This is a genomic window from Acidithiobacillus sp. (assembly GCF_027322205.1).
GTDB lineage: Bacteria > Pseudomonadota > Gammaproteobacteria > Acidithiobacillales > Acidithiobacillaceae > Acidithiobacillus.
In genome coordinates this window covers 1-81965 of sequence record NZ_DAHVHY010000003.1, presented here as the reverse complement: position 1 = coordinate 81965, position 81965 = coordinate 1, and the positions used below count along the sequence as shown (strand labels likewise).

Here is an 81965-nt window from a genome sequence, read left to right as displayed (position 1 = left end):
CAGGGCGATCTGCCGCCACTGCCAGCTTTGCGCATCCACTAGCAGGAGCTGCCCAGCCAGCGGGGAATGGCCCGTGCAGAGCAGGCGGATGGCTTCTGCCGCCTGCATACTGCCGAGTACGCCGAGGAGCGGGCCAAGGACGCCGCTGCGTGAGCAGGTATCTTCGGTGTCCTCCATGCCGTCCGGGTAGAGACAGGCATAGCAGGCGCTTTCCGGCACACGAGCATCAAAGACGGCGAGTTGTCCTTCCCAGCGGATGGCCGCTGCACTGATGAGGGGCTTGCCAGCGTTACGGCAGGCGCAGTTGATGGCGTGGCGGCTGCTGAAGTTGTCGGTGCAGTCCAGCACCAGATCGTGGGTGTCCAGTGCCGCCGCAAGAGACTCGGGTTGCGCTGATTCCGACCAGGCGCTGACCAGAATCTGCTGATTCATGGCACACAGTCGATCGCGTGCGGCCAGGGCTTTGGGGCGTCCCAGGTCGGTTTCGCTATAGAGAATCTGGCGTTGCAGATTGCTGAGTTCGACCTGATCCCCATCGCAGACGGTCAGGTTGCCGACACCCGCGGCCGCCAGATACTGGGCGGCCGGGCAGCCTAGTCCACCCATGCCGATGATCAGCACCCGGCTGGCAGCCAGCGCCTGCTGTCCGGTAATGTCGATTTCCGACAGGAGAATCTGGCGCGCATAACGCAGCAACGCAGTGTCGTCGAGGGCGTCAGCCATTGTTGATGAAGTCATAGTCGATGCTATTGTCTTGCACGGCCATGCCCATGCTGGCGGCGTAGCGGCCTTGCTGGCGATCAAGTCGGGCATGATAGCGTTCGCGGATAGCATCCAGCATCCAGAGGACTTCGCTGGGATGACCGACGGTGTCGTCATGCATCAGATGACGCAGATAGAGTGTGTCAGCATCTACCCGGATGAGCAGCGGCAGGGGCAGCGAAAGCGGCAACACGAAGCGATGCACCACCCATTCGATGGGTGTTGGCGGCGTACTCTCTGGAATACGGGCATCCACCCGGAAATGCCCGCCACCGCCAGGTTGCTCCAGCAGTTCGCGGAGGAATTGTTTCGGGAATCCGCGATGCACAATGATGGTGCGTCCGGTGAAGCGTTCCAGAAATCGTTGTTGCAGCAACAGACCTGAGCTTTCGTTGGGCATAGTGCTAGTGTAGCAACGCGGAGAGGATTGCTCCAGTTACGGAGCGCTATTGGCCCAAGGCCAGACGACCGCCATAGCCGGTGAGTTCCAGATAGCCTTTCCCTACGGTCTGCTGGCCCGTCATGGCGCGCACGGCGCCTTCCCAGTAAACGGTGCCGCTGCTGCGGCTGGCGTCGAATTCCTGATTGTCCATGAGCGGAACGATAGCGAGATGCAGGTTTCCCACCTGCATCTGCCAGCGTACAGGGTAGCGTATGCCGGTTTGCGGCGACCGCCACCAGCCAATGGGCTGCATGTGGATGTCTTTGGCCGGAATGTAGTGTACCTGGCCCAGCGCATTACGCTCTGTGCCGGCCAGCCAGAAGGGCGCACCATCGGCGCGGCGCATCATGAAGACCATGAGGGCACCGCCATCCTGCAGATTGATCCCCAGCCAATCCCAGCCGACGGCCTTTTTGGGCAGATACGCCGCCGACCATTCGTGATCCAGCCACGCCTCCCCGCTGACCAGCTCACGCCGTCCTTTGATGTCCACCGTTCCGCTGACCTTTAGATGCGGAAGGCTGTAGTAGTAGCTGGCATTCTTCGAGTCTGGACCCTTCTGGCTGATGCCCTGGGGACCTTCCAACAGCGCAGGTTGGGTAGGGGTGAATCGCAGTCGATAACGAATTTTATTGCCGTTGATGCGCGTCTCGTAATCCCGCCCCCGCTGACGCAGGTACCAATGGCGAATCCAGACATCGGTATGGTCTCGATCCGCCCCTGCTAATCCGAGACCAGCGCGCGCGGCCCGCTGCGCGGTAAGCAGATGCCTGATGCGAGGATCGCTCAGCGCCGCCTCGGCAAAAAGCAGTTCGCCGGGATTGAAGGCGCTGGGATTCGCCCAGACCTTAGGGGGCCGGACCCGGAAAAAGGTGATCTGAAATCCCAGTGGTTTTCCGGATGCGTTATGCAGCCAACCCGTTACATACCACCATTCAATGGGGAAATCCGGGTGACCGCCCAGGGCGTTGGGGAATTGCATGGGGTATTGCGGGGTGACCTTCACATCCGGCGTGGGCTGCAAAGGCAAGGGCGTTCCCGGCAGACTGAATTCGGCCTGCGCTGGTCCACAGAGCCCGCAGCACAGCACCAGAAGGCCGGAGCATATCCCTTTGCGCGGCAATACCGACCGTAAATGACTAATCATCGCGCAGCACCGTGGCTGTGTGGCGGATCGCCCGCCGTCCGGCCAGCACCATGGTGGCCGTGCTCGCCAGCCAGAGGATGGCACTCAGGGCCAGCAACAGCGGCCAGGACGGACGAAAGCCCATGTGCCAATGGAAAGACTGGGGATTGACCACTTCGATCAGGATGACGCTGATGGCCATCCCCAGCGCGCCGCCGATGAATATCCCGAGGAGCGAAAGGACGCTGCCCTCGGCAAAGAGCAGGGTGAGCAGATCATGCCGCCGCAGACCCAGATGCCGGAGCATTGCGAATTCGCTGCGGCGCATCAGCGTCTGCGCCCCGAAGCCGCTGCTCACCCCCAGTAGCCCGATCACCATGGCGACAGCCTCCAGTGCATAGGTGGCGACAAAGCTCTGGTTGAATATTTGCAGGCTCTTGCTGCGAATTTCTTTGGGGGTCGCGATCAATAATTGGCCACCATCGGGCAGTGTCTGCCGCAAGTTGCGGATGGCGGCCGGTATTGCAGCGCCGGGACGCAGCCAGAGGGCGACGCCATTGACCGCATCGTCTCCGGACCATGCGCGGTATTGCTGAATGGGTATGGACACCGATCCTTCCTGATAGGCGTAATCCCGATAAATACCGGCGATGGTCACCGCCCGCTCCTGCCCACCCAGCGGCAGATGGATCACCCGCCCGACCTGCCAGCCACTGATGCCTGCCAGAATCTCCGAAATCCACACGGGGGGCGGCTGTTGTGGCCCGACCCTGACCGCATGGAGTATCTGCAATTCCCGCTCCGGATCGCTGATGTTCATGCCTCGCGCGAGCAGCATCATCGGTGGATGTCCCGGCAACAAATTCAGGGTGATTCGCCGCAGGGGCGAGCAGGCGCGGACATTGGGCAGTGCGCAAAGCTGGTGCGCTGTGCCATGGGGGAGGACTGAGTCCCTATTCATCCCGGCCTGTACATAGAGGTCCGCGCGTAAGATGTCGGTCAGCCAGTTGGCGACCGAGTCGCGGAATGAACCCACCATCACCGCCATGGCCACGACCAGACTAAAGGCCACTACCACTGCAGCCAGGCTTTGCGCGGCCCGGCCAGGCGTGCCCCGCAGTTGTTCCAAAGCCAGACGCCAGACGGGTGCATGGGGCAGGGGAAAGAGCCGGGTCAGTGCGCGTAGGAGCGGTGCCAGCAAAAAGAGCAGGGCGAAGAGCAGGCAGGCTACCGCGCCGTAGGCCAGATAAGGGATGCCGTGGATGGCCGGAGCTAACGACCCTGCCAAGGCCAGTCCCAGGAGCAGCAGACCTATCCAGGGATGCTGACGCTGCTGATGGGCCTGCTCTTCAGAGCCGGCACGCAACGCCAGGGCGGGGATCGCCCGGCTGGTTTCCCAAGCCGGTAAAAAGGCGCCGGTCAGCGCCGCCCCCAGGCCCGCCACGAAAAAGATCAGCAGGAGTCCCGGATGCCATTGCAAGTGCAAAGCCGTAGCGCTGAAATACCCCGCCCCTAGATCGCCACCCATGTGTGCCAGGGCCAGCCAGGCCGCCAGCACGCCCAGCGGCAGACCCAGCAGCGCACCCGGCAGACCCAAGACCACCCCCTGCAACAATATGGCCAATACGACTTCCCGGCGGCGCAGGCCCAGGACCCGCAACAGGGCCAGTTGCTGACGTTGCCGTACTACCCCCATGGCCAGGGTGGAATAGACGAGAAAAGCCCCGGTAAACAGCGCCACCAGCGACAGCACCAGCAGGTTCACGCGATAGGCGCGCGAAGCATCTGCAGCCACCCGTCCCTGCTGCGCCGGGCTTTGTAACACGGCGCCGACCGGCAGATGTCTCTGCCATTGCGCGAGAAAGTTAGCGGTGGGTATTCCGGGGCGCAGACGCAGGTCGATCTGATTGAGGGTGCCGATTGTTTCCCACAGCCACTGTACTGCCGCAATATCCATGACGCCGAACGCTCTGCCGTCGCCCACACCCGGCAGTTCGCCGATGATTCGCAGCGTGCGTGGCTGTCCGTCCGCGTCAAGCGTCAGCGTATCCCCTACCCGTAGGCCGAGATACGCCAGTGCTGCCGGGCTCAGGGCAATGTGGTCAGGGGTCAGCAGGGCGAGCGGGCTGCGTATGTCCGGCGGTACCAGCGGTTGCCCCATGCGCGCCGCCTGGAAGGCATCAATGCCGAGAATGCGGAGCATGCCCTTCCGGGCGGGATGCAGTACCAGCGCCTGCAAGCGGATTTCCGGGGTGGCCACGGCCACACCCTTGGCCATACTCAGGCGCACATACCATTGTTCGGAAAAGCCCCGCCCCGGCGCCGTCAGGGTCAGGTCGGCCTGCCCCGACAGGCGCCGCAGCCCGGCAGAAAAATCGCTTACGGCCTGAATGTTGATGAGAGCGATGGCCAGTCCCAGTGCGACTCCCAGCGCAATGCCGATGATCGTGAGCAGGCTCGCACCCGGCCTCTGGCGGAGGGGGCGCCATACGGCGGCCTGCCACGGAACCCGGGTGATCACAGTGGATGGAAGCCCTGCGCGTCGAAATGCAGGCGTCGCTGCGCTCGGCCAGCCGCTGTCGCCGAATGGGTCACCAGCACAATGGCTGCCCCCTCTGCTTCTCCGGCCTCACGCAGGAGGCTGAGCACGGTTTCCGCAGATTCGGCATCAAGACTCCCCGTCGGCTCGTCCGCCAGGATCAGTGACGGATGATGGACCACCGCCCGCGCCACCGCAACCCGCTGCATCTCGCCGCCGGACAATTCTCGTGGCCAGGCCGCCAAGCGTTCGCTAATTCCAAGACGCTTGGACAGCATGTTAACCCGCTGAATCATCTCACGCCGGGGGAGAGCGTTCAGTCGCCAGGGCAGGGCGATATTTTCCTCTACGGTCAATTGTGGGATCAGGTGAAAGGCCTGAAATATAAAACCCATGTGCCGCCGCCGCAGGAGCGTACGCATGTCGTCATCCAGGGTGTCGAGCGGCTGACCCCTGAAAGTCATGTGCCCCGCATCGGGGCGATCCAGGCCGGCAATGATATTCAGCAGGGTGCTTTTGCCAACGCCGCTTTCCCCCATGATGGCTACGAAGTCTGCTGGTACTATGTTGAGGCTCGCATCGCGGAATAACCAGCGCTGAGGGTCTCCGGGAAGCCGTTTTGCCAGATTGTTCAGAACCAGAAGTGCAGTCACGCCATCCTTTCCAAGCTTTGCCAAATACAAATAGTTTACCATACGCCACCCCCGCTGTGGCGGCCATACCATTCTCCTGTACCTGATCGGTGCATCGGGTTTTGACCTTAGCCCCCGCAACGGGTTAGAATCCCGCTACCGGAGAGATGGCCGAGCGGCTGAAGGCGCTCCCCTGCTAAGGGAGTATGGGGCTAAACACTCCATCGAGGGTTCGAATCCCTCTCTCTCCGCCACCCTTACTGGCTTAAAATCCTAACTTTTAAAGTGACTGCCCATCGCTCTTGCATCCCAGTTTTATCGTGCTATCCTTCAATCACCTTATGGACTGAAAGAAGTGCTTATCTGCGGGCGCCATCCGGCGCATGTGGTCTCGGGTTAAACCCCTCGAATGATAAAAATCTCATGAATATCCACCAAAGCGTTGTACCCAACTGACAGAGGAGCCCTCTCCAATGAGCGATGCTATTGTTTACGTGTCTGATGATAGTTTTGAAACGGATGTACTGAAGTCCTCTAAGCCGGTTCTGGTCGATTTCTGGGCTGAATGGTGCGGACCTTGCAAGATGATTGCCCCCATTCTGGAAGAGGTCGCTGGCGAATATGCCGACCGCCTGCAGGTTGCCAAATTTAACATCGATGAAAACCCCGCCACCCCTCCTCAGTACGGCATTCGCGGCATTCCCACACTGCTCCTTTTCAAGGCCGGCAAGCTTGAAGCCACCAAGGTGGGTGCCCTGAGTAAAGCCCAACTGACCGCATTCCTGGATAGTCAACTTTGAATACACCACGTCCCCGCCGTAAATCTCCCCGGACGCCCAAGTCCTTCCCCAACGAAGACATTCTGGTAGACGACGAAGACGAGAGTACGCTTTGTCCGGCACCTGGCGCTTCGGCGATGAATCTGACCGATCTCAAGCGTAAAACAGCCGCTGAACTGGCGGTGATCTGTCAGGATATGGGATTAGAAGGTACCGCCCGCCAGAAGAAACAGGAAATCATCTTCAACATTCTCAAGGCGCATGCGCGTAACGGGGATGCTATTTATGGCGAGGGTGTGCTGGAAATTTTGCAGGATGGTTTTGGTTTTCTGCGCGCAGCCTCCGGGTCTTACATGGCAGGGCCGGATGACATTTATGTCTCGCCTTCGCAGGTGCGGCGTTTTCATCTGCAGACTGGAGACACCGTTTCCGGGCAGATTCGTCCTCCCAAAGAGGGGGAGCGCTATTTCGCATTACTCAAGGTGGAAAGCATCAATTTCGAAGCGCCGGAAGCGACCCGCAACAAGGTGAACTTCGACGATCTGACGCCACTGTTCCCCGAAGAGCGACTGCGTCTGGAGTCCGACAATATCCCCTACGGTGAAATGGCGCCGCGGATCATTGACTTGGTGTCACCCATCGGTAAGGGCCAGCGCGGTCTGATCGTTGCCCCGCCTAAAACGGGGAAGACGGTGTTGCTGCAGCAGATTGCACACGCCATCACCGCCAATCATCCTGAATGCTATCTGATCGTGCTGCTCATTGATGAGCGCCCGGAAGAAGTGACGGAAATGCAGCGCTCAGTGAAGGGCGAGGTGGTCTCCTCCACCTTTGATGAACCGGCGACGCGCCACACCCAGGTTGCAGAAATCGTCCTGGAAAAGGCCAAGCGCCTGGTCGAGCACAAACACGATGTGGTCATCCTGCTCGACTCCATTACCCGTTTGGCGCGCGCCTTCAACACGGTGGTGCCGTCCTCTGGCAAGGTGCTGACTGGTGGTGTGGACGCCAACGCACTGCAGAAGCCCAAGCGCTTCTTCGGCGCTGCGCGCAATATCGAAGAGGGCGGCAGCCTGACCATTATTGCCACGGCCCTGGTGGAAACCGGCTCCAAGATGGACGAAGTCATCTTCGAGGAGTTCAAGGGTACCGGTAATATGGAAGTGCACCTCGACCGCCGTCTTGCTGAGAAGCGTACCTACCCTGCCATCAATCTCAACAAATCCGGTACCCGTCGTGAAGAGTTGCTGGTCCAGGCCGACATGCTCAGTAAAATGTGGGTACTGCGCAAGTTGCTGGCGCCCATGGATCCCGTGGAATCCATGGAGTTCCTGCTCGATAAGGTGCGCGGCACCAAAACAAACGCAGAGTTTTTTGATTCCATGCATCGTTAAGCGTGTCTGCTGGACGTCCGCCCTGTCCGTCCCTATAATTCGCCTCTTTGTATCGAGGCCCCAAGAGTAGCCATCATGAAAACCGATATTCACCCCAAGTATGAAGAAATCACCGTCACCTGCAGTTGCGGCAATGTCTTCAAGACGCGTTCCACCGCGAGCCGTGATCTGCATATCGACCTCTGCTCCGAATGCCATCCTTTTTACACCGGTAAGCAGCGCGCCGTTTCTGCCGCCGGTCAGGTAGAGAAGTTCCGCAAGCGTTACGGCGGTCAGTAACTCGCTGTGACGGAGACCGATGCCCAGATAGATCTGCGGCGACGGGCGCTGGAGTATCACGCCCGTATGCCAGCGGGTAAGCTTTCGGTCATGCCGAGCAAGCCCTGCAGCAGTCAGGAAGATCTGTCTCTGGCCTACACGCCCGGTGTCGCGGCTCCGGTGCGGGAGATCGCTGACAATCCGGAAAAGGCCTACGACTATACCGCAAAGGGCAACCTCGTCGCCGTAGTCAGTAATGGCACGGCGGTGCTTGGTTTGGGTAATGTCGGGCCGCTGGCGGGTAAACCGGTCATGGAAGGCAAAGCGCTGCTCTTCAAACACTTCGCGGATATTGATGCGTTTGATATTGAAGTGCAGGCGAGGGATGCCGAGCACCTGATTGACGTCGTGGCGGCTATTGCTCCCGGTTTTGGCGGCATCAATCTGGAAGACGTCAGTGCTCCGATCTGTTTTCAGGTCGAAGAAACCTTGCAGGCCATGCTGGACATTCCCGTATTCCACGATGATCAGCATGGTACGGCCGTGATTGTGGCCGCGGCATTGCAGAATGCACTGGAATTGCAGGGTAAGGCGTTGGGTCACATCAAGGTCGCTATTGTTGGTGCTGGTGCTGCCGGACTTGCCATTGCGCGTATGTTACGGGCGCTGGGGGTGGCGGATGTTTTCCTGAGCGATTTGCACGGCGTGCTGCACAGCGGACGTATGGACCTCACCCAATGGCATAAGCCCTTTGCGGTGGCGCCTCAGGACTGGGATTTGGCGGCGATGTTGCGCGGTGCCGATGTGGTCATCGGCGTCTCTGTGCGCGGCGCCATTCCGGAAGCGGCGTTGCCGATGCTGGCGCCCAAGCCAGTGATTTTTGCACTCGCCAATCCCGATCCTGAGGTGGACCCCGCCGTAGCGCGGCGCCTGCGTCCTGACGCCATCATCGCCACGGGTCGTTCGGATATGCCCAATCAGGTCAACAATGTGTTGGGCTTTCCCTTCCTCTTCCGCGGCGCGCTGGATTGCCGGGCTCGGCAGATCAACCAGCCCATGCTGCTGGCGGCCGTCGATGCGTTGGCGAGGCTGGCGCGGGAGGCGGTGCCGGACACGGTGCAGGCCGCTTATGGGCTGACTGCAACGCAAGGTCTGGCCTTTGGCCCTGAGTACATTATCCCCAAACCTCTGGACCCGCGCCTACGGCAGCGGGTCTCTGGCGCAGTGACCGTTGCCGCGCGGGAAAGCGGTGTCGCGCGGCGTTAAATCATGATGCGTCTCGCGGATCTGACGGTTCGCGATCTGCGCTTCGCCTTCGGCCAATTGCTTGCCGCCGTTCTCTTTTTTGCCCTGGTCTGGAAAATCCTGTCCCCCTTTTTGCCAGCTCTTGGCTGGGCGGCTATTCTCGTTTATGCGACTTGGCCGCTGGCCGGTCCCATGCGCCGACATTGGCCGCCCGTGCTGGCAGCAGCGGGCGCCACGCTCATGCTGGCGTTGATTTTTATTCTTCCCGTACTTTTTCTGAGTATCACCCTAGGGACGGAGTTGCACCATCTACTGACTGACCTCGCCAGCCAGGATGCACACACGACCCTGGAAGCAAGGCTGAATCAGATACCTTGGGTGCATGATTTGCTCGCCCAGATTCCCGCCCCTTGGAAAGCGAAACTGATGCCCGGTGCGTTGTCTCCCGACCTCTCCGCCTGGGCGGGGCGGCTGGGCAGTGTTGCGGGCGGGATCGGGCGTTTCGGCGCTTTGCTTATGCTCGTTCTCATCACCACCTTTTTCTTCTACCGGCACAGTGAACTGCTGTTGGATCAGTTGCGCCGTTTTGTCGGCCAGGTGCTGGGACAGCGGGGCGACACCTATCTACGGACAGTGGCCAGCACCATCCGTGCGGTGATTTACGGCATTCTAGCGACCGCGGTGGCGCAGGGCGCCCTTGCGGGGGTGGGTTACGCGGTGGCAGGGCTGCCCGCGCCCGTATTGCTGGCCATCATCACCCTGCTGTTTTCCTTGATTCCCTTCGGTACCCCCCTGGTTTGGGGTGCCGCGAGCATCTGGCTGCTCTTTCAGGGCGATATCTGGGCGGGAGTAGGGCTGGCCCTGTGGGGTGCGCTGGTGGTGAGCTGGATTGATAACCTGATTCGCCCGTTGGTGATTTCCAACGCGGTACGGATTCCGTTCCTGCTGGTGCTCTTCGGGGTGCTGGGCGGCATTCTCGCCTTCGGTTTTCTCGGATTGTTCCTGGGGCCGGTGCTGCTGGCCGTATTACTGGCGATATGGGACGAGTGGTTGCGGCCAGCGACGCCTGTTGCGCCGCAGGGTTGAATGTCCGCTCTATGCAGTCAGCGCACTAAGTCCTAAAAATCGCATCAGCGCCCGGCTTACCTCCTGTATTTCTATAGTTTCGAGGTGACCGATGACGCTGCCAATCCGTTCCCGGGGCACAGTTACTGCCTTATCAATCATCACTTGCGAGGCAACGCGCAACCCATTGTCTGGACTGGGATGAATGGTCACACGTAGCAGATGTTCTGCGTGCAGTTCACTCGTCAGACGGAGCACCGTCACCGAGGGCAGCGCGACAAAAGCGTCTGCCTGCACCACCAGTGCCGGTCGCGGCTTACCGTAGTCGCCGGAGACGGCGATGGTCACCAGATCGCCGCGTCTCATGGCTTCCATTCTTCAGCAAAATCATCGCGTTCCAAATACGCATCCAACTCTCGCAGGACAGCGGATTCGTCGCTATCGAGTTCGCTGGCGCGCGCCGCGATAGCGCGTGATTGCCGCTGCGCCTCAGCCCCAAAAGCGCGCTGCGCCTTCTGTTTTACATAGGCGCGCATGAAGTCGCGTAGGACTTGGGCAGCGGGCTTGTCGTCGGCCTCTGTAGCGGCAACGAAGGCGGCTTTCAAAGTGGAATCAATGCGGAAGTTGAAGGTGTCACTCTTCGGGTGTTGACTGGTCCTCGGCATAATCATGATGGCCTCCTAAAATGTATTACATACAGCAGTTATAGTGTAATTACATTTTGTGACGGGGCCAAGCTCTTAGTTTCCTTTTGATCGCCTGCTTCTTGGCCTGTCTCACACTTAGCTCTATACTCTAGGCACTAATCAGGCGATCAGTGTGTTTTTACTCTGCACCCGATCGCGCCGCTGTCTGGGTGTTATCCACGCGATGCGCCCCCTGCTTGAACTTGCCACGAGGACCCCCATCATGCGCTCCGATATGATCAAAAAAGGCTTTGAACGCACCCCCCATCGCGCCCTGCTCAAGGCTTGCGGGGTGACGGATCAGGATATGGATAAGCCCTTTATCGGAGTGGCTAATTCCTTCATCGACATCATTCCCGGTCATGTGCATCTGCAGGAGTTCGGCCGTATCGTCAAGGAGAATATCCGCGCGGCAGGGGGTGTGCCCTTCGAGTTCAATACCATCGGCGTGGATGACGGCATCATCATGGGTCACGATGGTATGCGTTACTCGCTGCCGAGCCGTGAACTGATTGCGGATTCCATCGAGACAGTGGTACAGGCCCATCATCTGGATGCGCTCATCTGTATCCCCAACTGCGACAAGATCGTGCCCGGTATGATTATGGGCGCGCTGCGCTGTGACGTGCCCACGGTATTTGTCTCCGGCGGCCCCATGGAAGCCGGACATCTGTCTGATGGAACGGCGATCGATTTGGTGACCGCCTTTGAGGCGGTCGGGCAGTTCAAGCGCGGGCAAATCACGCAAATGCGTCTCAAAGAGATTGAAGATAAAGCCTGCCCGACCTGCGGTTCCTGCTCCGGCATGTTCACAGCCAACAGTATGAACTGCCTGATGGAAGTCCTCGGGATTGCGCTGCCTGGCAACGGCACCATTCTGGCGACCGCGGCGGCGCGCCGCGACCTGGTGCGGCAGGCTGCGGACCGGGTGGTGGCGCTGGCGCTGGCGGGCGGGCCGACCATGCGGCAACTGGTGGATTTCGATGCGATCGACAACGCGTTCATCCTCGATATGGCCATGGGCGGCTCCACCAACACTGTGCTGCATACCCTGGCTATCGCCCGGGAGGCCGGTCTGGAGTATCCGCTGGCGCGGTTGAACGACCTGGCGCAGCAGGTGGCCTACCTCGCCAAGGTGTCTCCGGCCCTGTCCACGGTGCATATCGAGGACATCGGCCGCGCTGGCGGCATTCCCGCCATTCTGCATGAAGTGCACAAGCGCAATCCCGAGGTGCTGCATCTGGACAAGCCGACGGTCAGCGGCCAGAGTTTGCGCGAGATTGTGACAGCGGCGGCGGTCAAGGACAGTAAGATCATCCATCTGGCCAGCGATCCCATTTCCCCTACCGGCGGCCTGCGGGTGGTCTTTGGCAATCTCGCGCCCGAAGGCGGTATCGTCAAAATTGGTGCGGTATTGCCCGCCATGCGGAAGTTCTCGGGACCCGCGAAGATTTTTGAGAGTATGGAAACGGCGGCGGACGGTATTCTCGCCGGTGAGGTCAAGGCCGGTAATGTGGTGGTGATCCGCTATGAAGGTCCGAAGGGTGGTCCCGGCATGCCGGAAATGCTGACGCCTACCGCCAACATCATGGGCATGGGGCTGGGCGAAAGCGTCGCATTGATTACCGATGGCCGTTTCAGTGGGGCGACCCATGGGGCCTGTATCGGCCATATCTCCCCGGAGGCCGCAGAGGGCGGCCCTATCGGTCTGCTGAAAGATGGTGACATCATTTCTCTTGACCTCGATAACGGCAAAATCCACGTCGACCTGAGTGATGAGGCATTGGCCGAACGCCGCAAGCACTGGGTGCCGATCGAAAAACCCCTGAAGTCACCATGGTTGCGTCGCTATCGCAAGCTGGTGACTAACGCCGCCAACGGCGCCATTCTGGAGTCCTGAGCATTTATGAGTACTGGTGAGCTACATATTGGCGTCTATGTGGATGCCGAAAATATTCGCTACAACGGCGGTTATTCCATGCGTTACGACGTGCTGCGGCGCTTCGCCGGACGGGAGGACGAGGCGCGGTTGCTGCGCCTGAATACCTATATGGCGGTAGATGGTGAGCGCATGAAGCGTGACCATGAATACCGGGAACGGATTCGAGGCTATCAGCAGGCGGTGCGCGATCTGGGTTGGAAAATCATCGAAAAGCCGGTGCGCTGGTTTGTGGACGAAGAAGGTAACAGTATGTCTAAGGCCAATGCCGACCTCGATCTGGCTGTGGATGTGATGCTGCAGTCGGAGCGACTGGACCAGGTGTTGTTGGTTACCGGCGACGGGGACTTTTTGCAGGTGGTGCGCGCCTTGCAAAACAAGGGGTGTCGGGTCGAAGTGTTGGCCTTTCGTAATGTTTCCCGGGAATTGCAGCACGAGGCCGACGCCTTCTATTCGGGGTATTTGGTGCCGGGTCTGATTCCCTTACGCGGCGATGTGCGGGTGCCGTGGGGGGAGATGGGTTCACGCATCCGCGGTATCTGCATTCGCTGGGAGGCGGACCGTGGTTTCGGCTTCATCCGTTTTCTGACCGCCATTTCCGCCCGTTTGTGGGTGACGGATACCCGGCAGGAGGACTCTCCTTACGAGTCGGCCTTTGTCCACATTTCTGACTTGCCGCGCGAGCTGGATACGGATGATCTCCCGAGCCGGGACATCATTCTGGAGTTTGACATTGAGCCCAGCGAGACGGAAAAGGGTGGCTTCATCGCCCGCCGCTGCACGGTGGTCAATCGCTATGATGGCCGCACCGGGGGCTTGTCTAAGCAGTCCGACCGCGCCGCCGTCACGGAACGGGGGGAGGGGGGGGCGGACCCCTCTTTGGAAGACGAGTCCGAGGAGCATGAGACGGTCGCTGAGCCCTCCTGACCCCACTTCAGGCGATCAGGCTGCGAAAAAATACCTGACTACGGCGCTGGAAGTTGTAGAGGTGCTGCCGCGGTACCGGTAAATCCTCCAGGGTGCTGTGGTGAAAGCCGCGCTCCAGAAACCAGTGGGTCGTCTGGGTGCTGAGCACGAAAATCTGCTCCAGCTTCTGCTCCCGCGCCTGCTCCAGACAGTAGTCGAGCAGTTGCTCACCGCGCCCCTGGCGGCGATAGTGGCCGTCCACCGCGAGGCAGGCGACTTCGGCCATTCCCTGATCAGGGTAGGGATACATGGCTGCACAGCCGATGATCTTGCCGTCCCGTTCCATGACCACAAAACGATTGGCTTCCATTTCGAGGCGTTCCCGGCTGCGCCGCACCAGCACGCCGCGCTCTTCCATGGGACCGATCAGGTCAAGGATGCCGGGGATGTCGGCGACGGTGGCGGTCCGCAGGTGCTCAAAAGGGTCTTGAGATATGAGTGTACCGAGGCCGTCGCGGGTGAAGAGTTCGCGCAGCAGCGCACCATCCACCTGCCGGGATATGAGATGGACACGATCCACCGTTCCGGCGCAGGCGATGGCGGCACTGTGCAGATGTTCGCGCAAGTCACCTTGGATGTCGTCCCGCGTGAGCAACTCCGGCAGCTCGGACAACGTAACCTGGCGCAGGAGTTGGCCCTGGGCATCGGTCACGCCGTCTTCGTCCATGAAAAAAACCAGCTTGGCGGCGTGCAAGGCCAAGGCAGCTGCTACGGCCACTTCCTCCGCGCGGATGTTGAACAGGGTGCCCGTCGGCGAGACGCCGATGGGGGAGAGCAGGACGATTTCGTCGGCGGCAAGATGGCGTTGGATGGCCTCTGTCGCTACCCTGCGCACCTGCCCGGTATATTGGTAATCCACCCCCTCCAGCACCCCAAGGGGCTGGGCGATGATGAAGTTGCCGCTGACCACCTGCAACCCGGCATGGGCCATGGGCGAGCCCATTTGCCCCTCGGACAATGCCGCCTCCACCACCAGACGGGCGCCGCCTACCGCCTCGCGGAGTACCTGCATGGCCGCCAGGTCGGTGATGCGCTTGCCATTGACCCGCTCGGTGCGCAGTTGGTGGGCCAGCAGTGCCGCGTCAATCTGCGGCCCGGCCCCGTGCACCAGAACGACATTGATGCCCAGGCTGTTGAGCAGGGCGATGTCATGGGCGAGGCTGCGGATGCTGCCATCCGCCAGGGCGTCGCCACCGAAATTGATGACGAAGGTCTGCCCGCGAAAGCGATGAATGTAGGGCGAAGACTCGCGGAAGCTGCGGACGAAGCTATCGGCTGGCATCTGAGCACGCCGCCCCTAAAGGACATTCAGGGCGATGGCTGGACGCTGTGTTTTGGGCGGGTTTTGGGCGGCATACTCCTCCGGGCTATAGGCCTTGATCGACAGCGCGTGTATCTCCTGACGCACCGGGTCGGTGGCCGTATTGACCAGACGGTGACGTGCCAATGGGCCAAGCCCGCGAACTGGCTGCTGACAATGCTCACCTCGTAATGCCCGCCACCGCCGGACGACGCATGACCGCTGTGGGATTCCGTCCGGTCATTGATTTCCAGGAATTCCGGACTCAGGGCGTCACGCAATAAATTACCAAGGATTTCTTTGTTCATGGCAAAAATACTCCTTTATAAGGGCGAACGCTGACATCTGCGTAAACACCGGCACTGAGATAAGGTTCGGCGGCAGCCCAGGTATGGGCATCCTCCAGCGAGTCAAAACGGGCAATGATCAGGCTGCCGGTAAAGCCCGCTTCGCCCGGTTCTTCACTGTCTATGGCGGGAAATGGCCCCGCAGTCAGTAAACGCCCCTCGGATTGCAATTGATGCAGGCGCGCCAGATGATCGCCCCGCGCCGTCTGGCGCTTGCTCAGGGAATCGGGATTGTCCGTGCCAATAATGCAGTAATACATGAACCTTTTTCCTGTCGGTGAGATGTATGCCCTAAAGCTGCCCCATTTGCAGTCCGTTGGCAACCGTCTCCGCTAATCAGCGACTACGCCGACGAATCGCCATCCTTCGCCTCTTGCGGCAAAGCACGCGAGATCACCACCGCTTGAAAGAGCACGAAAATGACGGTGATGGCGAGCATGCCGAAGAGTTTGAAATCCACCCAGATACCCGTCGAAAATGCGTAGGCCACGATCAGATTCAAGGCCGCCCCGAAGAGAAAGAAGGCAATCCAGTAGCCATTGAGGCGCCGCCAGAAGGAGCGGGGGAGGGCCGCGGGCAACTGCCCGCCCATCAAGCGTTGCAGGAGCGGCTCCTCGCGCCAGTGGGTAAAGAGCAGGGCCGCCGCGAACAGCACATAGAGAATGCTGGGTTTGATCTTGATGAAGATATCGTTATGGAAGTACAGAGTCAGGCCGCCGAAGGCGAGGATCAGCAGTGTGGAGATCCAGGTCATGGTTTCGACCCTGCCGCGCCGCCACCACTGCCAGCCCATCAGCACGATGGCGGCGGCGATGAGTACCTCGGTGGCCGTGTAGATGCCATGCATCTTGTAGGCGATGAAAAAGAGAATGATGGGGAGGAAGTCGGTAAGCAGTTTCATGACGCGCCGCAGTAAATGGGGTTAAACTCTAGACTATCTAATCACAGAAAGGAGTTCGTGGACAGTGGAACGTCAACTGATCATCCAGAGTTTGGCCGCGCTTTTGGGGGATGGCGGCAGCCACCCCCTGCCGGATTTTACCGAGGTGAAGGCCGCTCGCTGGCGCCACCTGCCCCTCGGCGGCCGTCTGGAGGGGGTGGCGCGCGTGGACTTGCCGGAGATGGACGAATTGCTGGGTATCGAAGACACCAAGGCCGCACTGGACTTGAATACCCGCCAGTTTGTCGCCGGTTTTCCCGCCAATGACGCCTTGCTCTGGGGCGGGCGGGGCACAGGCAAGTCTTCGCTGGTCAAGGCGCTCCTGCGTCGCTATGCGGATCAGGGGCTGCGGGTGATTGAAATCGATCCGGATGGCATCCTCGACCTGCCGGAGATTCTGGCGGCGCTGCAGGCGGCCGATCCACGACAGGCTTATTACTTCGTGCTCTTCTGCGATGACCTGTCTTTCGGCGCCGATGACCCCGGCTACAAGGCCCTCAAGTCGCTGCTGGACGGAGGGGTGGAGGCGCGTCCGGACAATGTGCTGCTCTACGCCACCAGCAACCGGCGGCACCTGATGCCGCGCCATTTCGCCGACAATGAGGAATATCACCGCCACGGTGAGGAGATCATCCCCGGCGAGACGGCGGAAGAAAAAATCAGCCTCTCCGAGCGCTTCGGCTTATGGCTGGGCTTTTATCCCTTTGATCAGGCCATGTATCTGGATATTTGCATTATCCATCTGCAGCGTCTGGGAGTGCGGACGCCGCAGGCGGAATGGCGGGAGGAAGCCCTGCGCTGGGCCTTGCAGCGCGGCTCGCGCAGTGGCCGGGGGGCGCGGCAGTTTGCCCGCCACTGGGCCGGGTCCAGGGCACTGGCGGTGGCGGCACGATAGCAGCTTATCCTTCCGATCGTGCGCCGAGTTCGCATAGCCCATCCGGCGCTCGCAGGATCAAAGGATATTTGCCAATGTTTACAGCCTGAACCACTGACCGCGCAGGTGCGCAACCTGCTCAAAAAATTGCATGCACAGGCGCCTGCCCAGGTGGGTGAAGTGGATACCCTCTGCATCAATCGAGAATATCAGGTATCCGCCACCTTGGGTGACTAGCCACGGTCTGTGCAAGATCGGCATGCGGCTCTCGCGTGCGGGCAACTACCAGAACGCTGGTATCCATGTAAACACGCATCATCAACTCAGTACGTTATCTTCGGTGTGCAGCAGTTGGAATCTGGCGCAGTCATCGCACGCTGCCGCTTCGCCAATGCGTGGAAGCTATTGGTGCGAAAGGCGAGACTCGAACTCGCACGGCCTAAACCGCTGGAACCTAAATCCAGTGCGTCTACCAATTCCGCCACTCTCGCATTCGCGCTATCTTATGCGGAATGGCGTTTGCGGACAATGACCGGGGTGCAAAAGATGGCCAAGTCACAGCAACAATCCCGTTTGCGGCGCTTGCTGGTGGTGGAGTCGGCACGAATCATGGCCGATGAGGGCGTGGTGGACTTTCGGGTGGCCAAGGAAAAGGCGGCCCGGCGCTTGGGGGTGGGGGGCGATGCCCAGCAGGGTTGGCCAAGTAATGCGGAGATTGAAGAGGAATTGCATTCGCGTCTGCAACTTTTTCATGGCGAGGCTCATAGTGCGGAGTTACGCCAGCTCCGCGAGCAGGCATTGCAAGCTATGCACTGGCTCACTGAGTTTCAGCCGCGCTTGACCGGGCCGGTCCTGAGCGGGACGGCGACGCGCCATACGGCCATCACGCTCCATCTTTTTGCCGATACGCCGGAGAGTGTGCTCTTTTTTCTGATGGATCAGCAGGTCGCTTATGAAGAAGCCTGGCAGCGACTCCATTATGGGGATGCGCCAGCCCGCGACTATCCTTCCCTAAAATTGAATTATGCCAGCGCGGATTTGCGCCTGGTGCTCTTTGATCTGGATGAGGATCGGCGCAGCCCTGCATCTCCTGTGGATGGCAAGCCTTTGCGACGAGCGACGCTGGGACAGGTGCAAAAATTGTTGGCAGAACCGCTGACGAACCCTGTCTGAGACGTGTTACTCCTGCCCGGTGGGCAGGATAATGTCGTCGCGATTGCGAGGGCGCAGGTGTCGCCAGCCCACCAAAGCCAGGGCGATAAAAATGCCAGCCATGCCGATTCCCTCCCAGTGGCCCGGCCGCTCGCCCAATTGCAGCCAGGCAGCAACCACGCCGATCAGTGGTACTGCCAGGGTGCCCATACCGGCAATGCCCGATGGGAGTTCCTGCAAGGCATAGGCCCAGAGAAAATAGGCGAGAGCGGTTCCGGGGATGGCGTTATAGAGCAGCGCGCCGATAAACAGTGGTGTCCAGTGCACTTGCAGCGGGTCCATCAGTAAGGTGAGGATGATCAGGCCCAATCCGCCAAAAATGCTTTGCCAGAGGGTGCCGTTAAAGAGATCCAGGCCCGGCGGCGCATAACGCTTCTGCCAGAGGGCAGAGGCGGCCCATAAAATTCCTGACAGCAGGGCAAGCAGACTGCCGGTCCAGTCACCGCTAAAGCTCCAGGGCCGGAGGATGGCTACCAGACCGAGCAAGGCCAGAGCCAGAGCAGGCCACTGCAAGCCATGCAGGCGTTCGCCCAGCACGGGCCAGGCAAAAATAATGAGCCAGATAGGCATCATGTAGACGAGGATCGCTGTTTTGCCTGCCCCGTCATATTCCAGTGCCCACAGGGCAAGACCGACGAAGCCGGTGGTCTGCAACAAACCAAAAGGAATGATGTAACGCGCTGCGGGCATGGCCAATGGCCGCTTCATCCACAGCATCAGCGGAATGAGCACCAGTACACTCACCCAGACACGCAAGGTTGCAAAGAGCAGGGGCGGGCAGTCCGCAATGGCGACTTTCATAACCACCCAGTTATAGCCCCAGATCAGGGAGAGCAGGGCAAGGGCAGTAAATGGTAGCAGAGCCATGGGATCTGGCGATTCTCTGGTCATGGATACGGTTCCGTAGTGGCAGCGAATAAGAAAGACGCCTGCATAAAGAAACCGGGACAGGAATGCACCTGCCCCGGTTGGCGTTCAAAGAGGTGGTTACTTTCCTCTACCGGCGGTTATCAGGGGCGCGGTCTGGCGCGGTCATACTGCTCAGGCCAGGCGACATCTACACCGAGTTCCCCGGCAGCGTGGAGGGGCCAGTAGGGATTGCGCAGCAGTTCACGCGCCAGGGCTACGCCATCGGCCTGCTCCGTGACGAGGATATGCTCGGCCTGTATGGCCTCGGTGATCAAGCCGACCGCGACTGTGGGAATGCCCGCCTTCTGGCGGATAATGCTGGCGAAGGGCGTCTGGAAGCCGGGACCGGCGGGGATCACCGCGTCGGGCGTCATGCCGCCGCTGCTGCAATCGATAACATCGACGCCATGTGCTTTGAGTATCTTGGAAAGGGTCACAGATTGCTCCAAATCCCAGCCGCCGCGGACCCAGTCTGTAGCGGAGATGCGCACCCAGAGGGGCAGGTGTTCGGGCCAGGCCGCACGTACGGCATCGGTGATTTCGAGGGGCAGGCGCATACGGTTTTCCAGGCTGCCGCCGTAGGTGTCGGTGCGTTGATTGCTGATCGGAGAGAGAAAATTGTGCAGCAAATAGCCGTGGGCCATGTGCAATTCCAGCACTTGAAAACCCGCCGCGAGAGCTCGTCGGGTTGCGGCCACAAAATCTTTGCGTACCTTTTCCAGGTCTCGTTCGACCATAGCATGTGGTGACGTGTGGCTATGGCTAAAGGGCAGGGCACTGGGTCCTACCGGCTCCCAGCCGTCCTCTGTATTCGCTGCAATAGGATGACCACCGAGGAAGGGCGGCTGTGTGGAGGCCTTCCGTCCGGCATGCGCGATCTGGATGGCGGTAACCGCCCCCTGTTCCTTCATGAAGGCGACGATGGGTGCCAGGGCCCGTGCCTGGGCATCAGTCCAGATGCCCAGGTCGCGGGGAGAAATACGACCCTCCGGACTTACTGCGCTGGCCTCGACCATGACCAAGCCCGCACCACCCACAGCGCGGCTGCCGAGGTGCACCATGTGCCAGTCACTCGCCACTCCATCCGGGGTGGCGTACTGGCACATGGGTGCCACACAGATGCGGTTACGCAACTCGACACTGCGCAAGGTCCAGGATGAAAAAAGCTTCAGACTCATGCCGTGGTTCCGAGATGACGGGCGAAGTGGTCGAGCGCCAGACGCCAGCCTTCTTTAGCCGCCTCCGGACGGAAACTGTCCCGTGGATCAGCAAAAAAGCCGTGTGGTGCGCCTGGGAAGAGGGTCAGGGTATAGCGCTTTTGCGCGGTGCTCAGCGCGGTAGCAATGCGGCCATGCTCTTCGGGGGTGATGGACTGATCTTCCGCGCCATACAGTAGCAGCAGTGGGGCGCGCATCTGATCCACCAGATGCAGCAGGGGCTTGCGTCCGGCCGGGTCCTGATCAGGAGCGATACCAGCACCATAAAAAGCCACGGAGGCGCTGAGTTTGTCCGCATGGACGGCATTCGCCATGAAGGCAAAACGCCCACCCATGCAGAAGCCCAGCACACCAATCGCGTTTTTGCGTACTTCAGCGCGCTGCTGCAATGCCGCGATGGCCAGTCCGGCTTCTTGCATGGCAAGGTCATCGTGCAGTGTCCTGAGATGGCCGATGGCCCCATTAAAGTCTGAATATTCATAGATCTTGCCATGATAAAGGTCGGGAACAATGGCACAATATCCGGCTTTGGCGAGACGCTCAGCGACGTCCTGGAAATGGGCATTGACGCCAAAGGCTTCAATGAATACCACAATGGCCGGATGGGGACCCGCACCGGCAGGCCGGGCGTACCAGGCACGGGGACCATTATCGAGCTGAATCCATTCAGATGTAATCTGGGACATAAGGGTTCCTCTCCAGGTTAGTATGGTGTTACGCGTAATACGGGGCAGTCTGATTCAGGCTGCCAGTGATTGGACATAAAGCTGCAGTTGTCGCAGACACCGCTGATAGGCTTCGACGGATTGGGCATTTTTGCCGAGGCCGACACAGCCCTCAATGGCGGCAACGATGAACAGGGCGACCTCTTTGGGCGCGACGTCGGCGCGGACTTTCTGTGCTTGTTGTCCATCCGCCAGCGCTGTTGCCATCACCTCAACCCAGAGTTCAAGAATTTGCTGCAGGCCACGGCGAAATTCTTCATCCAGCGGACTCATCTCCTGGATAAGATTATTCAGGGGGCAACCGTAACGAATTACCGATTCATCTGCAGTCCTGATTTTTTCTTCGAGGATGCGCTGGAGGCTGGCTAAAGGATCGTCGTGTTCGGTAAAAGGGGCGAACCAGCGGGCCGCCAATTGTGGGGCGATCACTTCTTTGATGACGGCCAGGCCAAGTTCGCGCTTGGTACCGAAGTGATGGTAAAGCGCGCCCTTACTGACTGAAGTGTTGGCGAGAATGCGCTCTAGGCTGGCGGCCTGATAGCCGGACTCCAGAATCTCGGTATAGGCGGCATCCAGCAGATCGCTGCGCGTTTGCTCCGGATTGCGGGTCTTGCGTATAGCCTGTGTCGTCATAGGTTTGAAAGATACCGACCAAGCGGTATCTTGTCAATAAATTTGTATGGGCATCAGCAAAATGCAGGTAATGCGGCCGATGCGTTGGCCACTTTGATCAATGGCGTTACACTGGCTGCCTGAGGTGCGAATTGGGGTGACTGGCATGAATGCGTCAATAGATTTCCAGCGACAGGGCGACAAGCAGAATTCCGCTTTTTTTGAAGAGTGGCTGGGCCGCTTGCTGGAAGATCGAGACCGCCAGGGGCTGAGCGAAAACATCGGCCGCATCGATAGTCTGATGATTACGGTAGAGCCTGGGCATTCTGCGGCCTACGTCGGTGAACTCTGTCTGATGACACCTTATAACTATCTGGTCACCCTGGAGACGGAGCGGCATTCGACCCACATCCTGCGTATCGATATGAATGCTCCCGACGTCTTGGTCCGTGAGGTGAAAGATCCCAACCTGCACGGTATCTTCCGCAGCCTCAATGAGGTCTACCCCATTGGCGCGCAACGGCCAAACTCCCGGTATATGGGTGAAATCTTTCAGGTTAAAAATCTGCACGAGGTGGTGGAGACGCAGAAGGTTCGGGAAATTCGCTTTTTCAATCAGGAGCAGGTCTGGCAGCTGGAGTTACCCGGGAATATGGCCATCGTTAAGCCCTCTCCTTATACCCATAATATTGTTGGTTACTGGGAGCGCCCCGATGATCATATCCGCGTCTATTCGCTGGGTGTGTCGTCCATCCGGGAGGACATGCAGGCGGCTTTTGAACGGGCCAAGGCATTGCGTGAAAAACTCGGCCTCGACAGGCTGCTCCTGCCCATCGACCATCTGGCCACACGGGTATACAGCCAGAACCGGGAGGCGGCCATTCTCGAGTATCTGACCCTGTCCAGTTATTACTATTGGGGTTCTTACGATATTCCTGATCAGAACTCGTCCACGAATGTTACCAAGAGTGTGCATTTCGCCAGCGAACTCCAGAGCCCTGCCAAGGTTTTTACGGCAGCGAATCACCCGTATTTCTGCAACCATCTGATTGGCAAACCTTCGCCCACCGAAGCCTTTGTACGAAACTTTGGACCACGTTTGCATCATCTGGCGGTGGCGGTGAAGGATGGACGCATCGGAGATCAGATCAATATCGACCATGTGGTAAGCGCCCTGCAGAATTGCGGGCAGAAATTCCTGCTGGAGGTCATTGGCTCAGAGCAGGAAGGGCTAAAGCAGATCTTCTCCAGCGCCTCGGAGCATTCCTCACTCATTGTGGAGTATGTACAGCGCTTCGGAGATTTTCAGGGCTTTTTCACTAAGGATAATGTCGCCGACCTGACGGCGGCGGCAGGTGCGGATGAGACCCTACGCCGCTTGGATGCGGCGGCGCGTGTCTGAGCGGAGAAGCGCTCAGAAGTAGCGCAGCGACAGATCCAGGCTGCGCAGATGGCGGGTGAGGCTGCCGACGGAGATGAAATCCACGCCGGTAGCCGCTACCTCGGCGATGTTGTGCAGGCCCATATTCCCTGAAGCCTCCAGGGGCAGACGCCCGGCGACCCGCTGCACGGCATGGCGCAGATCCTCCAGGGAGAAATTGTCGAGGAGGATCATGTCGGCACCCGCACTCAGCGATTCTTCCAACTGGGTCAGATTTTCTACTTCGACCTCTATACGGGTCAGCGCCGGGGCGATTTGCCATGCTACCGTGAGCGCCGCGGTGATGCCCCGGCAGGCGGCGATATGGTTTTCCTTGATAAGGATGCCGTCGTAAAGACCCAGCCGGTGATTATGACCACCACCGACGCGCACCGCATATTTCTGGGCCTGGCGCAGGCCAGGGATGGTCTTGCGGGTATCCAGCAGACGCGTTTTATGGCCGCTCAGGGCGTCGACATAGGCGCGGACCTGGGTCGCGGTACCGGACAGAGTCTGCAGAAAATTCAGTGCCGTGCGCTCTCCGGAAAGTATGGCGCGTGCCGGACCCTCCAGAATGCAGAGGATCTGATCGGGGGCGATGCTTGCCCCCTCGGCGGCCTGCCAGGTGATCCGGATCGCTGGCGAGAGGGCGGCAAAGGTGGCCTCGGCATAGGCCTGTCCGCAGAAAATACCCTTTTCGCGACTGATGATACGGGCACTGAGACGATTGGCGGCAGGGATGAGTGCCGCGGTCAGGTCGCCACTGCCCATATCTTCGGCAAGGGCGTGTCGTACGGTGAGCGATAAATCAGCAGGAATCATGCGGGAACCTCATTGCGGTCGACCCGGAAGAGCCAGACCAGGTCGATGATGGCGGCAATGGGGGGACGATACCGCCAGCCATTGCCCGCCGCAGAAACTGCTCATGGGGCGACAGAATGTGCCCGGACAAAGGTTCAAGCAGATAAACTGGGCGGTTAGCCATGCGGATCCCTGCGCCCCGTCACAAATGCTCCAGTCGCTGTGCCTGTTCGCTGAGTTGCAGCAGGGCGGCATCCATTTCGCGCAGACGCTCTTCCTCCTTGGCGACGACCTCGGCGGGCGCGCGGTTGCGGAAGCTTTCCTGGGCCAACTTAGCGGTGGTTTTCGAGCGATCTTGTTTCAGACGTTGCTGTTCTTTCGCCAGACGGGCCTGCTCGGCCGCCACGTCAATGACTCCCGCGAGAGGGACGAGGACGCGCAGGTTGCCGACCAGTTGCAAGGCGGCGGGCGGCGCTTCTTCTTCCGTGCCCAGCCATTCCAGACTGGCGAGGCGGCTGAGAGCGAAGAGCCAGTGAGCGTATCGTTCTGCGCGCTGGCGGTCGCTGGCGTCGCCCCCCTGCAGCAGCAGCGGCAGCGCCTTGCCGGGTGCTATATCCATCTCGCCACGCACCGAGCGGATGGCGCGGATGACGGCAATCAGCCATTCCGTATCGCCATCCGCCTGGGTGTCGATACGGGAGAGGTCCGCCACCGGATAGGGGGCGAGGGCAATGCTGTCGCCCGCCTTGCCGATGACCGGGGCTATCCGCTGCCAGAGTTCCTCGGTGAGGAAGGGCATCACCGGGTGCATCAGCCGCAGGCCAGCCTCCAATACCCGCAGCAGGGTATTGCGGGTGCCGCACTGCTGTGCTGAGGTAAACGGGCTGTCACTGCGCAGGACGGGTTTGGTCAACTCGATATACCAGTCGCAGTAGTCATTCCAGAAAAACTGGTACAGCGCATGGGCGGCGTCGGCAAAGCGATACTGGTCGATGGCGCTGTTGACGACCGCTTCGCAGTGCTGCAGACGACCGATAATCCAGCGTTCCGGCGCCAGCAGTTCGCGCTCGCCTTCCAGATCGGCCGGATTTTGTATCTGCATCAGGGCAAAACGCGAGGCGTTCCAGAGCTTGTTGCAGAAATTGCGATTTCCCTCCACCCGCTTGAGGTCAAATTTGATGTCCCGACCCTGGGTGGCCAGTGCCGCGAAGGTGAAGCGCAGGGCGTCGGTGCCGAAGGCGGGAATGCCGTCGGCGAATTCCTTACGGGTGGCCTTTTCGATTTTGGCCGCCATCTGCGGCTGCATGAGGCCACGGGTGCGCTTGGCGACGAGGTCTTCCAGGCTGATCCCGTCGATGAGGTCGATGGGGTCGAGGACATTGCCCTTGGACTTGCTCATCTTCTGGCCCTCGGCATCGCGCACCAGACCGTGGACATAGACTTCATGGAATGGCACATCGTCCATGAAGCGCAGGCCCATCATGATCATCCGCGCCACCCAGAAAAAAATGATGTCGAAGCCGGTGACCAGCACGCTGGTGGGGTAGAACTGGGCAAGGTCCGATGTTTTTTCCGGCCAGCCCAGGGTGGTGAAGGGCCACAGCGCCGAACTGAACCAAGTATCGAGCACGTCCGGGTCGCGTTCCAGCACCACCGGCATGCCGTAATGGCGGGCGGCTTCCGACTGCGCTTCCTCTTCACGACGGGCGACAAAGATTTTGCCGTCGGGACCGTACCAGGCGGGAATCTGGTGCCCCCACCAGAGCTGGCGGGAGATGCACCAGTCTTCAATACGCTGCATCCAGTCGAAGTAAGTTTTATTCCAGTTTTCGGGCACGAAGCGGATGCGGCCTGCTTCCACCGCGCGGATGGCGGGTTCGGCCAGTGGTGCGACCTTTACATACCATTGATCAGTCAGGTAGGGCTCGATGACGGCCTGGGAGCGGTCGCCACGGGGCACCATGAGCGGGTGTTCGTCGGTGCGTTCCAACAGATTTTCTGCCTCCAGCAGAGCAAGAATCTGCTGGCGGGCGGCATAACGGTCCAGTCCGCGTAAGGCCTCGGGAATATCCCCGGCAACGACGTTGTCGCCGAAGACTTCGATACGGTCCCGGATACGGGCATCGGGGGTAAAGACGTTGAGCAGGGCCAGACCGTGTCGCTGCCCCACCTGATAATCGTTGAAATCGTGGGCTGGGGTGATTTTGACGCAGCCCGAGCCGAATTCTGGTTCGACATAAGTGTCCGCGATGATGGGAATCTCGCGGTTCATGATCGGCAGGCGCAGCGTCTTGCCGATGAGAGCGGCATAGCGCGGATCTTCAGGGTGCACCGCCACCGCCACGTCGCCCAGCAGCGTTTCCGGACGGGTGGTGGCCACCACGAGGGCGCCACTGCCATCGCTGAGGGGATAGCGGATATGCCAGAGGGCGCCTTGTTCTGCTTCGCTGATGACTTCCAGATCAGAGACTGCCGTGCGCAGGACCGGGTCCCAGTTCACCAGCCGCTTCCCGCGATAAATCAGACCCTCGTCATGCAGGCGGACAAAGACCTCGGTGACGGCATGGGAAAGCCCGCTGTCCAGCGTAAAACGCTCGCGCGACCAGTCACAGGAGGCCCCTAGCCGTCGCATCTGCCGGGTGATATGGCCGCCTGATTCCTGACGCCACTGCCAGACCCGTTCCAGAAAGGCACCGCGGCCCATTTGCTGGCGGTCACCGCCTTCCTGCACCAGTTGCCGTTCCACCAGCATCTGGGTGGCGATGCCCGCATGGTCGGTGCCTGGCTGCCAGAGGGTGCGCTCGCCGCGCATCCGGTGGACGCGGGTGAGGATATCCATCAGGGTATCCTGAAAGGCATGGCCCATGTGTAGGGTGCCGGTGACATTGGGTGGCGGCAGCATGATGCAGTAGGGCGTGCCGTCGCCTTGCGGCTGGAACAGGCCATGGGCTTCCCAGCGCGTGTAGCACTGGGTTTCGATTTCGGCGGGGGCGAAGGGGCGGTCCAGAGTGTCAGTCATAATAGGGTGTATTACTCAATTTCCGAGGCGTTAATCTGGTCCAGACCTTCGTGCAGGACACGCTGCAGTATTTCCGGAAGCGATTTGCGAATATCTCCAGCCAGGCTTTCGCGCAGCTTGATGCCCTCCAGCGCAAGGGTTCGCATGATAGTCAGACTGACCTGCTCTTTCCAGACGGTTTGCAGGCGCTGTGTCACCAGATCTTCCATCTCATTGATTATCCGCCGTTCAATCTCCTGGAAAAGCAGATCCTCGAAGTCTTTGAGAAAGTCGAGATCTACGGGAGGTGTCGGAACCGCGGGCGCGACCGTATCCGTGGCGCGCGCTTGCATTTCTGCCGTCTCAGGTATGGGCGATGGTGTTGGTGTCGCATCCAGTTCATGTTCTTCAATAGCTTCGTTGACTGTGGGGCGTGGCGCTACCGTTGCAGTATCCAGCCAGCGCGGGTCTGCTTGTGCGTATCCAGCGCGCACCGCCGCTGCACCAGAGGGTGATTCTGGGGCGGCCTCCTCCCAATGCATTGAAAATGTGGCGGCATGATCAGCTATGACCACAGATTCCGGGGGGATCGTTGGAGGATGCTCCGGCGATGTTTCTATCCTCGTCTCTATTGGGTGCGTTTCCGCTTCCGGTGCCTCGTTGTCTGTATGCCGCCAAAGTTGTGGTGGCAGTCCCTCACGCAAAAGATGGGTGAGCAGTAAAGGCGCTTCATCACCGGCATCCTGTTGCTCTTCAAGGGTGGGTTCTTTACGTGTCGGTATGCTTGCCATGGGTGCGTCTCCGGTCAGGCTTCCAAGGGATGCACCTGCATGGTGAATCCCGCATTCTTCAATTGTCTGTATCGTTCTCTGGCGAGGCTGCGAGGCCGCTCCGCGACAGGAATGAAGTCGATAAGCCGCTCGCATGCGGGGACAGGTGCCGGTAATTCGTCCAGCCCGCAGAGCACTAACGCTTTGCTCTGCGGGGGCCAGACGCCACCATCATGGATGCGTATTGATTCTCCTGTACCCCGGACATGGGGCACAAAAGCACCAGCCTGGAAAGTCCAAAGGAGATCATCCATGATCTGCCCCATCTCGATGTCCGGGCACAGGATATCTGCTTCTCCCATGACCTGCCAGACTTTCGCAATCACCCGGCACATGCCGCGCTGCTGCTCGTGCGGGGTGAGCAGCGTCGGCGGCAGTTCATAGAACGAGGCGATGGGCAAACTGTGGTCCTCTCAGACCACCTGCCGCGCTCGTCGCAGCAAATACTCCACTAACAATGGCACCGGGCGGCCCGTCGCACCTTTATTCTCACCGCTCTTCCACGCCACCCCGGCGATATCGAGATGCGCCCAATGATAGTTTTCGGTGAAGCGCGAGAGGAAGCAGGCGGCAGTGATGGTCCCTGCTGGCCGACCGCCGACATTGGAGAGGTCCGCAAAAGGGCTCTTCAATTGCTCCTGGTATTCGTCGAAAAGCGGTAGCTCCCAGGCCCGATCCATACTTTCCTTACCGGCAGCAATAAGCGCATGGACGAGTTCTTCGTGATTGCCGAGCACGGCCGCAGTCTGGTGCCCCAGAGCGATGACGCAGGCGCCGGTAAGGGTGGCCATATCGATCACTACGTCCGGTTCGAAACGCTCAACATAGGTTAAAGCATCCGCGAGGATCAGCCGTCCCTCGGCATCGGTGTTAATAATCTCCACGCTCAGACCTTTCATGCTCTTATGGATGTCACCGGGCTTGGTAGCCTGTCCGTCGGGCAGATTTTCTGAGGCGGGTACCACGGTAATGACGTTCAGCGGGAGTTTGAGCTCAGCCGCAGCCTGAATAGCCGCCAGAGCTGATGCCCCGCCGCACATGTCATATTTCATCTCATCCATCTTATCGGCGGGCTTCAGGGAGATACCGCCCGCATCAAAGGTGAGACCCTTGCCGACCAGGACGATCGGTGCCTGATCCTCGGCGCCGCCCCAATATTCGAGAATGATCAGCCGGGGTGGCTGTCGGGATCCGTTGGCGACGCCGAGGAGCAAATGCATTTCCAGGGCTTCCATGGCATCCGGACCGAGGATAGTGCTTTTGATGCCCAGACGCTGGGCCATGGCCTCCGCTTGTTCAGCAAGCCAGGCAGGGGTGCAGACATTCCCCGGTTCGTTGGCCAGATCCTTAGCCCACGCGACGGCCCGTGCCGTCGCGTGGGCTTCTGTTGCGGCACGCTGAATCTCTGTGAAATAGGTTGGATTATCATCAGCAACAATGAGTTGCAGGGTATCAAAAGCCCGTTGTGGGCTGTCTGCGGGCTTTTTATGCCGGTCAAAGTGATAATCGACTTCCGCTATCGCCTGAACCAGAATTTTAGCGAGGGCCGCTGCGGAACGATGGACCACAGGGGTATCCAGCAGATGTAAGCTGACACGGCTGATGCGGGCACTTTGTAAAGCACTTGCCGCGGCAAGTGCGGCTTTGCGAAATTGACGATCATTGATCTTGCCATGGGTACCGAGGCCTAGGACAAGCACCCGTGCAGCGGCAATTTTTGGAACCTGATAGAGTATCTGCGTCTCGCCACAGGCACCGCTGAAATCTCCGGTATGGAGGAGTGCCTGGAGGACGCCGCCGCTGGCCAGATCAATCAGCGTGGCGGCGGGGCTCAGTACGCCACCTTCATACACTCCGACAACCACACAGTCATTATTGTCGGCGGTTGGGTTCTGGCACTGTACGGCTATCTCCACGGTGGTTCTCCTGATAATCTGTAGGCGAGGAATTCGAGATGACGTTAGAGATGGAAAATAAGCCCCAAGGGCACCGGGAATCAAGTCTTGCGAGTAATCTCCGGGGGGTGCCCGTTTGACGCGCATCCATATGCAGCTCGTGCGGAATATCACGACCTCTTTTCTACTGACCGGCCTGGTGGTGTTTGCCATCCTGGCTATCGGCCAGATGACCCAATTGTTGAGGCAAGTCGCTTCTGGCCAGTTGCCATTATCGATTGTACTGCAATTGCTGGGCCTGGCGGTACCTACGCTGTTGGTTATGGTATTGCCGCTGGCCTTTTTCTTCGCGGTTTATCTGGTGTTCAGTAATCTCTATCGTTCCAATGAGATGGTGGCTATTCGCAGTACAGGGACCGGGTTGTCAGGGCTGCTGCCGTCCGTCGCGGTAGTAGCGGCAGGTGTTTTTTGCCTGGAACTGATTTTGTCTCTTTCCTGGGCGCCTGGTGCGCAGCGCCAGTTACAGGTCGAATCTGTGCGCCTGGCCAATGCTGCGGCCGAGGCTATGCTGCAGCCCGGCAGTTTCACGAAGTTACCCGGCGGTCGGGTTATTTATGTAGGGCAATCCGTGGGTAAAAACAGTCACCGTTTCCGCGAGATATTCTTGTCTATTGCCCAGGGTAAGCAACTGGACTTGGCGACGGCAGCTTACGGGGAGATCAAGCCCAGTCAGGACGGCGCTCTGACCCTGGTGCTGGTGGATGGCCAACGCTATCTGGGACAGCCGGGGCAAGATGGATTCAAAGTCCTTTCCTTCGCGCGTTATCGGGTGTTGCTGGGTAACCCGGTCACTAGCACTGCCCAGCCGGGCGGTATCAACTGGGGTAGCGCGTCTCTGTCTCAGCTTGGGCATCACCTGTGGGGCACCGAGAGGCGCTTTGCAGTAACCGAGTTGGAGTGGCGCCTGCTCTGGCCGCTGGCGCTACCTTTATTGGCGTTGCTGGCTATTCCGTTGGCCTACAGTGAGCCTCGGGGTGGTGGACGGGCGGCAGGCATGCTGGTAGGTATACTGTTTTTGTTGGCTATCAATAACATCGTGATTTATGTCAAAGAGCATATGATGAGCGGCAGGATGCCGGTTTTCCCCGGATTATTTTGGGTGCTCCTGCTGATTTTGGCTGTGGCCATGTACACTTTCTTCAGGCGTAGTCGCGATCTGCCGATTTTCCCTGCCTGGTCGGGTCGGCGCGCGTCATGAAGCGCGCCGACCGGCTGCTGTTTCGTGGTATGCTGTTATATAGCAGCCTTTTGCTGGTTATGCTTCTGACGCTGGTGTACATCGCCCAGTTGGTTGCCAAATCATCCGGACCAGGGCATGGAGTCTGGTCTATGACGCGGCTGCTTTCCTATGCCGCTTTGCAGTTGCCCGATGTGGCTTATGATGTGATTCCACTGGCATTACTGCTCGGTGCGCTGGTCTGGATGAGTATCCTGAGCGGACATTCTGAGGTGATCGCCTTACGCATGTCGGGGTGGTCAGTCTGGCGTCTGGAACAGCCGCTCTTGCTGGTCGGGGTGCTAGGCGCTGGCCTTATGTTTGCTCTGGGAGAATGGGTGATCCCGGTCACCGCGCCAGCTGCCGAGGCCATGTGGACCAATACCGATGCGCCAGGTGCGGGATTTCACAACATGGGGGCGCAGGGGCTCTGGTTGCGCTACGGTGCACAGATTATCCAGATTGGCGCGGTGGGAGATGGCGGGAAGGTTTTGCAGGATCTGCATCTCGCCCGGATACGCCAGGGTATGGTGGGGGTGGACGCCATGACTACGGCCAGCGAGGCGACATTCAAAGAGGGGCACTGGAGCTTGCACGATGTCCAGTTTTTCGAAATTACGCCAGATCAGATACGGATGACGCGTGTTGCGGAGATGCCGTGGTCAGTGACGCTCCATCCGGCCACCCTGCGTAGCTTTGCTCATCCGACACGAACCATGACGCTGCCTACCCTGTGGCAAAGTTATCAGGCTTTGCAGAGCGGCGCGCTGAGTATGAATCGCGTCGCTCTCGCCTTTTGGCGCAGGGTGAGTTATCCATGGGTGGGCCTGGTGATGATTTTGTTGGCGGTACCTTTTGTGACGCGCAACCCGCGCGGCGGTAACCTGGCCGCGCGGGTTATGGCGGGACTAGTGTTGGGGCTGGGATTTCATTTCCTTACGGAGATGTCGGGATATATCAGCGTCTCAGGCGGAATACCCCCTTTAGCCGCTACTTTCTTACCGATTGCGCTCTTTGCGGCTATCGCCGGGGTTTTGCATCGTTTTACCTGAGTGCGGCGTCACGCTGGCGAATCAATTCCTGATCAAATGCATTGTCGAGCTCCTGTGAGAGTTTGAGCACTTTGCGGAAGAGGCGCGGATCCGCGTCATCCGCCTGAGTACGCAGACGTAAGCGGGCAAGACCATCAAAACTGTGGGCGCGATCCACTGGGTCGTTGGCCGATTGACACTGGTTGCCTTGATAGAGGGCGTTGAGCACTTCAGCGGTCAGTGCATCGTCGAGTTTGTCTTCCTGTGCTGCACGGAGTGCTGCCTCCGGGACCATGTCTTCGAGGAAGGGATATCCCAGATGCTGATTGAGAAATTGTACAAGTTCTTGATAGGTCATGGTGGACTCCAGGCTTAGAGAGAGCGGATCATGCCGTCGTTGAGGGAAACACCACATGCTTCGGCGACACGTTGAAAATAATATTGCAAATCGAGGGGTATGGTCACGCCGTCGAGCAGGCGCAGCAGGTGAAAGTCGGCCGTTAGGACGATGTCGATCAGCGACAGGGTGCCCGTGTAACAGCGCTGTTTGGCAAGTACTTTGCCGAGTTCACGTAGACGTCCGCGGTTTTCCAGTTGCTGATAGGCGCCATAGCGATCATTGGCGAGGGATTCTATAGACTGCTGAAAACGACGTTCACATTCCTGCCGGTAAAACTCCATATCTTCGGGATCGCCGCAGATTTCTTCATAGGCGGGCAGGACTGGGGCAATAAGACGGTCACCGAGTGCGGTCAGTCCCGCACGCCACTGCACAAAAGCCTCCCATTCGGCTGCTGGAATACTGCTGTGCAGCGCCGGGGTATCCGGATAGCGTGCATCCAGGGCGGCCAGTTCAGCGAGTTTCCCCTGCTGTGCCTGACCATCTGCATGCACCAGCACCGGCAGTTCGGCAAAGCCCAGATCAAAAGCGGTTTCCTGATCGCGCAGGGCGCAGGGATGATCGTTCCAGTGCAGGCCTTTGGCGCCAAGGACCATGCGCAGCATCTGGCCTTCCACGGAGGACCAGTGGTGGTAGAGCGTCGGCCCGGTCGTGTTTTCCGGCACGCGTCAGTTTATCCGGCCCACTGCAGGACGTGATGCCATTGGCTGACCGTGACCGGCAAGATAGACAGGCGATTACCTTTGCGGATGAGTGGGCTGTCTAAAAACTCTGGCATGGTACGTAGGCTATCCAGCGCAATGTTATGCGCAAAAGTCTGGCGGTAAGCCACATCTACCAGGTCCCAGCGCGGTTGCTGGAGGCTGGATGCCGGGTCGTAATGGTTGCTCTGCGGATCGAACTGGGTGGGGTCTGGATGCGCGGTGCTGACTACTTCAGCGGTTCCGACGATGCCGGGGACGGGCACGCGCGAATGATAAATGAAGACCCCGTCCCCTATCTGCATGCTGCGTAGGAAATTACGGGCCTGATAATTGCGGATGCCGTCCCAGGGTTCTTGCCCGCGCTGCTGCAAGTCCTGCAAGGAGAAGGCGTCCGGTTCGGTCTTCATCAACCAGTAGGCCATGCGGTCAATCCAATGTTACGGGATGGTCGAGCCGCCGGCTCAGCAGGCGGCTGACTGCATCCTCCAGGGATTCCCCGGTCTGGCTATTCCGCCATGTGCCATCCTGCTGCGCGAAACGCGCCGGACCATCGCTGCAAGCCAGCCAGACTTGTTGCACCGCTTCCTGACGATTGATGATGATCTGACTATCATCGGGCAGGAGTAAAGTGAGTACGCTGTCCACGAGATCGCTCTCCACTTCGGGAGCACTGGCTTCTATTCGGCTCAGCAGATCATTGAGGGTATTTTCGACGGTGACGGCGAAGCTCTGTGCGTTCATGGGGCTATCCTCGATCATCGCTCTATGATGAGACCTGTCGGGCTGCAGAGCAAGTTGTCGTCGGCGTGCGGGTTCCGCAGGAAGGCTTTATGGACGCGGACCACGATGCAGTATCTTCAGGAAGGACTCCCCGTAAGCCGCCAATTTGCGTTCGCCGATGCCGGGGACTGTGGCCAGCCCCTCCAGGTCGCGGGGGCGTCGTTGCAGCATTTCCATGAGGGTGGCGTCGTGGAAGATGACGTAAGGAGGCACGCCCTGTGCCAAGGCCAGTTCGCGGCGGTGCTGGCGCAGGGCTTCCCAAAGATTTGCATCCTGGAGTGCGACTTCCGGGCGTTTGTCGCGCTGCTTGGGTGTCGTGCTTTCATGCTGGCGCAGCGTCAGTTTTTCCTCGCCGCGCAGGAGCGGACGACTGCTCGGGCTGAGGCGCAGGCCACCGTGACCCTCGGCATCGACTTCCACCAGTCCGCGCAGTAAGAGATGGCGAAAAAGGGCTCGCCAAGCGTTAGCGGAGAGTTCTTTGCCAAGGCCATAGACGGTCAACTGGTGATGGCCCCATTGCTGGATGCGCGGGTCTTCGCGGGCCAGGAGCACGTCGACCAGATATTGCACCCCGAAGCGCTGACCGGTCCGATGGATGGCAGAAAGGGCTTTCTGGGCAGCGACGGTGGCGTCCCAGGTGGCAGGGGGCTGCAGACAATTATCGCAATTGCCACAGGGCAGGGCGAGGTGTTCGCTAAAGTAGCCGAGCAGGGTCTGACGTCGGCAGTCGGTGGTTTCGCAAAGGGCGAGCATGGCGTCCAGTTTGTGCCCTTCCATCTGCTTGCGCGGCAGGTCGGCTTCTGATTGCTGAATCATTTGCCGTAACTGCACCACATCCTGCAGGCCATAGTGCATCCAGGCCTCGGCGGGCAGCCCGTCGCGGCCGGCGCGGCCGGTTTCCTGATAATAGGCCTCAATGCTCTTAGGCAGATTCAGATGGGCGACGAACCGGACATTGGGCTTATCGATACCCATACCGAAGGCGATGGTGGCGACCATGATCACCCCTTCATCCCGCTGAAAATGTTGTTGGTTGCGGCGCCGCTCGTCGGCGCTCAGGCCAGCGTGGTAAGGCAGGGCGCCGAGTCCCTCACCTTGCAGCCATTCGGCCACTTCTTCGACGCGCTTGCGGGACAAGCAGTAAACGATGCCCGCCTCGCCCGCGTGGCGGTCGCGGATGAAGCGTAACAAGGCGTTGCGCGCGCCCTGACTACCGCTGTTGATGTGGTAACGGATATTGGGGCGATCGAAGGAGCGGATAAAGACGGCAGCCTTCTGCAACGCCAGTCGCTCGATGATTTCCTGGCGGGTTTTCGAGTCGGCGGTGGCGGTAAGGGCGATCCGCGGCACTTGGGGAAAGCGCTCATGCAGCACCCGGAGCTGCAGGTATTCCGGGCGAAAGTCGTGGCCCCACTGGGATACGCAATGGGCTTCGTCGATGGCGAAGAGATTGATGGTGGCTCTTTGCAGCAGGGCGAGGGTGCGTTCCTGTAGTAAGCGCTCCGGGGCGATGTAGAGCAGATCAATGGCGCCTTGCAGCAGTGCCTCTTCGGTGGCACGCGCTTCTGCGGGGCTGGCGCTGGAGTTCAGGGCGGCAGCCGCTACGCCGGCCTGACGCAGGGCATTGACCTGATCTTCCATGAGCGCTATCAACGGAGAAACCACCACGCCGACGCCTGCCCGGGCGATGGCGGGAATCTGATAGCACAAGGATTTGCCGCCCCCGGTGGGCATGAGCACCAGCGCATCTTTGGCCGCCATCAGGGTCTGGATCACCTCTTCCTGTGGCGCCCGGAAGGCATCATAGCCGAAGGTATGACGGAGTATTTCTAATGGCTGCTGTATGCTGGAGATTGGCATGGTGACTCAGGATACCGGCAAAGGGTGTTTGGACCAAATCAGGTGATCAATCGGCCTTCCTGCCCATCTGGCGCGGCGAGTGCGCCGCTGACAATGATCAGGCTGCCGTAGACCCAGATCAGTATCGCAATCATCAGCACCACGAAGATGACTAGAAATACTACCCCTACTACGAGTTTGGCGACGAGTGGCGTCGCCATAAATTTCAGCAAAAACCCGATGAGGCCAAGGATGAGCCCGACAGAGAGGGCGCAATGATCAGGGCGAGCACCAGGATCAGCGTGACCATGTAAGGAAAAAAGAGCCAGACCAGACGATTGCTAAAAATATGTAGCGCACTTTTTAGCGCTGATTTTGGTGTTGCACCATAAGCGGCATAGAGCATAAATACATATCCAAAAAAGGTGCCGATCAGGGTAGAGACTAACAGGGCGATCCAGACATCTGGTCGGGCGAAGGTGTCGGGTGGCAGGGGATGCCCAGGTGTCGCTGACAGGCCCGAAAAAGCCACAAGGATTATGGCCAGGGCCGCGGGTAGCAGAGACAGTGTCCAGGCCTCAGCCCGTCCGATTCCCCACAACAAGTCTCCCATGGCCCAGTCTTGTCCGGCAATGACCTTGGCTAGCAGATGGTAGAAGCCAATGCTGATGACATATGTCCAAAGGTACATAGGGAAGCGCCACAGGTCGGCCGGGGACAAGGGGGTGTCGTGCATGGCTGGGTCTCCTGATGGTGGCTGTTTCACAAGCTGCGCAGTGGGGTAGCCCGCATGTGTCATTTTTATCCGTTACCCGGTCGCGCAAATATCGGGCAGGATGTTTGATAAATTACGGGTTCTGTGCCATCAATTCGCGCGGCACTGAGTTGACGGCCCCAGACGCAGCCGCTGTCCAATGCCAGCAAACGCGGCTGCACCAGCAGACCTTGGGTGGCCCAGTGGCCGCAGATGATGGCACCAGAAGTCTGTCTTTCAAAAAACCGCTGGTGCCAGGGCACAAACTCATGGGCAGGGTCTTTGGGCGGCGTGTTGGGCCAGCTAAAAAAGCCTTTGGCGGTCACGTAGCGGGCGCGGGTGAACACTGCGACCCGGAAGCGCTGTGCCTCCTCCTCGTTGCGACAATCCTGCCAGCGGTTGGGTGCCGGCGCCGCCCAGAGGGATCTCATGAAACGCCGCCAGTGACGATCACGCAAGGCACCCTCGACAGCATCGGCATGTCCTCGCGCTGTTGCTATGTCCCAGTCGGGATGGATGGCGGCGTGGACCATGGTCCAGCCCAGTTGTGGATCAGTATGCAGCAACGAGCCACTGCGCAACCACTCCATCCATTCGTCTGCCTGGGGGGCGGCCAGCAAGGGGGCGAGGGTGTCACTTTTTTTTGCCGGGGTGATGCCCGCCCAGCGCGCGAGTGCGTAGAAATCATGGTTGCCGAGGACGATCCGCACCTGGTCGTGCCAGGTGTAAAGCCGGTTGATGACTGCGTGGCTGTCCGGCCCCCGATTGACGAGGTCGCCCGCCAGCCAGAGCTGGTCTGTCTGTGGTGCAAAGCCGATTTGTTCCAGCAGAGAACTGAAGGGCGCATAGCAACCTTGCAGGTCGCCCATGGCATAGATGGCGGTCATATTTTAGAGTGTGATGACCTGATCAGAGAGTTTCATCTGGCGAACCAGGGTTTTCATGCTTGCCACTTTTATGCCGGGAATTAAGGTCCGATTTTCAGCTGCATGCAGCCATTCGAGACCAATCACATGAATTTCGGCACCTAACTCTTGAACCTCTGCGATGAGGTCGTGGTGGACACGCTGCTTCTCTCCCAGATCTTCCGAGCGTAGCGCCAATGACGCGGCTTCTTCGGTAAGAAATATACTGACTACGATGTCATCGGCGACGGCCGCTGCGGCCATGCGCAGGCCTTGGAGAACGGGGTTGCCGCTGGCGTCCGGATGGGATTTGATAAGAATGGTCCAGTGCATGGTCTTTATGCTCTTTGTCATCTGTGACTCTATCAAAAGTTTGCAGATTGGCGTCCCGCTTTGACGCTATGTGTGTAAGCCTAGCATAAAAATGCCCCGAGGGAGATTATGTCTGCATGGCGCCTTGGCTCGCTTGACCCTTGTCGTAGTCACCGATATAAATTGAGCTTGGAAATATCCAATGGAGAACAACGATGCGACTATGGATATGGAGCGTGTTGCTTATGGTGCCGTATATGGTTCCGGTATCCGCTAGGTTGTCCATGGCAGGTCAAATGGGAATGTCATTTGAGTGATGCGACGGCTATAGCGATTGCCGCATCACGCCAGCCGCCCGCCCGCTGGTTGGCGACGCTTATGGCGGTCGCTGTGCTGGTTTTTCTGCTGGCGCCCTTTGCTGCACTGGTTTTTGCCACGGACTGGCATGATTTCCAGTTCGCTCCCGGTGATCTCGGCGCTATTCGGGTTTCTCTGTTCTATAGCGGTCTGGCGCTCATGCTGGTGGTGCTGGCGGGGACGCCACTCGCCTGGTGGCTGGCGCATTGTCATTATCGCGGCAAATGGTTGGTGGATGCGTTGCTGTTGTTGCCGCTGCTGACACCGCCTCTGGCCATGGGTATTTTGCTGAGTTCTTTCTACGGACCTTATTCACCGGTGGGTGGCTTGTTCAGTCAGGCAGGACTCTACCTGACCAATACCGCATCAGCCTTTGTGCTGGCACAGATCTACGGGGCCATGCCCTACTATGTGTTGGCGGCGCGGGCAGCCTTCGAGGGGGTGTCTGAAGAACTGGAGCAGATCAGCCGTACCCTGGGACGTAACCGCTGGCAGACTTTCTGGCTGGTGACGCTGCCTCTGGCGCGTCTGGGGCTGACGGCCGGGGTGGCATTGGCTTGGGTGCGCGCCATGGGGGAGTTCGGTATCGTGCTCATTGTGGCGTATTTCCCGCAGGGCATTCCGGTCAAGCTTTGGGTCAATCTGCAGGATATCGGATTGGGTGCGGTTTACCCCCTGCTCTGGGTTTTCTTTCTGGTCGCGGTGCCTTTACCTTTGTGGCTGGGGTTGCGCTCGCGTCGGCAGGGGATGTTCTGATGGCGTTGCGCTAAAACCCATGGACATTCGCTATCAGCTAGAAAAACCGGTCGTGCTGGATGTTCAGATGCAAGTGCGGGATTTCACCGTCCTGCTCGGTCTTTCCGGAGAGGGCAAGACTTTGCTGTTGAAGGCCATCGCTGGCTTGATTCCAGCGCGTGGGCAGCCTTTTACCGGCCTGGCTGCCGAGCGGCGGCCCATCGGCTATTTGCCGCAGGGTTATGCGCTTTTCCCGCACCTGCGGGCTTGGGAGAACGTCGCTTTTCCGCTGCCCAGGGGCGCAGGTCGCCGCGCGCAGGCGATGAATTTGCTAACGCGCGTGGGGCTTGTCGATCTGGCGGAGCGTTATCCGGCGGCGCTCTCCGGCGGGCAACGCCAGCGGGTGGCGCTCGCCCGCGCTCTGGCCCGGCGTCCTGAATTGCTGCTACTGGATGAGCCTACCTCGGCGCTGGATATGGCCACCCGCGACGAAATTCTGGACGAGCTTATCCGTGAAGTCCACGACTTTGGGGTGCCGGTGCTGGCCGTGAGTCATGATCCGCACCTGGCGATGCTCGCAGATCATATGGCCGTATTGCTGGATGGGCGCGTTGTACAGGAGGGATCTCCGCGTGAAGTGTTTGCGCGACCCACCACTATGGGGGCGGCACGTTTGCTGGGGTTTCGTAATTTCCTGGCGGGGCGCGTTGAGGAGATGGGGGGAGCCGGAATGGTGGTGGCAGGAGCCGACTGGCGTTTACGTACTGGGTTGCAGCACGGCATGCATTCGGGTATGGCGGTGACCGTGGCCATTCGTTCCGAGGACCTCGTGCCGGGCGACGCTCTGCGCGGCTCAGCGCCAAATGCCCTGAAATTGCAGGTCGTGGGTCTCCAGGAGGAGGGTGTTGCCTTGCGTGTCAGAATGGAGGGCACTTTGTGTCTCGATATGCTGTTACCGCGCATACAGTGCGAAGGCAGATCGCTGGCGCTAGGCACAGATCTGTGGGTGCAGGTGGCACCAGAGCATGTGCACGTAATGGCAGGGTAAAGCAGGCCAGGTGTCCCCATTTTCGTAGTGCCGGGTGGGTTTTTGCAATCCATTGATATTGACAGGGTTGGGCGTTGGCGCCAGAATACGCCACTTAATTTCCCGCAGACGCGGGATTGTAGATATGGAGAGTACAAAGTTGGCCAATACAGCTCAGGCGCGCAAGCGCGTATTACAAAACGAAAAACGGCGCTTGCACAATGCCAGTCTGCGCTCGCGCTTGCGCACCTATGTGAGGGGTGTGCTGAAGGCCGTACACATCGGTGATCAGGAGCAGGCACGCACTGCGTTGCGCGCTGCGGAGTCGGTCATCGACAAAACAGTGGGCAAGGGTGTGGCACACCGCAACATGGCGGCCCGCACCAAGAGTCGGCTCTCGGCCCGCGTCAAAGCCATGGGTAACGTCGCTCAGTAAAGACAGGTAAGCATCCCGCAGTCCGAGCGGGATACCGAGCAGGAGAGGCGATCTGGTTGTGTGGATCGCCTCTTTCCTTTTATGCGTGGCGAACTCGCTTATCAGGTTTTGCCGAGCATCTCCCGCAGGCGGGCGAAAGCGGCAGTGGGGTCCATTTCTTCTTCGGGGTTCTGGTCGCCTTGCCAGTCCAGGTGCTCTTTAGGGATCTCCCGGAGAAAGCGGGAGGGTTCCGGATGGGCATCCTGGCCGTAGCGGCGGCGTTTGCGACAGAGACTCAGGGTCAGGCGGAAGCGGGCGCGGGTCATGCCCACGTAAAAGAGGCGGCGTTCTTCTTCGATCTGCTCCGGGGTTTCGCTGTTGCGGTGTGGTAGTAATTCTTCTTCGGCACCCACCAGAAACACCTGCGGAAACTCCAGCCCTTTAGCAGCGTGCAGGGTGGACAGGCGCAGCACATCGCGGTCGTCCTCCTCCTCGCGCTCCAGTACGTTGAAGAGCATCAGGCGATTGAGAATCTCCGGCAGCGTTTGCGGACCTTCGTCCTGTTCCTGCAGGCGCTGCATCCAGCTCAGGAGTTCCTGAATGTTTTCCCAGCGTCGTCCGGCATCTTTTTCGTCACCCTCATTGTGCAGATGTTGCAGGTAGCCGATTTCCTCGGGCAGACCCTGCAAGGCGTGGATGAGTTCGGCCTTGTCCACTTCGTCAGCTTTGAGATTTACCCATCCGGCGAAGTTGCGCAGGGCGGTGTGTGCCTTTTCAGGTAACTCCAATGCATCTTCCCAAAGCGCGGCGAACAGCGAGAGATTGCGTTCCTTGGCGAAGGCGCCCAGGCGTTCCAAGGTGCTGTTGCCGATGCCCCGCCGTGGCGTGTTGACTGCACGCAGGAAGGCGGGATCATCGTCAGAATTTGCCAGTAGGCGCAAATAAGCGAGAAAGTCCTTGATTTCACTGCGTTCAAAGAAGGAGATGCCGCCGGATATCTGGTAAGGAATGTGCGCGTTGCGCAGTTCGGCTTCAAAAGGGCGGGCCTGATGGTTGCTGCGATACAAAATGGCGTAATCGCGGTATTCACCCTGACGCTGGAAACGATCACGGAGAATAGCGCTGACCACCTGCTTTGCTTCGTCGGCTTCATTGGTGCAGCGCAGGGCGCGAATGCTGTGGCCATCGCCCAGTGTGCTCCATAGGCGCTTTTCAAAGAGATGAGGATTTTGCGCAATGACCGCATTGGCGGCCTGGAGAATGCGGCCGGTGGAGCGGTAGTTCTGCTCCAGTTTGACGACTTTGAGGTTGGGGAAATCCTGCGCCAGCCGATGCAGGTTGTCGGCAGCAGCACCCCGCCAGGAGTAGATGCTCTGGTCGTCGTCACCCACCGCCGTCAGGTTATGACGGGTGCCCAGCAGACTTTGCACCAGGTGGTACTGCGCCCCGTTGCTGTCCTGATATTCATCCACCAGCAGGTAGCGGATGCGATCCTGCCAGGCGTGGCGGGCTTCTGCGTGGTCCTGCAGCAGGCGGGTGGGCAGGAGGATGAGATCATCCAGATCCACAGCGTTGCAGGCACTGAGGGAGCGCTGATAGGGTGCGTAAATGCTGGTTGCCTCCTGACCGAGACGGTCATTCGCATGCGCTTCCTCGGGGAAGAAACCGTCATTCTTGAAGCGGGAGATACGGGCCTGGATGGCTTCGGCGAGATCGCTGGGGCCGTTGGCCTCGCGCAGCAGGTTACGGACCATCCCTAAGCTGTCGCCAGGGTCAATGACGCTGAAGTTGCTGCGATAACCCAGTCGCTCGATGTCTTTGCGCAGGATTTGCAGGCCGAGATGATGAAAGGTGGAGACCATCAGGCCGCGGCTGTTATGGCCCTGCAAAGCCTCCGCGACGCGGTTTTTCATCTCGCGGGCGGCCTTGTTGGTGAAGGTCACGGCACAGATGTGCCGGGGGGCTATCTGTTGCTCACGGATGAGGTAGACGATTTTCCGGGTGATGACCCGGGTCTTACCCGAGCCGGCCCCGGCCAGCACCAGCAAGGGGCCGTGGATATGTTTTACCGCTTCCAGCTGTGGCGGGTTGAGTTCTTCAGCCATGGGCATTAGGCAGGGCTAAACTGCAGCGGCTAATTATTGGCTGCCAATAATGTGCTTTTGGGTGATTCGGAGAAGCCACCCTTATAGGCCCACCAGATCACCAACGGGCCGAGAATAATCATGGGCACGGATAAGACCTGACCCATGGTGTAGGGACCGAAGACAAAGCCCAACTGAATATCCGGCTGGCGCGCGTATTCCGCGATGAAACGGAAGATGCCATAAAAGAGGACAAACATGCCGCCGACGGCACCGGCAGGACGCGCTTTGCGGCTGTAGATGGCCAGAATTAGCAGGAGCAGTACGCCCTCCAGCAGAAACTCATAGAGTTGCGAGGGCTGCCGGGGTTGCGGACCACCGGCGGGAAAGACCATGGCCCAGGGGAGGCCGCTGACACGGCCGAAAAGCTGGTCGTTGATAAAATTGGCCAGCCGTCCCAGACCCAACCCGATGGGCACGGCCGGTGCGATGAAATCCAGAGTCGGCAGAAAGGCATGTTGCTGATGGAGTCGTGCAAATACCCAGCAGGCGATGACGACACCCAGGAGGCCGCCGTGAAAGGACATGCCGCCATCCCAGATGGCCAACATTTTCACGGGATTGGCGAGATAATAGGGTAGGTTATACCACAGCACATAGCCCACCCGGCCCCCGAGAACGGCGCCTACGGCCACATAAAACTCCAGATCGACGACGTGTTCTTTGTGCCAGTTCCAGTGTGCCATGCGGCCGCGCCGGATGAGCCAGACGGTGGCTATGACAAAGCTGATGATCTCCAGCAGGCCATACCAGTGGATGGTGATGGGTCCGAGCTGGAAGCCGACGGTATTGATATCCGGAAAATGCAGCATGAGGTCCTCACAATTTTAGGCCACCATGGCGGAGCTCTGAGCTTCTGTCAAGGTAATGTCACGGGCTTGAGTTATGTCGACTGAGAAGCCCAAAGGTGACTTTCGGATGCTTGGCTTCTCTTGTAAATAGATATATCACTAAGTATAAGGGCTCTAATAATTTGGGTAACAAAAAATACCGAGAGGGTTTGTGCGCAGAGACCAGTTGCAGGAAGATTTTGCCTTGGCCTTGCATGATAGCGCACGGGTCTGGCGCCACGCGCTGGATCGTCGCCTGAAGGGGCTCGGTTTGAGCCAGGCGAGCTGGATGAGTATCGCCTTTCTGGCGCGGGCCAAAGCTCCGCTGACCCAGACCGAACTGGCACATTGTCTCTCGGTGGAAGGGCCGACTGTGGTGGCCATGGTAGACCGGTTACAGCGCGCTGGATTAGTACGCCGCGAGATTGCTCCGGAAGACCGCAGGGTTCGGCGTGTGGTGCTTACTGCTGAGGGATTGTCCATATATGCCGAGGTGAAGCGCGTCGCCGTGGACTTCCGCCACGAAATGCTCGATGGCCTGGATGCTACAGATTTGCAGCAAGCGACGAAGCTCCTGCACCGTTTGCAGCGTCTTACCGAAGCGTCTTCCCGATGACCATAGGCACCGCCTCGGTCAGCACGGCGGGGCTGAACCGGCCGCTCATCACCCTGTCCATCATGCTGGCCACCATTATGCAGACCCTGGACAGCACCATCGCCAACGTGGCCCTGCCGCACATGCAGGGCAGCCTGTCCGTGTCCCTGAACCAGATTGGTTGGGTGCTGACTTCTTATATCGTGGCCACCGCTATTGCCACACCCCTGACCGGTTGGCTCTGTGACCGTTTTGGTCAGCGTACCATCTTTCTGGCCGCGGTGCTGGGTTTTACTCTGGCCTCCATGTGGTGCGGTATTTCCACTTCACTGGGGGAAATTGTCGTTGCACGGGTGCTGCAGGGTGTCTTCGGCGCGGCGCTGGTGCCACTTTCGCAAACGGTCCTGCTCGACATCAACCCCCGGGAAAAGCAGGGTTCCGCCATGGCTCTGTGGGGGATGGGGGTGATGGTTGGGCCGATCGTCGGACCGACGTTGGGCGGGGGGCTGACGGATACGATGGGCTGGCGCTGGGTGTTTTTCATCAATGTACCGGTGGGGATCATGGCGTTTATGGGAATCTGGAAATCCTTCCCCAAGGATTCGGCACTGCGGCGGATGCATTTTGACATGACGGGATTTGTCAGTCTGAGTCTGGCCATCGGTGCCTTGCAGTTATTGCTGGATCGCGGACAAGAGCAGAGCTGGTTTGCTTCGGTGGAAATCTGGATAGAAGCTTGTATTGCCGGGTTCGCGGCTCTTTACTTTATCTATCATACCTGGCGCACACCTTTTGACCGTTCCTTCTTCGATTATCGTCTGATCCTGAATCGCAACTATGCCACCGGCCTGCTTTTCATCTTTATTGTCGGACTGGTACTGTTTGCGTCGCGGGCGCTGATTCCCACCATGTTGCAGGACCTGATGGGCTACACCGCAGCGGCAGCCGGTTGGGTGACGGCACCGAGTGGTCTGGGCACCATGTTCGCCATGCTGATCGTCGGGCGACTGGTGGGCAAGGTGGACTTGCGCCTGCTCCTCGCCGTCGGCTTCGGGATTACCGCTTTCTCCCTCTGGCAAATGCAGGGCTATAGTCTGGTGATCAGTGAGGGCGATGTGATCTGGCCGGGCGTCTGGCAGGGGCTGGGCATCGGGCTCGTCTTTGTGCCCCTGAGTACGGCCACCTTTGCGACCCTGAGCCCAGAAATGCGGGCTAACGGCACGGCAATTTATAGTCTGGTGCGTAATGTGGGCAGCAGTATCGGTATTTCGCTGGTAGAGACCCTGCTGACCCGCAATACGCAAATTGCGCACGCCGCGCTGACCAGCCATATCGACGATAGTAACCCGGCTTTTCAGAACCCTGCCGTGGCCAGCCTTTATAACCCCCATGATGCTTTGGGTCAGCTCCTCCTGAATACGGAAATTACCCGGCAGGCGACGATGATTGCGTACATAGATGACTTCTGGCTGATGCTGGTGATGACGCTGGCGGTTTTCCCGCTGTTGCTGATCATTCGTTCGCCTAAGCGCGGTGCGGTGGTGAGGCAGGAGATCGTGGCGGATTGAGTGGTATGGATGTTGTGTGGGGCCTAGCCATATATGACCTTTTGGGGAGGTGGCAAATGTTTCAGAAAATTCTGGTGGCCTATGACGGTAGTACGTCGAGCACGATAGCCCTTCATCAGGGTATGGATCTCGCCCGTCTATGTCAGGGGGAGTTGCATCTCTTTGGTGTCATTGTGAGTACTGGTGGCATGGCCATCGGCCAGGCCGCCGGGGCTGAGGACGTGCTGGGGCGGGAGGGTAACGCTATCCGCAATAGTCTGGAGGATGTTGCTGGTAAGCTTCATGCTGAGGGCTTGAGGGTGACGACCCTAACGGTTGAGGGTAGTCCGGCTGAAGAAATCGCCCGTTACGCACTGCAGATGGGGGCTGATCTGCTGGTTATCGGACATATTCCGCATTTTTCTTTAGGGCACTGGCTGCAAGGCTCGGTCGCCAAGGCATTGCTGCGGAATTTGCCCTGTAGTATTTTGGTGGCGAAGACAAAGTAGGTGCTCGCTTTCACTACGGTTCGGATATTTAGTCAAACAGATTCAAGATGGTTAGGTAGTTACAGTAACATCAGGATACGCCTGAGGCGAAACAGGGGTTGGCATCGGGAGTGGGGCTCTGCTGCCAAAACGCAGTTTTGTCGCCATTGCCGCAAGTTATCCTGCCTATTTGTCATTTTCATATTTTATTGGCAAATCCCAATGAGTCATTGTTGGCCGAAAAGAAAGCTTATCGACGCATCTTCTGGTGACTAGTCTGAACAGGTGATGATCAGTCCATGCCCAGGCCGGTAGCCGTTTACGCAGTGCTGCCATCAGGGGATCGCTGAACTTTTTCATAAACGGAATGCCAAATACCCGATGGGAGCTTTAGATGCTTCCCTACCAAGGCGTGTTATAAGGAGATACTATGTCCTCTGAGACTGTAGAAATGGCTCGCATTTCACATTACCTGTCGCCAATAAAAGCGTCCAGTGCCGGTTCTAGGGTGTGGGCTGGGTTTTTAACGCTGGGGGCTTTTTTGGTATGGCACGTCTTTCGTGCGGAATTCTGGATGTGGCAGTTTATCACGTTGGGTCTATGGTATGTAGGCTTAATGTTGGTTGGCCTGCGTTGGTCTAGTTTCAGAACGATGTTCTATGTGGTGATTGGTATCGCTGCTGTTGGTGTCGGTCTTTATCAGTTTGGATACACTGCTTCTAATAGTGCTGTGCTATATTTTCTCCTTCAAAGCAGTGCCATGGTTTATTGGATGAGCGCTGCAATAATGTTGAGCGCCGCCGGTTATTATTGGTATTTATTCACTGGCAACGAAATCAGTGGTGATTGGGGGCATCGATTTGCTTGGGTGGCGGTAGTGTTCGGATATGCGGGACTTGCAATTCGCTGGCAACAAACTTATATCGGTCATCCATCATGGGGCCATATTCCAGTAACTAATATGTATGATGTGATGGTGTTGTTCTGTGCAACAACTACGTTGTTTTATCTCTATTATGAGTCTTTGGGCCGAACACGGGGACTTGGGGCCTTTGCAATGCCAATGATATTGGTGGCGGCTGTTTTTTTAGTTTGGGTGGGTTTTGCCTACCATCAGAACCAAATCCAACCAATTATTCCTGCATTGCAAAGCTTCTGGCTAAAGATTCATATTCCTATGGAGTTTATTGCTTATGCTAATTTCTATCTGGCAGGCATGGTGGGCCTTGCCTATCTGTTAAGAGAACGTGCCGAAACGGTTGGGGGTAACTTAACTCGCCGCTTACCTGGTTTGGATGATCTTGAACATATTATCGTATCCATGGTAAAGTTTGGTTTTTTATTCTTTACAGTAGGTACTATTTTGGGGGCGGCGTGGGCGGCCAAAGCGTGGGGAGGATTTTGGTCCTGGGATCCCAAGGAAACATGGTCGCTCATTGTCTGGCTAAACTATGCTGCCTACCTGCACATGAGAACTAATGACACCTTTTCATCGAAGCCAAACAGAGGTAGAAAATTGGCTTGGTGGGCTGCGTTAAGTCTAATCACTGTTACCTTCTGTTTTATTGGCGTGGATCTTTTCTTGGGCGGCTTACATTCGTATGCCAAGTTGTAGGAAATGGCTCTGTTGGTACTTAAGTGGCTGTCAGCGCGAATGACCTTTCGCAGAATATTTCGCGGTGCGGCCGCTGAGTGATGATATCGCGGGAGAATCGCTCGACCAACTTCAACCACGCCACGATGTCGAAGTTGGTGTGAAGTACATGCGAATGCTTGGCCAGCCACTCCTGTATGGTCGTGGTGCTTGTGTGTGGCGTGCGTGCCGGCAATCAGGTACCATCCCGTACACAATACCTAAAGCATTGCCAGGGTGGGGACATATACAACCCCACACCAGGTTTTCCGATGCAACAAAGTGGTACAAAAAGCCAAACCATGTTTTTCGTAACTTATTGTTAATAATGGTTGTTATGATATTCTGCGGGGATCGTATGCTCTCCGCCGTATTGAACAGATAACAGCAACAAAAATCTCCTTTCTGAAAAGCGATGATGCTCATCTGGTAATCACCCAAAATGGTGTTATCGCTGGTTGACACGCACAGCGTTACGCACGTCCAGCACAAACCATATTTTTTGCCTTGACCATGGCGACAGGTCCCTGCAATATCAAAAATACCCCATAGAAACGTCATTTCAGTGTCCATGCATGCTGGTTGGGTTTATACCGGACAAAGAAGTGGCGCTCGGAATGGGCTTGTTCAATTTTTCTCGGGGTCTATATGGCAGCACATGGTGACGTGGTAGTTCTGGGCGCAGGCATTGTTGGAGTCTCCATTGCCTTGCAGTTGCAACTACGGGGCCGTTCCACAATGCTTCTGGACCAGCGCGGGCCTGGGGAGGGGACGTCCTTCGGCAATGCCGGCCTGATTCAGCGCGAGGCAGTTATGCCGCACCCCTTCCCCCGTGCCCTGGCGACACTGCTCAGCTATGCCCGCAATCAGTCGACCGAGGCCTACTACCGGGGGACGATGCTGCCGCGTCTGGCCATTCCCTTTATGCAGTACTGGTATAACTCCCAGGAAGATCGTCATCGGATGATTGCCCGGCATTATGCCGCACTGATTACCCACTGTCTGGATGACCATCTGGCTCTGGCCGGAGCGGCGGGGGCGATTGATCTGCTCCGTCCCGGTGGCTGGTTGCAGGTACATGAAAAGCCCGAGTCTCTGGATCATGCCCTGAAAGAGGCGGCATTTAAGGCCGAGAATTTTGCGGTGGCCTACGACGCTCTCGACAGCGCTCAAGTGGCGGCGATGGAGTACAGCCTGCGTTCTGGGCTGGCCGGTGGCATTCACTGGACCCAACCGCTGGCTGTTGTCGACCCTCATGCGCTCACGCGCGCGTACCTGAACTATTTTACCCGGATGGGCGGCGAGTTTCGCACCAACGCCGTGCAGGGTGTGGAACACAGTTCGACGGGATGGCGCATCGCTACGGTGCATGGACCGGTGGATGCCGCCGAGGTGGTGGTGGCCTTGGGCGCTTGGTCGCCGGATGTGACCGGACCTTTGGGTTACCATCCGCCACTCTTTGCAAAAAGGGGCTATCACATGCACTACGCCCAGCCGGAGGCCACGCCACTCTGTCACCCGGTGCTCGATGCTGATCAGGGCTATATGCTGGCGCCTATGCAGCGCGGCATCCGGCTGACGACCGGTGCGGAGTTTGCGCACCGGGATGCACCGCCTTCCGCTATTCCGCTCACTCGCGCGGAGGCGCAGGCACGCCGGTTATTGCCTGCCCTGGGCAAGCGTCTGGACGCCGACCCCTGGATGGGGGTGCGCCCCTGCACGCCGGATATGCTGCCGATCATTGGCCGGGCGCCGAGGCATCCCGGGGTCTGGTATGCCTTTGGCCATTGTCATCAGGGGCTGACCCTGGGTCCCACCACCGGGCGTCTACTGGCCGAAATGATGGCGGGTGAAACGCCATTTACGGACCCCGCACCCTATCGTCCAGAGCGCTTCTGACCATCGGGTTTTTGGACGTTGACCCGCACTTGCTCTATCAGCAATACTGCACGTTTTCCAAGTCTGCGGACGCCGGAGCCGATCATGGAGCGGGTAAGCCCTCCCAAACGCCGTCTCGAACCCCTTTGCGAGAAGATTACGCTGCCGGTGATTCGTGCCGTGGTGGACGATTTCTACAATCGCATCCAGCATCACCCGACCCTGGCAGAGCCTTTCTCCGTCGTCCAGGACTGGGATCTGCACAAAGACCGACTCAGCCACTACTGGTGGACAGTATCCGGCGGACTTCCCTACAAAGACTACCGCTATGCGCTGGGCGAGAAACACGCGTCGGTTGGAGTAAGCAATCCGCTGGTGGATGACTGGCTCACGCTCTTTCATGAAACCATGCTGGACCACATGGATGCGGACATCGCCCGCCGCTGGCACGGTATGGCGGCGGGTATCGGCGAGTCTCTGCGTTTGATGTTTGTCCCGCGCGGGGATTAAGCCGGGTTCAGTGCTGACCCTGATCCAGAAAAAACTGGTAGGCAGGATTGGCGGTTTCTGCGACATGCGCATAATTGAGACCGGCCAGTAACGCCTCAAACTGCACTACATCCGCGTTCGGCACCTCAAAGCCCGCCAGCACCCGACCCAGGTCTACACCATTATTACGATAATGGAAGAGACTGATATTCCAGTGCCCGCCTAACTGGTCGAGAAAATCCATCAGCGCGCCAGGACGCTCCGGAAATTCAAAGCGATAAATCCGCTCATCCTGTGCCGCGGCCGCATGGCCACCGACCATATGACGAATATGCAGCTTGGCCATTTCGTCATCACTCAGGTCCAATGCCTCGTGACCGGTTGCCCGCAAGCTCTCCAGCAATGCACTGGCGTCTTCCCGGTCGCGGATAGCCACACCGACAAAAATATGCGCCCGATCACGGTGGTGCAGGCGATAATTGAACTCCGTCACGACCCGCTGACCAATGGCCGCGCAGAAGGCGCGAAAGGCCCCTGGTCGTTCTGGAATCGTGACCGCAAACAGCGCCTCGCGGGCCTCGCCTAGTTCCGCCCGCTCGGCGATAAAGCGCAGTCGATCAAAATTCATGTTGGCTCCGGAAAGAATAGCGACCCAGGCCCCGCCTTGACCGGCATCCGTTGCGGCCATTCGCTTGAGACCCGCCAAGGCAAGCGCGCCCGCCGGCTCCATAATGGAACGGGTCTCGTCAAAAACGTCCTTGATGGCTGCACAGATCTCGTCGTTACTCACCCGCACGATCTCATCCACATATTTCTGGCAGAGGGCAAAGGTGTGTTCTCCCACCTGGCGCACCGCCACACCATCGGCGAAAATACCGACCTGTGGTAATGTAACCCGTTTCCCCGCTTGCAAAGACTGATACATGGCATCGGCCTCAAAGGGTTCAACGCCAATGATGCGAATTTCCGGCACGATGGATTTCAGGTAGGCCGCCACCCCGGCAATGAGGCCGCCGCCTCCCACCGGAACGAAAATCGCTTCTAGGCCGGCGCCTCGCTGACGGAGTATCTCTGCGCCTATCGTCCCTTGTCCGGCAATGACCAGCGGATCGTCAAAGGGTGGAATGAAGACCAGGCCCGATTCGGCGATCAGGGCGTCGCAATGTGCCTGCGCGTCGGAGTAGCTGTCGCCATGAAGAATGACCTCCGCACCCCGCGCCCGTACCGCATTGACCTTGATTTCCGGGGTGGTGCCGGGCATGACGATCACCGCACGGATACCCAGCTTCTGGGCAGCGTAGGCGACGCCCTGCGCATGATTGCCGGCGCTGGCGGTGATGACACCGCGTGCTTTTTCGGCGTCCGAAAGCTGCGCGATCTTGTTGTAGGCGCCGCGCAGTTTGAAGCTGAACACCGGCTGCAGGTCTTCGCGTTTGAACAGCACTTCGCGCTGCAGGCGGGGGCTCAGTTTGGGCGCCGTTTCCAGGGGCGTTTCCCGGGCCACATCGTAGACCCGACTGCAAAGTACTTCGCGGAGCAGGTTTTTCACGAAGCGTTTTCTTCCGGTTTGTGGAGTTGCATGAGTTTGCGGAATTCGGCGATATCGGGAGCGAGGGTCGCATTCGCCTTGCTTTCCATCGCCTCATAGCGCTTCAAGATTTCTTCACCCATCTCGGTCAGATGGGCGCCGCCGCCATGACTGCCACCCGTGGCGGTGCTGACTACCGGCGCCAGAAAGCAGTGATTCATGGTGTCCACCAGCAACCAAGCGCGCCGGTAACTCATATTCATCGCCCGCGCCGCTGCGGAGATGGAGCCTGCTTCGCGGATATGACGGAGCAGTTCGGCCTTACCAGGGCCAATGGCGATGGCTTCCGCCAGCAGAATGCGAAGACGGGGTTGCGGATGGTCTGTCATGGGATGCTCTTCCTCTCAAAATAGTCCAGCAGCGTGTTTGGCAACCAGCGCAGATGACCGGGAAAGGCGCCATCTATAAAGCCAACATGACCGCCTTGCTCGGTGATGCAACGTGTTACGGCCGGGCTTATCTGAACATTGCGCAGGCTGTTGATGGGTACAATAGGATCATCCGCGCTGTTCAGCAGCAATGTGGGCACATTGATATGTGACAACAACGGCGCTGCGGAGCCTTCTTCCCAGAGGTGTCGGGCGCCTGAGAAACCATGCACTGGTGCCGTAAAATATTCATCGAAATCATACACGCTTTTTGCCGAAAAGACCCGTGGCCAGTCCGCCATATCCGGGTATCGGGCCTTGTAACGGCGAACAGAACTTTTCATTTTCTGGAGAAAATACTGATTGTAGAAGCGAAGATGGCTGGATTGCAGATACTCTGCCGTCGCGACCAGATCAATGGGGGCGCAGACGGCAGCCGCACGTTCCAGATTTTTGCGCGCCGCGTCCCCTGCCTCGCCCAGATATTTGAGTAGGGCATTACCGCCGAGAGAGACGCCGACAGCATATCGTGCGCGACGCGGGAACAGTGCAGCAGTGCGCTCCAGCATCCAGTGAATCTCCACACTATCACCCGCGTGATAGCCACGGGGCAGTAAGTTGTCTATTCCTCCGCAGCCGCGGAAATTGATAAAACAGCCTACCCACCCCCTCTGCCGCAGACCCGCAGCGAGGGAGCGGGCATAATGTCCCCGCGAACTGCTCGCCAAGCCATGAAAGAGAATAAGTACAGGTGCATCGGCTGATGCGTCCACCCAGTCTACAGCGACCTGGTCGCCATCGGGGGTTCCCCAGATTTCCCGGCGAAAATCGACAGGACCCGATCGGGCGAAAAAGGGCGCCCAGATAGTCTGAAAATCTCCACCCCGCGCCCACCAGGGTGGATGAAAAGTGCAGGAAGGATTCAATCCTCTATATAGGCGTCGTGACTGCGCAAATAGGCTTCCAGATCGTCGATGCAACTGCCGCAACCAGCGCCGCAGCCGGCATGGATCATCAAAAGTTCCATAAAGGGCAAGGGCTTGGCGCGCTGGCGCTCAAGGATTTCCTGAAAAGTGGCGGCCGAGCAGCAGCAATAGGGGCTGTCATCGACTTCCTCGGGGGCGGCGGACATGGCAGAACTTTCACCTCTGACGGAATGTGCTAACGCAAAGATATACAGTAACTATTGAGGGCGTACGGTGCAAGAGTCTGCCGCAATCCACAGCGGAACCACTGCGATTTGAGATCGGGGCTGGTATTGCTTGGTTCATGATATAAAATGCTCGTATTGACGCTGGTGACTGGTGGCGAGGACTCTTGCAGTAAGGTCAACACGATATTTTTACGGAGAAAAGTTACCATGTCTGTGAGAGTCGGCGTATCATTGTCACAAAAAGTTCATGGGAGTGCCGCACTATTGTCATATTTGTGAGTCACAATAAGTAAGGTTCGTTATCGTTTTTGCACGGAGAGCCCCGTATGCTCAGCACCCAGTCTCACGGTAGTACCGGTCGCGTCACTACCAAGAAAGAGCGCTCGTTGCGTCTTTTTCTGGCGCGCCACCAGGACGAAGTAGATGCGGCGCAACGACTGCGCTATGACGTATTCAGTGCCGAGTATGGTGCCCAGTTCAGTGGTCGTCCTGGTCTGGATCAGGATGAATACGACCCTTTTTGTGAACACCTGATTGTCGAAGATGAGGTCCGTCAGGAAGTTGTGGGTACCTACCGCCTCTTCCTCCCTGAGAAGGTCGCCTGTGTGGGCCGCTATTATGCCGAGACAGAGTTTGATCTTTCACGCCTGCTGGCTTTGAATGTGCGAATTATGGAGTTGGGACGATCCTGCGTACATCCTGACTACCGTCAGGGCGCGGTGATTGCGCTGCTCTGGTCGGGGCTGGCCGAGGCCATGGCGATGTGGCAGATTGATTATCTCATGGGCTGTGCGAGTGTACACAGCACCGATGGCCCGGCCCTTGGCGCCTTGTACCAGAGTCTCAATGCGTACCTGACGCCGCAGGAACAGCGGGTATTCCCCCTGCGCGCCGTCCCCAATTTTGATGTGCAAGCGCAGGTAGACCCGGCCACACTGCCTGGCTTGCTCAAGGGCTACTTAAGGGCGGGGGTACGCATCGGCGGCGAACCATTCTGGGATCCGCAATTTCATTGTGCAGATTTCTTCGTCTGGTGCGAAGCTGGTCTGATCACCCCGCGCTATCAGCAGCGCTTCCTGGAACCGGTGGACGCGCGTAAATGACACGCCGTAAAAAGCCCGCCTCGGTATTGGTGACTTACCCGGGGCGGCGTTGGCGCCGTTCGCGGCGCAATGCTTTGCGACGTGTCTGGCGGCTGCCGGTGCTGGTGTTTTATCTGTTTCTGGCCTTCCCGTTGGCGATCTGGACTTGTGCGCGCAAATCCGAACCGGACGCAGTCAGCTACCGGGCTTTTGCCTGGTGGAGTCGGCAGGCCTTGCGCATCTTTGGCATTCATTTGCGTGTGGATGGATTCGTCCCCAAACCACCGGTGCTTGTTGCCGCCAACCATGTTTCCTACCTGGATATTCTCGCACTCGCGACTTTGGTTCCTGGTCGTTTTGTGGCGAAGAAGGAAATGCGTGCCTGGCCTTTTTTCGGGATTATGGGCGAGTGGCTGGGGACCCTTTTTATTGATCGCAGTGACGCCCGTGCGAGTCAGCGCACGGTGCGTCAGGCCAGCGAGATTCTGGCAACGGGCACCAGCATCATCCTTTTTCCGGAAGGGACCACCAGCGATGGCAAAAGGGTGGGTAGCTTTTTTGCGGCGCCTTTTGAGATTGCCTCTGGGGCAGTAGCGTCGACGATTCCGGTGGCTTTGCGTTACGAAGATGTGCTGCGCCCCGGTCAACCCGATCCCCTCTGTCCCTTTATCGGTGAAGATAGCCTGTTCGGACATCTCTGGAGACTGGCGGCGGCGGCACCGCTGACGTTGCGGGTAGAATTCCTGCCCGCGCTGGCCCCAGAGTTGGGGCGCAGGAATTTGGCTGCAATGGCTCAGATGGCCATCGCCGATGCCTTACAGCGGATGGAGCAGGGAGCTTCGGTGACTTACCTGCATGATGCGCGCCGTCATCTTATCCGCGATGCCTGGGCGGCATGGCGGCATGGTCACGAGGGTTAGGTTAGGCTGGCCGCCAGTTATGGACGCTCTCCACCAGGGTGGCGACGTTGCCGATGGGGGTTTGCGGGGTGATGCCATGGCCGAGATTGAAGATGTGGCCCGGCCCGGGTCCATGGCTGGCCAGAACACGCTCTGCCTCTGCGGCGACAGCGCTGGCGCTGCCATAGAGGGCGATGGGGTCCATATTGCCCTGCAGTGCTATGCCATCACCCAGATGCCGACGGGCGACGCTTAACTCGGTTGTCCAGTCGAGACCCAGCACATCGGCGCCGCTCGCCGCCATTGCCTCCAGCCAGTTACCCCCGCCTTTGGTAAAGAGCAGGACTGGTACTTGGCGACCTTCCGCTTCGCGCTTCAAACCGGCGATGATCTCGCTCATATACGCAAGCGAGAACTCTGCATAAGCCTGGGTGCTGAGGGCGCCACCCCAGGTATCAAAAATCATCACTGCCTGCACCCCAGCGGCAATCTGCGCGTTGAGGTATTGGGTGACCGATGCGGCCAGATGACGTAGAAGGCGATGCAATAGTGCTGAATCGCTATACAGTAACCCTTTGATATGGATGAAGTCGCGGCTGCCGCGACCTTCGATCATGTAGCAGGCGAGGGTCCAGGGACTACCGGCAAAGCCGATGAGAGGCACCCGTCCATTCAGCGCCCGGCGGATGAGCCGCACTGTATCCATCACGAAGCGCAGCTCCGTTTCCGGATCGGGCTGACTCAGCGCGTCGATGTCCGCGGCGTTGCGCAAGGGGTGCCCGAATACCGGACCTTCGCCCTCCTGAAATTGCAGTCCGAGTCCCATGACATAGGGAATGGTCAGGATGTCCGAGAACAGGATGGCGGCATCCAGCGGAAAATGATCGATAGGCTGCAGCGTCACTTCACAGGCCAGTTCCGGCGTGGTGCAGAGGGTGAGAAAATCCCCGGCACGGGCGCGGGTAGCGCGATACTCCGGCAGATAACGGCCGGCCTGGCGCATCAGCCAGATAGGGACATGATCCACCGGCTGGCACAGGCAGGCGCGCAGGAAGTTGTCGTTCTGCAGCGTGGCGGACACCGTTTATACGCCCAGATAGTCGAGGATGCCTTGCGCCGCACGACGCCCCTCATCCACTGCCGTGACCACCAGATCAGAACCTCGCCGCATGTCACCCCCTGCAAAAATGCGTAGGTTACTGGTCTGGAACTGTTCGTTGGTACTGATCCGCCCACGGATATCCACGGTGATGCCATGTTCTGCAAACCAAGGCGCAGGAGAGGGATCAAAGCCGAAGGCGATGATGACCACATCGGCATCCAGCACCTGCTCTGAGCCGGGGATAATTTCCGGATGACGACGACCCCTGGCATCGGGCTCCCCCAGTCTGGTTTCGACCAGGCGCACACCCCGTGCGCCCGATGTCGCATCACCAATAACCTCGACGGGTTGGCGATTGAAGAGGAATTTGACGCCTTCTTCGCGGGCATTGGCGACTTCCCGGCGCGAGCCGGGCATATTTTCTTCGTCGCGGCGATAGGCGCAGGTGACTCTGCTGGCACCCTGGCGGATAGCTGTGCGTAAACAATCCATGGCGGTATCGCCACCCCCGAGCACCACGACCCGCTTGCCGGACAGGCTGACATAGGGCAGGGTTGGGTCAGGCAACCGCATCAGATGACGCGTGTTGGCGATCAGATAGGAGAGTGCCCTGAGGACGCCGGGCAAGTCTTCACCGGGGAAGTTGCCGGTCTTGGCAGTGTAGGTGCCCATTCCCAGAAATACGGCGTCAAAATCTTCCAACAACCTGGCCAGAGAAATGTCCTTGCCGACTTCCGTATCAAGCTGAAAACGAATGCCCATTTCCTGCAACAGATCGGCGCGGCGGGCGACGACTTCTTTTTCCAGTTTGAAAGAGGGGATGCCGAAGGTGAGCAAGCCGCCGACCGCCGGGTAGCGGTCAAAGACGACGACCTCGGTACCGGCGCGATTGAGAATATCCGCACAGCCGAGACCAGCCGGGCCTGCCCCTACCACGGCAACGCGTTTGCCGTTAGGGATAATCTCGGGCATTTCCGGCCGCCAGCCACGAGCCAGGGCTTCCTCGGTGATGAATCTTTCCAGGTTGCCAATGGCGACAGCGCCATAGCCATCGTTGAGGGTACAGGCGCCCTCACAAAGGCGGTCCTGGGGGCAGATACGGCCACAGATTTCCGGCAGGGTATTGGTGCGATGGGACAGATCCGCTGCTTCTTCAAGGCGATTCTCGACGATGAGTTGCAGCCAGTTGGGAATGTAGTTGTGCACCGGGCATTTCCATTCACAATAAGGGTTGCCGCAATGCAGGCAACGGTCAGCCTGCAATTTGGCACTGTCCAGGTCAAAGCTATTGTAGATTTCCTTGAATGCCTCGCGGCGTTCTTCCACGTCCAGCTTTTCGGGGTCCTGCCGCGGGTCTTCGATGAATGAAAAATAACTCATGATTTTTTCCTCAGGGTGACGCGGTTGCTCAACTCGCTTCTTCGAGCAGGACATCCAGTTTGGCGGCTTTGGGCACCACCAGCCAGACATCACGGATAAAGTGGGTCCAGTTCTTGAGCAGCCCGGCGGCATATTGGCTGCCGGTGGTTGCTACGTGCGTCTCGATATGACGCCGCAGCAGTGCCTCGTAACCGCGCATGGACTCGGTTTCAATCCGGTGATAATTCACCAGTTCACCATTCACCTGATCAGGGAACCGGCGGGCCTGATCGCGGACGAAGGCGAGACCACCGGTCATGCCGGCGCCAAAGTTCACACCGACGGTGCCGAGGATGACGATCTGACCGCCAGTCATATACTCGCAGGCGTGATCCCCGGCGCCTTCAATTACGGCGATGGCACCGGAGTTGCGCACCGCAAAACGCTCACCGGCGCGCCCGGCCGCATAGAGACGTCCACCAGTGGCCCCGTACAAACAGGTGTTGCCGACAATGGCCGAGTCCTGACTGGCGTAGGAAACGCCCGCTGGCGGCGCAATGACGATGGTGCCGCCGTTCATGGCCTTGCCCACGTAATCGTTGGCATCGCCATGGAGATGCAGGGTCATCCCCTGTACGCAGAAGGCGCCGAAAGACTGACCTGCCGTTCCGTGGAGTTCGACGTGCACCGCATCTTCCCGCAGGCCGGAATTGCCATAGCGACGGGCGATTTCTCCGGCGAGACGCGCGCCGATGGAGCGGTTCACATTGTGGATCGGGTAGTGCAAACGGGTGGGGATTTGCTCGTCCAACGCAGGTCGGGCGTCCTTCACCATGGTCTCAGCAAGCTCGCCTTTGTCGAAAGGCGGATTGCGATCCTGAGTGTGGATGTTGCTGTCGGCATCGCGCAGATCGGCATTGGCCAGCAGTGGACGCAGGTTCAGATGGGCCTGTTTTTCTGTCTGCGCGCCACCGATTTCCAGCATCTGGCTGGCACCAACCAAGTCATCAAAGCGCCGGATGCCGAGTTGCGCCATGATTCCGCGGGCTTCTTCAGCGACGAAGCGGAAGTAGTTGATGACCATTTCCGGGAGGCCGGTGAAATGCTTGCGCAGGGTTTCATCCTGCGTGGCAATGCCGGTGGCGCAGTTGTTGAGATGGCAGATGCGCAGATACTTGCAACCCAGCGCAATCATCGGTGCAGTGCCAAAACCGAAACTCTCCGCTCCCAGCAGGGCACCTTTGATCACATCCAGTCCGGTCTTGAAGCCGCCGTCGGCCTGCAGGCGCACCCGGTGCCGCAAGTGGTTGCGGCGCAGGGTGACCTGAGTTTCCGCCAGACCCAGTTCCCACGGGGAACCGGCATATTTGACCGAACTCAGCGGGCTGGCGCCGGTGCCACCGTCATAACCGGCGATGGTGATGCGGTCGGCATAGGCCTTGGCCACCCCGGCGGCGATTGTTCCGACGCCGGCCTCGGAGACCAGCTTGACGGAGACATAGGCTTGCGGATTAATCTGCTTCAGGTCAAAAATGAGCTGTGCCAAGTCTTCGATAGAATAGATATCGTGGTGCGGCGGCGGGCTGATGAGGGCAACACCTTCCTTGGCGTAGCGCAGGCGGGCGATGATGCCGCTGACCTTATGTCCCGGTAACTGACCACCTTCGCCGGGCTTGGCGCCCTGCGCCACCTTGATCTGCAACTCTTCAGCGTTCACCGCATACTCTGGTGTCACGCCAAAGCGGCCTGAGGCTATCTGCTTGATCTTGCTTATCTTGTTGTTGTGGTAACGGGCCGGATCTTCGCCGCCTTCGCCGGAATTGGAACGCCCGCCGATGGTGTTCATGGCGATGGCCAGGGCTTCGTGGGCTTCTGGCGAGAGCGCGCCCAAGGACATGGCAGCGGTGTCAAAACGGCGGGTAATCGCTTCGATGGGCTCGACTTCACTGAGCGGAACGGGCTGTGCTGCCGGGTGCAACTGCAGCAGATCGCGCAGGTTGGTGACCGGGCGCTCATTCACCAATCCGGAAAACACCTGATAGTCGGTATAGCGTCCTGATTTTGCCGCCGTTTGCAGGCTCTGGACGACGTCTGGGTGGTAGGCGTGATATTCACCGCCGTGGACATATTTGAGCAGACCACCTAATGGCAACGTCTTTCTGGGGATGTATGCATCGCGGACCTGCTGGCGGATGTCATTTTCCAATTGACTGAACGATGCGCCGCTGATGCGGCTGACCGTCCCCTTGAAGCAGCGCTCCACCACCATCTGATCCAGACCGAGCGCTTCAAAAAGCTGGGTGCTGCGGTAGGAGGCGAGGGTGGAAATTCCCATTTTGGAGAGGATCTTGTAGAGGCCTTTGTCGATGCCCTTGCGGTAGTTTTCCAGTGCCTTGAGGAGCGTGACCGGCTGGCTGAAGGCATGCCGCTCGGCCAGGCTGCGGATGATGGCATAGCTCAGGTAGGGGTAGACAGCGGTGGCACCGTAACCGATCAGCGTGGCGAAATGGTGAGGATCGCGGGTATGGGCGGTAGCGACGACGATATTGCAGCGGGTGCGCAGGCCGGCATCAATGAGGGCATGGTGGACTGCACCCACCGCCATCAGTGCCGGGATGTAGAGCCGATCGCGCGCCAGGGCGTGATCCGAGAGCACCAGGATAACGGCTCCGTGCCGCACTGCCGCGATGACTTCTTCGCAGAGGGCTTCGATGGCGCCCCCCAGATTGCTGTCCGCCGCTGAATAACAGAGATCAAAAGTCTGGCCGCGGAAGGCCGGTTCCGTGCGGCTGGTGAGGGCGACAAAAGTAGCATCGGAAAGCACCGGGGAGTGTACCTCAATGCGCCGGGCGTATTCGGGACGCTCGGCGAAGAGGTTGCTCTCGCTGCCGATGACCGTGTTCAGGGACATCACCAGGGCTTCGCGCAGAGGGTCGATGGGTGGATTGGTGACCTGGGCGAATTGCTGCCGAAAATAATCGGCAATATGCCGGGTTTGCCGCGATAAGACGGCCATGGGGGTGTCGTCACCCATGGAGCCGACGGCTTCCTGGGCGCCCTCGGCGAGGACGCGAATCACCTGGTCTTCTTCTTCAAAACTGACACCAAATGCCTTTTCACTGGCCAGCAGATCGGTTACCGGCAGTGCGGGGGAGCTGTCGTTGTTGTCGCTATCGAGATGCTCAGCATACTGATCCAGCCATTCCCGGTAGGGGTGGCTATTCTGGATTTGTGTGTCGATGTCAGCCGACTCCAGGAATTTACCCGTGGCCATATCCACTGCCACCAGTTGCCCCGGCCCGACTCGGCCCTGCACGGCGATGTCGCGGTGATCGTAGTCAAAGACGCCCACTTCGGAGGCGATGTTGATGATGCGGTCTTTGGTGATGACATAACGGGCCGGGCGCAGACCGTTGCGATCCAGTGCGCAGGCAGCAATGCGTCCGGTGTTGAGCACCAGTCCGGCGGGACCATCCCAGGCCTCCATGCGCATGGAATGATATTCGTAGAAGGCGCGCAGGGCGGGCTCAATGCGCGGGACATTGTGCCAGGCGGGCGGCACCAGCAGGCGGATGGCCTTGAAGAAGTCCATGCCGCCCTGCACCAGCAGTTCGAGCATGTTGTCGAGGCTGAAGGAGTCGCTGCCGCCACCCACCGCAGGCAGTACCTCTGCCATGGGTAGCAGGTCAGATTGCAACTGTGCTTCCCGGGCTTTGGCCCACAGGCGGTTGCCCTGCACGGTATTCAATTCGCCATTGTGGGCGAGGATGCGGAAGGGCTGGCACAAGCGCCATTCCGGCCAGGTATTGGTCGAAAAGCGTTGGTGATAGGTGACGAGCGCGGAGGCGAAGCGCGGGTCGCGGAGGTCGGGATAAAAAACGGGGAGATTTTCCGGCAGCACCAAGCCCTTGTAGCCAATGACCTGAGAGGAGCAGGTCACGGCAAAAAAGCTGCTCTCGTCGACAAAGCGTTTTTCTACCCGCCGTCGCAGGCGATAGAGGAGGCGTTCGTGACTGTCTGTGTCCGCGGCGTCGGGGAGGCCCACAAAGGCTTGCCATACACCCGGCAGGCTTTTCAGGGCTTCATCGCCACAAGCGGCAAGGTCAGTAGGGACCTCGCGCCAGCCCAGACATCTGAGCCCTAGGTCCTGGGCTTCGGCATCCAGTGTCGTGCGAATTTCACTCGCGACTGCCTGGTCTTGCGGGAGAAAAAACTGGCCGATGCCAAAATGCTTGCCGAGAGCAATACCGTGCTCAGTGGTGATAGCGCGGAAAAAGGTCTCCGGCATCTGCAACAGTAAGCCGCAACCGTCGCCACTTTTGCCGTCGGCGGCTACAGCACCGCGGTGGGTGAGTCGTGCCAGGGAGGTGATTGCCGTCGCGACAATGGCGTGACTCGCCTGATTGTCCATCTGGGCAATCAGGCCGAAGCCGCAGGAGTCTCGTTCAAAATCGGGGGAGTATAAGCTTTGCGTCATATCGTCACCTGGTTGTCACCGCACCCTGTCGCCGGACTGCAAAGCAGGGCCGAGCATTATAACGCGCTCATGGATACCATCCAAGGGTGCGGGCGCGTCATCTTTCGGGATTTTTGCGTTGGAATAGCTGAAGCGTTTACGCCTCGCCATGGGGATCGAAGATGCGGTCGTACTCGGCAATGGCGAAGCGGTCGGTCATGCCAGCCACATAGTCTGCGACGACACGCGCCTGACGTTTCACCGCGCCGTTACACTCGTTGATGCGTGCCTGATATTTCAGCGGCAGCAGGCGCGGATCTTCCTGCAGGGCATGAAACAGTTTGCGTACCAGGCGCTTGGCTTTTTCCGCCTGACGATGCACCCGCGGGTGACGATACATGCGCTGAAAGAGGAAGCGTTTGAGGGTCACCACTTCGTGGGCGATGGCCGGACTGTGGGCCGCGAGCGGGCACGGCGCAGCCCGCACTTCCGCAATGGTGGTGATGCCCTCAGCCGCGATGTGGCGCCGGGTTTCATCGACCAGATCGTGGATGAGCAGATTGATGAGGCGGCGACCCGTTTCGTGGCGCAATACGGTTTGCGAGGCCTCAGGGTAGCGCTGATGTACCTCGGCAAAAATAACCCCGTACAAGGTGCTGGCGCAGAGTTCTTCCAGACTCAGCAGGCCAGCGCGTAAACCATCATCAATATCGTGGTTATTATAAGCAATCTCGTCGGCGAGATTGGCGATCTGTGCTTCCAGACCGGGCTGGGTACCCTGCAAAAACCGTTCACCTACGTCTCCCAGGTCGGCAGCTTTACTTCTGGCGCAGTGCTTGAGGATGCCCTCGCGCGTCTCAAAGCTCAGGTTCAGGCCGGGGAAGTCACCGTAGCGCTTTTCCAGGCGGTCCACAATGCGCAGGGACTGGATGTTGTGCTCGAAACCACCGAGATCGGTCATGCACTCCTGCAAGGCTTCTTGCCCAGCATGACCAAAAGGGGTGTGACCGAGATCGTGGGCCAGGGCAATAGCTTCGACCAGGTCCTCATTCAGAGCCAGTTGGCGGGCGATGGCGCGACCTACTTGTCCTACTTCCAGGCTGTGGGTGAGGCGGGTGCGGTAGAGATCACCCTCGTGATTCACGAAAACCTGGGTTTTGTACTCGAGACGGCGGAAGGCGCTGGAGTGGATGACCCGGTCCCGGTCGCGCTGGAAGGCGCTGCGATTGGCGGGTGGCTCTTCCGCGTGGGTGCGCCCGCGACTCCGGGCCGGGTCGGCGGCGTAGGACGCTAATCCCCCGTATGACCCAACAACGCTAGCATCAGGCATTGCCAGATGGCTCCTGTACGGCATTGGCCGCTGCCGACGCCGATTCGTCTAGCACCCGCTGCATGGTTTCGGCGAGCAGGGGCAGGCGCGTGGCGAACAGCGCAAAGGCCGCATCGGCATATTCGCGGATTTCATACTGGGCATCTTGCTTGCGCCGCAGCTTGAAAAAGTTCATCAGGCTGCGGAAGTTGACCGTCCAGTAGACATCCGAGTAGGCGGCGACCGGCATCACATTGCGCAGAAGCTCGCGGGCCCGGCCGCGGTAAGGGTCGCGTCCGCCTTCTTTGGGACCCAGCTCGCCGGTTTCGCGCGCCAGATCAATGCGGCTGCAAGCCGCATTGTATTGCTGCTCGTACCAGGCAAAGAGCTGCGTCATCAGCGCTTCATATTCGGCTACGGCAGCCTCGTCCAACACCGCAAAGCCATCCACCGTGCGCGCGGCGGCATCGGGTACATAGGCGACGGAGAGCGGCTTGCGATAGCGCATGGAAAACTCGTTCCAACTGGAAACGCGGTGTTTGACCCACTGGCGCAGCACAAAAATCGGTGCGATGAAGCGGAAGCGGAAGTATACGGTCTCGAAGGGAGTGCCGTGCTGATCGCGCAGTAACTGGTAGAGCAGGGCGCGGTCGCGGTCCGAAAATTCGTGCCCGCTGCGGAGGCGCTGGTTAGTGGTGCTGATGCGCGCGGTATTGATAATGGTGGCTTCGTCCCCCCAGGTCTCTTCCAGTTCGATGAAACCGAAGTTGCCAATACGGCGGGTGCCGCCGGGGTTCAGTACGATGCGTTGCGCCATTTCCTCTTGCAGTTCCGCGGTCGCTTTATTGATCTCATGCATGTCCATGCTCCATGAAGGCTTGAAGGGTCTGGGTGATGGCCGCCGGGGGAACATCGCCGGTAATCACCGCACTCCCAATGCCACGCAGCAGGATGAAGCGCACCCGGCCCCCTTCCGCTTTCTTGTCGACGCGCATAAAGGCGAGATAATCGGTGACGGGGAACGCCGGTGCGAGGGTGGGTAAACCGGTGGCCTTGATGAGAGCGTAGATACGGTTCTGTTCGCTCTCCCGAATCAGGTCGAGGCGGCGGGAAAGGTCTGCTGCCATGACGATGCCGATGGCCACAGCCTCGCCATGGAGGTACTGGCCGTAGCCGGTCGCTGCCTCAATGGCATGGCCGAAGGTGTGGCCGAGGTTGAGAATGGCCCGTAAGCCCCCCTCCAGTTCGTCGCGCGCCACGATGTCAGCTTTGTCTTTGCAGGAGTATTGGATCACTTTGGCCAGGGCGCTGGCTTCCCGGGCAAGCACGGCATCCAGGTGGTCTTCGAGCCAGGAGAAAAAGCCCTGATCGTTAATCAGGCCATATTTAATGACCTCGGCCAGACCAGAGCGGAATTCCCGGTCGGGCAGGCTGTCCAGAGTGTCGGTGTCGGCGATCACGGCACGCGGTTGGTAAAAAGCGCCGATCATGTTTTTACCCAGGGGGTGATTGACCCCGGTCTTGCCGCCGACAGAGGAGTCCACCATGGCGAGCAGGGTGGTAGGCACCTGAATACAGGTGACTCCGCGCTGATAGACTGCGGCGGCGAAGCCGGTGATGTCTCCCACGACGCCGCCGCCGAGGGCACAAAGGGTACAATCACGCCCGTAACCCGCACCCAGCAGACGTCCGGTGATTTCCTGGATATTAGCAAGGGACTTGCTTTCCTCACCGGCTGGCAGCGTGATGGTCAGCGCGTTTTTTTCGAGTTTCTTCAGGGTTTTTTGCAGCGCCTCCAGATAGAGGGGCGCAACATTGCTGTCCGTGATAATAGCGACAGGGCCTTTGCTCAGAACGGGTGCGAAGTGGGCCGGGTCGGCGAGAATGCCGGCGCCTATGTGGATGGGGTAACTGCGCTGGCCCAGATCGACGCGAAGACTATGCATGATGTTTACTCTTATAGACCGATTTATGCACCATTGTTGTGGTTCTTTTGCGTTGAGGCAAGTGTGTTGCCGCTATTGCGACCGTTTTGAGTTTGTTTATACGGCTCTATCCCCGCGTGGGGATCGGCCCTGTCCGCTGTTGGAGACGTCGCAGTATCCGGCGCAAGACCTGATCCGAGCGCAGACCATCTCCCGGTACCCGCCAGTGCGCTGTCTCCTGATAAAGCGCGTTGCGCTGTTCTGCCAAGGTGTGCAGGCGAATGTCCAGGTCAGTATTCTGCAAGAGGGGACGGTTGCGGTCATGGCGGATACGCTTGAGTTGCTCGTCGACACTGACATCCAGATAGATGACCCAGCCTATGTGTCGTAAATGACGGCGATTAGCAGGGTCAAGTACGGCGCCACCGCCAGTGGCCAGTACGATCGGCTCACTCTGGGCGGAGAGGTCGGCGATGATTTTGCGCTCCCGCTCGCGGAAGCCGGATTCCCCCTCAATTTCAAAGATGGTGGGAATATCCACGCCGGTATGGCTAACGATAAGCGCGTCAGTATCCACGTAAGGAAGACGCAAGCGGGCGGCCAGGAGCCGCCCGATGGTGGATTTACCAGATCCCATAGGACCGATAAGGATAATACTTCCGGTCATTGCCCGAGATTGGCGCTACCGGACGTCCCGCCCAGGCCATCTGGGGCACCACCGCCAATTACCTTGGGGGTCAGAAAAACCAGTAATTCCGTTTTTGACACATTGTTGAGGTGGCTCTTGAAGAGCCAGCCGAGCAGAGGAATGTCCTTCAGTAGTGGGACACCGGTTTCCGTCTGGGTGGTCGAGTCCGTGTAAATGCCGCCGATGACGACGGTTTGGCCATTATTGACCAGCAGTTTGGTTTTGACCTGCTGAGTATTAATGGGAATGCCGGTAGGCAGGGCTTGTGCGTAGTTGGGCTGGTCGTTGCGCGCATCCACATCCAGGGTAATCTTGCCGTTGGGCGAAATGTGCGGAATCACCTGCAGACTGAGTTCCGCTTTTTTGAAGGATACCGCCGTTGCGCCGCTGCTGGTGGACTGTTGATAAGGAATTTCCTGACCCTGTTCGATGATGGCTTTTTCGTTGTCCTGGGTGAGGACTTTGGGGCTGGAGATGATCTTGGCGCGGTTGTCGGCTTGCAGTGCCTGTAGTTGCAAATTCAGGATGCGATTGCCCGCAGCGGTGCCCAGAGCAAAACCCAGCGATGCCGGATTGGTGCCGGCGAGGGCGCTGCCTGCGGTGGAGGGTGTCAGGTTCACCAGCGCCGGGGTAGTGAAACCGGTTCCGGTGGTGGAGGTTCCAGATATCGGGTAGGCGCCACCCTGCGTCGGTGTGACCCCCGTAGCACCGGTACCCGATAGGTTGACGACGCCACCACCGCCGCCAGAGGTGTAGGTCCCGCCCCAATTGACACCCAGGGACTGGGCCGCATTGGTAGTGATCTGCACAATGCGCGCTTCAATCAATACCTGCGGGACCGGACGATCGATTTTGGTGATCAGGTTTTTGATGTTGGCGATGTCCTGCGGGGTGTCCCGCACCAGCAGGCTGTTGGTGCGGGTGACCACCGCTACCGAGCCGCGCGGGCCGAGCAGCGAGTTGCCAATGAGGCTGGAGCTCGGAATGCCCAACGCACTGGCCAGAGCGGCATTCTGGCCGCCATAACCGTTACCGTTATAACCGTTGCGGCCGACCCAATTAACTCCGGGTTGCTTGTTTTGATCGAATCCCTGCAGCAGTGTGGCAATCTGTGAGGCTTTTGCATATTTGATCCGGATGAGATCCGTCACCAGCGGTTCGAGCTTGCGCTTACTGGCAGCGGCCTTCAATTGCGCCTCTTCCTGGCTGGTAATCTGGTTGGCAGGCGCTATCCAGAGAATGTTGCCGATATGTTTTTCCGCCAGTCCCTGAGACTCCAGAATCACTTGCAGAGCTTGTTCCCACGGCTCGTTCTTAAGGCGAATGGAAAGACTGCCGGTCACGTTGTTGGAAACGACGATGTTCTGGTGCGTGAAGTCGGCAATGACCTGCAGGGCATCGCGCACGCTGATGTTCTGAAAGTCCATACTGAGGCGCGCACCGGCGTCGGGATTGCTGCCGGTCTCAGTAGTTTGGGGATGTACATCAATCATGGTGCGCTGCCCCAACTGGTAAGCCGAGTATTCGTAAGGACCATGAATAGCAAAAACCAATCGGATGTTGCGTCCCAGAGGGTAACTGTCCACATACTGAACCGGAGTACCGAACTGGCCGACCCCGAAACGGTGGGTGTAGCTGGAGGGGATAGTGGTGTCTTTGAGTTCGACGACGAGGGCGCCGTTCTCGCGGGTGACATTCATCTGCGGTTGCGGGCCGGAGATGGAAAGATTAAGGATCCCACCACCGTTCTTACCCCGTTTGAAACTCAGATCGTTGATTTGTGTACCTGAAGTGATGGCCGGAGCAGCCAGGGGCGGCGCAGACGTTACGGGGACCCCCGTGGCACCGCTGGCCGACAGGCTTGCGGCGCCCTGCGCTTCGGGTGCTACCGCTTTGCTGTGATTGGCCACCAGGGCAAGCCGATAACCGCCTGGCGCTGGCTCCATCATGACCGCCTGTGGTGACTTCAGCAACAAATCGAGACGGGCGTGATGACCGACATTTTCAGTCAGCACATTGACGACAGCGCCGCTGCCAGCGACGGTACCCACGGAGCTCATAAAATGGGCATCACTGAAGTCGATACGCACCCGATAACCGCCGTTCAGGGTATTTACATCGTAGGCAGGGCGGCTATTGCTGTGGATAAGAAAGGCCATGCCATGCTGATCCTGTACCGGCGTAATGCTGCTGATAAGGCTCTCTGCCCATGCGGCGCCGGAACTCAGGCAGAGCATCGCCGCCATGATGGCAATAGTCCCTGGCCTCAGTACCAAAGGACGGGGCTGCGGGCTTGCTGCGACACGGCGGGTGGTATTGGATGCTGTGCTCATCTTTTCGCTATCCTCTGTATTCTTTGGGGTTAGGCAAGTCATGTTCAGTTGCCATTTTGCATCTGCAAAACAGTCTGTTCTTTCTGGAATCCACCGAAGGCGTTGGGTATGTATTGTTCGACGGTGACCGACCGTTTCGTCATGCTGTCATCGATGTTCACGATACGGCCATCATGGGTGCCAATGTAGCTGCCGATCGTCGCGCGATATACTTTATGATCCGGCGTGAGAATTACGGCCCAGAGTTTGCCCTGATTGTCCCGGACAATGCCGGTTATGCTCAGGCTGGACAGGGCGAATTTTTCCAGAGGTTGAACAGGCCCATGGCTGGCAGGACGCGGTCCGGCGCCGGCGGCAGCGGCCTCCTTGCGCAACAGAAGCTCCGAGAAACTCGTGAAGGGATCACGGTTGATCGGGTTTTCATAGACCTGCGGCTCGTAAGCGGGGGTCTTGGGCAACGGTGTGATGTGTGTGTTGGTTTTAGGGCCATCGGCGACAAAGGCCTGAAGATGGCTGAGATCGTCGCTGTCTGAGCAACCGCTCAATAGCGCCATGCCGGCAAACATCATCAGGATACTGAGAGCACGTTTCATGGCTTGCCCCCTTCGTTACTTTGGCGATCTGCACTGCCCCTGCTACCCAGATAGCGATAAGTGGTCGCTGTACACTGCATCACCAACTGCTGGACTGCCTGTGCCTTGGCTGCGCTGGTCGCGCCCGCATCAGGCATTCGGGCGATGTCGACATTGTTGATGGTCACAATGCGAGGCATGGCAGCGACCGCGGCAGCGAAGCGCCCGATGTCACTATAGGTACCGACCACTTTGAGCTTGACCGGGATCTCCGCATAGAAGTTCTTGTTCACTTCTCCCGTGGGCTGGAACAGTTCGAAATCCAGCCCGCGGCTACGTCCGGCCAGGGTTACATCATCCAGCAAAGAAGGGATCTGGGTGCGGTTGGGCAGCTGCTGCAGAAAGTTCTGAAAACGCAGATTCATTTCTTTGATCTGGGCCTGATAGGCGGGTAGGGAAGCCGCCAGCAATTGTTTTTGCCGCACCTGGATTTTCAGGCTGTCTTCCTGGGTTTTTAGTTGATTATACTTGTCGTTTTCGGGTGCAATAAACTCAAACCAAACCAGGATACCGAGAACCAAAACAATGATGGCAATGATGATGAGCTTGGCTTTGACCGGCCAGCGGATGATGTCATCCATTTGCAGGTTACGGAATTCATCAAAGGTCATGGCTGTGTATCCTTGTGCTGCGCAGGTGCGCCACTTTTATTTGTGGCAGTCGGCGTGCGGATGCTCATTTGCAGCGTAAATTGTCCCACTTCTTCATTACCCAGCTTGGACTTGCTGATGATATTCAGTTCCGGCTTCTCAAAAATCTTTGAGGCTTCAATGTTACGCATGAATGCCGCGACCTGATCGTTCGCCTGAGAATAACCATCTACCGTAATGGAGTCGCCGGTCTGCTGAAGCTTGGTCAGAAAGATGCCATCGGGAGTAACCTGAGCCAGGGTATTGAAGAGACGCACCACCATATCCCGCTGGTCCTGCAGATCGGTAATGATACCCTCACGGGAAAGCAGTTCATCACGTTTTTTACGCAGATCGGCAATGGACGCGATTTTTTTGTTCAGTTGCGTGGTGATCCCCTGCAGATACTGCACTTTTTGTTGCTCAGCAGAAACACGCGCGCTAAAAACACTGTAGATACCATAATAAAACAGGGCGGCAAGCAGCAGGATGCCGATAAGGGCTAACACTAAAAGCTGGCTGCGTTGTGCGCGCCGGGCCTCCCGATAGGGCAGCAGATTAATGCGGATCATGCCGGCATCCTCCTTAACGCCAGTCCACAGGCAACAGCCAAGGACGACCTGTCCGCATCCATAAAGCGACGGCTGATTTGAGGAGCCATTTCCATGCCTGCAAAAGGATCAGGTACGTAAACCGGGAAGCTCACGAGTTGACGCAAGTGTTCTGCAAGCTGCGGAATTTTAGCCCCGATACCAAAAAGATGCACCGATCCTGCGGGAACATCCGGCATGCTGGCCTGAAAGAAATCAAGAGAGCGAAATAGTTCCTGGGCCATACTCCGGGCGAATGGGTTGAGTACATCACGCACATATTCGGGAGGTAGACCACCGAAGCGCTCCATGCGTTGTGCGTCATTGGCGTCAAGGCCATAACGGCGCTGAATTTCTTCAATCAAACGACCCAGGCCAAAATTATGCTCACGGGAGTAAACCGGATGCCCCTCCTGAAACACGTTGATATTGGTGGTGGCACTACCCATTTCCACCAGAATGACCGCTTTGCCTGGGGTGTCGCGTTCCTGTGGGGATACACTGGTGATATGCTCATGCAATAACCAGAGTGCGAAGGGTTTGACATCAATAATTTTTGGTTTGAGGCCTGCCTCTTCGAGAGCTGCGGCACGATCTTCGACAGCCTCTTTTTTGCATGCTACCAGCAGGACATGGTTATAACTTTTTCTGGCTTCATCGGGTCCAAGCACCGCGAAATCAAAATTGACGGCATCGATGCTGTAGGGAATGTATTGGCTGCTCTCAAAGCGAATCTGCTCTTCAATACCCACCTCATCCAGGTCACCCGGAAGAGAGATGACCTTGACGATGGCCATATTGGCCGGCAGGGCGGTCGCCACGGCCTTGGTCCTGATATGGGATCGTTCCAGAATGGTGCGTAGCGCCCGACTGACCGCCTCAGCGTCCTGGATGTCACGATCATTGACGGCGCCTGGCGGGAGACCCTCGGAGTCCGCATGTTCGACGCGAAGCTTCCCTCTGGACTGCGAGAGCTCAACGAGTTTTACCGCGTCCGGACTAACATCCAGGCCGAGCAAAGGAGGACTTGGTAAGCGCAGCACGTTTATTCCCTTTTATGGTCTGACGAATATTACATAAATAAATTCGGTTTGCAGAAAACTAACGGCACTTGCGCAAAGCACGAATACTTTTTGCAACTTGTGGGGGAAATTAGCAGCATTCCCGATTCTGTCAAGGCGCACCTGCCGAGAAATTGTTACAATGGGTGCGAAACTCGGTAGGGACGGCATGCCAACGTGACTTTTGATGAGGATAATTCTGGAGTTCCATGATCTTGATAGGGGAGGATGGTGATCGCCGGGATCTGGCGTGGATGACGCTGGCGCTGGATTACGCGGCGCGTGGGGCTGTTCAGGGCGAGGTCCCGGTGGGCGCGGTGTTGCTGGATGCTGATGGTGGTCTGTTGGCGGCGGCGCATAATACCCCTGTTCAGAGCCATGATCCCAGTGCCCATGCGGAAATGCTCGTGCTGCGCCAGGCAGCACAGTCTTTGCGGAACTATCGGCTGACGGGTGCCACCCTCTATGTCACGCTGGAGCCTTGCATTATGTGTGTCGGGGCGATGCTGCAGGCGCGGGTTACGCGCCTCGTCTATGCCGCGTCGGATCCTAAGACGGGCGCAGTGGAAAGTCTTTACCATCTCTTGGAGGATGATCGTTTTAACCATCGTATTGTGACGAAGGGGGGGGTGCTGGCCGCATCCTCCGCGACGTTATTAAGGGATTTTTTCCGGGTGCGGCGATGCAGAAAAGGGGCAGGGGCGGCCAGTGTCGCCACGGTTGAAGCGGGTGTTGAAACAGGGCAGAGGGGCGGCGATGCGACACTGCAGTCATGAATGGCAGGTGAACAATGGTGGCCGCGGCTTATACGAACTCACTCAGAAATTGCAGGGTTGGTTGCGGGAGGTCGATGCCCGGGTAGGATGGGCGAATCTCTTCGTGCCACACACCTCAGCCAGTTTGTTGCTGCAAGAAAATGCCGATCCCGATGTGCGGGCGGACATTCTTGATTATTTTGCGCATTTGGTTCCGGATGGTGATCCTGGTTTTCGTCATCGCAATGAAGGACCCGATGATATGTCGGCGCATCTGCGGAGTGTGTTGACCCAGAATAGTCTGATAATCCCTGTACAGGAGGGGCGGGCGGCGCTGGGGGGCTGGCAGGGGGTTTTTCTTTTTGAACATCGGTTGCGGCCAGTCAGCCGCCGGGTGCTGGTCAGTTTTCAGGGGGTTATGGAGGAGGTCTGATGTCTGAATTCATGGAGTTGTACAACGGGATGCTGCGTGGCATTCGTGAGTGGTCGCGTTGGGACGAGTTTCAGAAAAGGCTAGCGGAACAGGCGGATAATGGCTGGTATGTGTACTTCGTGGGAGTGGACTTTCCACAGGCGCCACTCGATGCCGCGACCTTTGGCAAGGTACTGGATGCGATCGATACCCTGCTGCACCGCGATCATAAAGAGAAATATCTGGGTATCGTCTATGTGGATGATTTTGAGCATCCGCAGCTGATCAAGATTTACGATCCCAACAATTTGGGGGCGTCTTGTGGCAGCAGCGGGAAAGTGGTTCCGGCCGGCTGGATACTCTCGCGGGTGCCTCCCGATCCTTTGGGGGAGTTTGTTGTGCCCGAAGGCCGCAAGCGCTGGTGGCGGGAAATTTTTCAAAGCTGATCGGGTTGGCATTATCGCCCGGCCTTTTGTACCCTTGGGTGAACCAACCATCAGGAGAACCCATGGAAGCTGACCTGAAGCCCCTGGAATTCGAGGGCATTCGCCGGTTGCTCGAAAAGCTTTGTGCGACGCCCTTCGGGGCCGATGCGGCGCGCAATCTCGCACCCGCCCCCACAGTGGGCGTCGCGCGCCAGTTGCAGGCGGCCATCACCGCCGCCCGCTTTGGCCTGGAGTCGGGCGAAGGCCCGCTGCTCCCGGAGTTGCCGGACGTGCGCGCTGCCATTCGTCAGGTGACTTCTCCTGGTGCGGCGCTGGCGGGTACCGCCTTTCGTAATCTGGCGCTGGTGCTGCGGGTCGGTGCGCAGTTGCGTCCTTATGTGGAGAAGCGTCCTGCGCTTTTGCCCACTGGGCCGGAGCGGCTGGACGCGGCAGCGGACTTGCTGCCACGGATTGACGCCGTTCTCATGCCCAACGGCAGTGTGCGCGAAGACGGTAATGATACCCTGCGCCGGTTGCATCACGAATTGAAGACGGAGCGTGAACAGATTCAGAAAGTCTTGCAAGGACATCTGTGTGCGCCGGGAGCGAGGGCTCACTGGTCCGGCCAGCGCGCCTGTGTGCACCTGCCTGATGGTGCGGTGGATAATATTCGCGGAGTACGGCGGGGTACCGGCCCAGGCGGGCATGGCACTCTGGTGGAGCCGATGGAGATGGTGGCGGGCAATAACCGCCTGGAGAAGGTTGCCGGCAGCATCGAACAGGAAAACCAAGCCATCCTCCGCGCACTTAGTGATGCGGGGCGTGAGCGTCTGAGTGGCTTACAGCATTTGGTCGAGTCGCTGACCTGGCTGGATCTGGCCATTGCTGGTGCGCAACTGTCCATCCATCTGCATGGCAAAGCGGCTGAGATGGTGGATGAGCCGGTGCTGGCACTGGAAGAGGCTTATCACCCGCAACTGGTCCTCGCTTATGCGGAGAAGCGGGGTCCGCAGCCTAAACCGCTATCCGTGCATATTGATGCCGAGTGTCCGATTCTGGTGGTGACCGGACCCAATACCGGTGGCAAGAGTGTCTCTCTGAAAACGGTTGGATTGCTTACGGTGATGGCTCATTGCGGCTTGCATATCCCGGTAGGCGGGCGTGCTGTGGTTGGGAATTTCACACGTATTTTTGTGGATATGGGTGATCCACAAAGTGTCGCTTTTGAGCTGTCTACCTATTCTGGTCATGTGGAGGTTCTGAAAAGACTACTTGCGGATGCGGATGACCATACCCTTATCCTGCTGGATGAACTGGGTACCGGCACGGACCCGGAAGAGGGTGCGGCGCTGGCGATGGCCGTGCTTGATCATCTGGCGGGACGCGGGGTGCGGGGCATGGTGACGACCCATCTCACTCCGCTCAAGGCTTTTGCCGATACCCACGCTTGTCTGCGTAATGCCTCCATGCGCTTTGATCAGGAACGGTTGGAGCCTACCTATGAGCTGCAGATTGGTGTGCCGGGGCGTTCCCTAGGGCTGGTCATTGCGGCAAAACGCGGCCTGCCGGAGGCTTTGGTCAGCAAGGCGCGCGATTATCTGGAATACCTGCACAGCCACTAGGCCGGAAAGTGTGCTGGTTGCCATGCTACCATAGATGATAACCCGTATGTGCCAAGGCATTTTTATTTGACCTCACAGCAAAAAATGTCTAGCTTTTTGCGCTGATACTTTATTCCCTGAGGAGTACGACGATGACGTCCCTGACGACTACGCAAGATCGCCCAAGTCCCGAGCTGGAAACTGAAGAGCTGACGGGTGCGGAGATTGTAGTCCGTGCGTTGCGTGATGAAGGTGTGGAATATATTTTCGGTTATCCGGGCGGCGCGGTCCTGTATATTTACGACAAACTGGAGCAGCAGCAGGACGTCAAACATATACTGGTGCGCCACGAACAGGCGGCGGTACATGCAGCGGATGCGTATTCCCGGGTGACCGGCAAAGTCGGTGTGGCGTTGGTCACCAGTGGGCCAGGGGCCACCAATGCGGTGACCGGCATTGCCACGGCGTATATGGACTCGGTGCCTATGGTGGTGATCACCGGGCAGGTGCCGGTTGCGCTTATCGGCAATGACGCTTTCCAGGAAGTGGATACAGTGGGCATTACGCGCCCCTGCACCAAGCATAATTTTCTGGTGAAGGATGTCCGCGATCTGGCGAGCACTCTGAAGACCGCTTTTTATCTGGCGGCGACGGGGCGTCCAGGGCCGATACTGGTAGATATTCCCAAGGATATCACCAGTCATAAAACCCGCTATCACTACCCGGGAAAAGTCAGTCTGCGTTCCTACAAGCCGACGGTAAAAGGCCATCCGGGGCAGGTGCGTAAAGCCATGCAGCTCATTACCAGTGCGCAGCGACCAATGTTCTATACCGGCGGCGGCATTATCCTCGGTAACGCTTCCGGAGAGCTCCGCAAGCTGGTGCGCACCCTGGGAGCGCCTATCACGCATACCCTCATGGGGCTGGGCGCTTATCCGGCATCGGATCGCCAGTTTCTAGGGATGCTGGGTATGCATGGCACCTACGAAGCTAATATGGCGGTGCAGCATTGTGATGTGCTGGTGGCCCTGGGTGCGCGTTTTGATGACCGCGTCACGGGCAACCTCGCCAAATTCGCGCCGCACGCGCGGATTGTGCATGTGGATGTCGACCCCTCTTCTATCTCTAAAAATGTGCGGGTGGACGTCCCCGTCGTCGGTGATTTGCAGCAGGTACTGCTGGAGATGAATCAGGTACTGACGGAGAACGATCAGCGCAACGAACTGCAAGCCATGCAGGCGTGGTGGGCGCAGATTGAGGAATGGCGGCAGCGCGATTGCCTGCACTATAATCAGGACGATCGCATCATCAAGCCGCAGTTTGTGGTGCAGAAACTGTTCGAGCTGACCGGTGGTGACGCTATCGTCACCTCAGATGTGGGCCAACACCAGATGTGGGCGGCGCAGTTCTATGGTTTCGACCGGCCACGGCGCTGGGTCAACAGTGGCGGACTGGGCACTATGGGCTTCGGGCTCCCGGCGGCCATGGGCGCGCAAGTCGCCGAACCTGATTCGACAGTGGTCTGTATAACCGGTGATGGCAGTATCCAGATGAATATCCAGGAATTGTCCACCTGCCTCCAGCATCATTTGCCCGTTAAGGTGGCATGTCTCAACAATCATTATCTGGGGATGGTGCGCCAGTGGCAGGAGTTCTTCTATGAAAATCGTTACGCTATGAGCTATGTGGATGCCTTGCCGGACTTCGTGAAATTGGCGGAAGCCTATGGTCATATCGGCCTGCGCGCGGATACGCCCGCCGATGTGGAGCCGGTGATTCGTGAGGCGTTGCGTCTTAAGGACCGTATGGTGTTCATGGATTTCCAGGTGGATCCGACCGAAAATGTTTACCCCATGGTGCCCGCAGGCGCGGCCCTTTCCGAAATGATTCTGGTGTAACCCATGCGCCATATCATCTCCATCTTGCTGGAAAACGAAGCGGGTGCCTTGTCGCGGGTGGCAGGACTGTTCTCGGCGCGTGGTTATAATATCGAAGCGATGACCGTCGCGCCGACCCACGATCCGAGTATTTCGCGGATGACCGTGGCGACGCGTGGCTCCGAAGAAATTATGGAACAGGTCCTCAAACAGCTGAACAAACTGGTGGAAGTCATACGCGTGCACGACCTGACTGAAGGTCCGCATATTGAGCGCGAGTTGATGCTGATCAAGGTCCATGCTGTAGGGCAGGATCGCGAGGAGGTCAAAAGGCTGTCGGATGTTTTCCGGGGGCGCATCATTGACGTGACGGACCGCTCCTACACCATGGAACTGACGGGTACCGGCGAGAAGCTGGATGCCTTTATCCATGCTCTGGACCCCGGTATGGTCATTGAAGTGGTCCGCAGTGGTGCCAGCGCCATCAGTCGTGGGGCCAAGGCAATCTAGTCCATAAATAAAAATTTACAATCACTTAATCAGATATCAAGAGGTTTCACATGAAGGTTTATTACGATAACGATGCCGATCTCGCCCTGATCCAGAAGAAGCAAGTGGCCATCATCGGCTACGGTTCCCAGGGGCACGCCCACGCCTTGAATCTCAAGGATTCCGGCGTCAGCGTGGTCGTTGGTTTGCGCAAGGATTCTTCCTCCTGGGAGAAGGCCAGTAAGGCCGGATTGGCAGTCAAGGAAGTCGCCGCAGCCGTGGCCGCAGCCGATGTGATCATGATTCTGACCCCCGATGAAGGCCAAGGTGCGCTATATCGCGATGAAATCGCACCCAACATCAGGCAGGGTGCGGCGCTGGTGTTTGCCCATGGCTTTAACGTCCACTTTGGCCAGATTCATCCGCGTGCCGATCTGGACTGCTTCCTGGTGGCGCCCAAGGGCCCGGGGCATCTGGTGCGTTCCACCTACACCCAGGGTGGCGGCGTGCCCAGCCTGATTGCGGTGCATCAGGATGCCAGCGGCAATGCCACCCATATTGCGCTGTCCTATGCCAAGGCCAATGGTGGCACCCGTGCCGGCGTCATCGAGACCAGCTTTCGGGAAGAGACCGAAACCGATCTTTTCGGTGAGCAGGCGGTGCTTTGTGGTGGCGCCACGGCGCTGGTGCAGGCGGGCTTCGAGACGCTGGTGGAGGCCGGTTATGCGCCGGAGATGGCCTACTTTGAGTGTCTGCACGAGTTGAAGCTGATTGTCGACCTCATGTATGAAGGCGGCATCAGCAATATGCGCTACTCCATTTCCAACACGGCTGAGTATGGTGACTTGACCCGTGGCCCACGCGTGGTCAATGCCGATACCAAGGCGGAGATGAAGAAAATCCTGACGGAAATTCAGAATGGCGCATTCGCCAGGGAGTTCATCCTGGAGAATCAGGCGGGCAAGCCGACCATGCAGGCCATGCGCCGGATGGGTGCCGAGCATCCCATCGAAGTGGTGGGCAACAAGCTGCGCTCCATGATGACCTGGATTGGTCAGAACCGGATCGTGGACCGCTCGCGTAACTGAGTTCGCAGCGGCAATCTGCACGGGGCGGAATGGCTGTGGGCAAAAAGCAATTTGCCTGTGGTGATTCCGCCCTTTTATCGTTGTCCGGCTCCTGATACGCTCTGCGCATGAAAACAGACTATCCTTATCCTTTGTTGGCGCGCGAGGGCTGGCCTTTTTTGGCCTTGTTTTTAGGTGTCGCCATTGTGCTGCAGATGGTTACGAATGGCTGGTGGGCGTCGCCGTTTTATCTGCTTTTTCTCTTCAGCCTCCAGTTTTTCCGTGATCCGCGGCGACCTTCGCCTGCCTTGTCTGAGCGATCGGTGCTGTGCCCGGCTGATGGCAGGGTGATTGCTATTGAGCAGGTTGATGACCCCTATCTTTCCCGTCCTGCGCTCAAGATCAGTATTTTTATGAATGTGTTTGATGTGCATGTGAATCGCATGCCGGTCAAGGGACAGGTGCAGAAGGTCTGGTATTTTCCGGGTAAATTCTTCAATGCCGCCCTCGACAAGGCGTCTTTGGAGAATGAACGCAATGCTCTTTGGGTGAAAACCGACGATGGCAGCGACGTGACCGTCGTACAGGTGGCGGGGTTGGTCGCGCGGCGTATTGTCTGCTACGTCGCGGCCGATAGCTCCGTGGCCGCAGGGCAGCGCTTCGGTTTTATTCGCTTTGGTTCGCGGGTAGATACCTACCTGCCGTTCAATACCCAGCCCCTGGTGGTCGTAGGAGAGCGGGTGCGCTCGGGTACCCAGTGTATTGCGACCTTGGGTGTCCAGCAGCCATGAACCCCAGATATTCGCGCCGTGGGGTTTATGTCCTGCCCAACCTCTTTACCACGGCCAGCCTGTTTGCCGGTTTTTACGCCATCATTGCCTCCATCAATGGTCATTACCGGGTGGCGGCCATCGTCATATTTATTGCTATGATTCTCGACGGGCTGGATGGGCGCGTGGCAAGGATGACCCATACAGAAAGCGCATTCGGCGCGGAATATGATTCATTGGCGGATGTGATTGCCTTTGGTATGGCGCCGGCCATTTTGGTATTTCTGTGGGGGCTGCAGGATTTCGGCAATTTCGGCTGGCTGGGGGCCTTTGTCTATACCGCCTGTGGTGCCCTGCGCCTAGCCCGCTTTAATACTCAGGTGCATAGCGCATCCAAGCGCTATTTCCAAGGCTTGCCAATACCCACGGCGGCGGCGGTGCTGGCCAGTCTGGTCTGGGTGGCCGTAGGGGAGGGGTATCCCTGGCTGACGCAGATTAGCGAGTATCTGGCGCTGGGACTGGTCTACACGTTGGGCCTGTTGATGGTCAGTAATGTCCGCTTCCGCAGCTTCAAGGATTTTGACCTGCACGGGCGAGTGCCTTTTGCATTAGCCATTATCGTGGTGCTGGCCGTTGCCTTGGTCGCCGTGCATCCGCCGCTGGTACTGTTTGTCGCTGTGATTTCCTACGTGGTGGTAGGACTGTTGCTGACCCTGTGGCAAATCCGCAGCCGCCGTACCCAGCGTCGGCGCGGTAGTTCTGGTCACTGACTTGCCGATACCGTGGCTTTGCCCCAATGCAGGGCGCATAAGCGACTGCCCTTTCCACCCATGGCGAAATTGCATGTCTATCCCGAATTCCCGTAGTTAGTTACGCCTCGTCGTCTCCGAGAGTTCGCTTTTGCCGGGGTCACGATGCTCCCGTCCTTCCGTACCCTTGTCCGAGTGCGCCGTGACCCCGGCCGCGACATTCAGGTCCGGTTGAAGAGCCTGGTATTCCGACTCGGTGAATCCCTTGTGGCCGTGGATCATGGCAGATATCAAACCGTGGCGACCCGCGATCTCGTGCGCCATCACGAGCACCACGTGGACAATGACGAAGGCAAGCAACAGAAAGAAACCCCATTCATGCATCACCATCAATGGGGAGTGCATCGCTTCACTACCCGGCATGAGCGAGAGACTGATACCCAAGGCGATCTGCGCCACGGCAATCAGGAAAAAGGCGAGGTAGGCCGGGCCGGCGAAAGCGTTATGCCCCCGATAGGGAGAAATCGGGCGGCGGAAGCCGCTCAGATAACAGGAGAGGGTTTCCCGCCAGATGCGGCGCTGGGCTGACGTCAGGGGCAGGAGGTCGCGCCAGAGCGCCGTCGGCGGCCCGACAAAGAGCCAGATGATGCGCACCACCAGCCCGGCGGCGAAAGCATAGCCGCCGACATAATGGATGATGTCGATCTTCCCCATCAGGGTGTCAGACATGTCGTTACCCAAGGCCAGGAGGGTAGCGCCTGAGGTGAATTGCGCCATCATGGCAAGCGCCATCCACCAATGCAGTGCTCGCAGCAGCGGGTCCCAGACAGGGTGCAGGATATAACGGTTATCCGTTGTTGATGCCATTACTTCCTCCTCTCAGCCGTACCATCATCACCGCAGGCCCAATCGCCGTTTCTGCCACAGGGCGTAGAGGGCAGGAATCACCAGCAGCGCCAGCAGCGCGGCGCTGAACATGCCACCCACCATGGGGGCGGCAATGCGCTTCATCACATCGGCGCCGGCGCCATGACTGAACAGGATGGGCAAGAGGCCACCCACCACCAGGGTCAAGGTCATGGCCAGGGGCCGCAGGCGCAACATGGTCCCCTCGATGACGGCAAGCCGAAGGTCCTGCCAGGTCTGCAAGGCGTCACGGGCCTGCCGCCGGATGAGGGCCTGATCCAGGTAGAGGAGCATCACCACCCCGAATTCCGCCGCCACTCCCGCCAGGGCGATGAAACCCACGGCTACCGCCACCGAGAGCTTGTAATCCAGCCAGTAGACGAGCCAGAAACCGCCGACCAGTGACAGTGGCAGGGTCAGCAGGATGATGGCCACCTCCACCCAGTTCTTGAAGTTGAAGTAGAGGAGCAGGGCGATCAGCAGAATGACGGCAGGAATGACCAGCTCCAGGCGCTTGGCGGCCTGCTGCATGACCTGATACTGGCCTACCCAGGAGACGGTATAACCGCCCGGGAGGCTGACGGCTTTGGCAATTGCGGCTTTGGCACGGGGCACATAGGCACCGATGTTGGTGCCGGGCTTCAGGTCGATGTAGATCCAGTTGTTCAGGCGGCTGTTGTCGCTGGTGAGCATGGCTGGCCCCCCCTCGATGCGGAGATCGGCTACCTGGGCCAGAGGGATCTGGGCACCACTGGGCGTGGCGATACGGCTTTCCATCAGGGTGGACAGGGACTGGCGCAGCTCCCGGGGGTAACGGAGATCCACCGGGAAGCGTTCCAGTCCTTGTACAGCGGTAGTCAGGACCTTGCCACCGATGGCCGTCTCCACGAGACGATTCACATCCGCCACCGAAATACCGTAGCGGGCGGCCCTGGTGCGGTCGGTGTGGATGACGATATACCGGCCACCAGTGACGCGGGCGGCATAGGCGCTCTGGGTGCCGGGGATCTTCCGCAGGACGGTTTGGAGTTCCTGTCCCAGGCGGTTCAGGGTATCGAGATCCGTCCCGCCGATTTTAATGCCTAACGGCGTCTGGAGACCGGTAGTCAGCATATCCACCCGTCCTTTGAGCGGCTGCGTCCAGATATTCGACAGGCCGGGGATACTCAAGGCTTTGTTCATCTTGCTTTGCAGCTTGTGCATGGTCATCCCGGCTGGCCACTGGTCGGGATTCTTCAAATTCACCACTGTATCGAACATGGACAGGGGCGATTGGTCCGTCGCCGTCTGGGCTCTTCCTGCCTCGCCGAAGACCGTTTCCACCTCGGGGAAAGTTCTGAGGATGCGGTCGGTCTGTTGCAAAATCATGGCTGCCTCGCCAATGGAAACCGCCGGGTCCTGGGTGACCGGCATGTAGAGCAGCGTCCCTTCGTCCAGGGGCGGCATGAATTCCGATCCCAGGCGGTTCCAGGGGAAATAGAGGGTGGCTGTGAGCAGCAGGGCGAGGATCAAAATGATCCAGGGGGCGCGCAGGACACCGTGGATGACCGGACGGTAGAGGAAAGCCAGGACCCGATTCAGGGGGTTTTTGTGTTCAGGGCTGATGCGACCGCGGATGAACCAGGCCATGAGGATAGGCACCAGGGTTACCGAAAGGATGGCGGCGGCGGTGATGGAAAATGTCTTGG

80 protein-coding genes, 2 tRNA genes and 1 pseudogene are annotated in these 81965 nt (G+C 58.6%); 33 read left to right on the top strand and 50 right to left on the bottom strand.

Annotated features, from left to right (window positions below; all coding sequences use genetic code 11):
• The 5 genes from M7F93_RS01350 to M7F93_RS01330 all read right to left on the bottom strand — a co-directional run.
• Positions 1 to 738, bottom strand: a 738-nt coding sequence (locus tag M7F93_RS01350; RefSeq protein ID WP_298167879.1) for a HesA/MoeB/ThiF family protein, incomplete at its 3' end; no start/stop codon positions are given.
• Positions 716 to 1138 carry a hypothetical protein gene (locus M7F93_RS01345; RefSeq protein ID WP_298167876.1) on the bottom strand — a complete coding sequence of 141 codons (423 nt, stop codon included), beginning with the start codon at positions 1136 to 1138 and terminating at the stop codon, positions 716 to 718. The genes M7F93_RS01345 and M7F93_RS01350, both read right to left, overlap by 23 nt.
• Positions 1139 to 1208: 70 nt before the next feature.
• Positions 1209 to 2351: a lipocalin-like domain-containing protein gene (locus M7F93_RS01340; protein ID WP_298167873.1), complete on the bottom strand. Its 1143-nt coding sequence runs from the start codon at positions 2349 to 2351 to the stop codon at positions 1209 to 1211.
• Positions 2344 to 4851: an ABC transporter permease gene (locus M7F93_RS01335; RefSeq protein ID WP_298167870.1), complete on the bottom strand. Its 2508-nt coding sequence runs from the start codon at positions 4849 to 4851 to the stop codon at positions 2344 to 2346. The genes M7F93_RS01340 and M7F93_RS01335 overlap by 8 nt, the downstream gene beginning before the upstream one ends.
• Positions 4848 to 5564 (bottom strand): ABC transporter ATP-binding protein, encoded by a 717-nt coding sequence (locus M7F93_RS01330; protein ID WP_298167867.1) that lies wholly within the window; start codon positions 5562 to 5564, stop codon positions 4848 to 4850. The genes M7F93_RS01335 and M7F93_RS01330 overlap by 4 nt, the downstream gene beginning before the upstream one ends.
• A 98-nt stretch (positions 5565 to 5662) precedes the next feature.
• Between M7F93_RS01330 and M7F93_RS01325 the strand changes: the two genes are divergently transcribed.
• The 6 genes from M7F93_RS01325 (at position 5663) to M7F93_RS01300 (ending at position 10263) form a co-directional block, all read left to right on the top strand.
• Positions 5663 to 5755 (top strand) — tRNA-Ser (locus M7F93_RS01325).
• A gap of 219 nt (positions 5756 to 5974) precedes the next feature.
• Entirely contained in the window at positions 5975 to 6301 is a 327-nt protein-coding gene (trxA, locus tag M7F93_RS01320; RefSeq protein ID WP_298167864.1) for a thioredoxin TrxA, read from the top strand.
• Positions 6298 to 7674, top strand: a complete 1377-nt coding sequence (gene rho, locus M7F93_RS01315; RefSeq protein ID WP_461262972.1) for a transcription termination factor Rho — start codon at positions 6298 to 6300, stop codon at positions 7672 to 7674. The genes trxA and rho overlap by 4 nt, the downstream gene beginning before the upstream one ends.
• Positions 7675 to 7749: 75 nt before the next feature.
• Positions 7750 to 7953: a 50S ribosomal protein L31 gene (gene rpmE / locus M7F93_RS01310; RefSeq protein ID WP_298167861.1), complete on the top strand. Its 204-nt coding sequence runs from the start codon at positions 7750 to 7752 to the stop codon at positions 7951 to 7953.
• Positions 7954 to 7959: 6 nt separating this feature from the next.
• The gene (locus M7F93_RS01305; RefSeq protein ID WP_298167858.1) at positions 7960 to 9198 is read left to right on the top strand and encodes a malic enzyme-like NAD(P)-binding protein; all 1239 of its coding nucleotides are present in this window, start codon (positions 7960 to 7962) and stop codon (positions 9196 to 9198) included.
• A 3-nt stretch (positions 9199 to 9201) separates the two neighbouring features.
• Complete coding sequence (locus M7F93_RS01300) at positions 9202 to 10263, top strand: AI-2E family transporter (RefSeq protein ID WP_298167855.1); 1062 nt, start codon at positions 9202 to 9204, stop codon at positions 10261 to 10263.
• Between the two features lie 9 nt (positions 10264 to 10272).
• Here the strand turns inward: M7F93_RS01300 and M7F93_RS01295 are convergent, their stop codons facing one another.
• Both M7F93_RS01295 and M7F93_RS01290 read right to left on the bottom strand, forming a co-directional pair.
• Positions 10273 to 10608: a type II toxin-antitoxin system PemK/MazF family toxin gene (locus tag M7F93_RS01295; protein WP_298167852.1), complete on the bottom strand. Its 336-nt coding sequence runs from the start codon at positions 10606 to 10608 to the stop codon at positions 10273 to 10275.
• Complete coding sequence (locus M7F93_RS01290) at positions 10605 to 10913, bottom strand: hypothetical protein (RefSeq protein WP_298167849.1); 309 nt, start codon at positions 10911 to 10913, stop codon at positions 10605 to 10607. Before M7F93_RS01290 ends, M7F93_RS01295 begins: the two co-directional genes overlap by 4 nt.
• Positions 10914 to 11151: 238 nt before the next feature.
• Here M7F93_RS01290 and ilvD point away from each other — a divergent pair, with 238 nt between their 5' ends.
• Positions 11152 to 12828 carry a dihydroxy-acid dehydratase gene (gene ilvD, locus M7F93_RS01285; protein WP_298167846.1) on the top strand — a complete coding sequence of 559 codons (1677 nt, stop codon included), beginning with the start codon at positions 11152 to 11154 and terminating at the stop codon, positions 12826 to 12828.
• A gap of 6 nt (positions 12829 to 12834) precedes the next feature.
• A complete protein-coding gene (locus tag M7F93_RS01280) occupies positions 12835 to 13794 on the top strand; it encodes a LabA-like NYN domain-containing protein (protein WP_298167843.1) in 960 nt (319 codons plus the stop codon).
• Positions 13795 to 13801: 7 nt separating this feature from the next.
• Here the strand turns inward: M7F93_RS01280 and argA are convergent, their stop codons facing one another.
• The 4 genes and pseudogenes from argA to M7F93_RS01260 all read right to left on the bottom strand — a co-directional run bounded on the left by argA (position 13802) and on the right by M7F93_RS01260 (position 16381).
• On the bottom strand, positions 13802 to 15115 hold the full coding sequence (gene argA, locus M7F93_RS01275) for an amino-acid N-acetyltransferase (RefSeq protein ID WP_298167840.1): 1314 nt from the start codon (positions 15113 to 15115) through the stop codon (positions 13802 to 13804).
• 15 nt (positions 15116 to 15130) lie between these two features.
• A pseudogene (locus tag M7F93_RS01270) lies at positions 15131 to 15441 on the bottom strand (BolA family protein).
• Positions 15438 to 15740, bottom strand: coding sequence for a YciI family protein (locus M7F93_RS01265; protein WP_298167837.1), 303 nt, complete (start codon positions 15738 to 15740; stop codon positions 15438 to 15440). Before M7F93_RS01265 ends, M7F93_RS01270 begins: the two are co-directional and overlap by 4 nt.
• Positions 15741 to 15823: 83 nt before the next feature.
• Positions 15824 to 16381: a septation protein A gene (locus M7F93_RS01260; protein WP_298167835.1), complete on the bottom strand. Its 558-nt coding sequence runs from the start codon at positions 16379 to 16381 to the stop codon at positions 15824 to 15826.
• A 64-nt stretch (positions 16382 to 16445) separates the two neighbouring features.
• Here M7F93_RS01260 and M7F93_RS01255 point away from each other — a divergent pair, with 64 nt between their 5' ends.
• Positions 16446 to 17315: an ATP-binding protein gene (locus M7F93_RS01255; RefSeq protein WP_298167832.1), complete on the top strand. Its 870-nt coding sequence runs from the start codon at positions 16446 to 16448 to the stop codon at positions 17313 to 17315.
• Positions 17316 to 17700: 385 nt separating this feature from the next.
• Here M7F93_RS01255 and M7F93_RS01250 read toward each other — a convergent pair.
• A tRNA-Leu gene (locus M7F93_RS01250) sits at positions 17701 to 17785 on the bottom strand.
• Positions 17786 to 17840: 55 nt separating this feature from the next.
• Between M7F93_RS01250 and M7F93_RS01245 the strand changes: the two genes are divergently transcribed.
• The gene (locus M7F93_RS01245; RefSeq protein ID WP_298167829.1) at positions 17841 to 18467 is read left to right on the top strand and encodes a nucleotidyltransferase; all 627 of its coding nucleotides are present in this window, start codon (positions 17841 to 17843) and stop codon (positions 18465 to 18467) included.
• A gap of 6 nt (positions 18468 to 18473) precedes the next feature.
• On the opposite strand, the gene M7F93_RS01240 is transcribed toward M7F93_RS01245, so the two are convergent.
• From M7F93_RS01240 to M7F93_RS01225, 4 genes are all read right to left on the bottom strand, one after another.
• A complete protein-coding gene (locus tag M7F93_RS01240) occupies positions 18474 to 19397 on the bottom strand; it encodes a DMT family transporter (RefSeq protein ID WP_298167826.1) in 924 nt (307 codons plus the stop codon).
• A 119-nt stretch (positions 19398 to 19516) separates the two neighbouring features.
• The gene (locus tag M7F93_RS01235) at positions 19517 to 20593 is read right to left on the bottom strand and encodes an NADH:flavin oxidoreductase/NADH oxidase (protein WP_298167823.1); all 1077 of its coding nucleotides are present in this window, start codon (positions 20591 to 20593) and stop codon (positions 19517 to 19519) included.
• Entirely contained in the window at positions 20590 to 21318 is a 729-nt protein-coding gene (locus M7F93_RS01230) for a dienelactone hydrolase family protein (protein ID WP_298167820.1), read from the bottom strand. The genes M7F93_RS01235 and M7F93_RS01230 overlap by 4 nt, the downstream gene beginning before the upstream one ends.
• A 54-nt stretch (positions 21319 to 21372) precedes the next feature.
• Positions 21373 to 21990: a TetR/AcrR family transcriptional regulator gene (locus tag M7F93_RS01225; protein ID WP_298167818.1), complete on the bottom strand. Its 618-nt coding sequence runs from the start codon at positions 21988 to 21990 to the stop codon at positions 21373 to 21375.
• Between the two features lie 145 nt (positions 21991 to 22135).
• Between M7F93_RS01225 and M7F93_RS01220 the strand changes: the two genes are divergently transcribed.
• Positions 22136 to 23371, top strand: coding sequence for a hypothetical protein (locus tag M7F93_RS01220; RefSeq protein ID WP_298167815.1), 1236 nt, complete (start codon positions 22136 to 22138; stop codon positions 23369 to 23371).
• 12 nt (positions 23372 to 23383) lie between these two features.
• Here the strand turns inward: M7F93_RS01220 and nadC are convergent, their stop codons facing one another.
• The 5 genes from nadC to M7F93_RS01195 form a co-directional block, all read right to left on the bottom strand.
• The gene (gene nadC / locus M7F93_RS01215) at positions 23384 to 24211 is read right to left on the bottom strand and encodes a carboxylating nicotinate-nucleotide diphosphorylase (RefSeq protein ID WP_298167811.1); all 828 of its coding nucleotides are present in this window, start codon (positions 24209 to 24211) and stop codon (positions 23384 to 23386) included.
• A gap of 181 nt (positions 24212 to 24392) precedes the next feature.
• The gene (locus M7F93_RS01210; protein WP_298167807.1) at positions 24393 to 27209 is read right to left on the bottom strand and encodes a valine--tRNA ligase; all 2817 of its coding nucleotides are present in this window, start codon (positions 27207 to 27209) and stop codon (positions 24393 to 24395) included.
• An 11-nt stretch (positions 27210 to 27220) separates the two neighbouring features.
• On the bottom strand, positions 27221 to 27979 hold the full coding sequence (locus M7F93_RS01205; protein ID WP_298167804.1) for a hypothetical protein: 759 nt from the start codon (positions 27977 to 27979) through the stop codon (positions 27221 to 27223).
• A gap of 14 nt (positions 27980 to 27993) precedes the next feature.
• Positions 27994 to 28419 (bottom strand): DNA polymerase III subunit chi, encoded by a 426-nt coding sequence (locus tag M7F93_RS01200; RefSeq protein WP_298167801.1) that lies wholly within the window; start codon positions 28417 to 28419, stop codon positions 27994 to 27996.
• A 12-nt stretch (positions 28420 to 28431) separates the two neighbouring features.
• Positions 28432 to 29934 (bottom strand): leucyl aminopeptidase, encoded by a 1503-nt coding sequence (locus M7F93_RS01195; protein ID WP_298167798.1) that lies wholly within the window; start codon positions 29932 to 29934, stop codon positions 28432 to 28434.
• Between the two features lie 115 nt (positions 29935 to 30049).
• Here M7F93_RS01195 and lptF point away from each other — a divergent pair, with 115 nt between their 5' ends.
• Complete coding sequence (gene lptF / locus M7F93_RS01190; protein WP_298167795.1) at positions 30050 to 31171, top strand: LPS export ABC transporter permease LptF; 1122 nt, start codon at positions 30050 to 30052, stop codon at positions 31169 to 31171.
• Positions 31168 to 32241: an LPS export ABC transporter permease LptG gene (gene lptG, locus M7F93_RS01185; protein ID WP_298167792.1), complete on the top strand. Its 1074-nt coding sequence runs from the start codon at positions 31168 to 31170 to the stop codon at positions 32239 to 32241. The genes lptF and lptG overlap by 4 nt, the downstream gene beginning before the upstream one ends.
• Here the strand turns inward: lptG and M7F93_RS01180 are convergent.
• The 9 genes from M7F93_RS01180 to M7F93_RS01140 all read right to left on the bottom strand — a co-directional run bounded on the left by M7F93_RS01180 (position 32234) and on the right by M7F93_RS01140 (position 37935).
• A complete protein-coding gene (locus M7F93_RS01180; RefSeq protein WP_298167788.1) occupies positions 32234 to 32578 on the bottom strand; it encodes a hypothetical protein in 345 nt (114 codons plus the stop codon). The two genes, lptG and M7F93_RS01180, sit on opposite strands and share 8 nt — an antisense overlap.
• A gap of 14 nt (positions 32579 to 32592) precedes the next feature.
• Positions 32593 to 33285 carry a glutathione S-transferase family protein gene (locus M7F93_RS01175; RefSeq protein ID WP_298167786.1) on the bottom strand — a complete coding sequence of 231 codons (693 nt, stop codon included), beginning with the start codon at positions 33283 to 33285 and terminating at the stop codon, positions 32593 to 32595.
• A gap of 8 nt (positions 33286 to 33293) precedes the next feature.
• The gene (locus M7F93_RS01170; protein WP_298167784.1) at positions 33294 to 33746 is read right to left on the bottom strand and encodes an EVE domain-containing protein; all 453 of its coding nucleotides are present in this window, start codon (positions 33744 to 33746) and stop codon (positions 33294 to 33296) included.
• Positions 33747 to 33750: 4 nt separating this feature from the next.
• Positions 33751 to 34065, bottom strand: coding sequence for an iron donor protein CyaY (cyaY, locus tag M7F93_RS01165; RefSeq protein ID WP_035194282.1), 315 nt, complete (start codon positions 34063 to 34065; stop codon positions 33751 to 33753).
• 87 nt (positions 34066 to 34152) lie between these two features.
• Positions 34153 to 35964 carry a DNA helicase RecQ gene (recQ, locus tag M7F93_RS01160; RefSeq protein WP_298167768.1) on the bottom strand — a complete coding sequence of 604 codons (1812 nt, stop codon included), beginning with the start codon at positions 35962 to 35964 and terminating at the stop codon, positions 34153 to 34155.
• A gap of 38 nt (positions 35965 to 36002) precedes the next feature.
• Positions 36003 to 36164, bottom strand: coding sequence for a hypothetical protein (locus M7F93_RS01155; RefSeq protein ID WP_298167766.1), 162 nt, complete (start codon positions 36162 to 36164; stop codon positions 36003 to 36005).
• 5 nt (positions 36165 to 36169) lie between these two features.
• On the bottom strand, positions 36170 to 36679 hold the full coding sequence (locus M7F93_RS01150; RefSeq protein ID WP_298167763.1) for a hypothetical protein: 510 nt from the start codon (positions 36677 to 36679) through the stop codon (positions 36170 to 36172).
• A gap of 65 nt (positions 36680 to 36744) precedes the next feature.
• Positions 36745 to 37584 carry a symmetrical bis(5'-nucleosyl)-tetraphosphatase gene (locus tag M7F93_RS01145; protein WP_298167760.1) on the bottom strand — a complete coding sequence of 280 codons (840 nt, stop codon included), beginning with the start codon at positions 37582 to 37584 and terminating at the stop codon, positions 36745 to 36747.
• A 3-nt stretch (positions 37585 to 37587) separates the two neighbouring features.
• On the bottom strand, positions 37588 to 37935 hold the full coding sequence (locus M7F93_RS01140) for a DsrE family protein (RefSeq protein ID WP_298167758.1): 348 nt from the start codon (positions 37933 to 37935) through the stop codon (positions 37588 to 37590).
• 288 nt (positions 37936 to 38223) lie between these two features.
• On the opposite strand from M7F93_RS01140, the gene M7F93_RS01135 reads away from it, so the two are divergent.
• The 3 genes from M7F93_RS01135 (at position 38224) to rpsT (ending at position 40469) form a co-directional block, all read left to right on the top strand.
• A complete protein-coding gene (locus M7F93_RS01135; RefSeq protein ID WP_298167755.1) occupies positions 38224 to 39027 on the top strand; it encodes an ABC transporter permease in 804 nt (267 codons plus the stop codon).
• A 19-nt stretch (positions 39028 to 39046) separates the two neighbouring features.
• Positions 39047 to 40054 carry an ABC transporter ATP-binding protein gene (locus tag M7F93_RS01130; protein WP_298167752.1) on the top strand — a complete coding sequence of 336 codons (1008 nt, stop codon included), beginning with the start codon at positions 39047 to 39049 and terminating at the stop codon, positions 40052 to 40054.
• A 139-nt stretch (positions 40055 to 40193) separates the two neighbouring features.
• Positions 40194 to 40469, top strand: a complete 276-nt coding sequence (gene rpsT / locus M7F93_RS01125; protein WP_298167749.1) for a 30S ribosomal protein S20 — start codon at positions 40194 to 40196, stop codon at positions 40467 to 40469.
• A gap of 101 nt (positions 40470 to 40570) precedes the next feature.
• Here the strand turns inward: rpsT and M7F93_RS01120 are convergent, their stop codons facing one another.
• Positions 40571 to 42553: a UvrD-helicase domain-containing protein gene (locus M7F93_RS01120; RefSeq protein ID WP_298167746.1), complete on the bottom strand. Its 1983-nt coding sequence runs from the start codon at positions 42551 to 42553 to the stop codon at positions 40571 to 40573.
• A 29-nt stretch (positions 42554 to 42582) separates the two neighbouring features.
• Positions 42583 to 43404 (bottom strand): prolipoprotein diacylglyceryl transferase, encoded by an 822-nt coding sequence (gene lgt, locus M7F93_RS01115; protein ID WP_298167743.1) that lies wholly within the window; start codon positions 43402 to 43404, stop codon positions 42583 to 42585.
• A 190-nt stretch (positions 43405 to 43594) separates the two neighbouring features.
• On the opposite strand from lgt, the gene M7F93_RS01110 reads away from it, so the two are divergent.
• From M7F93_RS01110 to M7F93_RS01085, 6 genes are all read left to right on the top strand, one after another.
• Positions 43595 to 44038, top strand: a complete 444-nt coding sequence (locus M7F93_RS01110) for a MarR family winged helix-turn-helix transcriptional regulator (protein ID WP_298167740.1) — start codon at positions 43595 to 43597, stop codon at positions 44036 to 44038.
• Positions 44035 to 45585 (top strand): DHA2 family efflux MFS transporter permease subunit, encoded by a 1551-nt coding sequence (locus M7F93_RS01105; RefSeq protein WP_298167737.1) that lies wholly within the window; start codon positions 44035 to 44037, stop codon positions 45583 to 45585. The genes M7F93_RS01110 and M7F93_RS01105 overlap by 4 nt, the downstream gene beginning before the upstream one ends.
• Before the next feature lie 56 nt (positions 45586 to 45641).
• The gene (locus tag M7F93_RS01100; RefSeq protein WP_298167734.1) at positions 45642 to 46073 is read left to right on the top strand and encodes a universal stress protein; all 432 of its coding nucleotides are present in this window, start codon (positions 45642 to 45644) and stop codon (positions 46071 to 46073) included.
• Positions 46074 to 46482: 409 nt separating this feature from the next.
• Positions 46483 to 47667, top strand: coding sequence for a c-type cytochrome biogenesis protein CcsB (ccsB, locus tag M7F93_RS01095; RefSeq protein WP_298167731.1), 1185 nt, complete (start codon positions 46483 to 46485; stop codon positions 47665 to 47667).
• Between the two features lie 666 nt (positions 47668 to 48333).
• Positions 48334 to 49584 (top strand): NAD(P)/FAD-dependent oxidoreductase, encoded by a 1251-nt coding sequence (locus M7F93_RS01090; RefSeq protein WP_298167728.1) that lies wholly within the window; start codon positions 48334 to 48336, stop codon positions 49582 to 49584.
• An 84-nt stretch (positions 49585 to 49668) separates the two neighbouring features.
• Positions 49669 to 50073 (top strand): protoglobin domain-containing protein, encoded by a 405-nt coding sequence (locus tag M7F93_RS01085; protein ID WP_298167725.1) that lies wholly within the window; start codon positions 49669 to 49671, stop codon positions 50071 to 50073.
• A 7-nt stretch (positions 50074 to 50080) separates the two neighbouring features.
• On the opposite strand, the gene ilvA is transcribed toward M7F93_RS01085, so the two are convergent.
• From ilvA to M7F93_RS01065, 4 genes are read right to left on the bottom strand one after another with little or no spacing between them, the layout of a single operon-like run.
• Complete coding sequence (ilvA, locus tag M7F93_RS01080) at positions 50081 to 51601, bottom strand: threonine ammonia-lyase, biosynthetic (RefSeq protein WP_298167722.1); 1521 nt, start codon at positions 51599 to 51601, stop codon at positions 50081 to 50083.
• Positions 51598 to 51969 (bottom strand): winged helix-turn-helix domain-containing protein, encoded by a 372-nt coding sequence (locus M7F93_RS01075; protein WP_298167719.1) that lies wholly within the window; start codon positions 51967 to 51969, stop codon positions 51598 to 51600. Before M7F93_RS01075 ends, ilvA begins: the two co-directional genes overlap by 4 nt.
• A complete protein-coding gene (locus M7F93_RS01070; RefSeq protein WP_298167717.1) occupies positions 51966 to 52934 on the bottom strand; it encodes a YheT family hydrolase in 969 nt (322 codons plus the stop codon). Before M7F93_RS01070 ends, M7F93_RS01075 begins: the two co-directional genes overlap by 4 nt.
• Positions 52931 to 53140, bottom strand: coding sequence for a (2Fe-2S)-binding protein (locus tag M7F93_RS01065; RefSeq protein WP_298167714.1), 210 nt, complete (start codon positions 53138 to 53140; stop codon positions 52931 to 52933). The genes M7F93_RS01070 and M7F93_RS01065 overlap by 4 nt, the downstream gene beginning before the upstream one ends.
• 347 nt (positions 53141 to 53487) lie before the next feature.
• Between M7F93_RS01065 and M7F93_RS01060 the strand changes: the two genes are divergently transcribed.
• Both M7F93_RS01060 and M7F93_RS01055 read left to right on the top strand, forming a co-directional pair.
• Positions 53488 to 54264 carry a GNAT family N-acetyltransferase gene (locus M7F93_RS01060; protein WP_298167712.1) on the top strand — a complete coding sequence of 259 codons (777 nt, stop codon included), beginning with the start codon at positions 53488 to 53490 and terminating at the stop codon, positions 54262 to 54264.
• Positions 54261 to 55163: a lysophospholipid acyltransferase family protein gene (locus tag M7F93_RS01055; protein WP_298167709.1), complete on the top strand. Its 903-nt coding sequence runs from the start codon at positions 54261 to 54263 to the stop codon at positions 55161 to 55163. Before M7F93_RS01060 ends, M7F93_RS01055 begins: the two co-directional genes overlap by 4 nt.
• A 1-nt stretch (position 55164) precedes the next feature.
• Here the strand turns inward: M7F93_RS01055 and hemE are convergent, their stop codons facing one another.
• The 12 genes from hemE to pilM all read right to left on the bottom strand — a co-directional run bounded on the left by hemE (position 55165) and on the right by pilM (position 71208).
• On the bottom strand, positions 55165 to 56223 hold the full coding sequence (gene hemE / locus M7F93_RS01050; RefSeq protein ID WP_298167706.1) for a uroporphyrinogen decarboxylase: 1059 nt from the start codon (positions 56221 to 56223) through the stop codon (positions 55165 to 55167).
• 3 nt (positions 56224 to 56226) lie between these two features.
• Complete coding sequence (locus M7F93_RS01045; RefSeq protein ID WP_298167704.1) at positions 56227 to 57624, bottom strand: FAD-dependent oxidoreductase; 1398 nt, start codon at positions 57622 to 57624, stop codon at positions 56227 to 56229.
• Between the two features lie 28 nt (positions 57625 to 57652).
• The gene (gene gltB / locus M7F93_RS01040; RefSeq protein ID WP_298167701.1) at positions 57653 to 62080 is read right to left on the bottom strand and encodes a glutamate synthase large subunit; all 4428 of its coding nucleotides are present in this window, start codon (positions 62078 to 62080) and stop codon (positions 57653 to 57655) included.
• Between the two features lie 136 nt (positions 62081 to 62216).
• Complete coding sequence (locus M7F93_RS01035) at positions 62217 to 63389, bottom strand: deoxyguanosinetriphosphate triphosphohydrolase (RefSeq protein WP_298167698.1); 1173 nt, start codon at positions 63387 to 63389, stop codon at positions 62217 to 62219.
• A complete protein-coding gene (thyX, locus tag M7F93_RS01030; protein ID WP_298167696.1) occupies positions 63382 to 64227 on the bottom strand; it encodes an FAD-dependent thymidylate synthase in 846 nt (281 codons plus the stop codon). The genes M7F93_RS01035 and thyX overlap by 8 nt, the downstream gene beginning before the upstream one ends.
• Positions 64220 to 65314, bottom strand: coding sequence for a 3-dehydroquinate synthase (aroB, locus tag M7F93_RS01025; protein ID WP_298167693.1), 1095 nt, complete (start codon positions 65312 to 65314; stop codon positions 64220 to 64222). The genes thyX and aroB overlap by 8 nt, the downstream gene beginning before the upstream one ends.
• A gap of 106 nt (positions 65315 to 65420) precedes the next feature.
• On the bottom strand, positions 65421 to 65960 hold the full coding sequence (locus tag M7F93_RS01020; protein ID WP_298167690.1) for a shikimate kinase: 540 nt from the start codon (positions 65958 to 65960) through the stop codon (positions 65421 to 65423).
• A complete protein-coding gene (locus tag M7F93_RS01015) occupies positions 65957 to 68314 on the bottom strand; it encodes a type IV pilus secretin PilQ (protein ID WP_298167687.1) in 2358 nt (785 codons plus the stop codon). Before M7F93_RS01015 ends, M7F93_RS01020 begins: the two co-directional genes overlap by 4 nt.
• Positions 68315 to 68358: 44 nt before the next feature.
• Complete coding sequence (locus M7F93_RS01010) at positions 68359 to 68907, bottom strand: pilus assembly protein PilP (protein ID WP_298167684.1); 549 nt, start codon at positions 68905 to 68907, stop codon at positions 68359 to 68361.
• Positions 68904 to 69557 (bottom strand): type IV pilus inner membrane component PilO, encoded by a 654-nt coding sequence (locus tag M7F93_RS01005; RefSeq protein ID WP_298167681.1) that lies wholly within the window; start codon positions 69555 to 69557, stop codon positions 68904 to 68906. Before M7F93_RS01005 ends, M7F93_RS01010 begins: the two co-directional genes overlap by 4 nt.
• On the bottom strand, positions 69554 to 70147 hold the full coding sequence (locus M7F93_RS01000; RefSeq protein ID WP_298167679.1) for a PilN domain-containing protein: 594 nt from the start codon (positions 70145 to 70147) through the stop codon (positions 69554 to 69556). The genes M7F93_RS01005 and M7F93_RS01000 overlap by 4 nt, the downstream gene beginning before the upstream one ends.
• Positions 70144 to 71208, bottom strand: coding sequence for a type IV pilus assembly protein PilM (pilM, locus tag M7F93_RS00995; RefSeq protein ID WP_298167676.1), 1065 nt, complete (start codon positions 71206 to 71208; stop codon positions 70144 to 70146). The genes M7F93_RS01000 and pilM overlap by 4 nt, the downstream gene beginning before the upstream one ends.
• Positions 71209 to 71435: 227 nt before the next feature.
• Between pilM and tadA the strand changes: the two genes are divergently transcribed.
• The 9 genes from tadA (at position 71436) to pssA (ending at position 79392) form a co-directional block, all read left to right on the top strand.
• Positions 71436 to 72002, top strand: coding sequence for a tRNA adenosine(34) deaminase TadA (gene tadA / locus M7F93_RS00990; RefSeq protein WP_298167672.1), 567 nt, complete (start codon positions 71436 to 71438; stop codon positions 72000 to 72002).
• Positions 71983 to 72414, top strand: coding sequence for a secondary thiamine-phosphate synthase enzyme YjbQ (locus M7F93_RS00985; RefSeq protein WP_298167669.1), 432 nt, complete (start codon positions 71983 to 71985; stop codon positions 72412 to 72414). The genes tadA and M7F93_RS00985 overlap by 20 nt, the downstream gene beginning before the upstream one ends.
• Positions 72414 to 72839 (top strand): hypothetical protein, encoded by a 426-nt coding sequence (locus M7F93_RS00980; protein WP_298167666.1) that lies wholly within the window; start codon positions 72414 to 72416, stop codon positions 72837 to 72839. Before M7F93_RS00985 ends, M7F93_RS00980 begins: the two co-directional genes overlap by 1 nt.
• Before the next feature lie 62 nt (positions 72840 to 72901).
• On the top strand, positions 72902 to 74440 hold the full coding sequence (locus M7F93_RS00975) for an endonuclease MutS2 (protein WP_298167663.1): 1539 nt from the start codon (positions 72902 to 72904) through the stop codon (positions 74438 to 74440).
• Between the two features lie 131 nt (positions 74441 to 74571).
• Positions 74572 to 76317 (top strand): biosynthetic-type acetolactate synthase large subunit, encoded by a 1746-nt coding sequence (gene ilvB, locus M7F93_RS00970; protein WP_298167660.1) that lies wholly within the window; start codon positions 74572 to 74574, stop codon positions 76315 to 76317.
• A gap of 3 nt (positions 76318 to 76320) precedes the next feature.
• On the top strand, positions 76321 to 76806 hold the full coding sequence (gene ilvN / locus M7F93_RS00965; RefSeq protein ID WP_064217764.1) for an acetolactate synthase small subunit: 486 nt from the start codon (positions 76321 to 76323) through the stop codon (positions 76804 to 76806).
• A 50-nt stretch (positions 76807 to 76856) separates the two neighbouring features.
• Positions 76857 to 77873: a ketol-acid reductoisomerase gene (ilvC, locus tag M7F93_RS00960; RefSeq protein ID WP_298167651.1), complete on the top strand. Its 1017-nt coding sequence runs from the start codon at positions 76857 to 76859 to the stop codon at positions 77871 to 77873.
• 107 nt (positions 77874 to 77980) lie between these two features.
• Positions 77981 to 78643, top strand: a complete 663-nt coding sequence (locus tag M7F93_RS00955; protein WP_298167648.1) for a phosphatidylserine decarboxylase — start codon at positions 77981 to 77983, stop codon at positions 78641 to 78643.
• Complete coding sequence (gene pssA / locus M7F93_RS00950; RefSeq protein ID WP_298167644.1) at positions 78640 to 79392, top strand: CDP-diacylglycerol--serine O-phosphatidyltransferase; 753 nt, start codon at positions 78640 to 78642, stop codon at positions 79390 to 79392. The genes M7F93_RS00955 and pssA overlap by 4 nt, the downstream gene beginning before the upstream one ends.
• Positions 79393 to 79488: 96 nt before the next feature.
• Here pssA and M7F93_RS00945 read toward each other — a convergent pair whose 3' ends face one another.
• Together M7F93_RS00945 and M7F93_RS00940 are read right to left on the bottom strand one after the other, a co-directional pair.
• The gene (locus M7F93_RS00945; RefSeq protein ID WP_298167641.1) at positions 79489 to 80238 is read right to left on the bottom strand and encodes a cytochrome b/b6 domain-containing protein; all 750 of its coding nucleotides are present in this window, start codon (positions 80236 to 80238) and stop codon (positions 79489 to 79491) included.
• A gap of 27 nt (positions 80239 to 80265) precedes the next feature.
• Positions 80266 to 81965, bottom strand: a 1700-nt coding sequence (locus M7F93_RS00940) for an efflux RND transporter permease subunit (RefSeq protein WP_298167638.1), incomplete at its 5' end; no start/stop codon positions are given.

Excerpts from the sequence above, each read along its gene's own strand:
- M7F93_RS01340 (WP_298167873.1), bottom strand. The coding sequence starts at position 2,351 with ATGATTAGTCATTTACGGTCGGTATTGCCGCGCAAAGGGATATGCTCC.
- M7F93_RS01330 (WP_298167867.1), bottom strand. The coding sequence starts at position 5,564 with ATGGTAAACTATTTGTATTTGGCAAAGCTTGGAAAGGATGGCGTGACT.
- trxA (WP_298167864.1), top strand. The coding sequence starts at position 5,975 with ATGAGCGATGCTATTGTTTACGTGTCTGATGATAGTTTTGAAACGGAT.
- rpmE (WP_298167861.1), top strand. The coding sequence starts at position 7,750 with ATGAAAACCGATATTCACCCCAAGTATGAAGAAATCACCGTCACCTGC.
- M7F93_RS01300 (WP_298167855.1), top strand. The coding sequence starts at position 9,202 with ATGATGCGTCTCGCGGATCTGACGGTTCGCGATCTGCGCTTCGCCTTC.
- M7F93_RS01295 (WP_298167852.1), bottom strand. The coding sequence starts at position 10,608 with ATGAGACGCGGCGATCTGGTGACCATCGCCGTCTCCGGCGACTACGGT.
- M7F93_RS01290 (WP_298167849.1), bottom strand. The coding sequence starts at position 10,913 with ATGATTATGCCGAGGACCAGTCAACACCCGAAGAGTGACACCTTCAAC.
- ilvD (WP_298167846.1), top strand. The coding sequence starts at position 11,152 with ATGCGCTCCGATATGATCAAAAAAGGCTTTGAACGCACCCCCCATCGC.
- M7F93_RS01280 (WP_298167843.1), top strand. The coding sequence starts at position 12,835 with ATGAGTACTGGTGAGCTACATATTGGCGTCTATGTGGATGCCGAAAAT.
- argA (WP_298167840.1), bottom strand. The coding sequence starts at position 15,115 with ATGCCAGCCGATAGCTTCGTCCGCAGCTTCCGCGAGTCTTCGCCCTAC.
- M7F93_RS01265 (WP_298167837.1), bottom strand. The coding sequence starts at position 15,740 with ATGTATTACTGCATTATTGGCACGGACAATCCCGATTCCCTGAGCAAG.
- M7F93_RS01260 (WP_298167835.1), bottom strand. The coding sequence starts at position 16,381 with ATGAAACTGCTTACCGACTTCCTCCCCATCATTCTCTTTTTCATCGCC.
- M7F93_RS01245 (WP_298167829.1), top strand. The coding sequence starts at position 17,841 with ATGGCCAAGTCACAGCAACAATCCCGTTTGCGGCGCTTGCTGGTGGTG.
- M7F93_RS01240 (WP_298167826.1), bottom strand. The coding sequence starts at position 19,397 with ATGACCAGAGAATCGCCAGATCCCATGGCTCTGCTACCATTTACTGCC.
- M7F93_RS01235 (WP_298167823.1), bottom strand. The coding sequence starts at position 20,593 with ATGAGTCTGAAGCTTTTTTCATCCTGGACCTTGCGCAGTGTCGAGTTG.
- M7F93_RS01230 (WP_298167820.1), bottom strand. The coding sequence starts at position 21,318 with ATGTCCCAGATTACATCTGAATGGATTCAGCTCGATAATGGTCCCCGT.
- M7F93_RS01225 (WP_298167818.1), bottom strand. The coding sequence starts at position 21,990 with ATGACGACACAGGCTATACGCAAGACCCGCAATCCGGAGCAAACGCGC.
- M7F93_RS01220 (WP_298167815.1), top strand. The coding sequence starts at position 22,136 with ATGAATGCGTCAATAGATTTCCAGCGACAGGGCGACAAGCAGAATTCC.
- nadC (WP_298167811.1), bottom strand. The coding sequence starts at position 24,211 with ATGATTCCTGCTGATTTATCGCTCACCGTACGACACGCCCTTGCCGAA.
- M7F93_RS01210 (WP_298167807.1), bottom strand. The coding sequence starts at position 27,209 with ATGACTGACACTCTGGACCGCCCCTTCGCCCCCGCCGAAATCGAAACC.
- M7F93_RS01205 (WP_298167804.1), bottom strand. The coding sequence starts at position 27,979 with ATGGCAAGCATACCGACACGTAAAGAACCCACCCTTGAAGAGCAACAG.
- lptG (WP_298167792.1), top strand. The coding sequence starts at position 31,168 with ATGAAGCGCGCCGACCGGCTGCTGTTTCGTGGTATGCTGTTATATAGC.
- M7F93_RS01180 (WP_298167788.1), bottom strand. The coding sequence starts at position 32,578 with ATGACCTATCAAGAACTTGTACAATTTCTCAATCAGCATCTGGGATAT.
- M7F93_RS01170 (WP_298167784.1), bottom strand. The coding sequence starts at position 33,746 with ATGGCCTACTGGTTGATGAAGACCGAACCGGACGCCTTCTCCTTGCAG.
- cyaY (WP_035194282.1), bottom strand. The coding sequence starts at position 34,065 with ATGAACGCACAGAGCTTCGCCGTCACCGTCGAAAATACCCTCAATGAT.
- recQ (WP_298167768.1), bottom strand. The coding sequence starts at position 35,964 with ATGCCAATCTCCAGCATACAGCAGCCATTAGAAATACTCCGTCATACC.
- M7F93_RS01155 (WP_298167766.1), bottom strand. The coding sequence starts at position 36,164 with ATGGCGACGCCACTCGTCGCCAAACTCGTAGTAGGGGTAGTATTTCTA.
- M7F93_RS01150 (WP_298167763.1), bottom strand. The coding sequence starts at position 36,679 with ATGCACGACACCCCCTTGTCCCCGGCCGACCTGTGGCGCTTCCCTATG.
- M7F93_RS01145 (WP_298167760.1), bottom strand. The coding sequence starts at position 37,584 with ATGACCGCCATCTATGCCATGGGCGACCTGCAAGGTTGCTATGCGCCC.
- M7F93_RS01140 (WP_298167758.1), bottom strand. The coding sequence starts at position 37,935 with ATGCACTGGACCATTCTTATCAAATCCCATCCGGACGCCAGCGGCAAC.
- M7F93_RS01130 (WP_298167752.1), top strand. The coding sequence starts at position 39,047 with ATGGACATTCGCTATCAGCTAGAAAAACCGGTCGTGCTGGATGTTCAG.
- M7F93_RS01120 (WP_298167746.1), bottom strand. The coding sequence starts at position 42,553 with ATGGCTGAAGAACTCAACCCGCCACAGCTGGAAGCGGTAAAACATATC.
- lgt (WP_298167743.1), bottom strand. The coding sequence starts at position 43,404 with ATGCTGCATTTTCCGGATATCAATACCGTCGGCTTCCAGCTCGGACCC.
- M7F93_RS01105 (WP_298167737.1), top strand. The coding sequence starts at position 44,035 with ATGACCATAGGCACCGCCTCGGTCAGCACGGCGGGGCTGAACCGGCCG.
- M7F93_RS01100 (WP_298167734.1), top strand. The coding sequence starts at position 45,642 with ATGTTTCAGAAAATTCTGGTGGCCTATGACGGTAGTACGTCGAGCACG.
- ccsB (WP_298167731.1), top strand. The coding sequence starts at position 46,483 with ATGTCCTCTGAGACTGTAGAAATGGCTCGCATTTCACATTACCTGTCG.
- M7F93_RS01090 (WP_298167728.1), top strand. The coding sequence starts at position 48,334 with ATGGCAGCACATGGTGACGTGGTAGTTCTGGGCGCAGGCATTGTTGGA.
- M7F93_RS01085 (WP_298167725.1), top strand. The coding sequence starts at position 49,669 with ATGGAGCGGGTAAGCCCTCCCAAACGCCGTCTCGAACCCCTTTGCGAG.
- M7F93_RS01075 (WP_298167719.1), bottom strand. The coding sequence starts at position 51,969 with ATGACAGACCATCCGCAACCCCGTCTTCGCATTCTGCTGGCGGAAGCC.
- M7F93_RS01065 (WP_298167714.1), bottom strand. The coding sequence starts at position 53,140 with ATGTCCGCCGCCCCCGAGGAAGTCGATGACAGCCCCTATTGCTGCTGC.
- M7F93_RS01060 (WP_298167712.1), top strand. The coding sequence starts at position 53,488 with ATGCTCAGCACCCAGTCTCACGGTAGTACCGGTCGCGTCACTACCAAG.
- M7F93_RS01055 (WP_298167709.1), top strand. The coding sequence starts at position 54,261 with ATGACACGCCGTAAAAAGCCCGCCTCGGTATTGGTGACTTACCCGGGG.
- M7F93_RS01045 (WP_298167704.1), bottom strand. The coding sequence starts at position 57,624 with ATGAGTTATTTTTCATTCATCGAAGACCCGCGGCAGGACCCCGAAAAG.
- gltB (WP_298167701.1), bottom strand. The coding sequence starts at position 62,080 with ATGACGCAAAGCTTATACTCCCCCGATTTTGAACGAGACTCCTGCGGC.
- M7F93_RS01035 (WP_298167698.1), bottom strand. The coding sequence starts at position 63,389 with ATGCCTGATGCTAGCGTTGTTGGGTCATACGGGGGATTAGCGTCCTAC.
- thyX (WP_298167696.1), bottom strand. The coding sequence starts at position 64,227 with ATGCATGAGATCAATAAAGCGACCGCGGAACTGCAAGAGGAAATGGCG.
- aroB (WP_298167693.1), bottom strand. The coding sequence starts at position 65,314 with ATGCATAGTCTTCGCGTCGATCTGGGCCAGCGCAGTTACCCCATCCAC.
- M7F93_RS01020 (WP_298167690.1), bottom strand. The coding sequence starts at position 65,960 with ATGACCGGAAGTATTATCCTTATCGGTCCTATGGGATCTGGTAAATCC.
- M7F93_RS01015 (WP_298167687.1), bottom strand. The coding sequence starts at position 68,314 with ATGAGCACAGCATCCAATACCACCCGCCGTGTCGCAGCAAGCCCGCAG.
- M7F93_RS01010 (WP_298167684.1), bottom strand. The coding sequence starts at position 68,907 with ATGAAACGTGCTCTCAGTATCCTGATGATGTTTGCCGGCATGGCGCTA.
- M7F93_RS01005 (WP_298167681.1), bottom strand. The coding sequence starts at position 69,557 with ATGACCTTTGATGAATTCCGTAACCTGCAAATGGATGACATCATCCGC.
- M7F93_RS01000 (WP_298167679.1), bottom strand. The coding sequence starts at position 70,147 with ATGATCCGCATTAATCTGCTGCCCTATCGGGAGGCCCGGCGCGCACAA.
- tadA (WP_298167672.1), top strand. The coding sequence starts at position 71,436 with ATGATCTTGATAGGGGAGGATGGTGATCGCCGGGATCTGGCGTGGATG.
- M7F93_RS00985 (WP_298167669.1), top strand. The coding sequence starts at position 71,983 with ATGCGACACTGCAGTCATGAATGGCAGGTGAACAATGGTGGCCGCGGC.
- M7F93_RS00980 (WP_298167666.1), top strand. The coding sequence starts at position 72,414 with ATGTCTGAATTCATGGAGTTGTACAACGGGATGCTGCGTGGCATTCGT.
- M7F93_RS00975 (WP_298167663.1), top strand. The coding sequence starts at position 72,902 with ATGGAAGCTGACCTGAAGCCCCTGGAATTCGAGGGCATTCGCCGGTTG.
- ilvB (WP_298167660.1), top strand. The coding sequence starts at position 74,572 with ATGACGTCCCTGACGACTACGCAAGATCGCCCAAGTCCCGAGCTGGAA.
- ilvN (WP_064217764.1), top strand. The coding sequence starts at position 76,321 with ATGCGCCATATCATCTCCATCTTGCTGGAAAACGAAGCGGGTGCCTTG.
- ilvC (WP_298167651.1), top strand. The coding sequence starts at position 76,857 with ATGAAGGTTTATTACGATAACGATGCCGATCTCGCCCTGATCCAGAAG.
- M7F93_RS00955 (WP_298167648.1), top strand. The coding sequence starts at position 77,981 with ATGAAAACAGACTATCCTTATCCTTTGTTGGCGCGCGAGGGCTGGCCT.
- pssA (WP_298167644.1), top strand. The coding sequence starts at position 78,640 with ATGAACCCCAGATATTCGCGCCGTGGGGTTTATGTCCTGCCCAACCTC.
- M7F93_RS00945 (WP_298167641.1), bottom strand. The coding sequence starts at position 80,238 with ATGGCATCAACAACGGATAACCGTTATATCCTGCACCCTGTCTGGGAC.